General features: G+C 63.9%; 69 protein-coding genes and 3 pseudogenes (1 of these 72 cut by a window edge). 30 read left to right on the forward strand and 42 right to left on the reverse strand.

From position 1 onward, the window contains the following. A protein-coding gene (locus tag NV1_RS31130; protein ID WP_067899671.1) for a class I SAM-dependent methyltransferase crosses the window boundary here: on the reverse strand, positions 1 to 438 show its 5' portion. 426 nt of this gene lie to the left of the window's left edge; only the first 438 of its 864 coding nucleotides appear in the window; the start codon lies at positions 436 to 438; its stop codon lies beyond the left edge, outside the window. Positions 439 to 738: 300 nt separating this feature from the next. Between NV1_RS31130 and NV1_RS46050 the strand changes: the two are divergent. The 3 genes and pseudogenes from NV1_RS46050 to NV1_RS43990 all read left to right on the forward strand — a co-directional run. After that, positions 739 to 847, forward strand: a pseudogene (locus NV1_RS46050) (VOC family protein); the annotation flags it as partial. A 121-nt stretch (positions 848 to 968) separates the two neighbouring features. Further along, positions 969 to 4,247 (forward strand): protein kinase domain-containing protein, encoded by a 3,279-nt coding sequence (locus NV1_RS31140; RefSeq protein WP_067899545.1) that lies wholly within the window; start codon positions 969 to 971, stop codon positions 4,245 to 4,247. Positions 4,248 to 4,344: 97 nt separating this feature from the next. Next, complete coding sequence (locus NV1_RS43990) at positions 4,345 to 4,488, forward strand: SAM-dependent methyltransferase (RefSeq protein WP_281181924.1); 144 nt, start codon at positions 4,345 to 4,347, stop codon at positions 4,486 to 4,488. An 819-nt stretch (positions 4,489 to 5,307) separates the two neighbouring features. On the opposite strand, the gene NV1_RS31145 is transcribed toward NV1_RS43990, so the two are convergent. Then, positions 5,308 to 6,150, reverse strand: coding sequence for an SDR family oxidoreductase (locus tag NV1_RS31145; RefSeq protein WP_067899547.1), 843 nt, complete (start codon positions 6,148 to 6,150; stop codon positions 5,308 to 5,310). Positions 6,151 to 6,386: 236 nt separating this feature from the next. Here NV1_RS31145 and NV1_RS31150 point away from each other — a divergent pair, with 236 nt between their 5' ends. Continuing rightward, positions 6,387 to 7,826 carry a TetR/AcrR family transcriptional regulator gene (locus NV1_RS31150; RefSeq protein WP_169813449.1) on the forward strand — a complete coding sequence of 480 codons (1,440 nt, stop codon included), beginning with the start codon at positions 6,387 to 6,389 and terminating at the stop codon, positions 7,824 to 7,826. Between the two features lie 78 nt (positions 7,827 to 7,904). Here the strand turns inward: NV1_RS31150 and NV1_RS43995 are convergent, their stop codons facing one another. After that, positions 7,905 to 8,057 carry a hypothetical protein gene (locus NV1_RS43995; protein WP_218027249.1) on the reverse strand — a complete coding sequence of 51 codons (153 nt, stop codon included), beginning with the start codon at positions 8,055 to 8,057 and terminating at the stop codon, positions 7,905 to 7,907. Positions 8,058 to 8,368: 311 nt separating this feature from the next. Between NV1_RS43995 and NV1_RS31155 the strand changes: the two genes are divergently transcribed. Beyond that, complete coding sequence (locus tag NV1_RS31155; protein WP_067899553.1) at positions 8,369 to 9,019, forward strand: TetR/AcrR family transcriptional regulator; 651 nt, start codon at positions 8,369 to 8,371, stop codon at positions 9,017 to 9,019. A 117-nt stretch (positions 9,020 to 9,136) separates the two neighbouring features. Here the strand turns inward: NV1_RS31155 and NV1_RS44000 are convergent, their stop codons facing one another. From NV1_RS44000 to NV1_RS46995, 4 genes are all read right to left on the reverse strand, one after another. Then, complete coding sequence (locus NV1_RS44000; protein WP_157117479.1) at positions 9,137 to 9,295, reverse strand: hypothetical protein; 159 nt, start codon at positions 9,293 to 9,295, stop codon at positions 9,137 to 9,139. Between the two features lie 7 nt (positions 9,296 to 9,302). Next, positions 9,303 to 10,064 carry an SDR family NAD(P)-dependent oxidoreductase gene (locus NV1_RS31160; protein WP_067899555.1) on the reverse strand — a complete coding sequence of 254 codons (762 nt, stop codon included), beginning with the start codon at positions 10,062 to 10,064 and terminating at the stop codon, positions 9,303 to 9,305. A gap of 62 nt (positions 10,065 to 10,126) precedes the next feature. After that, positions 10,127 to 11,080, reverse strand: a complete 954-nt coding sequence (locus NV1_RS31165; RefSeq protein WP_067899674.1) for an SDR family NAD(P)-dependent oxidoreductase — start codon at positions 11,078 to 11,080, stop codon at positions 10,127 to 10,129. A 505-nt stretch (positions 11,081 to 11,585) separates the two neighbouring features. Continuing rightward, complete coding sequence (locus NV1_RS46995; protein WP_084526023.1) at positions 11,586 to 11,768, reverse strand: group II intron maturase-specific domain-containing protein; 183 nt, start codon at positions 11,766 to 11,768, stop codon at positions 11,586 to 11,588. A 285-nt stretch (positions 11,769 to 12,053) separates the two neighbouring features. Between NV1_RS46995 and NV1_RS31170 the strand changes: the two genes are divergently transcribed. After that, the gene (locus NV1_RS31170) at positions 12,054 to 13,739 is read left to right on the forward strand and encodes an MFS transporter (RefSeq protein ID WP_067899676.1); all 1,686 of its coding nucleotides are present in this window, start codon (positions 12,054 to 12,056) and stop codon (positions 13,737 to 13,739) included. A 358-nt stretch (positions 13,740 to 14,097) separates the two neighbouring features. Here NV1_RS31170 and NV1_RS44010 read toward each other — a convergent pair. Beyond that, a pseudogene (locus NV1_RS44010) lies at positions 14,098 to 14,244 on the reverse strand (CoA transferase); the annotation flags it as partial. 216 nt (positions 14,245 to 14,460) lie between these two features. Next, entirely contained in the window at positions 14,461 to 14,709 is a 249-nt protein-coding gene (locus NV1_RS47000) for a group II intron maturase-specific domain-containing protein (RefSeq protein WP_084526025.1), read from the reverse strand. 172 nt (positions 14,710 to 14,881) lie between these two features. Here NV1_RS47000 and NV1_RS31180 point away from each other — a divergent pair, with 172 nt between their 5' ends. The 7 genes from NV1_RS31180 (at position 14,882) to NV1_RS31210 (ending at position 22,356) form a co-directional block, all read left to right on the forward strand. Then, on the forward strand, positions 14,882 to 16,060 hold the full coding sequence (locus NV1_RS31180) for a cytochrome P450 (RefSeq protein WP_067899559.1): 1,179 nt from the start codon (positions 14,882 to 14,884) through the stop codon (positions 16,058 to 16,060). Positions 16,061 to 16,085: 25 nt separating this feature from the next. Next, complete coding sequence (locus tag NV1_RS31185; RefSeq protein WP_067899561.1) at positions 16,086 to 17,303, forward strand: amidohydrolase family protein; 1,218 nt, start codon at positions 16,086 to 16,088, stop codon at positions 17,301 to 17,303. Between the two features lie 30 nt (positions 17,304 to 17,333). Further along, positions 17,334 to 18,272 carry an isocitrate lyase/PEP mutase family protein gene (locus NV1_RS31190; RefSeq protein WP_084526026.1) on the forward strand — a complete coding sequence of 313 codons (939 nt, stop codon included), beginning with the start codon at positions 17,334 to 17,336 and terminating at the stop codon, positions 18,270 to 18,272. 61 nt (positions 18,273 to 18,333) lie between these two features. After that, positions 18,334 to 18,525 (forward strand): ferredoxin, encoded by a 192-nt coding sequence (locus NV1_RS31195; RefSeq protein ID WP_067899565.1) that lies wholly within the window; start codon positions 18,334 to 18,336, stop codon positions 18,523 to 18,525. Positions 18,526 to 18,557: 32 nt separating this feature from the next. Beyond that, positions 18,558 to 19,805: an NAD(P)/FAD-dependent oxidoreductase gene (locus NV1_RS31200; RefSeq protein ID WP_307630610.1), complete on the forward strand. Its 1,248-nt coding sequence runs from the start codon at positions 18,558 to 18,560 to the stop codon at positions 19,803 to 19,805. A gap of 64 nt (positions 19,806 to 19,869) precedes the next feature. Next, positions 19,870 to 21,345 (forward strand): aldehyde dehydrogenase family protein, encoded by a 1,476-nt coding sequence (locus tag NV1_RS31205; RefSeq protein ID WP_067899567.1) that lies wholly within the window; start codon positions 19,870 to 19,872, stop codon positions 21,343 to 21,345. 192 nt (positions 21,346 to 21,537) lie between these two features. Next, positions 21,538 to 22,356, forward strand: a complete 819-nt coding sequence (locus NV1_RS31210; protein ID WP_067899568.1) for a mycofactocin-coupled SDR family oxidoreductase — start codon at positions 21,538 to 21,540, stop codon at positions 22,354 to 22,356. 669 nt (positions 22,357 to 23,025) lie between these two features. Here NV1_RS31210 and NV1_RS31220 read toward each other — a convergent pair. The 3 genes from NV1_RS31220 to NV1_RS31230 form a co-directional block, all read right to left on the reverse strand. Next, positions 23,026 to 24,198, reverse strand: coding sequence for an acyl-CoA dehydrogenase family protein (locus NV1_RS31220; RefSeq protein ID WP_067899573.1), 1,173 nt, complete (start codon positions 24,196 to 24,198; stop codon positions 23,026 to 23,028). 10 nt (positions 24,199 to 24,208) lie between these two features. Next, on the reverse strand, positions 24,209 to 24,550 hold the full coding sequence (locus NV1_RS31225; RefSeq protein WP_157117480.1) for a hypothetical protein: 342 nt from the start codon (positions 24,548 to 24,550) through the stop codon (positions 24,209 to 24,211). A 326-nt stretch (positions 24,551 to 24,876) separates the two neighbouring features. Further along, the gene (locus NV1_RS31230) at positions 24,877 to 25,707 is read right to left on the reverse strand and encodes a PaaX family transcriptional regulator C-terminal domain-containing protein (RefSeq protein WP_245714009.1); all 831 of its coding nucleotides are present in this window, start codon (positions 25,705 to 25,707) and stop codon (positions 24,877 to 24,879) included. 551 nt (positions 25,708 to 26,258) lie between these two features. On the opposite strand from NV1_RS31230, the gene NV1_RS31235 reads away from it, so the two are divergent. After that, the gene (locus NV1_RS31235) at positions 26,259 to 27,899 is read left to right on the forward strand and encodes an AMP-binding protein (protein WP_067899575.1); all 1,641 of its coding nucleotides are present in this window, start codon (positions 26,259 to 26,261) and stop codon (positions 27,897 to 27,899) included. 179 nt (positions 27,900 to 28,078) lie between these two features. Here NV1_RS31235 and NV1_RS31240 read toward each other — a convergent pair whose 3' ends face one another. From NV1_RS31240 to NV1_RS31250, 3 genes are read right to left on the reverse strand one after another with little or no spacing between them, the layout of a single operon-like run. Further along, the gene (locus NV1_RS31240) at positions 28,079 to 28,987 is read right to left on the reverse strand and encodes an alpha/beta hydrolase (protein ID WP_218027250.1); all 909 of its coding nucleotides are present in this window, start codon (positions 28,985 to 28,987) and stop codon (positions 28,079 to 28,081) included. 56 nt (positions 28,988 to 29,043) lie between these two features. Then, entirely contained in the window at positions 29,044 to 29,601 is a 558-nt protein-coding gene (locus NV1_RS31245; RefSeq protein ID WP_157117481.1) for a hypothetical protein, read from the reverse strand. Positions 29,602 to 29,638: 37 nt separating this feature from the next. Then, positions 29,639 to 32,485, reverse strand: a complete 2,847-nt coding sequence (locus NV1_RS31250; protein ID WP_157117482.1) for an alpha-L-rhamnosidase — start codon at positions 32,483 to 32,485, stop codon at positions 29,639 to 29,641. A gap of 48 nt (positions 32,486 to 32,533) precedes the next feature. Here NV1_RS31250 and NV1_RS31255 point away from each other — a divergent pair, with 48 nt between their 5' ends. Then, entirely contained in the window at positions 32,534 to 33,196 is a 663-nt protein-coding gene (locus tag NV1_RS31255; protein WP_067899583.1) for a TetR/AcrR family transcriptional regulator, read from the forward strand. Between the two features lie 172 nt (positions 33,197 to 33,368). On the opposite strand, the gene NV1_RS31260 is transcribed toward NV1_RS31255, so the two are convergent. The 9 genes from NV1_RS31260 to NV1_RS31300 form a co-directional block, all read right to left on the reverse strand. Next, positions 33,369 to 34,733: an aminomethyltransferase family protein gene (locus tag NV1_RS31260; protein WP_067899684.1), complete on the reverse strand. Its 1,365-nt coding sequence runs from the start codon at positions 34,731 to 34,733 to the stop codon at positions 33,369 to 33,371. A 107-nt stretch (positions 34,734 to 34,840) separates the two neighbouring features. Beyond that, positions 34,841 to 36,370: an NAD-dependent succinate-semialdehyde dehydrogenase gene (locus NV1_RS31265; protein WP_067899585.1), complete on the reverse strand. Its 1,530-nt coding sequence runs from the start codon at positions 36,368 to 36,370 to the stop codon at positions 34,841 to 34,843. Next, positions 36,324 to 37,535: a multidrug effflux MFS transporter gene (locus NV1_RS31270; RefSeq protein ID WP_067899588.1), complete on the reverse strand. Its 1,212-nt coding sequence runs from the start codon at positions 37,533 to 37,535 to the stop codon at positions 36,324 to 36,326. The genes NV1_RS31265 and NV1_RS31270 overlap by 47 nt, the downstream gene beginning before the upstream one ends. A 59-nt stretch (positions 37,536 to 37,594) precedes the next feature. Beyond that, positions 37,595 to 37,993 (reverse strand): RidA family protein, encoded by a 399-nt coding sequence (locus NV1_RS31275; protein WP_067899591.1) that lies wholly within the window; start codon positions 37,991 to 37,993, stop codon positions 37,595 to 37,597. 4 nt (positions 37,994 to 37,997) lie between these two features. Next, positions 37,998 to 38,852 carry a fumarylacetoacetate hydrolase family protein gene (locus tag NV1_RS31280; RefSeq protein WP_067899593.1) on the reverse strand — a complete coding sequence of 285 codons (855 nt, stop codon included), beginning with the start codon at positions 38,850 to 38,852 and terminating at the stop codon, positions 37,998 to 38,000. After that, entirely contained in the window at positions 38,849 to 39,355 is a 507-nt protein-coding gene (locus tag NV1_RS31285) for a YybH family protein (protein WP_067899595.1), read from the reverse strand. The genes NV1_RS31280 and NV1_RS31285 overlap by 4 nt, the downstream gene beginning before the upstream one ends. Then, entirely contained in the window at positions 39,352 to 40,134 is a 783-nt protein-coding gene (locus NV1_RS31290) for an SDR family oxidoreductase (RefSeq protein ID WP_067899597.1), read from the reverse strand. Before NV1_RS31290 ends, NV1_RS31285 begins: the two co-directional genes overlap by 4 nt. Before the next feature lie 27 nt (positions 40,135 to 40,161). After that, positions 40,162 to 41,436: an FAD-dependent monooxygenase gene (locus tag NV1_RS31295; RefSeq protein WP_067899691.1), complete on the reverse strand. Its 1,275-nt coding sequence runs from the start codon at positions 41,434 to 41,436 to the stop codon at positions 40,162 to 40,164. Positions 41,437 to 41,474: 38 nt separating this feature from the next. Next, on the reverse strand, positions 41,475 to 41,663 hold the full coding sequence (locus tag NV1_RS31300; protein ID WP_067899599.1) for a hypothetical protein: 189 nt from the start codon (positions 41,661 to 41,663) through the stop codon (positions 41,475 to 41,477). A gap of 316 nt (positions 41,664 to 41,979) precedes the next feature. Between NV1_RS31300 and NV1_RS31305 the strand changes: the two genes are divergently transcribed. From NV1_RS31305 to NV1_RS31335, 7 genes and pseudogenes are all read left to right on the forward strand, one after another. Beyond that, positions 41,980 to 43,029, forward strand: a complete 1,050-nt coding sequence (locus tag NV1_RS31305; RefSeq protein ID WP_067899600.1) for an amidohydrolase family protein — start codon at positions 41,980 to 41,982, stop codon at positions 43,027 to 43,029. Between the two features lie 47 nt (positions 43,030 to 43,076). Further along, positions 43,077 to 44,393, forward strand: a complete 1,317-nt coding sequence (locus tag NV1_RS31310) for a DUF3500 domain-containing protein (RefSeq protein ID WP_084526029.1) — start codon at positions 43,077 to 43,079, stop codon at positions 44,391 to 44,393. A gap of 56 nt (positions 44,394 to 44,449) precedes the next feature. Further along, positions 44,450 to 45,445, forward strand: a complete 996-nt coding sequence (gene hpaD, locus NV1_RS31315; RefSeq protein ID WP_067899602.1) for a 3,4-dihydroxyphenylacetate 2,3-dioxygenase — start codon at positions 44,450 to 44,452, stop codon at positions 45,443 to 45,445. A 73-nt stretch (positions 45,446 to 45,518) separates the two neighbouring features. Continuing rightward, a pseudogene (locus NV1_RS31320) lies at positions 45,519 to 46,211 on the forward strand (RraA family protein); the annotation flags it as partial. After that, a complete protein-coding gene (hpaH, locus tag NV1_RS31325) occupies positions 46,211 to 46,996 on the forward strand; it encodes a 2-oxo-hept-4-ene-1,7-dioate hydratase (protein WP_067899696.1) in 786 nt (261 codons plus the stop codon). The pseudogene NV1_RS31320 and the gene hpaH, both read left to right, overlap by 1 nt. Beyond that, positions 46,981 to 47,778: an HpcH/HpaI aldolase family protein gene (locus NV1_RS31330; protein ID WP_067899604.1), complete on the forward strand. Its 798-nt coding sequence runs from the start codon at positions 46,981 to 46,983 to the stop codon at positions 47,776 to 47,778. The genes hpaH and NV1_RS31330 overlap by 16 nt, the downstream gene beginning before the upstream one ends. Before the next feature lie 328 nt (positions 47,779 to 48,106). Next, positions 48,107 to 51,358, forward strand: coding sequence for a protein kinase domain-containing protein (locus NV1_RS31335; protein WP_067899607.1), 3,252 nt, complete (start codon positions 48,107 to 48,109; stop codon positions 51,356 to 51,358). A gap of 366 nt (positions 51,359 to 51,724) precedes the next feature. Here NV1_RS31335 and NV1_RS31340 read toward each other — a convergent pair whose 3' ends face one another. The 4 genes from NV1_RS31340 to NV1_RS31355 all read right to left on the reverse strand — a co-directional run bounded on the left by NV1_RS31340 (position 51,725) and on the right by NV1_RS31355 (position 57,521). Continuing rightward, positions 51,725 to 52,624 carry a LacI family DNA-binding transcriptional regulator gene (locus tag NV1_RS31340; RefSeq protein ID WP_245714015.1) on the reverse strand — a complete coding sequence of 300 codons (900 nt, stop codon included), beginning with the start codon at positions 52,622 to 52,624 and terminating at the stop codon, positions 51,725 to 51,727. 255 nt (positions 52,625 to 52,879) lie between these two features. Next, the gene (locus NV1_RS31345; RefSeq protein ID WP_307630597.1) at positions 52,880 to 54,766 is read right to left on the reverse strand and encodes an MFS transporter; all 1,887 of its coding nucleotides are present in this window, start codon (positions 54,764 to 54,766) and stop codon (positions 52,880 to 52,882) included. Then, positions 54,699 to 56,039: an aminomethyltransferase family protein gene (locus NV1_RS31350; RefSeq protein WP_067899613.1), complete on the reverse strand. Its 1,341-nt coding sequence runs from the start codon at positions 56,037 to 56,039 to the stop codon at positions 54,699 to 54,701. Before NV1_RS31350 ends, NV1_RS31345 begins: the two co-directional genes overlap by 68 nt. A gap of 147 nt (positions 56,040 to 56,186) precedes the next feature. Beyond that, positions 56,187 to 57,521, reverse strand: a complete 1,335-nt coding sequence (locus NV1_RS31355; protein ID WP_067899616.1) for an aminomethyltransferase family protein — start codon at positions 57,519 to 57,521, stop codon at positions 56,187 to 56,189. Positions 57,522 to 57,625: 104 nt separating this feature from the next. On the opposite strand from NV1_RS31355, the gene NV1_RS31360 reads away from it, so the two are divergent. After that, a complete protein-coding gene (locus tag NV1_RS31360) occupies positions 57,626 to 58,102 on the forward strand; it encodes a MarR family winged helix-turn-helix transcriptional regulator (protein WP_067899618.1) in 477 nt (158 codons plus the stop codon). A 1-nt stretch (position 58,103) separates the two neighbouring features. Here the strand turns inward: NV1_RS31360 and NV1_RS31365 are convergent, their stop codons facing one another. Together NV1_RS31365 and NV1_RS31370 are read right to left on the reverse strand one after the other, a co-directional pair. After that, positions 58,104 to 59,414, reverse strand: a complete 1,311-nt coding sequence (locus NV1_RS31365) for an anthranilate synthase component I family protein (protein WP_067899620.1) — start codon at positions 59,412 to 59,414, stop codon at positions 58,104 to 58,106. A 2-nt stretch (positions 59,415 to 59,416) separates the two neighbouring features. Beyond that, the gene (locus tag NV1_RS31370) at positions 59,417 to 59,977 is read right to left on the reverse strand and encodes an anthranilate synthase component II (RefSeq protein ID WP_067899622.1); all 561 of its coding nucleotides are present in this window, start codon (positions 59,975 to 59,977) and stop codon (positions 59,417 to 59,419) included. Between the two features lie 399 nt (positions 59,978 to 60,376). On the opposite strand from NV1_RS31370, the gene NV1_RS31375 reads away from it, so the two are divergent. After that, complete coding sequence (locus NV1_RS31375; RefSeq protein WP_245714011.1) at positions 60,377 to 61,327, forward strand: LysR family transcriptional regulator; 951 nt, start codon at positions 60,377 to 60,379, stop codon at positions 61,325 to 61,327. Positions 61,328 to 61,349: 22 nt separating this feature from the next. Here NV1_RS31375 and folP read toward each other — a convergent pair whose 3' ends face one another. From folP to NV1_RS31400, 5 genes are all read right to left on the reverse strand, one after another. Further along, entirely contained in the window at positions 61,350 to 62,207 is an 858-nt protein-coding gene (gene folP / locus NV1_RS31380; protein ID WP_067899624.1) for a dihydropteroate synthase, read from the reverse strand. A 19-nt stretch (positions 62,208 to 62,226) separates the two neighbouring features. After that, positions 62,227 to 63,120, reverse strand: coding sequence for a bifunctional 5,10-methylenetetrahydrofolate dehydrogenase/5,10-methenyltetrahydrofolate cyclohydrolase (locus NV1_RS31385; protein ID WP_067899626.1), 894 nt, complete (start codon positions 63,118 to 63,120; stop codon positions 62,227 to 62,229). A 140-nt stretch (positions 63,121 to 63,260) separates the two neighbouring features. Continuing rightward, positions 63,261 to 64,172: a formyltetrahydrofolate deformylase gene (gene purU, locus NV1_RS31390; RefSeq protein ID WP_067899629.1), complete on the reverse strand. Its 912-nt coding sequence runs from the start codon at positions 64,170 to 64,172 to the stop codon at positions 63,261 to 63,263. Continuing rightward, positions 64,169 to 65,041 (reverse strand): methylenetetrahydrofolate reductase, encoded by an 873-nt coding sequence (locus NV1_RS31395; RefSeq protein WP_067899630.1) that lies wholly within the window; start codon positions 65,039 to 65,041, stop codon positions 64,169 to 64,171. The genes purU and NV1_RS31395 overlap by 4 nt, the downstream gene beginning before the upstream one ends. A gap of 12 nt (positions 65,042 to 65,053) precedes the next feature. Next, positions 65,054 to 66,400 (reverse strand): aminomethyltransferase family protein, encoded by a 1,347-nt coding sequence (locus NV1_RS31400; protein ID WP_067899632.1) that lies wholly within the window; start codon positions 66,398 to 66,400, stop codon positions 65,054 to 65,056. 76 nt (positions 66,401 to 66,476) lie between these two features. Here NV1_RS31400 and NV1_RS31405 point away from each other — a divergent pair, with 76 nt between their 5' ends. Both NV1_RS31405 and NV1_RS31410 read left to right on the forward strand, forming a co-directional pair. Further along, a complete protein-coding gene (locus NV1_RS31405; RefSeq protein WP_169813452.1) occupies positions 66,477 to 66,935 on the forward strand; it encodes a MarR family winged helix-turn-helix transcriptional regulator in 459 nt (152 codons plus the stop codon). A gap of 41 nt (positions 66,936 to 66,976) precedes the next feature. Then, the gene (locus tag NV1_RS31410; RefSeq protein ID WP_067899635.1) at positions 66,977 to 68,119 is read left to right on the forward strand and encodes an MBL fold metallo-hydrolase; all 1,143 of its coding nucleotides are present in this window, start codon (positions 66,977 to 66,979) and stop codon (positions 68,117 to 68,119) included. A gap of 194 nt (positions 68,120 to 68,313) precedes the next feature. On the opposite strand, the gene NV1_RS31415 is transcribed toward NV1_RS31410, so the two are convergent. The 6 genes from NV1_RS31415 to NV1_RS31440 form a co-directional block, all read right to left on the reverse strand. Then, entirely contained in the window at positions 68,314 to 68,997 is a 684-nt protein-coding gene (locus NV1_RS31415) for a hypothetical protein (protein ID WP_157117483.1), read from the reverse strand. Positions 68,998 to 69,041: 44 nt separating this feature from the next. Further along, entirely contained in the window at positions 69,042 to 69,545 is a 504-nt protein-coding gene (locus tag NV1_RS31420; RefSeq protein WP_067899640.1) for a hypothetical protein, read from the reverse strand. Between the two features lie 342 nt (positions 69,546 to 69,887). After that, a complete protein-coding gene (locus NV1_RS31425; RefSeq protein WP_067899642.1) occupies positions 69,888 to 71,105 on the reverse strand; it encodes an FAD-dependent oxidoreductase in 1,218 nt (405 codons plus the stop codon). Positions 71,106 to 71,248: 143 nt separating this feature from the next. Beyond that, positions 71,249 to 71,998, reverse strand: coding sequence for a dienelactone hydrolase family protein (locus NV1_RS31430; RefSeq protein WP_067899706.1), 750 nt, complete (start codon positions 71,996 to 71,998; stop codon positions 71,249 to 71,251). 68 nt (positions 71,999 to 72,066) lie between these two features. Beyond that, positions 72,067 to 72,570 (reverse strand): hypothetical protein, encoded by a 504-nt coding sequence (locus NV1_RS31435; protein ID WP_157117484.1) that lies wholly within the window; start codon positions 72,568 to 72,570, stop codon positions 72,067 to 72,069. A gap of 69 nt (positions 72,571 to 72,639) precedes the next feature. Then, on the reverse strand, positions 72,640 to 73,680 hold the full coding sequence (locus tag NV1_RS31440) for an amidohydrolase family protein (protein ID WP_218027254.1): 1,041 nt from the start codon (positions 73,678 to 73,680) through the stop codon (positions 72,640 to 72,642). 87 nt (positions 73,681 to 73,767) lie between these two features. On the opposite strand from NV1_RS31440, the gene NV1_RS31445 reads away from it, so the two are divergent. From NV1_RS31445 to ltrA, 4 genes are all read left to right on the forward strand, one after another. Continuing rightward, a complete protein-coding gene (locus NV1_RS31445) occupies positions 73,768 to 74,682 on the forward strand; it encodes a LysR family transcriptional regulator (RefSeq protein ID WP_218027255.1) in 915 nt (304 codons plus the stop codon). A 223-nt stretch (positions 74,683 to 74,905) separates the two neighbouring features. After that, entirely contained in the window at positions 74,906 to 75,112 is a 207-nt protein-coding gene (locus NV1_RS31450) for a hypothetical protein (RefSeq protein WP_157117485.1), read from the forward strand. Positions 75,113 to 75,523: 411 nt separating this feature from the next. Beyond that, positions 75,524 to 78,808: a protein kinase domain-containing protein gene (locus NV1_RS31455; protein WP_067899648.1), complete on the forward strand. Its 3,285-nt coding sequence runs from the start codon at positions 75,524 to 75,526 to the stop codon at positions 78,806 to 78,808. A 651-nt stretch (positions 78,809 to 79,459) separates the two neighbouring features. Further along, entirely contained in the window at positions 79,460 to 80,809 is a 1,350-nt protein-coding gene (gene ltrA, locus NV1_RS31465; RefSeq protein WP_245714012.1) for a group II intron reverse transcriptase/maturase, read from the forward strand. 653 nt (positions 80,810 to 81,462) lie between these two features. Here ltrA and NV1_RS31475 read toward each other — a convergent pair. Further along, a complete protein-coding gene (locus NV1_RS31475; protein ID WP_067899657.1) occupies positions 81,463 to 82,500 on the reverse strand; it encodes an MBL fold metallo-hydrolase in 1,038 nt (345 codons plus the stop codon). Positions 82,501 to 82,534 lie beyond the last annotated feature (34 nt).

Below are 82,534 nucleotides of genomic sequence, written 5' to 3' on the forward strand. Positions count from 1 at the left end.
GAAATCCACGGGCACAAACGTCAGCGACTGAGGTATGTCGATCGCTGCCTCATCAAGGCGGTCGCGTTTCCATTCCTGCGTGGCAGGATGGTCGACTTCGAAAACCCGCAAACCAGGGTGCGGGTTGCGATAGGCGAAAGTATCCAAGCCCGCACCCAAGATGACGACCTGCCGCACACCTGTTGCAGCGGCCGCCGCAATCCGATCCTCAGCGAATCGTGCACGAGCGGCAAAGAACAAACGTCGAGGTCTGTACGTGGAACCGCTGCCGGGCCGGTCTTCGGTCGGCTCAGCACTGTTCGCCAGTTCATCGGCCGTGGCACCGATCAGAGATGCCACCACTGGATCGGTGAGGATGCGCGGATGGTCAGCGATCTGGTGGTACGCGCGTCCGTATGCCGTCGCCAGTGCCGTTCGACTCGGTCCGCCGCGATCCATACCCAGTTCTCCGTTCGTCATACCCGGAAGCCTACATGTTGTTGTTAGTAACTAGTAACCAGTAACTGAACCGTCAACAACCTCCTGACCAGCAACAACTGGCTCGCGCTCGCGCGGGGCCGTTCATGGTTGTAAGCTCAACTTTCGCAGTCTCGGTGAGTGGGCGCCGGAAGCATTAGGCGGTGCCCTCGGCCGATACGCGGGTAGCCGTCGAAATCGACCGGCGAGTGCGCGGATTGGCTGAGCGAGTCAAAACTCTCGCTGTCCTCGCAGAGGGTGATAGATCAGCAGTCGGTGAGCGTCGCACTCGGCGCGACACGCCTGCATCGCCACGAACCCGCTCCCCCGATGGCCGCGGGCCACATCGTCATGGCCGCCCCGGGAGGGCAACGAGTTCTGCCTCGACTGACTTGTCCGGTGCGCCGAGTCCCCGTGCTGATCACGGCACTGCCGGTGCCGCTCGGGGATATGCTGATCCAGCGTCGCAGACATCGACGTTCGGGCAGCATTGATCGACTTTGGGCGATGGAATGGAGAGTAATGATCGGCTGAGGACTCAGCGGGCGATCGCACCACGGGTCGCCGAACAGTTGAGGAGGGCGGGATTCGACGACGCCGAGGAGATCGGACGGGGCGGGTTCGGTGTCGTGTACCGGTGCGCCGAGATCAGCCTCGATCGCGTTGTCGCTGTGAAGGTTCTGGAAACCGAATTCGACGATGACGACCGGACCCGGTTCGTCCGCGAACAGCGGGCAATGGCTCAACTGACCGGACATCCCAATATCGTCAGCGTCCTGCAGGTGGGCATCACCGACGACGGCCTGCCCTATCTGGTCATGCCCTACCACGCCCACGGCTCCCTGGAATCGCAGATCCGGCACGGAGGCGCGCTCCCGGTCGCGGCGGCGCTGCGATTGGGAGTCAAGATCGCCGGCGCACTGGCGACGGCGCATCGGCTGGGGATCGTTCACCGCGATGTGAAACCGGCCAACATCCTGTTCACCGATTACGGCGAACCCGCCCTGGCCGATTTCGGCATCGCCCACATCGCGGGCGGCTTCCACACCGCCACCGGCGCCATCACCGGATCTCCCGCCTACACCGCGCCCGAAGTGCTGTCCGGTGACAAACCGACACCCGCCTCGGACGTATACGGACTCGGCGCGACGCTGTTCACCGCCCTGTCGGGTTACGCGGCATATGAACGCCACAGCGGCGAGCAGGTGGTCGCGCAGTTCGTCCGGATCACCAGCCAGCCCGCCCCCGACCTGCGTGAGCACGGGATGGGCGAGGATGTCTCCGAGGTGGTCGAGGCGGCCATGTCAGCGGACCCGCGTCGGCGCCCGAGCGCCGAGGCGCTCGGCGAGTGGCTTCGAAAAGTCCAGGCGGCGCACAACTTTCCGGTCGACCAGATGGCACTGCACACCAACTCTCCGGCCGAGACCCGCGAACCACAGCCGGAATCCGGATCACGTCCGGAGACATTCCCGGCACATCCTGGCCGGGAGGATAATCTCCCGGTCGAGCTGACCAGTTTCATCAATCGCCGCATCGAGTTGTCCGAGGTGAAGAACCTGCTGTCCGCATCTCGGCTGGTGACGCTGACCGGGACGGGCGGTGTCGGCAAGACCCGGCTCGCGGTGCGGGCGGCGGCGAGTGTGCGGCGGGGTTTCCCCGACGGAGTTTGGCTGGTCGAACTGTGTGAGATCCAGGACGAGTCGCTGCTGATCAACGTGGTGGCAGCCACTATCGGCCTACAGGATCGTGCGCCGGACCGCTTACAGGATCTGTTGCTGGGCTTCTTCGGCCCGCGCAGGAGCCTGCTGGTCCTGGACAACTGCGAGCACGTAGTGACCGCCGCGGCCGCGCTCGCGACGACGCTGTTGCCGGCGTGCCCGGAGCTGCGGATCCTGGCCACCAGTCGTGAGTCGCTGGACGTACGCGGTGAAGCCGTGATGCGAGTGGATCCGCTGACGGCCCCGAGCCCGGATTGGGAGGCATCGCTACGCGGATTACCCAAATACGACGCCGTGTCACTGTTTGCCGAACGGGCCGCCGAAACGGTTCCGGGCTTCGAGATCTCCGAATCCAACAAGGCCGACATCGCCGGGATCTGTTCCCGGCTGGAAGGACTCCCGCTGGCGATCGAGCTCGCGGCCGCTCGACTGCGGACGATGTCGCCGGCACAGATTCTGGAGCGGTTGACCGACCGTTACGCGCTGCTGACCCGGGGCAGCCGGGACGTGCCCACGCGACAACAGACCTTGCGCTGGAGTATCGATTGGAGCTACGAGCTGTGCACCGAGGCCGAGCAACTGCTGTGGTCCCGGCTGTCGGTGTTCGCCGGCGGCTTCGAACTCGAGGCCGTCGAACGGGTGTGCCGCCCCGACTCGGTTGTCGACAACCCTCTCGATATCTTGTCTTCGCTGGTAGACAAGTCGATCGTCATCCGCGAGGAGACGAACGGTGTGGTCCGGTTCCGAATCCTCGAGACGCTGCGTGAATACGGCGCCTACAAGCTGCGTGCGCAGGGGGAATACGTGCGGCTGGGTCGTGCCCACCGCGACTGGTGCGTGCAGTTGGCGAGCGACGCCGAAGCCGCGTGGATCAGCGATCGGCAACTCGACTGGATTGAACGCCTCGACCGCGAGCAGTCGAATCTTCGCAAGGCCATCGAGTTCTGCGTGATGGACGAGAGCAAGGAGGCGGCCGATACCGGGCTGCGCATCGTCAACGCCCTCACGCAGTACTGGCTGGTTCGAGGCCGCTTCAGCGAAGCCCGGCAGTGGCTCGACCGGGTGTTGAACCACCCCGCACCGCAGTCCTCACCGGACCGCGTCGAAGCATTGTTCGCGTCCAGTTTGATGGCCGCGCTTCAGGGCGATTTGCAATTCGCGGCGGCAATGTTCAAGGAAATACGCAGGATCGCCGACCGTACAACCGACCCTCTGATCCATGCCCTCGCCGCCATGAGCGAGGCCTTCCAGGCATTGGTCCGCGGCGAACTCCCCCGCGCGTGCTCCGTTATGGAAACAGCCGTCGAAGTTCTCGAAACACTGGGCAAGACTCGTCTCCAGATCGCCGCTTCAACCATCCTCGCGCTGGCGTACCGCGACAATGGCGACCGCGCGCGATCGACGGAGCGGCTACAGCAGGTCCTTGCCGTCACCGAAGCCGCCGGGGAGACGGTGCAACGAACCCTTGCACTGTTGATCACGGCTCAGTCGCTGTGGCGGGAAGGCAGCTTGGACCGCTCGAGTCAGCTATTACGCCGGACACTGCAACTCAACCGCCGCCTGCGCAGTCCGGTCACCACTGCGGCCTGTCTGGAAACGCTGGCCTGGATCGATGTCGAACAGGGAAACCACCAGCGTGCCGCTGTCCTGCTGGGAGCCACGGAACAACTGAGTCGATCGATCGGCGGCCGCACCGCCACTTTTCCGCAAGAGGTCGATGATCACGACAAATGCGTACGGTCCGCACGGCATGGGCTCGGGGACGAACGATTCGATGCCGCGTTCCGCAGGGGATACAAGATGTCGGCGGACACCGCAGTCGCGTTTGCGCTGGGCGACCGGTCTGCCGGCGATGACTCCGGGGCAGACAGGACGACGGCATTGACCAAGCGTGAATGGCAGGTCGCGGAATTGGTTGCTCGAGGCATGACCAACAAGCAGATCGCCGCGAAGCTGGTCATCTCACAGCGAACCGCGCAAGGCCATGTGGAGCACATCCTGACCAAGCTCGGATACACCTCACGCGCACAGATCGCTGCCTGGATCGTCGAGCTCAACATGGGCAAGGACTGAGGATCAGCAACGGAAACGGCCGCCGCGGAGCGCTTCACGACCCGCGCGGCAGGGTCTTCCAGCAGGTCGCGAGGAAGGCGCGGATCTCCCACAATGCATCTTCCGAACCGCGCGAGACCTCGAGGCGATGTTCGGCGGCTTCGAACTCCTCGAACCAGGGATCGTGCCAGTGCAGGACTGGCTGGCAGATGACCTACTCGCCTCACGGTGGGTCATCCTGAGCGGAATCGGACGCATGTGAAACCGCCCGTCTCCAGCCTTCCCCGGCCACCAAACCCACGCCCGGCGGCGAGAACATTACAGCCGCATCGGCTCTCGGCATCAGAGAATAGACTGCCGTGCCCGCTGCTCTGTACGAGGGGTAGAGCAGAATTGGACAAGCGGGTCCGATTCGACCTCAGTGCGGACGCTCATTTTCGAACGACTGCTGCGGTCCATGTAGCAGCGGCTCAGTTGATCGTCCACGGATCAATGTCGTGCATGAATTCGAGCCAGGGTTGTTCGACGCGTCGCGTAGGAGTGACCGGTCCCCGATAAACGGAAACGACCGGATCTGCCACTTCCCGTCACCTTCAGCACGTTACGGCCCCACTCGTTGGGGCAATGGCCGTGTCCAGCATCGGATATCCTCCCTCATCGGATCATGGGATTGAGGTTCCGGCTTATATCAGTGTCACCGGTTGGCAGGCTCGCGTAAGCGACTCCGTCATCGCGTACCAGGTCGTGCCCGGCGACCGCGACGAACGCCAGCGCGACACCAGACAGATCTGCCGCGGCGCAGGAGCGAGGCATCGGGATGGCCGCGTTCCTCGGGTCGCTCGGCGAGCTGCTGGGGGCAGGACCGCGCCGGCGACGCGGCCGAACTGGATCGTGGCTGGAAAAAGCGCTCGAAGCTCCTCCAACACGCGGAGCCGACGCGCTTCTACCGTGATACACACGGTTCGGCCATCATGAGCGGCGCCGTCATCGCGCCGGTCAACCTCCCGCCGACGCCCCGTCAACCCGGCGGCCGGGCCGATAACGGCTACGATTCCCCGATACTCACGCCGACACTTCGTTGTCAGCGGTTACGGGCGATCTCGATCATGCCCTTCAGGCCGAGCCCGGCCTTGGTACCACCGTCGCAGAGGATGTCGACACCGGTGAGGTAGCCCGGCCGCCCGCTCGCGCAGAACGCCAGCAGCTCGGCGATCTCCTGTGGGGTGCCGAAGCGTTTGAGCGCGGCGTACTCGAGGAGCTTCGCGGAACCGCTCTTCTCCTCGAGCCGACCCATTGCTGTGTCGAAGCTGCCCGGAGATACCGACAGCACCCGGGCTCCCTTCGCGCCGAAGAACTTCGCCATCTCCCGCGAGTACCAGATCACGAAGTTCTTGCTCAGCGAGTACGCGGCCCCGGGGCGGGCGGCCTTCGGGCCCCGGTTGGCGGCCGCCGTGAGACCACGTTCGAACCGCTCGGCATCAGTCAGGGCCAGCTTGTAGGTACGTTTGGGCACAAGGATCCGCGGGGTCATATGGCCCGCGATCGAAGCCACGTTCACGAGAGCGAACCCCTCCGACGCCAGCGCCAGTGCCGCCTCCACGACCAACACCGTGCCGACCGCATTGATCCGCACGATCTTCTCAGCCGAACCCATTTGCGGACTCGCCCCCGCTGTGTGCACCACTGCCCGAACCGTGCCGAGTTCACCGGCCATCACGAACAGATCCTCGACCGAGGCCCTGTTCGTGATGTCGCAGACCACGGCCTCCGCTTCGATCCCCGACCCGTTCAGGTCCGCGACAGCCGCGTCGAGACGCTGCTTGTCCACATCCGCGATGATCACACGGTGGTCACGACCCAAGATCCTCGCGGTCGCCAGACCCATTCCACCGGCACCGCCGGTGACGATCGCAGCGGCCGACATCACAGCACCCCAACAGCGTCGGTTCGCAACCGCTCCCGGCCAAGCAGCCGCGGGGGCCGGTCCGCTCCGGTGAACTCCCATGCCTTCATTTCGGCTCCTTCATCTGCAGGACAGCGGCCACCCCATCCAAAATGACGTTGAGTACGTCTGGAGGCGGGGTCGCTCGCACGACATCGACATCAATACCTTACACATTGTATCGTTATGTGGCACGCGACCGGGAAGGACTCGATGCCATGTCAGGAAACCCCCGACGCGGGCGCCCACGCAGCGAGCAGGCCCGAAAAGCTGTCCTCGAGGCGAGCCGATCCCTGCTCGCTGAGGTCGGGTACGAGAGGATGACGATCGACGGGATCGCCTCGCGTGCTGGCGTTGGCCGCCCGACCGTCTACCGGTGGTGGAAGTCCAAGTCCGCTATCGTCGCGGAGGCCGTGCTTGCCGGCACCGTCGAGATCTCCGCCGGGTTCGGTGGCGGGAGCGGCGATCCCCGCCGCGACGTCGCCGATGCGATCCAGACGATGGCGGCCTGGTTGGCAACTGGCCCGAATGCCGCTCTGGTTCGCGCCCTGAGCGCCGCCGCCGCTGACGGCACGGACGACTCGAGGCGCATCTACGAGCGCTTCAGTGGGCCGTCCCACGCTTGGCTGGTCGAGCGGATCGACGCGTTTTCCGCGGACGTGGATGCGGACGCCGTCGCAGATGCCCTCGTAGGCGGCCTGCTCTACCGCGTGCTGGCTTGCCGACCGGTGAGCGGCGCGAATGCCCGATCCTTGGTGGACGCGGTACTCGGCCCCGCCACGGCCGGGTTCGGCCACTCCAGGACCGGGCGTCGCAGCGGGACGATCGATCACCCGACCGGCGGCACGTATAATTCTGCAGTGCCCAGCAATGACGCCGACTCGACAATCGCCCAGAGTCTCGCCGAGATGTGGCGCGTCCCGTCTGCCTCGGGTCGTGGCCGGCCTCCCAGCATCACGCTCGAGCAGATCCTTGTCGCCGCGATTGCGATCGCAGACAAAGGCGGCGCGACCGCCATCTCCATGCGTCGTCTCGCCGACGACCTGGGCGTCGCGGCCATGGCCCTCTACACCTATGTGCAGACGAAAGAGCAACTGATCTATCTGATGATCGACTACGTCCAATCCGAGATCGGCGATCTACCGCCAGCGAAAGGACCATTGCGCTCACGCCTCACCGCGATCGCCACGGCGAACTGGAACCTTTACATCGCCCACCCGTGGCTGGTCGGACTGGACATGCATCGACCACTCATCGGGCCACACCGGCTCAAGAAGATCGAGTGGGAGCTCAATGCCGCGCACGGAACGAACTACGGCGCAGAAGCTGCGATCGGTCTGATCAACGCCTTCGTGCACGGCGCAGCCCGGATCGGCATCGAGTTGGCGGACGAACCTCTGTACAGCCGTCCGAACAGGACTGAATGGCTCGCCGCTCATGAGCCCTTCATGAACCGGCTGCGCGACGCCGACGAGCATCCGTTAGCTTCAAAACTGTTTTCAACACACCGGTTCGAACAGTGGGACCCCTTCGATGCGTTCGAATTTGGCCTCGCCCGGATCCTTGACGGCCTGGCCCCGGAGGCGTCGACCACCAACGGGGCGACACGCCAGATCGCCGCGCGCAAAAATGAAATAACTACGGTCCATTCCGGATGATTCACCCAATGTAGCGATCCTGGCCGGGAAATACCTGCCGCGCTGCTCGGCCCACACCTCTCGACCGAGGACATCGCGCTAGGTTACAAGCAGTTGTCGCAGGTCGAAGGTGACTTGCGAGACAAGACCACCCTGGAACTGCAGCCCGTCCATCACCGGCTCGAAGAGCGCATCCGCCGACGTCATCCTCTGCTGGCTCGCGCTGCTGCTGGCCCGGGTCGTCGAGACCATCACCTGCGACACCTGGAACCGCAGCCAGGACCCTCCACACGCTGCACGTCGACACCTTCGAAACCGTCCAGCGCGGCCACCTTCGGCAAGCTCGACTTCGCCGCACCCGAGAAGATCATCGAACTCGGGCCGCCACCAGCAACGTCTCGACCAGCAGAAAAACAGCACCTGTCTGGACGCAGCCAGCCCAGGCGGCTTTCGGCGTTCCCCAGGTCAACCCCCGGACTCCGGGGCCAGCCCCAACATCGGCCGCGGAACGCGGGGACCACCTCAACCGGCTTCGCCGGGCCCCTACCCCGTAAGATGGCCCCATGTCTCGCAAACAGCCTGCCCTCGCCGCGGAGCTGGCCGTGGGTGGTGGTGGGCGCAGTGTGCGCGATCGTACCCGTGACCTTTTGCGTCGCGAGCTGGCCGATCAGGCCTTCGATATGTTCGTTGAGCGCGGTTTCGAGTCCACGACGATGGACGACCTCGCAGCTGGTCTCGGGTTGTCTCGAAGCACGCTGTTTCGCCTGTTCCCGACGAAGGAAGATCTCGTGCTGGGGGCGTTGCGTGAGAGAGGTGTCGAGCTTCGCGACCTGCTGGTCGCTCGCCCGTCCAGCGAGGCGCCATGGCTGGCGATCCAGAATGCATTCCTCGCGCTGTCCGATCTCCGAGAAGTCGATGTCGAGCGAGCGCTTCGAATGCTGGCCATGATCGATGAAAGTCCGGGTCTGCGCGCGCGTTACGTGGACATGCGGGAGAACTGGGTCTCCCTGTTGCTTCCGGAGATGGCACGCCGCTGCGGCGTAGCCGATGACGGCGAAGCCGATCCAGCCGCCCGGGCTATCGCCGCCGCGGCGCTTGCTTGCCTCGATGCCGCGGTCCGGTCATGGCGTCGGTCGCATGGAGTCGCCGACTTCACCGACCTGATCAACAGGTCGATGCAGGCGGTCGTCCAGGAGCCCGGCAGAGTCGGTTGAGGCGGTGGCGACATGCCGGGACCTGCGCCCGCACCAGGTCCAACCAGAGCAGTTGGCCAGCTGGATCCACGGGCACCGGCAGATCGAGAACAGCCTGCATCGGGTCCGCGATGTCACCTACGCCGAGGACACCTCGCAGGTCCGCACCGGCCACGCACCCCAGGTCGTGGCCAGTCTGCGCGACTTCGTGATCAGCGCCCACTGCCTCGTCGGCGCCACCAACATCGGCGTCGCGCTACGCCGCTGCGCCCGCAACTCCGCCCGAGCACTCGCCATCCTCGAGTCAGGCGAAGCCTGCGTATCCGCCGCCGTCGACGAGCAGTTCCAGTCCGTCGACCATGCCGGATTCGTCGGATGCCAGGTAGACGGCTGCCCAGGCGATATCGTCGGGGTCGCCGACCTTGCGTAGCGGGATCATACCGCCCATCGATTTGATCTTTTCTTCGATTGTCGTCCCGGGAATGGTCGGCTGGGTCATGATGTTTTCCCTGAACAGGGGAGTGTCGATTGCTGTCGGATGGATAGTGTTGGCCCGGATGCGGTACCCGAGAGATGCGCATTCCATTGCGAAGCATCGACTGAACTGCGCAACGGCCGCCTTGGAGGTCGAGTAACACGACTGGCTGATCACTGCTTGCTTGGCGGCCATTGAGGAGATCGTGATGACCGACGCAGTGCCGGGGCAATTGTCGCCGGAGGCCTTGAGCAAGGGGAGCATCGTCTTACAGCCGAGGAATACGCCCTCGAGATTGACGGACATCAGTTGGCGCCAGGTTGTCAGTTCGAGATCGGCGATCAGTTGGTCGTTCTCGATTCCGGCGTTGTTGACGAGGACGTCGAGTCGTCCGTGATCACTTTCGATCTGAGCGGCCAGCGCTCGCCAGGCCGATTCGTCTGAGACGTCCAGTGTCGCGACGTCCGTGGCGGTCCGGATGTCGGTTCGGATGATCGTGGCGCCTTCTTCGGTCATCCGCTGGGCTATCCGCTCCCCGATCCCTCGGCCAGCGCCGGTGACCAGCCCGATCTTCCCTGTCAGTCGATTCATGATGTCTCTCTCGCTTGATGGCTTGATTTCGCGCTCGACCGCAACGGTCGGTGTCGCTGTGCTCAGGATGGGAAAATCTGCAGGTCGGGGTGGCCGTCGAGGAGGTAGGGGTTCGTGAGTCCTGGAACTAGTTCGGTGGGTGCGACGGCGTCGATGCCGTCCAGATCCCAGCCACCTTCTCGCTCGATGGCTGTTTCGTACTTCCCAGGGCCTGGCTCCTCGATCAACCAGATGTGCCCGCCCGCCACATCGAAGCTCCGCCCGGTGATCCCTCGGGCGGCGTCGGTACACAGCCAGGCGACCATGGGGGCGACCAGTCGAGGCGGATAATACTGTTCCATCAGCTTGTATGTCTCGTCGTTCGGCATCGGGCCGAAAGTCAGGTTGAGAAGCGGGAACCATGGCTGCATGATCCGGTTGAAATCGACCATGGAGTTCCCGGCTGCGACCGGGCGGATGGCGTTAGCCCTGATACCGAAGCGTCCCAGTTCCTTAGCCGCAGTGCGGGTCAGCCCGACGACGCCCTCTTTCGCGGAGGCGTAGGCGACGAATCCGGGGTGGCCGAAACCTGAGCCGGACGCGGTGTTGACGATCGAGCTGGTCTCCTGCGCGGCCAGGTGGGGCACCGCCGCACGGATCATCGCCATGTACCCCTTGAGGTTCACGTCGAAGGTGGCGTCCCAGTCTTCCTCGGTGAAGTCCCACATGTTGCCGACGCGGAAGTCGGTGGCGTTGTTGACCAGGATGTCGAGCCGGCCGAAGTTGTCGATCGCATCTTGGACGATGTCTTCTGCGGTCGCCCACGTCGCCGACATGGTGTTGGCCACGGCGACGCCGCCTTGCTCAATTATCTCGCCCGCAACCTTCTCGGCATCGGCGCCCGCGCGAAGGCCGGTGTCGTTCACCAACACGTGCGCGCCTTGCTCCGCCAGCAGCAGGGCGTGCGCACGCCCGATGCCGCCACCTGAACCCGACACGATCGCGACTTTGCCTTCGAGGCGGCGATGCTCCGTCATGTGATCCACCTTCTGGTGAGAAGTTTTTTGGGGGAAGCGGAAAGAAAGACGAACTGAGTTCCCGCTCTGAGACCTAGTACCATAGACGCGTCTGGCGTCCTTGGCCAGAGGAAACTTCGCCCACCCGCCAGCCGGTGAGCCTTTGTCAACCGTGCTGTACGGGCAGGTCGGCACGGGTGTGGCGTGATGTGACCGTTTCGAAGTGTTGCCCTACCCGTGCGGCATGACCGTATCCAGCCGCGCCCTTGGCGTGCCCTGCACGTCGGGGCCTCCCTGCGTAAGGGTGGGGCTTACGTCGACCTGGCTTGCCGCAGTATCAAGATCGGAACCTCGACCGTCACCGATACGTCCACGAGGCCCTCGATCTGCTGGCAGCCATGGCGCTCTCGCTGGAGCAGGCGGTCGAGATTGCAAGACGCACGGCGGAAGTCACCGGCGAGGTCGGCCTCGGCGGTATCACCTCGTGATCCCCGGCTGCCTATCGCCCGGTCGGCATGGCCTCGCGCTACGACCAGGCGTTCACCAAGCATCGACGGAGGTCGGTCCAGTTCCAGCGGTGCAGCGCCATACACCAGCTGGTGATCCACCGCCACATGAAGTGGTCAAAAGGCTTCAGTGTGGTCTTGCATAACGCGTGCCGGAAGTGGGCGACCCAGCCGCGCATGATCTGATCGAGCCTGATCAGCACGGCCTCGGACCTGCTGTGATGTCCTGTTCGTCAGGTATCGACGGCGCGCTGAGGCGCAGTTCGGACTCCGTGATCGCGAACTCATGACCGGGTTTGTCAAGGGCTTAGTGTTGACAATCACATCGCAGGCCTGTTTCATTACGCCGTACGGAAACGCTCTCGCCGACCATCTGCGCGAGGGACCGTCGGCCGCTGACCGTGACGGCAATTTCGACGGCTTTGGCGATTCCGGCACTTCGGTGGACGTTCCGTCCCCGAGCAATGCTGTTGTTCTATGGAGTTCTCATGTCGACCATTTCCACGACCCCTACTCCGGACAGCGTCGACGACGACGCGAGTACCGGGCGCCTGGTCAATGCCTCACGATTACGCATCTTCACCGTACTGGCGGTGATCGTGCTGTATACGGAGGTGGCCCCGCTGCAGTTCGTCATGGTCGGCGCGGCCCTACAGAAGATGACGAAAACGTTCCCGACCGTGGGCGCCAACCTGAGCTGGACCATCATCATCATGACCATCGTCGGCGCGTCCGCAACGCCGCTGCTGGGCAAGATGGGCGATGTCTGGGGCAAGAAACGAATATTTCTGACCTGCGGGTTGTTCTTCGTTGCGGGCTGCCTGATCGATGCGTTGACGACCAACTGGACTTTGTTCCTGGTCGGCCGCGGCCTCCAGGCTTTCGCCATCGCCACGCAGATGATCTCTTACGGGCTGATCCGAGACCTGTTGCCGCGCAAGTACATTCCGGTAGCGGTAGGCCTCACTGCCACCGGACTGGGCTTCTCTGGGGTACTCGGGCCGATCATCGGCGGGCTCCTTGTCGACCACTTCGAGTGGCACGCGATGTTCTGGTTCCTCGGCATCTACACCTTGGTCATGACCCCGCTGATCATGCTCATCGTTCCGGAGTCCAAGCTGAGGGTCAAAGAACGCATCGACCCCCTCGGCGCGGTGCTGTTGGCTGCCGGGGCGGCACTGACCCTGCTCTACCTCGACAAAGGACAGGACTGGGGCTGGAGCCGACCGTCGGCGTTCGGATGGCTGATCGGCGGACTCGCGCTGCTCGCGCTTTTTTTCATCGTCGAAACCAGGGTGTCACGCCCGATTATCGACATGAGACTCCTGCTGCACCCGGCGGTCGGACTCACTTTGATCATGGCGTTCTTCGGGACCTTCATCCAAGCGATGCAGACCTACGCCATGGGTTACATGACCCAAACCCCCAACGCCGCACAGCTGAGCACAACCGTCGCGCAAGGGGTGGCCGCAGAAGCCCACAAGGCAGCGGGAGTGACCATGCCGGTCTCGTTGATCCGCGTGGTGCTCGACCCGCGCTACACCTATGGCAGCGGCTTCACGCTGCTGCAATATGCCGTGCACATCAGCATCATCGCCGGTGGTGTCGCCATGGTTTTCGGACCGTTGGGCGGTCTGTTGGCGCGACGCATCGGAGCCCGCATCCCCGCGATCATCTCGCTGATCGTCATGGTCGGCGCGGGAATCGGCTATGCGACCGTTCCCTACAGCTGGCAGGCGTACGCCGTTCTCGCCGCGATATTCGGGATCGGGGCCGGGTTCTTCTACGCTTCCGCACCGATCCTCATGGTCGACGCCGTGCCGCAGGAGCAGCAGGGCATCAGTCTCGGCATGTTCGGCGTTCTCACCAGCATCGGCGCCGGCACCGGCATCGCCATTACCAGTGCGCTGCTGAACAACAACCCGATCAACGCGCATATCAGCGTGATGGGTCACTCCATCACGCAGCCCATTCCCCAGGTCTTCGGAGACCGTGGATGGAGCGACTCGTTCTGGGCGATGTCCGCCTGCGCTGCCGTCGCACTCGTGGTCGCGGTCGTCATGCGCCACGGCCGCACTCCTTCGACCGGCGGAGCAGTCAGGTTGGAAGTCACCGCGGTGGGCGCCTCGAGCGCCACCGGCGTCATCGAAACCGTGGACACCGAGCCGAACTGACTGCCCGCGTAGTTGGCGAGCCTTGATCCACCCGTCATAGAGCGGGTGCGGCGGTGGCCTGTCTATCCGGGCAGCCACCGCCGCATCGCGCGCCGAGTCGTCAACGACCGTTGTCGGTTGCTCGTGGCCGGCACGCCGCTGCGACTCCGGCAACGATGCCCGACAGCAGCTCGTCGAGTTGCGTAGCTTTCTTGATTGTGCGATTCCCTGTGGTGAAACCGACCATGACGCCGTTGATGAAGGAAATTGTCGCGAAGGTCTGCTCGTCGACCAGTGCGCGCGATGCAGTCTGAGGTACTTCTCGGAATTCTCGCGAAAAACCGACGACAGTTCGGGATCGCGGGTGCTGTGTTGTCCAAAGCCCGGCCACATCCGCGAAGCGGGGATCCGCGGCCGCCTGCGGTAGCCCCAGGTGTTCGAAGGTGTCGCGGAGATAGTTCGACGGGCTGACGATGCACAGATTGATCACACCACCGTCAGAGGTTCGATAGTTGCCGGTGAAGGGACGGGTGCGGCGTGGTGCCGATCGCTGAACCCGGCGTGCGATTCTCACCGCACCGGGGCCTCCACTATCTCTGCCTTCAGGCGTGGTTGAGGCGCCAGGAGGCAGAGATAGTGTTGCCGCGGTAGCGATATCGGGTGACCGGCACCGACACCGTGGCGAAGAGGTCGATCCCGCCGTCGAGAGTCGTCTCCACCGTCCGTCGTGGTCGGTGAAGCATCAACGGAGGTCGGTCCAGTTACAGTGGTGCGGCACTATACACCAGCTGGTGATCCGCCGCCGCATGAAGTGGTCAAGGGGCTTCAGCGTGGTCTTGCATGCCATGTGCCGGAGGTAGGCGACCCAGCCGCCCATGATCTGATCGAGCCTAATCAGCACGGCCCTTGGACCTGCTGTGATGTCCTGTTCGTCAGGTGTCGACGGCGCGCTGAGGCGCAGTTCGGACCCTCGTGATCGCGAACTCATCATCAGGTTGACGAAGGCTTAGTGTTGACAATCACACTGCGGGCCTGATTTCATTACGCCGTACGGAAACGCTCTCGCCGACCATCTGCGCGAGGGACCGTCGGCCACTGACCGTGACGGCAATTTCGACGGCTTTGGCGATTCCGGCCGATACGAGCAACCTGAGGAGCCAAGTGTGCTGACTGAATACCCTTTGCAGTCACCGGATTTCTACGCTGGCGATCCGTTCCCCGTCTACCGCGAGCTGCGGAAGTCTTCGCCGGTACACTGGACGGAGGCGAACGGCGGATTTTGGTCTGTGCTTCGCTATGACGACATCAAGTATGTAGCCTCCCACCCGGAGCTGTTCACGTCCACGAAGGGTGTGAGCATTCCGGATCCGGCAGTCCCGGACGCTTCCTCCCCAGGGGCGCTGATCATGACTGACCCGCCCCGACACGTCGCGATGCGCAAGATCGTCTCGAAGGGATTCACGCCCAAGCGTGTCGCGGACCTGGAAGGAGACGTCAGGGCGATCGTGGGTGAGATCCTCGATGCTGCCGATGTGACCACCACGGTGGAGTTTGCCCGAGATATCGTCGCGCCCATCCCGACACGCATCATTGCCAGCATTCTCGGCGCACCGCCTGAGGACTGGGAGCAGTTCAAGGCGTGGTCGGATGCGGCGGTGGGCGGCGCGGACCCGGACATCACCTTATCCGTGCCCGAGGCGTCGGCCTTGCTGTTCTCCTACTTCGGGAAGCTGATTTCCGACCGCAAGGAAGAGCCGCGGAAAGATTTGATCTCGATCCTATTGGCGGCTGAGATCGACGGAGAAGGATTGTCGGAGCAGGAGCTGAATATGTTCCTGTGGCTGCTACTGATCGCGGGCAACGAAACGACCCGCAACTTGATCTCAGCGGGGACCTACACGCTGATGAACCATCCCGAGCAGCGTCAGATGCTTGTCGATGATCCTTCGTTGATTCCGAACGCCGTGGAGGAGATGCTGCGATTCGTCACGCCGGTCACGCATATGGTGCGCGTAGCGAACGAGCGGACGATGCTGCGCGGGAAGACGATCGAGAAGGATCAGGTCGTGGTGATGCTGTATGGCTCTGCCAATCGCGACGAAGACGTCTTTGGCGACAACGCCGAGGAGTTCGACATCACGCGCTTCCCGAACCCGCATCTCGCGTTCGGCACGGGTGAGCACTCCTGCCTAGGACTGTCGCTGGCTCGACTCGAGGCCAAGGTGTTCTTCGAGGAATTCTTAGCGCGCTTTCCGCAGGCCGTACAGGCGGGTGAAGTTACTCGACTGCGCTCCACGATGGTGCCCGGCCTGAAAACATTTCCCGTCCGGCTCGCTGGCTGACTGCATATCGAGATAGGAAACAGTTATGACTGCAACGCACGAACGCATCGAACTTCTGCCGGACCCAGCACCGCGAGATGTCGAGTACACCCTGATCTCGGTGGACGATCACCTTGTCGAGCCGGCGGACATGTTCGACGGTCGGATGCCGGCCAAGTTCGCCGACCGGGCCCCGAAAGTCGTCGTCCAAGACGACGAGACCGAGCCATGGTTTTACGAGGGAGTGATGCTGCCTCAGGCCGGTTCCAACGCCGTGGTCGGCCAGGTGGACCGCTCGAAGGTGCACGACCCGATGACCTTCGACGACATGCGACCGGGCTGCTACCGCGTCAAGGACCGCATCCGGGACATGGACATCAACGGCGTGTGGGCCTCGGCGAACTTTCCCTCGATCATCAGCGGGTTCTGCGGCCGGATCTTCTCCACTTCGAAGGATCAGGAACTCGGACTCGCGGTCACCCGGGCGTGGAATGACTGGATGGCCGAGGAGTGGTATGGGCCGTATCCGGACCGGATCATTCCGATCGGCATCACCTGGCTAACCGACCCGGCGATCGGCGCTGCGGAGATCGAGCGCAACGCAGCGCGCGGGTTTCGTTCCGTCACGCTGCCCGAGCAACCGCACCGGCTCGGCTTCCCGTCGTTTCACTCCGGGTACTGGGACCCGATCTTCCGGGCGTGTGAGGAAACGGACACGGTCGTCAGCCTGCACGTCGGATCGTCAGGGTTGAATCCCATTGCGCCCGATGCGCCGCCGACCGTGAGCACCGTATTGTTCCCGGTGACATCCATGGAGGCGTGCGTGGATCTGGTGTGGTCCGGGCTTCCCATCCGCTTTCCCAAGCTGAAGATCGTAATGGCCGAAGGTGGCATCGGCTGGGTGCCGATGGTGCTCGACCGACTCGACTACATCGTGGACCACGCCGGCGGTCCGAGCTACGGATACTGGTACTGGGCAGATGTGACCAAAGGCGTCGACATCTCCGCGTCGGAGGTATTGCGCCGCAATTTCTTCTTCGCCGTCCTCGACGACAAGTCCACGCTTGACATCCGACACCACATCGGCATCGACAACATCATGGCCGAAGTCGACTACCCCCACGGGGACTCGACCTGGCCCGACAGTCAGAGCCACTTCGTCAGCATTCTCGACAAGTATCCGGTCGAAGATATCCGCAAGATCACTCACGAGAACGCGGCTCGCGTCTTCCGTCATCCGCTGCCGACGATCTCCAAGCCTTGACATCTCCCAGACTATGAAGGCGGCGAACCCATGACATCAGGTTCCAGTCCCGAAGTTGCCCCTCGCGCAACGACCCAGCTACGCGCTCACCTGGCCGCGGGCACAGTCAGCGCAGCGGGGTGCTTCGACGCCCTTTCGGCGCGCCTAGCAGAGTACGTCGGATTCGAGGCTCTACACCTGAGCGGGTCAGGTGTTGAGTCCGCACTGCTCGGCGCACCCGACATGGGCATCACCACCTTGACCGAGTTGACCGACGTGGTCGCCAGAATCTCGTCGGCCACTCGCGTCCCGCTGATCTGCGACATAGATACGGGCTTCGGCGGGGTGCACAACGTCCAGCGCACGATCCGCGAGATGATCCGCGCCGGCGCCGCTGGAGTCCATATCGAAGACCAGATCGTGCCCAAGCGCAGCCCGTTCGTTGCCGGCCGAACGCTGCTTCCACGGGAGCAGGCCAGCCAGCGGGTGGCGGCCGCCGTAGCGGCACGCACCGATCCAGATTTCGTGATCGTCGCACGCACGGACGCCGACGAAATATCCATCGCCGAACTGATCGAGCGCAGCAATCTCTACCTCGAGGCCGGCGCCGACTGCGCCTTTCCGATGTTGACCAAGTACAAGGGCGAAATGATTGGCAGTTTTCCGCTGGCCGAACAGCTCGAGGTCTGCGAAACATTGACTCGCGAGATCGCGGGTCCGGTGATGATGATGGCCGGTTTCGCAAGCGACAACATGCCGAACACCCAACAGATGGCTGATACCGGTGCCGCGATCGTCATTCTTCCGATCGCAGCACTGTCGGCGGCCTCGAACGCCATGCTGTCCGTGCTGCGCGAATTGCATGAAAAAGGCACTGTCACCGACTACTTCAGGGCGCATCCAGAGAACGAAGAGCTCGCGATGGGCGGCATCTACAACCTCGTCGGGCTGCCGGCCTACCTCGACGTCGAGAGGCGTTTCGGAGTGTAATTCCGACCGGCAATCCTGACATGTACATCGACAAAGAAAAAGAAATGGAGGCGGCATCGCCATGAAGATTATGCTCGATCGGGAGAAGTGCACAGGGATCGGAATCTGTGAGGCCTTCGTCCCAAAGGTCTTCGAGGTCAACGACGATGGCGACCTCGAGCTGCTCAGCGACACCGTACCCGCTGGCATGGAGCATGCCGTGACGCAAGCGATCGAGGGTTGCCCTACGCAGGCCCTCAGCCTCGAGGCCTGACCTACGTGACCACACATGTCGAACACCTCGTTGTGGTCGGTGCCTCGCTGGCCGGCGTACGCGCCGTCGAAGCAGCCCGAAAGGCGGGCTTCCGCGGGAAGGTTACCCTGGTCGGCGACGAGCGTCACGCGCCGTATGACCGCCCGCCGCTGTCGAAGGCCCTGCTACAGCCAGGAACCACCGTCGAGGCACCGGTGCTGCGCAGCGAAGCGTCACTGCGGGACGACTTGGACGTGTGCGTCCGGCTCGGGATTCGGGCAACCGGATTGGACTCTCGAGCCCGAGTGCTCGGAGTCGGGACGCAAGAGATCGCTTACGACGCCCTCGTGGTCGCCACGGGTGCCGCGGCGCATCAGATCCCAGGCAGTGAGCACCTGGCCGGGGTGCACACATTGCGGACTCTCGACGACGCGCGCGCTGTGCGCGCTGGTCTGGATGACCACGCACGAACCGTCGTGGTGGGTGCGGGATTCATTGGATCGGAGGTCGCCTCCGCAGCGCGCAAACGTGGCCTGAACGTGACCATCGTCGAAACTCAACCAACGCCACTGGTCCGCGCTGTCGGTCGCGAACTCGGTGCCGCATGCTCGCTGCTCCACGTGCGCAACGGGACGGACCTGCGCTGTGGTGTCGCGGTCGCCGCCATCGAAGGCGACGCCCGGGTCGAACGTGTTCGACTCACGGACGGGACCACGATCGAAGCAGATCTCGTCGTCATCGGCATCGGCGCGTCTCCGTGCACTGGTTGGCTCTCTGGTTCGGGCCTCGAACTGGAGGACGGTGTGCTGTGCGATGACACGCTGCGTTCCAGCGTCGCGAGTGTCTATGCCGCCGGTGACGTTGCGCGCTGGCACAACCCGCTGTTCAGCAGCCGAATGCGCATCGAGCACTGGACGAGTGCTGCCGAGCAGGGAGCCCACGCCGCCCGCAACGCCATCGGCCACACTCCTGCTGAACCATATTCAACGGTGCCGTACTTCTGGTCGGATTGGTACGGATCGCGCATCCAGTTCGTCGGAGTCGCGTCCGGCGACGCCTACGAAGTCGTATCCGGCGATCTGAACAGCGATCACTTCGTCGCTCTGTATCGCCGCGGCGACAAACTGGGCGGGACCCTGACCCTCAACGGCCAGCGGCACATCATGAAGTACCGTCGTCTTCTCGCCGAAGGAGCGTCGTTTGCTGAAGCCCTCGACTTCGGCAAGACGATGGCGCGCGAGCACACAGGAACGGCGCGACGGGTGCCGACCGTGGCCGATCCCGTCGAAAACGCGTCGTGAGATCTCCAACACCAACTCTGTCTACCAGCCTGCGGCGGCCAGCCGCGCTGCACGAGGAGAAGTAATGACCAGCACGCTAACCGACAACGCTCGGTTCCTACTCTACATCAATGGGAAATGGGTCGAGTCCGACGCAGACGAGCGCCTTCACGTAATCAACCCTGCTACCGGCGCCGCACTCGGCTGGGTCCCCCAGGCCAGCCGGACGGATGTCATCCGCGCAATCGAAGCCGCACGAGAAGCGTTCGATGTCGGTCCGTGGCCGCGCATGAGCCCTACCGAACGTAGCGCAGTTCTGGTGCGGATGGCCGACATCATGCAGCGTCGGATCGCGGAAATCGTCGAACTCAACATCAGCGAGACAGGGTGCCCGCGGATGTTGTCGGGGCAAGTCCAGGTGCAGACCCCGATCAACATGTTCCGGCACATCGTCGAACACGTGCTGCTGCGATTCGACTTCATGAACGCAGAACTACCGACCGTCGGTCAAACCGTCAGCCAGGGCGTGACGATCTTCGAGCCAATCGGTGTCGCCGCATTGATCTCGGCATACAACTATCCGTTCTGGATCAACCTCGTGAAGGTGGCCCCAGCCTTGGCAGCTGGGTGCACCGCTATCCTGAAGCCGTCACCAGACACGCCGCTTGAAGCTTTCATCATCGCCGAGATCGCGGAAGAAGCCGGCTTGCCGCCCGGTGTGCTCAACGTCGTGACCGGAGATGTCGACGCCAGCATCGAACTGACCTCCCACGCCGGCGTCGACATGATCAGTTTCACCGGCTCCGACGTGGTAGGCCGTAAGGTGATGGCCCAGGCCGCGCCGACCCTGAAAAAGGTAATCCTCGAACTCGGGGGGAAGTCGGCAAGCATCGTATTCGCCGATGCCGACTTGGATGCGGCAACGGTCGACGCCCTTGGCAACTGGGTCGCCCACGCCGGGCAGGGATGCGCGATGACGAAACGAGTCCTTGTGCAGCAGGAGATTTTCGAGGAGATGGTACAACGGTTGTCCATCGCGAGCGAGCACGCCAAGGTCGGCGATCCAACCGACTCCAGCGTGCTCGTCGGCCCAATGATCAACGAGGTACAGCGTGAGTTCGTTGAGCGGATGGTCGGGGTCGGGACCGACGAGGGAGCGACCCTTGTACGGGGCGGGGGTCGGCCCGAGGGAGTCGACTCCGGGTTCTTCATCGAGCCGGCACTGTTCACCGGCACCAACGACATGGCGATCGCGCGGACCGAGATTTTCGGCCCGGTGACCATCTTGATTCCATTCCAGGACGAAGCTGACGCGATCCGAATTGCGAACGACTCAGCATACGGTCTGAGCGGCGGCGTATGGTCCCGAGACGTCGCCAAGGCGTATCGCGTCGCGACGCAGCTCCGAACGGGCGAAGTTCTCATCAACGGTGGTGGCGGCAACATCAGCATGTACGGGCCGTTCGGCGGAATAAAGCAAAGCGGACTCGGCCGCGAACGGGGCGAGCTAGGAATGCGCGAGTTCCTCGAAGTCAAAAAGATCTGCTGGGGCGTCAGATGATGGCTAGCGATTCAATGCCACGGTTCACGTGCGAGCAAGACTCTTCCGTACGGAATGGATCCGCGGCCAACCGCGTCCCTCTTTCGACCACGGAACCGGGCCCAATCTGACGCCTTCGCGACGTCGGCGCTTGTCGTCCGGGCACCGGACGACTCATGAATTATCCAATCTAAATCTAAGGAGACACTCGGAATGACTGGACGTATGGAGGGTAAGGTCGCGCTCATTACCGGCGCGGCGCGGGGGCAAGGCCGCAGCCATGCTGTCAGACTCGCGCAGGAGGGCGCCGACATCATCGCCGTCGATATCTGCAAGAGCATACGCAACGTCCCCTACCGAGGTGCGACCCCGGAAGACCTCGAGCAGACCGTGAAAGAGGTCGAGGCGCTGGGCCGACGCATCGTAGCCAGCGAGGCTGACGTACGTGACGCGTCGGAGATGAAGGAGCTGGTCGCAAGGGGCGTCGACGAATTGGGACGAATCGATGTTGCCGTAGCCAACGCCGGCATCTCGATCATGGCAGCGTGGGACAAAGTGAGCCAAGAAGTATGGCAAGACACCATAGATATTAATCTGACCGGCGCCTGGAACACGATCCAGGCGGTAGCGCCTCAACTTGTAGCGCAAGGCACCGGAGGTTCGATCGTCCTCATTAGCTCTTCTGCCGGACTGAAGGCAATGCCCTTCCTGTCGCACTACACCGCCAGCAAGCACGGGGTGACTGGTCTCGGCAGGGCATTCGCCGGCGAGCTGGCGCGTCACAACATTCGCGTCAACAGCGTGCACCCTTGCGGCGTGGAAACCGAGATGATCTCCGACGAGGCGAACGCCGCGTGCATCGCCGGGCTGCAAGATAATCCAAAGATCGGCGGCATGATGGTCAACATGCTCGACGTGTTCTCGGTGAAGCCAGTCGAAATTAGCAACGCGGTGCTGTTCCTGGCCTCGGACGAAAGCCGCTACATTACCGGTCTGGCCATGTCCGTCGATGCCGGGTGTGTGCAATTCTAGTGCCACTGCCGCGCAGTTAGGGACCCGATCAATAACACGCAATCTGTTCGGCTTCGGTTGTGCCAGTGGTGTATTGGCTGACTGCAGTGGAGCCGGCGAGGGTGGTCCCGGTCGGGTGGACGGTGTGTCCGACCGGGTCGAGCAGGGGCCGGACCTGCTGAATCGTCTTGTGCGGTTTGGTGGGTGACGGCGAACAGTGTGGCGAGGGCGCGTTGGCGTGTGGCGAACCGCAGGTGCAGCAGGGTGATCGCGAGGCGGTCGTCGAGGGTGAGGACGGATTTGCGGCCGGTTCCGGGTGCTGTCTGCCAGGCGCCGCCGCGCCGCTGGTGCAGCTGGGTTTCGCGCTGGGCGTGGCGTCACGGTCAGTTTTTCGATGAGCGTTCCACTGTGGTAGGACGGGAAAGCGGTTCTCACTCGACGCGATCTCGGCGATCTCGCCGCATCGAACTACGGACATACTTTTCAGTATGTGGTCGGCGGCCTTCTTTCCGCGCTCCTCGTTCCGGCCGATGAGAACCAAACCGTGGCCTCCGGCCTGTGCGAAAGCCGTCGCCGTGGCAAGACTGACGCCTGGAGTGCCTCTCGTCACTACGATTTTCGACTCGCTGAAGCCGAAGCCGTCCGCGGGGCCGTCGTCGATCGACGTCCGCGTCGGTGCGGGAAATCAAATCATAGTTTTCTCCGCCTCTCGTAGGGAATGAAATCTGTGCCGTATTTCTCGCGCATGATGATTATTTTCTGTATCTGTGCCGTGCCGTCCGCTATTTCGACCGACATGACGTCGCGCAGGCGTTGCTCGAAGGGTAGTTCCTGCGAGTATCCGTAGTTGCCGTGTAATAACAGGCATTCCTTGACAGCCGCGCTCGCTACGAGGGGTCCGTACCACTTGGCCATCGCGGCCTCCGCCGTGTGCGGAAGCCCCAGGGTCCGCTTTTCCAGGGCGGAATAGCAGATCAGCCGCGCGGCCTCGAGTTTGGTCAGGTGTTCGGCCATCGGAAACGAGACGCCCTCGAACTTGGCCAGTACGGTGCCGAACGCGGTGCGCTGTCGAACGTACTGCGCGGTCTCGTCGAGGGCGGCCTGGGCCGTGCCGATTCCGGTCAGTGCGAGCAGTGGGCGCGTGAAGTCGAACCCGTTGAGTACTCGTGAAAATGCGCGGCCCTCGGCGCCGATCAGGTTGGCAGCGGGAATCTCGACGTCGTCGAGGTGCAGAACGCCACGGCCGAGAATGCCCCAGCCCGTGTCCGGGACGACCGACTTCACGATGCCGGAACTGTCGAGCGGAAGGAGAAAAGCCGAAACTCCCACGTCGACGCCGTCTCGAACGGTCCGCGCGGCGACGATAATCGCCTCAGCGTTGCTGAGCATGGTCACCGACGTCTTCTCGCCGTTGACGACGTATCCGTCCGTTGTGGCGCGCGCGGTCGTCTTGATATTCGCCGCATCGGATCCCGTGCCGGGTTCGGTCAAGCCGAAGGCGACGAAAGTCTCCCCGGAAACCAAACGCGGAAGCCACTGCTCGCCGAGCGCGTCGGACCCGTGCTGCCGAATCAGCGTGCTCATCAGCATCACCGGAATCGCGACATTGGCGACATTGAAGTCCGCATACGCCAGTTCCTCGACCGCGATGCCGGCGGCGACGAAATCCTCCCGCTCGAGCGGGTTGTACGGTTCTCCCGCCAGCAGGCCGTAGATACCCAGAGCCGCGATTTCTTGGTGCAGTGTCCAGGGAAACTCTGTGGACTTGGCGCGGGCAAGATATCCGGGTGCCAGCCGTTTGGTTGCGAAGGTGCGCACGGCATCTCGGATGGCGTCGTGGTCAGAATTGGATTGTGATGTCATGGATGGCCTCTCATGTCAAGGTTGGTGCGGGTTCGAGTTCGGTACCGGCCGGGCCGGCCGCGGACCGATGCTGCGGCGCCAGGGGGTAGGTACTGATCGCACCCAGCACGCAGATCAGTAGGCGCAGGGAAGGAATCGACATCAGTCCCGTGCTCGAGTTCTCCAGCGCGACGGCGGCAATTGGGGTCAACCCGCCGAGCACTCCAGCCATTTGAATGCCGAAAGATCCTGCGGTACAGCGTATCTCGGCGAAAGGTCCTGCGGTCACGAATGTCTGGAAGGCGCCGTTGATCATCGCGTGGCTACAACCTGCGATGGCCAGCATGAGCTCGTTGGCGGGCGTCGTCGTCATACGGTCTCCTCGGCAGGTCCGCGAGCAGAACGAGGTCAATGGACATATGGAATGACCGAAAACTCAGGCCTGGGTGTGGTCAAGTTTTCTTCCTCTCGCTGGGTTCAGGGCGCGGCGCGGCGGCCTGTTCGAATCGGCCATCTGCTCGAACGGCCTTGTCCTGATATGAATTTCATTCGAGCGCCGTTGTGAGCGCTCATGCGGAAGGATGCGTGCCCGGCGCGTTGCAACGGGGATGTGACCAGCCTCGCACCATCCATGATGGCGTGAGATTATACAGAAATCAATATCTAGATACGAAAAATGTACAAGATAGTCGGGAGGAGTCAGTTCGGGGCCGATTCTTCGAGGATCTCCGCCCACCGAGCAAACGCCGGTTCGGCCCACTTCTCGCGCAGGGTGCGAATCCTCGCCGCACCGGCACGTCCTATCCACTCGGGGAGCAAGGCCTCGGGTAGGAAGGGGTCGATGCGCATCAGATGTTGCTGTCGGTTGAGCAGTTCGAGGTAGGCGATCAGTAGTTCGTCGCTATCGCGAGGTTCCGGGCGGTTGTCCAGATCCGTCAGAAGCACCTCGTAGTAGTGCGCGGGTTCGGTGAGATCCCAGGCCTTCTGGACGATTTCGTGGGCGTGCATCCCGGCTCGGTGCAGCGAGCCGATCACCGCAAGTGCGGAATGCTCGAGCTGCAGGCTGTGTACCAGCTCGGTCAGTTCATCGCCGCGTTCGAAGTGCGGTGTGACCCATAGCCCCGGAATCGGATTGCCCATGCCGAGCCAGGACAAGCCGCCGTAGAGGCGTTTTCGGATCGCGCCGCGCTGGTTCGGTACGGTGACGAACAGCATCAGCCATCGGCCGTCCCAGGTCGGGGTGCCGGACAGGTAGGCGTTCGAGCGCCGGATGCCGTCGGCGGCGAGGGTCAAGCCGCGCTGTGCGATTCGCCAGCGCACCGCACGTCCGTCCCGCTCGCGGGCAACCCAGTCCGCGGCCGCGGCACGCGCCAGCACCTGTCGGGCCGCGTGTTCCTCGACGCCGAGGCCGCCCAGCACTCGCAGAATCGCGGTCGTCCATGCCGGTTCCGCCGGCGGAAACATGAACTCTCCGACGATGGTCATCAGCAGGGATCGGGCGCTCGGTGAAGGAAGGTCGATCTCGGCCACGGCTCGAATTGTCGCAGGCTGGATGGTGTCGACGGCCGCGTGGTCCGCTGAACCTTGCTGGTGTATCGGCGGTGGGTGTGGCCGGCGAGTGGGGTACCGAACAAGGTTTGACATTTTCGACAACTGGAGATCGTTTTTGTACAACTTGGATCTGTAACTGAGAAGTCGGCCTGCATCAGTCGACTGATGCCAGTTCGCACACGCCTGTGCAACGGGCTCGACGGGAGCCGTGCGGTGTCGGGCACGATCACTACCGCGCAGGCGATCCGATCTTGAAGGCAGGCGGCTTTATTCGGCCGCTCGAGTCCGCGACGGGGCAACCTGGACGTGCCGGCGTGGCGATACGGGTATGTGGCCGACGCTCCCGGCCGACCCACTGTAAGGCCAGGTGTGGAAAGGGGTCTCGGAGGCAAGTCGTCCGTGTCCGCACCGGCAGAATCAATCATTCGCAATGCCTTGCGGACCAATGGTACGACCGTTACTCTGTGACGCGAGCCACATGCATCGACTGGTTGCGATGCTCGTGAACGACGTCATCAGAGGAGACCTACATGTCGCTCACCACCTCGTACTGGCCTGCGGTGCCGAGCTCCGGAGTTCGCGACATCACCCTGCCCGACCTGCTTCGGGAGGGCGCTGCCGCAGCACCTGATCGCGTCGCGCTTGTCGACGCCGTAATGGACCCTGACAGAAGGCGTCAGTGGACCTACGCGGAGCTGTTGTGCGACACCGAGCGATATGCGCGTGCGCTTCTGTCGGATTTCATGCCTGGCGACAGGATAGTTCTCTTCGCCGCCAACAGTGCCTACTGGATTGTCCTGCAACAGGCGATCGCAATGGCCGGAATGATCGTGGTCGCCGCGAATCCGGCGTACCGGCGCGATGAGCTCGTGTACATGTTGCGGCAGGCGGGCGTAGCGGGCATTTTCTACCAGCGTGAGTACAGAGGTATTGATCTGGGTCGCATCGTTGAGGATGCACGCACCGAGGTTCCGTCTGTACGCAAGGTTATTCCCGATGATCAATGGCACGCATATGCCGATGGCGGCGACCCGTCATTGGCACTGCCTTCCCTGGACTGCACGGAAGCTGTGCAGATTCAATATACTTCCGGCACTACTGGTTTCCCGAAGGGTGCATTACTGCATCACAAGGGCATAGTCAACGAGGCCACGTTCGTGTTCGAGCGGGCCGGCATGGGAGACGGTGGTGTTTGTATCAATGCGATGCCGATGTATCACATCGGCGGGGGTGCAGTGACAGAGTTGGGCACGTTTTCGGCCCATGGAACTTATGTGGTTCTGCCCGGCTTCGACCCAGCCGGGGTATTGGAAGCCTATGAGACATACAAGGGGACGCACGGCCTACTCGTTCCGACGATGCTCATGGCGATGCTGGACCATCCCGATAGTGTGACCCGGGACCTGTCGAGCATGCAGACGGTCCTGTCCGGAGCTGCCGCGGTCCCAGAGGCATTGGTCCGACGAGTGCGGCGCGAGTGGGGCTGTGAGTTCTCAATCCTGTTCGGGCAGACCGAGATGCACGGCGTCATCAGCCAGACGAGGCTGGTAGATGAGCCGTCGGACCAGGCAACAACGGTGGGGCAACCGCTGCCTGAGCTCGAGGTGAGGCTGGTGGACCCGGTCGACGGAAAGACGGTACCGCTCGGTGAGCAGGGTGAGATCTGTTGTCGCGGTTACCAGAACATGATCGGGTACCACAAAATGCAGGATGCTACCGCCGCCACAATTGACGCAGATGGCTGGTTGCACATGGGAGATCTTGCCACGATGGACGATCGAGGCTTTCTGAAGATCACCGGCCGGATGAAAGACATGATCATACGTGGAGGGATCAACATCTATCCGCGAGAGATCGAAGAGTTGCTCTTCGATCACCCCGATATCAGTGAAGTGATCGTCGTGGGTGTCCCCGACGAATACTGGGGCGAACAGATCGGTGCCGTGATTCGCTTCGTCGACCCGAACTTTCCGCCGGACCCATTCGACCTGAAGGAGTGGTGTCGGGAGCGGATTTCCGCGCATAAGATACCTTCGCTCTGGTACTTCTCCGATGCATTTCCGATGACCCCGTCGGGGAAGATTCAGAAATTCAAGATCAGAGAGAAGATCATCAAGGGTGAGATTCTGCCGAACAAGGTCACCGGCGGCCGTACGGTGTCGGGTCGATGATCGCCAACGACATGAGGCTTCAGGCAGCCGACTGGATCGGACTGGTACTCGGTCGATCGCAGCGCCTCGTGTAGGTGGTGCAGTGTGGTTATGTCGAGAGGCATAATGGCGTCGCCCATGAGTAGTCCGCGCATCCAGCTGGGTCTGCGGGTGCGGAGCTGTACGAGCAGTCTTTGCTGTCACGTTGTCCCGAGCTGGCGGGCGAACCATGTCAGTCGAGCGTCGGACGCGGCCTGCGCCACGCGCGACTCCGGCGCGAAGCGTTCAATGCCGTGGAACGCCCCTGCCCATACATGCAGCTCGGCTTGACCACCCGCTTCCCAGACCCGTGAGGCGAACTCGACGACCTCGTCCCGAAAGACCTCGGCCGAACCCGCCTCGAGAAGGAGCGGCGGAAGGCCGGAGACATCAACAGCTCGGCTCGGCGACGCATACGGCGAGACGTCGTGACGATCTGGACCGAGTAGCGACGCCCAGCCGAGCTCGTTCGATTCCCGATCCCAGACGGACGTGCCCGAGTAGTCGCGACTCGACCCGCTGTCATTGTGCTCGTCGAGCATCGGGCACAACAGGGCGAGCGCACTGGGTTGGGTGCCTGCCCCGTCGCGCAGGCGCAACGCGAGACCGCCGGCGAGCCCGCCGCCCGCGCTCACGCCGGTGAGGAGGATCTTCGTGGCGTCGATGCTCAACTCGCCCGCATTGCTCGTCACCCAGCGCCAGGCTCGCAGCACGTCGTCCGCCGCCGCCGGGAAAGGATGTTCGGGAGCCAGCCGATAGTCGACGGTGATGACCGGCACCGCGAACCGCTCAGCCAAAGCGGCCAACTCGGCGATGCTGTCCAGTCGGTGACCCATGACCATGCCACCACCGTGTACATAGAAAATGGCTGCTCCGGCCGAGAGCTGGCTCGCAGGCGCGACGGCGGTCGCGATCGTCGATGGCCCTGTGTCGTCGCCGGGAATCTCGAACTCGCGGATGCTCAGCCCGTGGACACCCGCGAGAGCCTCGAGATCCACTGATTCCGCCGCTGCCGCAATGCGGCCGCGAATGAACGGGATCGCGGCAGCCTGCAGCGAGGGCCCGCTCATCTCTCGGAAAGCCTCGATTGCCGGAAGGAGTTCCGGGTCGTACGGAACCCGCGCCATCAGGCAGTCACCTGCGTACTGTCCGCATCGTGAACGAACTCGGTCGCCTCGACGGTCGCATCCTGGGACACGACCACGACCGCCATCTCTAATCCGGTGGCGAGCGGAGGTTTTGGAGCGACCAGCACTGAAAGCGCGAAGGCAATGACGACGGCGCCGACCAGGCCGCTGAACAACAGCGTCGGGTTGGCGAAGGCGAGGACCGGAATGCCGAAAGCCGCGGCGCCGACGATCAGCCTCTGGATGGTAACGGTCGAGCGGCCATTCGCCGCAGCCAGGAACACGATGCCGATGAGGTACACAATCAGGGTGACAGTGATCACGGTCGCCGACCCAGCCGGTCGCCGAGATGACCACCGATCAGCGAAGGGATTGCCACGGCCAGAGTCAAGATGCCCCTGCAGAGTTCCGATGGTAGTCGCATCCATGTGCAGGGATTGCTCGAACAGCACGAACGCAATGCCCAATGTTATGAGGGCGTCGTTCAGGTAGGAGACCATTCCTGCGACGGCAGTTCTCCAAAGGCTCTTCGGGCGGAGAACGATGGTGTTTGTCATGCGTGTGCTTCTTCTTCGAGGGATTTCTGGTGAGGGGCTAGGCGACCGAACGTTCGATGAAGACGGCTCGAGTCGGTGTGGGTACGAATTCGCGCCGGAAATCGCCGGCGCTCAACTCGGCGACGATGCCGGCGGCGCGGAGTTCTGCGGTCGCACCAACGGGTACCCGACCCGAGATCGTCACCGCCTCGTCCGAGCGAGTCCAGCTGATCGCGACATCGCCGTAGGGTGTGCGTCGTGTCGCCTCGGCAGATTCGAGTCCACAGTCGACGTCAGGCTCGAACAGGATCCGGCGGTAGCCCGCCTCTGCCGGCGCGATGCCGCCGATCCGTCGGAACAGCCAGTCGTCGACACTGCCCCGGGCAAAATGATTGAGCGACACGGTACGGACTGTGTGGTCGTCATTGATGGCATCCCATGATTCCCACACGGTGGTCGCGCCGCGATCCACCTCGTAGAGCCAGGAAGGTTGTTCGTCCTGCCAGAGAACGGCGCGAGCCAAGTCCCGGCTGCCGCCGCCCCACAGCACATCGAGTAGGTATGGCACAGACAGGAATCCGGTATCGAGGCGATCGCCGTTGTCACGCACCAGGCCGGCGAGATGACGCTGTACGGCAGGTCTCGATCGCTCAGGGAACATGTCGAACTCGAGCCCGACGACATATGGCCCTTGGAGTTGGACCAGGAGCGTCCCATCGGCTGCGAGGTACTCGCTGGCGAAGGCACTGCGGACGATCCGTGCTCTCTCTGCGAAGTCGATCGAATCGTCGTCGCGTCCGAGTTCCGTCGCAGTCTTCGCCAGAATCGTGAGTGTGTTGGCCTGGTACATCGGCCCGAGCAACTCGGCGGTCAGCCTCGGGGCGATTCCGATGCCCTCGTGGAGCGGTCGTCCTTGCAACGTGCTGGGGGTCAGCCAGTCACCGAAATGGATTCCGCCGTTCCAGAGTTGGGCCTGCGCGTCCCTCTGCTGATGGGTCAGCTCACGACCCGCGAGCCGACTCGGCAGAGTGTCGCGCGCGTCTTGGCGCTGGAAGTCGGCCCACGCCACCATGGCGTCGTAGTTCTCGATCAGGATGCGTGCGTCGCCGTAGCGCTCGTAGAGCGCCCACGGCACGATCGCGATCGCGTCGCTCCAGCCGGCGCACGCGACGATCGACGCGAAGCCCGTGGAGTTCGTGGCTGCGTCCGCGTCCACCGGAGATCGGGGTGAGGTGACCGTCACTCGTCCGTCTGGCAGTTGGTCGGCTCTCAGGTTGCGAAGCCAGCGTCGGAGAAAGGCGAACACATCCATGTTGTTCGTCGCCGCCCGCGTGAAGACCTGAATGTCGCCGGTCCAGCCGACTCGCTCACGCTGCGGACAGTCTGTCGGCACCGACAAGAAGTTGCCGCGCTGGCTCCACACCACATTCTCATGGAGTCTGTTGAGCCGGTCGTCCGAGCAGTGGAAGGTTCCCGCCGGTGCCAGGTCGCTGCCGATGACCACGGCGACGATCGAGCCGGGTTCGGGCGGGCCCGCCAAGCCCCGGATGCGTGCGTACCGGAACCCGTGGAAAGTGAACTCCGGCTCCCAACTCTCTCCACCCGGGAGGCCCGCGGCGAGGTAGACATCCGTCTGGTCCTTATTGATCCCGTCAATGTTGACGAACCATCCGCCACCGGAGTCCAGGGTCTCGGTGTGCTCGATCGTGATCGGGCAACCGCGATCCTGTTCAGGCAGTTCGATCCGCACCCGCCCGGCGATGACCTGTCCGAAGTCGACGATCCAACCTCCATGAGGGTCACGGCGGACGTCACGCACCGACAGCTCGCGAAGGCGCCGCACTGGCTCTTCCGCGAGGTTCGCCAGGGGTTCGAGGGACTCAGCCGAGAGATCGACGGGTTCCCACCCGACGTCATCGAAGTCAATGGTCGACCACTGGGGATCGTCCAGCCGCCGATCGAAGTGTTCACCGATGAAGATGTCGGCATAACGCTCCGGGCCCGGCGAGCTGACGACATCCGGACCGGATGCGACAATTTCGCGCCGGCCACCCTCGTAATCGAGCACCAGTTGCCAGACCGCCGAGAGCTTGTCACCCCAGTGCGCGCTCGATCCGGAAAGGGCGATACGTCCGACCCACCAGCCGTCGGCGAGCGCCACCCCCAGCACGTTGTCGCCGCGATGCAGCAGTTCGGTGACGTCGTAACCCTGCACGGCGAGGAGGTGCTCGTAGCTGTCATAGCCGGGAGCAAAGAGCCGGTCGCCGATTCGCTGGGCGTTGATCTCCGCGCGATAGATGCCGTGTGCGGTCGCGAAGAGCCGTGCCCGACGAAGTCCCGGGGCCACGGAAAATCGTTGACGAAGTCGCTGGGAGGGCCTCAGCCGATCCTCGACCGACTTCTCCGGCCGATGTCCGGCGACCCACTCACCGATGGTCCAGCGCTCGATCTCAGTGGGCCGCTGAGCGGGGCGCACCCAAGCCCCCAGCCAGTCCTTCGCGAAATCCGGACCGGTCTCGAAATTCGCCACGGTCCAGGCAGTCGACCCTTCATCGGCGTCCGTCCATACACGCACGCGCCAGCTGATACGACTCATGCTCGGGAGGACCGCGCCCGAGTAGTCGAGCCATGGCTCGCTGCTGTGCACGCGACCCGACGACCAGATGAGGGATCCGTCATTCGCCGCTACCTCGACCTCGCTCGCCAGCTGGACAAGGGGCGGGTGCGGAGTCTCGATCGACCAGGAGAACCGGGGACGACCGGCCGGGTCCACGCCCTCAGCCCGGGCGACATGATCTGTGTGCAAACCGACGCAGCTCGTGGTCTTCATGCTCGGGCCTCCTTCGGCGGCGGCGCGGTGCCGCGACGCGTGAGACAGCGTAGCTATTAAAAACCATTGATACAATGGTTTTTGGCTTGGTTCCGAGCCGCGTCCCGGCAGTATCGTGAGGGCATGACGCAGATCCGCCGCCGCAAGAGCGGCTCCTACGCCGTGGGTCGCGCCCGACGCGAGAGCATCCTCGACATCGCCACCGCGCACTTCTTTCAAGCCGGCTACCACCGAACCTCGATGGCGCAGATCGCGGCGGACGTCGGCCTGAGTGAGCCCGGATTGCTCCACCATTTCCCCACGAAGAAGCATCTGCTCGTCGCCGTGGCCGGTCGGCGGTTCGACATCACCGCGGCATGGGCTCGAGAACTGCGCGAGAGCGACGACCCCCTTGCACCGCTGACCCTCCTGGTGAAGATCACCGAGCGATTCCTTACACAGCCGGGGATGATCGAGCTCTTCGTGCTGGTGTCCGCCGAGGCCGCGGACCCCTCGAGTCCAGCACACGACCTGTATGTCGAGCACTACCGATCGGTTGTCGAATCGATCGCCCAGGGCTTCGAGGACGCCGTCGCCCGGGGGGCGCTACGTCCCGGCATCGACTACCGCGCGATCGCGCAGGAAACCGTCGCCATGACCGATGGCCTCCAATTGCAGTGGGTACTCTTCGAAGGGCAATTCGACCTCGTCGGCCGGCTCGAGGACTACGTGAGCCAGCTGTCGCGAACACTCCTCATTTCTCACGATTGCCCCGATGCCAGTGACTCAGGGCCTGCCGTGAATTAAGCCGTACCATCGGCTTTGGTGAGTGATGTTGTGAGATAGTCGATTTCACGGTGGCGGTGAACGATCTCGCGGCCGAGTTCATGGTGCTGCTGCCGTGTGCGGTCAAGGGCTGCGCGGTTGCCCACCCGGCATTACACATCACGGATGGGCGCCGTGCGTCTGGTGACGGCCGCTATCGCTTGACTGCCGTCGTGTCGCTCCGGCGACGGTCGGGTTTGAACGGGAGGTCGCGGACGGTCGCCCGCACCAGCACTTGCCGGGTGCCGGGCCTGCCCCACACCACTACCACCGCGGTTCCGGGTTCGGCGTGTGTTCGGTCGATCACCGCCAACGACAGTGTGCTCCGCAAGTTCGCGCTGTACTCCCGCCCGCTGGACACGCCGACATCCGTGCCCTCGACCATCACACGATCGAAAGAGGGTGTGAGCGACTTCGGCAACTCCATCGGATCGACCCGGTCCCCGGGCTCGAACAGCGTGTGATAGATCGCGACGACATCATCGGTGTTCCATTCGAGGCCGACGAGCGTGCGTGCGGGTCCGCCCGTTGCGTCTGCCGAGGTGAGAGCATCGCGCCCGATGAACTCGTGGTCCAGATGTACGCGTCCGCCCCACCCGAGCTCTCCCGGCCGGCGGAAGTAGTCAGTGAGATCGTTGGGAACGAAGCTTCCTCCGGGCAGTCCGCGCTTGAACTCCCATGGACCTCCGGGAGTGAGGATCGCCGCCGACAGGAAGTCGAGTCCGTTGGTGGCGATACCCGCTTCGACATGCTGGACCGGCTGGGAGCGAAAACCCAGCTGCCGGAGGTCATGATCCACGCCCGCGTCGCGTACGGCTCGCCAAATCTCGTTCCCGGCCTCGGACGGACCGTGCAACTCGTAGCCGAGCTCACCGGAAATGCCGGTGCGCAGCACGTCGACGGCCGTTCCGGCCACCTCGATTCGCGTGCTGCCGTTGAAGGGGATCGAGCTCAGATCCTCGTCGGTGAGCAGTTGCAGCACCGCCAGCGAGCGTGGCCCCTGGACTCCGAAGATGAAGTTCTGCGCGGACACGTCCGTCACCTCGACGTCGCCGCCGATCTGCCCGGCTTGCCAGTGCAGCCAGCTCGTGCTGCCGGCCGTGTACACGTACTCCTGCTCGCCTGTGCGGCGGAGAATTCCTTCGGATGCGATCCAGCCGTTCTCATCGAGTTGCACGTGATGCTTACTCGTTCCGAGCCGGAACTTGCCGAGGTTGTTCGTGCCAAGGCGGCTGAGGAACTCGTGTGCCCCGGGGCCCCGGATCTGCGCCTTGCTCAACGGGGACCAATCCCCGAGGTAGCAGGTGTCGACGTGGGATGCGGACTCGTCGACCCAGGAGGTGTACTCCAGCGGAAGGAGCATGGCCCCGAACCTGCCGACCGCCGCTGTCGGGTTTCCTTCGTCCTGTGCCGCGGCCGCGGAGCTGAACAGCGGGGGCCTCTCGATCACCAGTGGCGCGTTCGGGTCTTTCTTGAACGCATCGTAGATGTCGTTGTGAACTTTTCCTGTCTCGAACAATGTTCCACTTCTTTCTTTGTAAATGAGGATGCTAGGCCACGCCTTCAGTCGGCGGCGCCTGCTTGGCACGGAATTGTCGGCGCGCTGATCGGCCCGTTCGTCGTGAGTCACGTCGTGCACGACGCGAGGGCAGATATATGCCGGCTGAATGGGTTCGGTGTGATCGTGTACTTCTCCTGGAGGTATTCGTGGATACCCTCGAAACCGCCCTCGCGGCCGAGGCCGGATTGCTTCCAACCGCCGAAGGGTGCGGCCGCGTTGGACACGACGCCGACGTTGAGTCCCAGCATTCCGGTTTCCAGGCGTTCGATCATGCGTTGTGCGCGTGCCAAGTTCTCGGTGTACACGTATGACACGAGTCCGTACTCGGTGGCGTTCGCGATTCGTACGGCGTCGTCTTCGTCGTCGAATGGGACGATCGCCAGGACGGGACCGAAAATCTCCTCGCGCAGGATCCTGCTATCGGCGGGGACGTCGCCGAGAACGGTTGCGGGAAAGAATGATCCAGGGCCGTCGACAGCTGTTCCGCCGACGAGCAAGCTCGCGCCCCGGTCCGTCGCATCGCTGACCAGATCGGCTGCCTTCTGCACAGCGCGGTCGTCGATCAGCGGGCCGATGGTGATGTGGTCTTCGGTGCCCCTGCCCATGGCGAACGTCCGCACTAGTTCGGTGACTCGTCGGGTGAATTCGTCGACGACATCGTGGTGGATGATGAATCGGTTGGCCGCCGTGCACGCCTGCCCGATATTGCGGAATTTGGCGGCTATGGCGCCGTCGACCGCTCGGTCGAGGTCGGCGTCGCCGAAAACGATGAAGGGGGCATTGCCGCCGAGTTCCATCGAGGTGCGCAGAACACCACCGGCGGCCTGGGCCAAGAGCAGCTTCCCGACCGGCGTGGATCCGGTGAAGGAAAGTTTGCGCAGCCGCGGATCGGTGATGATCGCCTCCGATACCGGCCCGGCGGACGATGTCGTGATGACATTGAGGACCCCGGCGGGAAGTCCGGCATCCTCGAAGATCTTGGCTGCGAGCAGCGTGGTGAGGGGCGTGAGTTCAGCGGGTTTGATCACGACCGTGCAGCCGGCGGCGAGTGCGGGCGCGATCTTCCGGGTGGCCATGGCGAGGGGAAAGTTCCACGGGGTGATGAGGTAGCACGGTCCGACCGGGTGCTGGGTGATGATCATCCGCCCGCTGTCCTCGGGGGTGGCGTTGTAGCGGCCGGTGACACGGGAGGCTTCTTCGCTGAACCAGCGGAGGAACTCGCCGCCGTAGGAGACTTCCGCGCGGGCTTCGGCGAGTGGTTTACCCATCTCGAGGGTCATCAACAGCGCGAGGTCATCCGCTCGTGCTTGCACGAGGTCGAAGGCACGCCGCAAGATTTCAGCACGTGTGCGGGCTGGAGTCGTCGCCCACGAGGGGAATGCGGCACATGCGGCGTTCAACGCGGCTCGTCCGTCCGCGACGTTCGCATCGGCGATCTGCTTCAGACAGGCGCCGGTCGCGGGATCGTGGACAGCCAGGCGTGCGCCGTTGCCGGACGGTCGCCATGTGCCGTCGATGAACAAGCCGTCGGGGATGCTTGCAAGCAGATCAGTTTCGCTCTTCGAGCTCACGGGGGTTCCTTGAATTCGGGCCATGGTTGCGTGTGGGGGAGTGCCGGATCCGGTGGGCAACGGCCCAAGCCGACAGCGCGGTGCCGGAGCTCACCGCGATGACGGCACCGAGCAGAGCCGCGGTCGGGCCGGCAAGGCCGGTGACGGGTGACCCGAGCACACCGCCGAGGAATTGCCCCGAGCCGGTCAGTGCCGACGCGGCGCCGCTTGCGACAAGGGCCGCCTGGCCCCAACTGTGTGCGCTGGGCAAGACGAAACCTGCGCTTGCCGCGAAGACCGTGGACGACGCCCACAGCACACTGGTGGGCGCATGTGCCAACGCCGCGACCATCAAACACACGCCGCTGACCGCGCCGACAGCCAGACCGGCGCCGAGTGTGAAAGACGGGTGTTTGTATCGCATCACGCGGCGAAACACGAGGTTCGCGACCAGTATCGCGCACGCATTCGTACCGAACACCAACGCGAAAGTAGCTGGTGGATAACCGAATTCGCGCTCAACGATGAACGACGTGGTCGAGATATAGGCATAGAACCCGAAGGACTGCAACGCGAGTGCGACGGCGACTGCGACCAGTTCTCGCTCGTGCAGGGCGGTCTCCAGTGAACCGAGCATGCTATGGCGCGTACCCGACTGATCGCCGGCGGGCAGCGTCTCGGGAATGGTGACGGCGAACGCGGCCGCGATGAGAAGCCCGAGCACCAGCAGAGCGATGAAGTCCGCACGCCAGCCCCACGTCACGGCGATGGCTGTACCGGCCACCGGGGCCAGCACAGGTGCGACGGCGGTAACTACGGCGAGGATACCGATCCGGGAGGCGACCGCCCGGCTGTCGCTGGACAGATCGCGCACCACACTGCGTGCGGCCACAATGCCGGCGGCGCCGCAGATTCCGGCGAGACCTCGTGCAGCGATGAGCATTTCGGATGTGATCGCGACAGCGCTGGCCGCGGATGCCAGGGTCCATCCGGCGATGCCCACCAGGATCACCGGGCGTCGCCCGACGCGGTCGCTCAAGGGTCCCCAGAGAAGTTGGCCGAGGCAGATGCCGAGCAGGCAGGCGGTGATGCTCGCCTGCGCAAGCCAGTCGCCACCGCCGAGGTCGGACTGGATCCGGGGCAGCGACGGGGTGTAGATGTCGACCGACAGCGGGGCGAGCGCGGTAAGCACGGCGAGTATGACGAGCATGCGCGCCGTCACTGGTGGTCGATGCGCTGAGTCCGGGTCGCGGCGGCCGCTCGTTCCGTTCATTGCGAAGAGTGGTCGTCGAGGATGGCCAGCAGGTCGCATTGAATCCGGCAACCGCCGTCGAGGTCGGCGGCGATGGCTTGACGTGCCGGCCGATTCGCGAGATCGGGGAACATGGCCAGCCATTCCCGGTTCAGGGCATCCCGGTCGCGATAGTCCGCGAGCCGGAACGTCATCTTGAGGATGTCGTCGGTTGTGCCGCCGCTGGCGACCAGCAGCGCGCGCACGTGAGCGAAAACATTGGCGCACTGCTCGTCCAGGCTGTCCGGCAGCTCGTGTGTGACCGGGTCGCGTCCGGTGAGAACGCCGGAGGCGAGGAACGGTCCGATGCGGCTGCCTCCTGGGATGGGATTGGCGTGACCGAATCCGGGGATATTGATGCTGACCCGGCGAGTCATGTCCTCATGCCTCCGGTATCACGGTGTTCTCGATGGCGCCCAGGCCGTCGATTTCGGCGCGCACGATATCTCCCACCTCGAGGAAATTGCCTGTGGGAGCGCCGATTCCGGATGGCGTGCCGGTGGCGAGGATGTCGCCGGGCATGAGCGTCATCACCTGTGTGAGGTAGGCGATCTGCTCGTAGATGTCGTAGATCATGTCGTTGGTCGACCAGTCCTGGCGGATCCGACCGTTGACCGTCAGGGTCATATGCAGATCCAGCGGGTCGACGATCTCGTCGTCGGTTGTCAGCCACGGCCCGATCGGTCCGTGCGTATCGAAGGACTTGCCGAGGGTGAAGGTCGGAGAGCGCTTCTGCAGCCAGTCCCGTACCGAGACATCGTTCGCGACGACATACCCGGCGATAACGGACCGCGCATCGTCGACCGACACATGCCGGCACTGTTGGCCGATCACGACGGCCAGTTCGATTTCGTAGTCCAACTCGTCGGAGACACCGGGTTTCACGATGGCGTCATAGGGGCCGACGATGCAGGAAGTCTGCTTGTTGAACCACATCTGGCTCGTGGGAATCGGAATACCGGCCTGCCGTGCCTCCTCGGCATGTTCCTTGTAGTTCATGCCGATGCCGAGGTACTTCTGCGGATTGTCCACCGGCGCCTCGAGTATGACGTCGGTCAGTGCGTGGCTGGGGCCCTCGGCGGCGAGTATCGTCTCTTTCAGTCCGTCGAGCCGGGGCAGAATCGCGCGCAGCGACGTTCCGACGCCGGAAACGTCGGAGATGTCGATGAGGCGGTCGCCGTCGACGCGACCGAGCCGGGAAAGGCCATCGGCGAGGTGAAATCGCGCAATTCTCATGGTGTTTCTTCTCCGCTGTTCGCTCTGGTGTCGATGGTGTCGCCCTCGTCGTCGGTGACGAGTTCCGATGCGAGAGCGGGCCAAATATGTTCACCGTCGGGAGTCATCTGGAAGCTGACGAACTGCCAGGCTCCGTTCTCGCGACGCCGGAGCACCTGGGTGGCCATGCCGGCGATCACGCGCTCACCGCCGTCGGGTGAGCGAAGGCGGTTGATCAGTCGTCCCGTCATGATCGCGACGTCGCCGCCGATCATCCGTATCCGGAGATTCTCGCGACGCATCTCGATGTAGGCCTGGCGCTTTTCGACGTGTTCGAGGAGTTGGGGCTTGCTGTGGGTCAGTCCGGGTGCGTGGATGTGCACCAGTGTTTCGTCGAGCAGTTCGCTCAACGCCGCAGTGTCGGCAGCCATCAATGCCTTGTGCCGGCGTTTCTCGACGGCGAAGATCTCCTGCCGGGTCGCGTCGCCCGCGACGGTCACCTGCTTGGGGTCGACTCTGTTCATATCAGTCCTTCGTACGATCCGCCGTCGAGTTGCAGGTTCTGCCCGCAGATGTATCCGGCCTGCGCCGAGCACAGGTACGCACATGCGTCGCCGAACTCCTCCGGTCGGCCCAGCCGCCGGGCGCCGATCGTCGATGCGATCCGGACGCGCGCCTGCTCTCGGGTGATGCCGTGGGCGCTCATGAGTCGCTGGGCCATGAACTCCTGCCTCGGGGTGTCGAACCGTTCGGGCAACAGGTTGTTGATCGTCACGTTGTCGGCGACGACGTCCTTGCTGATGGATTTGCTGATCGCGGTCAGCGCTGCACGGGCCGAGGTGGACAGACCCATGTCGTGGGCGGGGCTCTTGACCATCGCCGAGGTGATGTTGACGATGCGGCCGAACCGCCGCTCTCGCATCCCGGGGATATAGGCACGCATGAGTTCGACCGCCGGCACCATGTTGGCGCGCACGGCGCCCAGCAGCGAATCCTCATCCCAGTCATCGAGCCCGCCCGGTGCAGGACCTGCGTTGTTGGTGACCAGGATGTCGACCGCGGGTAACCGTTCCACGATCGCGGCGCGGCCGGATCTCGAGGTCAGATCAGCGCTGATCCAGTGCACTGCGGCGCCATCGATGCCGGCGCGAAGCGCGTCGGCGGCCTCGGCCAATTTCGCGGCGTCACGTCCGTTGAGGACGACGGCCACACCTTCGCGTGCCAGTGAGCGCGCACAGGAGTAACCGAGTCCCTGAGACGACGCCGCCACGAAGGCAGTGCGTCCTGCGAGTCCTAGATCCATGGTTGCCGGGTCCTTTCGGCCGCGAGGTCAGTGCGCGATCCGCGCGTACCGGGTGCGGAACCCCGTTGCCGCACCGGCCTCGTGCCCAGGGCGCGGCTGGCCCACCAGAGCGTGGTATTTGCTGAAGATCTCATCGGCCTCGGCCAGCGGCAGGACATCGTCGATGTCGTCGAACCGTTGTCCGTTCGTTCGTTCTTCGACCATGCGCCGGATGACTTCGTAGCCCTCGCCGCGGTGCGACATCACGATGCCGTTGACCATGGCCAGGCGCTGGGCCTCGAATGCCACGATCGCCTCGTGCGGATCGTCGATGGTGGCGAGCTTGTCGGCCAGGACGGCGCCGTCGACGATCGACTGGCACGCACCGTTGCCGCCGCGTGGGTACATCGCGTGCGCGGCATCGCCGATCAGCACGACCCGGCCGTCGACCCAGGTCTCGAGCGGATCGTGGCGGATCAGCGGGAACAGGTAGACTTCGCGGGCGTTGCGCAGCATCTCCTGCACGTCCAGGATCGGGATCTCGGTCTGGTCGTAGTAGTGGATGACCTCGTTGATCGAGCCGAGCTGGTTCCAGTCCTCGATGGACTCGTCGCGGGTGGCTTCGACGACCCAATTCACCAGGGTCTTGCCGGTGCCCTCCCAGTTGTCGGCGATCGGGTAGACGATCATGCTGGAGATTTGGGGGGCGCCGATGTGCAGAATGGTGCCGCCGGTGCCGAATGGTTCCATGAGGGTGGTGCCGCGCCACATGGTGATGCCGGAGTACACCGGGTCCGCGCTCTCGGGATGCATCTGCCGGCGAATCACGGACTTGATGCCGTCCGCGGCGATGACGAGATCGGTGGTGATCTGCTCGGTGGAGCCGTCGGCGTGCTCGATGTCGAGGGTGACCTTGTCGCCGTCCTGCCGGTATCCGAGTGTGCGGGCCCCCAGGACGACCGTGTCCTCGCCGAGACGTTCCAGGACGGTGCGGTACATCAGCATCTGCAGGACACCGCGATGTACGAATCGCTGTTCATTCAGGTAGCCCATGTGGGTGCCGCAGAGCTCGGCGTAGATCTCCTGGCCGTACTTGTTGTAGAAGACCGATTCCTGGGCATCGACCGAGATCGCGCGGAACTCCTCGAGGAGACCGAGATCCTGGAATTCCTTGGTTCCGTAGACCTTGACGTCGATACCGACGCCCAGGGGCTTGAGTTCGGTCACCGTCTCGTAGATGCGCGGGCGGAAACCCTTCTGGTGCAAGCGGAGTGCTGCTGCGAGGCCGGCCGGGCCGGCTCCGATGATGGCGATGTCGATCATCGTGGTCTCATTCTCTTTCGGGGGTGCGACCTGTGTTGTCACAGGGGAGGGGCGGAGCTTTCCGATGCACTGCGCGCGTTGTAGCCGATGGCCTCGGGTGCGGCCGATGAGGCCGAGCGGGATTCGTGAAGCTCCGCGAGCCCGAACGTGTCGTGGATCAGCAGGATGCCGATCATCCCGGTGTTGTCGGGGCTGTATTCGACGTCGCGAGATATCAAGCCCGTCATCCGCTGGTAGTCCTTCCTGCGGCCGTTCGGCGTGCTGGTGCCCAGGCCTCGTTGCCGGTGGGCTCATGGGAGAGCCTGTCGTGCGGCGCTGAAAGTGTCGGTTGGCACCCATTGCCGAGGTATGTATGATTTCGAAATCAGTATCTTTATAGCAGAGATATGGATCACCAGCGCAAGAGGAACCGGCTTTCGGTACGCAGCCCTCACCAACCGGCGCCTCGGCAAGGCCCGACGCCGATCGGCGCCTCGATATGGCGGTGGGCGGTACGCGTATCAGGCCGAACACAAGCAGAACGAAGAAGAAGGAGAAGTCCGAATGACTGTCGTCGACATCAATATTCACCACGTCCCGGAGGATCTGTTCACCAACCAGAAGACCCTCGACGGATTCCTGAACAGTGCGCCACGTGGGTTCGGCGAGATCGCTCGCGTGGAGACGATGGACAGTGGTAAGCATCATCTGATTCTCGAGAAGCCGGCCGGCTACCAGAACCTCAACTACGTCGAGGGCGACTACTCAGCCGAGGCGAAACTCGCCGCGATGGATGACGCCGGCGTCGATTACGGCATCATGCGCGTTCCGGTGTGGCAGGAATGGCTGGGGCTCGACACGTGCAAGGTCGTGAACGACAACGCTTTCGAGGTCGCCAAGCGCTCGGAAGGGCGGCTGTTCACGACCGCGTGTGTTCCTCCGTGGGGTGGTAAGGAAAACATCTATGAGCTCGAGCGCTGCGTCGGTGACCTGGGTGCGGTCGGCGTGCAGCTGTCCTGCCACTACGGCCAGCTCTACCTGGACGACCCGGTATTCGAGCCGTACCTGAAGGCCATCGAGAAGCTCGGCATCCCGGTTATCGTGCATCACACACCGCTGCCGGTCGAGTGGCGCTCGGTGATCGACTACACGAACCTTCGCCGTGAGTTCGGTCGCATCGTCGACCAGGCGACCGCGGTGGGCCGTGAGTTGTTCAGCGGGATGTTCGATCGGATGCCCGGCCTGCGTTTCGTCCACACGATGCTCGGCGGCAACTGGTTCGCCAACCAGGAGTTGCTGATCCCGCACATGTCGAACAAGAAGGAAGCGCTGGTTCGTCTCGATCCGACCGGCGGCAAGGAGATCAAGAATTACCTGGAGCGCAACATCTTCTTCGACCTGACCCACCCGCACTCGTGGGGCAAGGACCAGGTCGAGTGCGCGATCAAGGTCGGCGGAGCGGACCACTACCTGTTCGGCTCGTCGTTCCCGGTGTTCTACGGCTGGATGAGCCAGGGCGTCAACTTCATGCAGAACGAGCTCGACATCACCAGCGAACAGCGCGATCTGATCATGTACGGCAACGCCAAGCGGATATTCAACCTGCCGATCTGAGGCGTCCGGCGATCGGAGACAGATCACCAACACCGAGGTAGTGAGCGATGAGTAAGGACAAACCGCAGCGCGGCGGTGACGACATCGACGGTTTCTTCTCGACCGCGCGGACGGCCGGACGTGAAGAAGCTGTCGAACTCCCGACCGATGGGTACACGGAGTATCTGTTCGACCACGATGACCCGCATATAGCTCAGTTCCGCGGGATGACCTACGAGGAGTTCGCGACCGACCGGTATCTGTCCGCCGATTTCCTCCGTGATCTGCTCGACGACTGGGACGAACTGCTCGACGAGCCGTTCGTCGGCATCACCTCCGACGGTGTCGTCCGGGAGGGGCTCTACCCCCTCCCGGACGTGCCCGCGACCGATGACTCCGAGGTGGTCGCCGCAGCGCAGAAAATACTGGCACTGCTGGCCCCGGAGGAGCGCGAGAAGTTCACGCACTCGTTGACCGACAATGATTTCCGGGCATGGAGCAATCCGGAGTTCGTATTCCATCGGGTCGGTCTGCGGCTCGAGGACCTCGACGAGAACAAGTCCGACGCATTCTTGGCGCTCGTGCAGGCGTCGCTGAGTCCGGAAGGATACGAACGAGTCCGAGAGGCTATGGCGCTCAACGGTTTCCTCGGGAGCTTGGTGGACCTGCCGGCCATCATGAACAACCGCAGCTACTGGGCTTCGCTGTACGGCACACCCTCGATCGGTGGCGCTTGGGGCTGGCAGCTTTTCGGCCACCACGTCGCGGTCAACTTCGTGTCGGTGGCCGGCCGGCATGTGGCCGCGCCGGTGTTCATCGGCGCCGAGCCCGCGATCTCGGACGGCGCGCGCCCACCGATCTTCGAGGCGCGTGAGCGGCTCGCGATCGAGCTCGCGTCGTCGCTGACCCCAGACCAGCGGGCGAAGGCTGTGGTCTACGAATCCGTGCTGGATCCATCGATGCCCGGCGACCGCCTCCACCCGGCAGACGAACGGCATGTCGCGGGCGCGTTTCGCGACAACCGCGTGGTGCCGTACGAAGGCATCGGGGCCGGCGAACTCGACGAGCACCAGCGGGGGCTGCTGCGCTCGATCGCCGAGGACTTCCTGCTGCTGCAGCATCCACAGCGCGCCCTCACGATGGCCGAGTTCAACGCTCACCTCGATGAGACCTGGTTCTGCTGGTATGGCGCAACCGACGGCACTCAGCCGACCTATACGCGCATCCAGAGCCCGGTGTTTCTGGCCGAACTGGACCACCACGCGGGGGTATGGCTGACCAACCGGCTACCGGCCCGGTTCCACGTGCACAGCACTTTCCGGCTGCCCAACGGCAACGACTACGGGCGCAGATACATCGCTGAATGGGAGGCGCGCTCTGGTTGACGGCTGACCCCGCCAGAGTGTGCCACGAAGTCTCGTTCGCCCCGTTTGGAGTCATCATGCTACCTGTCACAAACCCGAATCCGGCCTTCCAGATCACCCGCGCAAGCCACGTGACCATGTCCGTCACCGACTTGGCGAAAAGCCGCGACTTCTATCGCGACGCTATCGGGCTCGTCGTCACCGAGGAGACCAGCGACACCGTGTATCTGCGCGGTCTGGAAGAGGCTGCGCACCACAGTCTGGTCCTCGAACAGTCCGATATTCCTCGGGCACGTCGAGTCGGGTTGCGGGTACGCACCGATGAGGACATCCGCCTCGCCGAGAAGTTCCTCGCGGACAACAACATCGAGCACCAGCGAGTCGAGCGCGAGCACCAGGGCGCAACCCTGCAGTTCCGGGACCCCGTCGGGACGCTGATGGAGCTCACCTCCGAGATGGACGTCGTACCCCGCAAGATGCAGAACTTCGATGAGTTCACATCCGGTGCGCCGCAACGCATCGATCACTTCCAGGTCGTCACCTACAACGTGCAGAAGGCCACCGATTTCTGGACCGGACTGGGTATGCGTATGTCCGAGTACACCGCCAAGGACGGCACCGACGAGTTGTGGGGTTCCTGGATGGAGGTCAAGGGTAACACCCACGATCTGGTGTTCACCAATGGCAGAGGCCCGCGACTGCACCACTTCGCATTCGCCGTACCCGATGCCACCTCGCTCATCCACGCCGCCGACGTCGTGGGGGCGCTCGGGTTCGGCGACGAGATCGACCGCGGCCCGGGCCGGCACGGCATCAGCAACGCCTTGTTCCTCTACCTGCGCGACCCCGACCAGCACCGCGTCGAGCTGTTCAACACGCACTACCAGTTCATCGACCTCGAAACGCCACCAATCCGCTGGGACGTCACCGATCCCCGGCGTGCACAACTATGGGGCATGCCCGCATCGCGTCGCTGGTTCTTCGAGGCCAGTGAATTTCCCGGCGAACAGGTCCACGAACCCCTGCTGCACGCCACGCCGGAAACCCTCGAGGGCTACCTCGGCATCCACTGAACGAACGGAGCACACGATGACGAGCGAGGCGGCGACCGCGGCGAATACATCGACTGAAGGTGCGGAGTTATCGCCCACGTTGCGGACCAAGCTGAAACGCGCGCCCGTCGCGGGTCTGTCGGCGCAACTGCGCAAACGCGGGCTGAACAATGTGACGATCGAGGGGGTGCGCCCCCTGACACCGGGGGTGAAGATGGTGGGCACGGCAAGAACGCTGCGGTTCGTGCCCAACCGGGAAGATCTCTTCGCCCGCCACGGTGGCGGATACAACGCGCAGAAGCGGCTCTTCGACACCGTTGGCGCGGGGGAGATCATCGTGATCGAGGCGCGCGGAGAAACCGGCTCGGGCACCTTGGGGGATGTGCTCGCGCTTCGTGCGCACGCCCGAGGTGCGGCCGGGATCGTCACCGATGGTGGTGTCCGCGATGTCGGTGCCGTTGCGGCTGTAGGCATTCCGGTCCACACAGTCGGCGGGCATCCAGCCGTGCTCGGACGTAAGCACGTCCCTTGGGACATCGACATCACGATCGCCTGCGGCGGGACCACGATCCAGCCCGGCGACATCGTGGTCGGCGATGACGACGGTGTGATCGTCCTGCCGCAAGCCCTGGCCGAGGAGGTCGTGGACTCCGCGCTCGAGCAAGAGGACGAGGACGCGTGGATAGCCACGCAGGTCTCGGCTGGATATCCCATCGAAGGACTGTTCCCCATGAACGCACAGTGGCGCGAGAAGTACGAGGCGTCGCGAGCCGAGGCGGAGCGCTGATGCTGCCCACCGAGACGATCACCGCGATCGCGGACGAACTTGCCGAGGCCGGACGCAGCCGCGGTGTGATCCCGCGTATCACCGCCCGTTACCCGGATGCCGGAATCGATGACTCCTACGCCATTCAGGCACTGTGGCGCGACCGCAATATCGCCGACGGACGCCGTCTGGTCGGTCGGAAGATCGGCCTGACCTCGCGAGCCATGCAGGCCGCCACCGGAATCACCGAACCCGACTACGGAGTCATCTTCGACGATACGTTGTGGGAGAACGGAGCGGTCATCCGCTTCGATGACTTCTCCAACGTGCGCATCGAGGTCGAACTGGCCTTCGTGCTCGCCCAGCCGTTGCGGGGACCGCATTGCACCGTGTTCGATGTCCTGCGGGCCACCGAGTTCGTCACCCCCGCCCTGGAAATCCTCAACTCGCACATCGAACTCGAAGGCCGCACGATCGTCGACACCATCGCCGACAACGCCGCCTACGGCGGTCTCGTGCTGGGCGGCAATCCGGCGGCGCCGGCCGATATCGACCTGCGATGGGTATCTGCCCTGCTGTACCGCAACGAGGCCATCGAGGAAACCGGTGTGGCGGCCGGCGTCCTGAACCACCCCGCCACCGGTGTCGCGTGGCTGGCCAACAAACTGCACCAACACAACACACACATCGGCGCGGGCGAGATCATCCTCGCCGGATCGTTCACCCGCCCGGTGTGGATCGAACGCGGGGACACCGTGCTCTGCGACTATGGACCGATGGGAACCATCTCATGCCGCTTCCGCTGACCCCCACCTTTCGGGACGTTCTCACGTCACGGTCCCGTCCACTGGCAGGGATGTGGGTGTGTTCGGGCAGTGCACTCGCTGCCGAGATCTGTGCGGGCAGCGGACTGGACTGGCTGTTGATCGACATGGAACACGGGCCCAACGGACTCGAATCGGTCCTCGCACAGCTACAGGCGATCGCCGCATACTCGATCGCGCCGGTGGTTCGCGTGCCGTCGGGCGACCCCGTGCTCATCAAACAGATCCTCGACCTCGGCGCCCAGAATCTGCTGGTTCCCATGGTCTCATCCGTGGAACAGGCCCGCGAACTCGTCGAGGCAGCACGCTATCCGCCGCGTGGTCGGCGCGGTGTCGGCTCCGCTCTCGCGCGGTCGGCGCGTTGGAACCGCGTCGAGGGATACCTGCCGGACGCCGACTCCTATGTGTCGCTGTTCGTCCAGGTCGAAACGATCGGTGCGGTCGATATCGCCGGCGACATCGCCGCTGTCGACGGTGTCGACGGTGTTTTCGTCGGCCCCTCGGACCTGGCCGCGTCCATGGGCCTGATCGGACAGCAAACGCATCCGGATGTCCTCGCCGCTGTGCTTCGAGCCTTCGACACAGTCCGCGCGGCTGGAGTTCCGGTGGGGGTCAACGCGTTCGATCCCGTCGTCGCCGACAGGTACCTGACTGCGGGCGCCGGCTTCGTACTGGTGGGCGCCGATGTCGCGCTCCTGGCACGCGGTTCCGAGGCATTGGCGGCCCGCTTCACAAGCGCTGTGGACGTCGCTGCGTCCGAATGACGCCGCGGCCGATAGCGGGTCTGTGCTGTCGCAACCATGACCCGCACGTTGCCGCCGAAACCTTTGTGGAGGAGCGCCTGTCGAGTCCGAGCGGATGGGTCGAGTAGGAGACGGCGATCCTGCGCACGACGACATTCCGTCTCGGCGCAGGCGGAATCGACTTCCAGGTGCCGGCTGCGGTTGAAGAACAGCTGGCAAGTCACCATCGAAAGCAGCGAGTACTCGTTACCGATCTGTCGACGCTTTGGACGATACGCTGGGTATCAGCGAAAGGTGAGTGCATATTGCCCGGTGTCCGGAGAGATACTGGTCGGATCACAGTCTGCCGATGACCGATGTCGATCCGCTGCGAACGCGTCGTGACGCGGTGACGGCTGTCACCGCGGAGTTGGCCACTGCTGGTTTCGAGACCGCAGTGGAGATCGGGCGTGGGGGTTTCGATGTGGTGTATCGCTGCAGGCAGGTAGCGCTGGACCGGACGGTCGCGGTAAAGGTGCTGACCGCGGAATTGGACGAGGATAATCAGGCTCGGTTCGTACGGGAGCAGCGCGCGATGGGCCGGTTGACCGGGCATCCGAACATCGTCACCGTGTTGGAGGCCGGTACCACAGTGAGCGGGCTGCCCTATCTGGTGATGCCATATCACCCGCTGGATTCCCTGGACACGTGGATCCGCGAAAATGGTCCGCTTCCTTTGGAGCGGGTGCTGCAGATCGGGGTGAAGATCGCTGGTGCGCTGGAGAGCGCCCATCGGCTCGGTATCGTGCACCGGGACGTGAAACCGGGGAATATTCTGCTTACCGAGTACGGTGAACCAGCGCTGACGGATTTCGGTATCGCGCACATCGCAGGTGGGTTCGAGACCACAGCGAGCGTTGTCACGGGATCACCGGCATTCACCGCACCGGAGGTACTCGAGGGGGACGATCCGACGTCGGCCGCGGATGTCTACGGACTTGCCGCCACCCTGTTCTGTGCACTGACCGGGCATGCCGCATTCGAGCGTCGCAGCGGCGAGAACATGGTCGCGCAGTTTGTCCGGATCACTACCCAGCCGTTGCCCGACCTGCGGGACAACGGCATCCCCGAGGACGTGTCGGCGGTGGTGGAAAGAGCAATGAACCGCGACCGCCATGAGCGACCGTCGGTGGCGGAGCTGGGGGAGACACTTCGGCAACTGCAGCAGCGCCACGGGTTCTCGGTCGATGAAATGGCGCTGCAGGGCGAACCGGGTCTCGAGCATCCCGGCCAGCAGCCACCGATGCCGGCACGGCGCAAGCCGACCGCTGCTACTCGGGACCACAGTGGCAATCTGCCGCTCGAGCTGACCAGTTTCGTCGACCGGCGCGCCGAGATGTCGGAGCTGAAGAACCTGCTGTCGAGCGGCCGGCTGGTGACGTTGACCGGAACCGGAGGCATCGGCAAGACACGACTGGCGCTGCGCGCGGCATCGAGTGCACAACGCGGTTTTGCCGATGGTGTGTGGTCGATCGAACTGGCTGAGCTGTCCGACCCGGCGCTGCTGGTCGAGGTGGTGGCAGCCACCCTCGGTGTGCGGAACGAATCGGCAAGTCCGCTGCTCGAGGTTCTCATCGACTTCCTGAGCTCGCGAGAAACTCTGCTGGTTATGGACAACTGCGAACAGGTCGTGGAGGCCGTGGCCAAGTTGACCGCGACGCTGCTCCGGAACTGCCCGGAGCTGCGGATCCTCGCGACCAGCCGCGAATCGCTGAACATCGCCGGGGAAACGGTGATGTGGGTGGCACCCTTGACCGTCCCGGAGCTCGACCTGGAGCCGACGCTGGCCGGGCTGCCCCGCTTCGACGCGGTGACGTTGTTCGCCGACCGCGCCGCGGCAGCAGTGCCGGGTTTCGAACTCGACGAGGACAACAAGGCCGCCGTCACCGGAATCTGCGCCCACCTGGATGGGCTGCCGCTGGCGATCGAGCTTGCCGCGGCCCGAATGCGCACGATGTCGCCGCAGCAGATCCTGGCTCGGCTCACCGACCGGTACGCGCTGCTCACCCGTGGCAGTCGCACCGCGCCAGAGCGGCAGCAGACACTGCGGTGGTGTATCGACTGGAGCTATGGGTTGTGCACCCCAACCGAACAGCGGTTGTGGGCCCGGCTGTCGGTATTCGCCGGCAGCTGCGAACTCGATGCCGTCGAGCAGATATGTGATACAGACCTGGCGCCGGAGACGCCGCTCGATGTGCTGTCCTCCCTGGTGGACAAGTCGACCCTGGTCCGGGACGCTTCGGAGACGGTTGTGCGTTTCCGGATGCTCGAGACCGTTCGCGACTACGGCCGGGAAAAGCTACGAGAGTCCGGCGAAGACACCGAGCTGCGGCGACGTCACCGCGACTGGTACCGGCAGTTGGCGCTGGACGCGGAAGCCGAGTGGATCAGTGACCGGCAGCTCGACTGGATCGCCCGCATCGAACGCGAGCTACCCAACCTGCGCGAAGCACTCGAATCCTGCCTCTCCGAGGACACCCGGCAAGCAGCCCGAACAGGACTGCGCATCACCGCCGCGCTCTACGATTTCTGGAGTTTCTCCGGTCTGTTCGACGAAGGTCGATCCTGGATCGACCGCGTTCTCGCTCACCCCGGCGCGCAATCGGTACCAGACCGCATCAAGGCGCTCTGCGTCGGCTGTCGGCTAGCCGCGCCGCAAGGGGACGTCCAGTCCGCGGCCGCCTTCTTGCAGCAGGCGCGAGCGCTCGCCGAACAGACCCCCGGCCCCGTGATCCAAGCGCAGATCGCCTACGCGGCCAGCATTCTCGCACTGGGTAGCGGCGAAGCGGCCAAAGTGTCGTCCCCCCTCGAACCTGCCGTCGCGTTGCTCAGCTCGAACAGGACGCAGGCACTGTATATCGGCGCTCTGACCGCTCTCGGCTGGGCACACGAAATATGCGGCGACATGGGTCGAGCGAGCGAACGTTACCGCCGAGTGCTTTCCATTACTGAAGCGCAAGGTGAATTCCTCTATCGTTCGGCCGCGCTACGCGGCTTGGGCGTGGCCGCATGGCAGCGCGGCGAACTCGACCGTGCCGAACAGTTGCTTGAAGAGTCACTGCGAGTGAACCAGGGACCGAACAGCCCGGTGCTCACTGCGTTCAGCCTCGAGTCTCTGGCTTGGACTGTCGCCGACCAGGGTGATGCCGAGCGCGCGGCCGTCCTGATGGGAGCCGCGCAGGGACTCTGGCGAGCTGGAAGGATGAGTACTGCTCTGCTGAACATCGCGCACGAGGACTGTGAGCAGGCAATACGTCGTCTCCTAGGCGTGCGCAGGTTCGACGCGGCATTACGGCGAGGCCAGGCGATGGGGATGGGCGCTGCTGTCGGTTACGCGCTCGGCGAACAACCTGCCAGCACAACGCGTGCATCCATGTTATTGACCAAGCGCGAGCGGCAGGTCGCCGACCTTGTCGCCCAGGGACTCAGCAATAAGCAGATCGCCGCCAAACTGGTGATCTCGCAACGTACCGCCCAGGGTCACGTCGAACACATCCTGACCAAACTCGGCTTCGGCTCACGCGCTCAGATCGCTGCCTGGATCACGGAGGAAACAAAATAAGAGCGTCCTTGACCTCCGCCCGACGTCCGGCGGCCGAACACAGCGTGCACCCCGCTCCACCTCGAGGCTATCGGTTGCCCGCCCACAACCCGATCACCCCCACCAGCTGCGCCTGCGTGGTGCCCGCGATGCCGGTGCGGCACAGGCCTGCTGTTACCCGTTCACCCACTGAGCGCCTCGACCACCACTCGAATATCCAACCGGGCCGCACAACGGATCCGGCCGAGCGCCAGAGATGAGTTCGATGCCGCCGAACCCCCTGCTCGCGCAATCGGCTCAGGACGACGATCCCGTGGATCAGATACCGCCGGTATTACTTGCAAGCCTCGCCTACCGGGCACTGTGAATCCGGCGAACGACGGGCGATCAAACCGACTCTCGGACCAGGACCCTCGCGGGGGCAGCGACCAGATCGCTCGCATCCAGGCCGAGGACCCCACGGGCGGCACGGCGTCCGTGCGCGTCGGCATCGATATGCACAGTGGTGAGGCCGGGCGAGGAGAGCACAGCGTATTCGGTCGCGTCATAACCGATGATCGCAAGATCGTTCGGAACCCGGAGCCCAAGCACTCCCGCGCACTTGAGCACCCGCAGCGCGATCTCATCGGTGAAGCCCGCGATCGCAGTCACCGCGTGCTCCTCGGTGAATATGCGCAACGCATCGACTCCGCCGGCATCCGGACGAGGGAGGGAAAGCGAGAGCAAGGGCGGGAGTCCGAGCCCTTCGACCGCCTGACGGGCAAACTCCCTGCGGACGTGACCGAACGGCGTAGTGTGCACGGGCAGTGCCATCGCCAGACGTTCGTGCCCATGCTCCGCGAGATAACCCATCTGAAGCGCGGTATTGGCGGCGAGGCCATCTTTCCAGCCGCCATCCGCGAGCTCACGCCCAGTGGTGTAGTGGGATGCGAAGTCCACCACTGCCCGCGGCAGCATCATGTGCTCGAGCTGAGTGGTCGACCGTTCGGTCGGGTGACCGTGCTTCACCACGAGGATATGGTCGTTCTTGGCGAGCTCGTCGTCGAGGCCACTGATATAAGAGCGCGAATAGTTGCCCTCCAGACTCTGGTCGACGTTCAGCACAACGATCCGCGAGGCCCCCTCCCGCATTGCTCTGGCGATACCGTCCGGCACATACCCGAGCTCTCTGGCCGCCCGGAGGACTCGCTCGCGAGTGGGGGCGGAGATCGTCTGCGTGGGCGTGTTGTTGATGACGAACCCCACCGTTGCGGGCGAGACGCCGCTCGCTGAAGCGACGTCGCGCATCGTCACGCGCCGTCCGACCATCGGCCCTCCATCTCTGGACGTCATCCCGGCTGTGCACCACCGATACACGAGGTGAGAAATTTGTGCGACCACCTCGAGGTAGCCTATCGCTTGGACGATCTAGTGGCGAATGTTATTGCAACCGCATTGGCTCCTGATGTGGGTAAGCACATCGATTTGGCGGCTCCCGCTTTTCCTCCGATCCACCCCCATGATGCCCCGCTGATGCAGCCGTCCATCGGCACGGTGGCCGTGCTACATCCGGGTCTTCCGCACACCGATCAGCGCCAGAGCAAGGGCGCCCGCCAACAGCATGCCGATGCCGCCGATCAGGGCGCAGCTGTGTAGGGCGTCGCTGAAGCCCGCGCCGTACGCGGCATGTGCGAGTGCGGTGCCTTGCCCGGTGTCCAGATGCAGAAATGCCCCTGCCTGAATGCCGGCCTTCGACACGACACCGAGGACCTTGCCCTGGTCGCCGGTGTCCAAGCCGGCTCCGGCGAGGTGGCCAGGCAGTGTGGCCAGCAGCCGATGGGTCAGGACGACTCCGAACACGGCGGGCCCCAGCGCACTGCCGACCTGCCGGAGTGTGCTGTTGGCCGAGCCCGCGGTCCCCGCGAGTTGCGGTGGCACGCTGTTGACGGCGATCGTTGTGATCGGTGCGACTGCGAGCGCGATGCCCAGGCCGAGCATCGCGATGACGACCACGAGGGTGGCGGTGCTGGTGTCGGTAGTGAAGGATCGCATGCACAGCGCCCCGATCCCGGCGATCAGCAGCCCGGCGATCAGTACGAGTCCCGGCGTCAGCCGGTCCATCATGCGGCCGAGCGCCGGGCCGAGCACGACGGCGAAGCCGTTGAGCGCGATGAGCCGGATGGCGATGTCCAGCGTCGAGTAGTGGCGCACGAGGCCGAAGTACTCGCTCAACGCAAACACGAGACCGACCTGGGCGAACAGTGTGATCGTCATGACGAGAGCGGCGCCGGAGAACGCGGCGGATCGAAACAAATGGAGGTTGAGCATTGGTGCGGTGGAACGCAGTTCGACCACCACGAAGGCGGGCAGCGCGACTGCGGCCAGCACGAACGCACACATGGTGATGGGCGCGCCCCAACCGGCGGCTCCGCCTTCGATCACGCCGAAGACCAAGCCCGTGAGTGCGACGATGGCGAGTATTTGCCCAGGCAAATCGAGGTGGCGGGCATGTTCGGCGCGGGACTCGGTCAGCACGGTGGCTGCAGTCACGAAGGCAACCGCCCCCAGGATGAGGGGCGGCAGGAAAATCCAGCGCCAGCTCGCATGCTCGGCGATGAGGCCGCTGAACACAGGTCCGAGCGTCAGCCCCAGCCCGAGGGAGCCGGTCCACAGCGCGATAGCGGCGGCCCGCCTGCGATGGTCCGTGCGAACGTGGCCGATCAGAGCCAGGGTCGAGGGCATCAGGGCAGCGGTGCCAATGCCTGCGAGCACAAGTCCCCCGCAAACCTGTGCCACGCTACCTGCGGTGAGGCAGACCATCCAGCCGACGCAGAACACCGCCATTCCGCCGAGATAGACCTTCTTCCTGCCGTACAGCTCTCCGAGCGTTCCGAAAGTCAGCACCAGAACGGCGGTCGGCAGGATGAACACGTCCGTGATCCATTGGAGTTCGCTGGTGGAGGCACTCAACCCTCGTCCCAGGATCGGCAGGGCCGCCGATATACCCACGAGCGGAAGATAGGAAACGAATGCTCCGAGGCACGCCACAACGATGGTCGCTGCACTATGCACCGGCTGGGCGGACACGGACGACGGTACGGCTCGGGACGGCCGCTGGGATTTGTTCTTCATCGGGGCAATCGGTTCCTTTTCCGGGGTACTGCTCGCATGGCCGGGTACAAGCTGTGGACCGGGTAGGGCCCGTCCCGCCTGGAGGCTGAAACACTGCTGGTCGCGGGCCGCGTCCTCGCGCCCGTCCGTATTCCGAGTCACGTTGTTTCTCCTCGGGCTCGTCGAGATGAAGTCAAGGGTGTGCCGGGTTGGCGGCCCGACGCGGCACTTCTCTCGGGGCACAGCCGTCGGAACGATCGCGGATGGAGAGTCAGCCGGCGTTCCGTCGATAGAGCGTCCGGGCCATCTCGTCGAAGGGGCAGGGTTGCACGGTGGCATGCAGTCGCGGGAAGCCGAGATCCGCGTCGGGTGCTGTTCCGGCGCCCGGGTGCTCACCCCAGACGACCTCGACTCGGGTGCCCGGCTCGGCGAACTTCTTGTCGATCACGGCCAGCGCGAGGACCGTGCCCTCCGTGTCGAGCCAGCCGCTCTGGAAGGTCACCCCCACCAGAGCATCCTTGGCCTCGACACGATTGCGCCAGTAGTGGTGCACGAAGCCTGGATCCTCACCGAGCACCCGATGGATGTCGGCCTTGTCGAAGACGAGCGTGACCTTGGTGCGAGAGGTGTTCTTCTCGGCCGCTGCCAACGCGGACCTGCCGATGAAGTCGTGGTTGAACGAGATCGACCGGCCGTAGCCGAGCTCGTACGGCGAGGTGTAGTAATCCTCGATGTTGTCGGAGTAGAAGCTGCCTTGCAGGGGCTTCATGCCCTCGTAGGAGTAGAGCGGGATCGACTTGCGATAGTCGAGGAGTTCGGTGTCGGTGTAGATGGCTGGTGTCGGCGAGGGAATCCAGCCGCTGCCCAGGCAGGAGGTCGGGTAGGACAACGCCCCTTGATGTACCAAGCCGAACGGCTCGCCGGCCTTCATCAACGCGTCCTTGACGAAGGCCGCGTCCGCCCAGTCGCCGAGAAATTCGAAGCCGGGCTGGCCGGCCATTCCGTGCCGCAGGGCGCGGAATGTCCTGTCCTCCAGGCTCACCAGAGTCGAGTGGAGGAACTTCGTCGCCGGCAGTGGACTACCGAAGGCACGCTCGATGAGCTCACCGGCCAGCGGCCCCTGAATCTGGTAGCGGAACAGCATCGGTCCCACGTCCGCCGGGCGAGCTGAGGTTTCCCGGTTGGTGTCGAACACGACGTCGAAGCCGAGCTTGCGGGCGTGATACATGACCCAGTTCTGAGCCGCAGGCACGCCGCTGAGGACGTAGCGTTCCTCGGACTCCTTGAACAGGATGCCGTCGGTGATGATATTCCCACCCTCGCCGATGGGCACGAATTGCTTGGCCTGGCCGATCACGAAGGATTCGTAGTTGTTGGCGCTGGTCGCGGCCAAGGTCTTCGTCGCCTCCGGTCCTTCGACCACCGTGTCGGACATGTGGTGCGAGAGATCGGCGATGGTCACCGTGTCGAACCAGGCGTGCTGTTCCGCCTTCCAACCGGCGTACTCCTTCTCGACCACCTCGGGGGTCCATGCCGGTGTGCCCGGCTTCCACAGCAGATCGACAGCGGATCCGGCCTGCTCGATACCATCGTGAAGAGTGGGACCAGCCATGACATTTGTTCCTCTCGGCCACAGTGACGCCGATCACTAGATCATCCTAGTGAAGGCTAGGTTCGCGATCGCACAGCAACAAGGGCTCGACCCCGGCGTCTGCCGCATGCATAAGTTGCACGTGGCACACGCCGGGTGAGCCGGACGTCAGTCCTGGCGGTAGCCGGCGCGGGCGTACTCGTTGTACGGGCAGGGCTGCACAGTCGCGCGGATACGCGCAAGCCCGAGATCGGCGTCGGGGGCCACATCTCCGCCGGGGTGGTTACCCCACACGACCGTCACCTCGGTGCCGGCCTTGGCCATGTCCTCGGACACCAGAGCCAGGCTCAGCATCGTTCCGTACGGATCGCTGAACGCGGTGTATTCGGTGACACCAGCCAACGTGCCATCGTGCTCGACGCGCTGCTTCGCCAGCGTGTTGACGATCCCGTGGTCAGCCCCCAGCGCCGCCTCTACGTCGTCGGCCCGCATCACCAACGTCACCTTGTGGCGCCGATCAGCGTCCTTCAACGCCCGCAGCGCGTCACGGCCCAGGAAATCGTGATCGAACGAGATCGACCGCCCGTAGTCGAGTTCGTACGGCGTCAGGTAATAGTCGGCGATGTCCGGCGAGTAGAAGCTCCCGTGCAGCGGCTGCATGCCGTCCGGAGTATGTAGTGGCAGCCATGAGCGATAGGCATTCTGAGGCGCGGTGGCGTCGTAGATCGCGGGGATCGGCGCGGGGACCCATCCTCCCTCGGCCTGGGCCGTCGGGTAAGCCAATGCGCCGACGAGTTCGAGCCCGAACTGCTCCCCAGCCCTGATCAGCGCCTCCTTCACCGGGGCGTGGTCCGCGTAGTCGCCGATGAACTCGTAACCGGGCTGACCGGCCATGCCGTGACGCAGCGCACGGAAAGTCTTGCCGGCAAGGGAAACGTTCGTGGCGTGGAAGAATTTGGTCTCCGGCAGCGGGCCGTCGAAGGCCACCTCGATCAAGTTCTGGGCAGACGGGCCCTGGATTTGATACCGGAAGAACGGTGGGATGTGGTTCGGGTCGCGCGAGCAGTCGGGATCACTACTCAGCTCGACGTCGTACCCACCCTGCTGCGCCTGATAGGTAATCCAGTTCTGGGCTGTCGGACGACCGGTGATGACATAGTCCTGCTCGCCGCGCCGAAGCAGGATGCCATCGGCGATCAGAAAGCCGTTCTCGTTGACGGTGACGAGCTGCTTGGCCTGGTTGATGGCGAAATTCTCATAGTTGTTCGCGCTCAGCTCACTGAGCATCCGCGTCGCGTCCGGCCCCGAAATGAAGGTGTCCCACATGTGGTAGGACAAGTCCATGAGCGCGACAGAATCCCGCCAGGCGGCCTGCTCCTTACGCCAGCCCGAGTATTCCGGCGGGACCACGGGCGGGGTCCATACCCGGGGATTGTCGGTCCATCGAAGCTGTACCGCAGAACCGGCCTTGTCGATACCGTCCTGGAGGCTGGGTGACGCCATCGTGCGTTCCTCTCGTTGAGACTCGTGTCGCACGAGCTCTCTCTTTGACAGACATATGTCATCATAGAAGGCATATGATATCAAGCCCTCCAGGAGGCAGACGCATGGTTGATGGCACGAGGGCGTGGGACGACGAGCTCACCCACGTCCTGTGGCGAGCACAGAACGCCGCGCACCGCCGTGTTCACGAAGCCTTGGACGATCTCGATGTGACCGCGACCCAACTTGGGCTGGCAGTGCATCTCGACCAGCTCGGCCCGTTGTCGGCGGCTGACCTGTCGAGAAGGTTCCACATCGCCCCGCAGAGCATCGGTACTGCGCTCAACCGCCTCGAGAAGCTCGACTGGGTGCGCCGACGCACGCACCCGGTACACGGGCGCGTCGTGCTCTACGAACTCACGGAGACAGGTTTGGCCGGCGTCGCGCGGGGCCGGGAAGCGATGGCGACGACAAATGCCGACATCACGTCCGGCCTGACAGATGACGAGGTCGACACGTTGATCGGACTGCTCCGCAGGATCACGACGGGGATCGACGGCCCCGATTTCCCGGTTGTCTCCGCGTGGCCGGTCCGGACGTAGGTCAGTGACCGACTGGATGGCCAACCTCGAGGCGTCGGTCGATTTCGTCTGCACTGCTCTCGGCGCTGTGCAGCACATCCAGCAGCCGGGTCGCCTTGAAGCGTGTTTCGGCTAGTTCCGATTCGACCTGGGAACAGACGGTGATTCCACCGCCTGTGCCGAACGTCCAGCAGCCGGACCCGTCGGTCACGAGTGACCGGATCACCACCCCGAGATCAGCCTCGCCCGACGTCGAGATCCGGCCGAACGCGCCGGAGTACACACCGCGTGGGCTGTCCTCCACCTCGTCGATGATCTGCATCGTGCGCCGTTTCGGGGCGCCGGTCATCGACCCGGGTGGAAACATGGCACGAATCGCGCCGACGGTGGAGATGTCTTCACGCAGCCGACCGCGAACAGTCGAGACCAACTGATGCACCGATGCGTAACTCTCGACTTCCATCAGTCCAGGGGTGGAGACACTCCCCGGTTCGCTGACCATGCCCAGGTCGTTGCGTAGCAGGTCGACGATCATCAGGTTCTCGGACCGGAAGCTGGGATCGTGTGCGAGACGCGACCGCAGATACTCGTCGTCGTTGTCGGTCGCGCCGCGTGGGGTAGTCCCCTTGATCGGGCGGCTCTCGGCCCACCGTTGGTCGTCGACGGTGACGAAGCGCTCCGGGCTCGAACTCAGGAGCCATGCCCGGGCCTCCGGCACGTCATGCTGAAGAAATCCCGCGTACGGTGCCGGATTGCGGCGGCGCAATTCCAGATAGGTGGAAACCGGAGACCTGTCGCACAGCACCCGGACCCGGTAGGTGAGGTTGACCTCGTAGGTATTGCCGGAATGCAGTTCGTCCTGTACCCGCGCGAAGGCCTCACGATAGGAACGTTCACGGTTCGGCTCGGCCGGATGAGCCACGACGGCGCAGGGCCCCGTCGTGGCGACGGATGGGTGCGTGAAAACCCGGACGTGGGATGGGCACATCCACACGGCGTCCGGGAGGTCCTCACTCGGCCGGGCTGTGAGATCCGGCCTGGCCGCGTACCCCAGATAGCCGAACCACTGTGCATCCGAACGCCCGTTTCTCAGCTCTCGGTCGAGCACATCGAAGATGTCGGTGCCGACCTCCTCGCTCTGGTTGCCTTGGTGCCGGTGAACGACGCCCGAGCGGGCTCCGTAGCTGAGTGAGACGTCGTCGGGCTCCAGCCAACCGATATACGACCGCAGTCCCGACCATTCGCTGCCGGCGGCTCCATCGAGCCAGAAGCAGCGATCGTGCAGTTCGGCGATCTCGCGGAAATATTCGGCTGCCGCGTCGGGTCCGGCCATCGTTACCCCAATCCGAGAAAGTTCGCGATCAACTGCGTACCGTGTTCCGACAGCACCGATTCCGGGTGGAACTGCACGCCTTCGAGCGGACGGGACCGATGCCGGACGCCCATTACCGTCCCGTCTTCACTGCGGGCTGTCACTACGAGGCTGGGTGGAATCACGATGGCCGCGAGGGAGTGGTAGCGCACCGCTCGAAACCCTGCGGGCACGCCGCGGAATACCCCTGCCCCGTCATGGTTGATGGTCGCGACCTCACCGTGCGCCGGCCGGACCGGCGCTACCTGCCCGCCACATACGGTCACGAGGCCCTGGAGGCCGAGGCAAACGCCGAGCACAGGTGTGCGTCCACAGCGCAGGATCGCGGGGCCCAGGCCGAAGCTGGCGGGGTCATCCGGTTGGCCGGGGCCGGGGGAGAGCACGATGTGAGAGTGCGAGCGCATGTCGGATGTGTTCACCTCGTCGTGCTGCACCACGTTTGGCAGCCGACCCGTTACCTCGGCGATCAGGTGGACCAGATTCCAGGTGTAGGAGTCGCGGTGGTCGATGACTAGAACGTCCATGAGCGTGCGTCCTCGGCGGCGTTGTCGCCCGCGTGCAGATCTCGAAGCCGCACCGGCGCGGCTCGCATCACTAGATCCATCTAGTGACAGTAACAGCCTGTCGGTGTCCTCGCAGAAGCCCGATACCGGCAGATCGCGCATGCTGAGCGTGCGCGAAACGCATGCCGCACACTTGCTATCGCGACCGGGCGCACACGGGTCGGCGGAGTGCCGCCGTCCATCGGCCGTCCACCGTCCATAGGTGAGGCGGCCGGTGCGTCTCGCCGCCGGGAGCCATCTTCATCCTCACGGGCCAGGCGTGCTCGTGCGACCGAATGGTCGACTCGACTGCAATCGAACGGCGACCCGTACGCGGAACAACTTGTACGATCTAGTGGCAGTGGTCACAGCATTCGGGCCATGAGAAGACAGATCGCGGAAGGGTGCGCGATGATGGATCGATTACTGGTTATGCGAAGCCTGGTCACGGTGGCCGACACCGAGAGCTTCGCCGGTGCCGCTGAGCAGATGAGGACCTCTGCGTCGTCGGTGTCACGGCATGTCGCCAGTCTGGAGAAGCATCTCGGCGCCCGCCTGGTGAACCGGACCGCTCGCTCGGTGACGTTGACCGAATACGGTCTGCGCTACAGTGAGTTCGCCCGCCGGATCCTGGACGAGATCGAAGAAGAGGACCGGAACCTCGCGGGGCTGGGCACGAGTATCGCCGGAGAGCTCTCGGTGATTTGCCCGAAGTGGCTCGGTGCGCTCGAGTTGGGCGACGCGATCGCGGCCTTCTCGGTCCGCCACTCCGAGGTCGACGTCCGCCTCGATCTCGGCGGTGTTCAGGAGCGGCCGTATGCCTTCCTGGACAGCGGCTTCGACATCTCGTTCCACACCCGTCCGCTCCGCGACTCGCGGATAAAGCTGCGGCGGATCAGCACCGTGCCGTTCGTTCTGTGCGCCTCACCGTCGTATTTGGATCGGCGCGGCCGGCCGGGGGACGTCGCGGCATTGGCCGAGCACGACTATCTGACACATGACCACGACTCGTCGTGGCATTTGGACCTCGGCGGGCGTCGTAACGCACACAAGATCACCCACAGTTCCTTCACGGCCAACTCATATCTCGTCCTGAAGAAAGCCGCGATATACGGACGCGGCATCGCCCTGTTGCCACTTCGCTTGGCGTATCGCGACATCATGACGGGTGAGTTGGAGGCGTTGTTCTCGGGTGCTCATGTCCAGGTGCGCTCATTGTGCGCGGTGTACGCGCCTGCCGCGCCGGTGCCGAGGAAGGTCAGCGCCTTCCTCGACTTCGTGACGCAGTGGATGGAGGAACACCCCGTGCCCCCGCTCGAACCTGCCCGGTGAACCGGCGGCAATACGCAGGGATCTATGGGCGGGCGACCGCGAGCGGACGCAGTGGCCATTCGGGCGTGGGTTTCGGTCGTACAGCGCTTCCGGCGGAAGAAGCGCTCAGGTGCTCGCCGACAGAGCGTGCGATCGTAGTGGCCGTCACATCGTGCACGCGCACCGCCCAGACATTGTGTTGTGCGGCAAGGTGAGCCGACAGAGCCGCAGTGGCCACATCGAGGTCATCGGTCTGCGGTGAGTCTCCGGCCAGTGCGGCGAGGAATCGCTTACGTGATGCCCCGACGAGCACCGGCAGCCCGATGCTCGCGATGTTGTCCAGATGCGCCAGAATTGCCCAATTCTCTGCCGCTGACTTCGAGAATCCGAGCCCGGGGTCGATGACGAGTTGCTCAGGACGAACCCCGGCAGTGTGTGCTCGCGCGATTCGCCGGAGAAGTTCCGCGCGGACGTCGGCGACCACGTCCGTATAGTGAACGAGAGTCTGGCTCGGCCCGCACGAGTGAGTGATGATGTAGCGGGCCTGTGACCGGCTCACCACCCGGTGGATATCGGAGTCGTCTTCGCCGCCGGAGATGTCGTTGACGATGGTGGCACCGGCGCGCACACCCGCGGCAGCGACCTCGGCGATTGTTGTGTCCACGCTGACTTCGATTCCGTGTGAAGCGAGTTCGCGGATCACAGGGATCACGCGTTGCCGCTGCGTTCGTGAGTCGATCCGGGCCGCGCCGGGGCGAGTCGACTCACCACCGACGTCGATGATGTCAGCGCCTTGGGCGGCGAGTTCGAGGCCGCGGGCTATTGCTGCATCGTGTTCGATGTACAGTCCGCCATCGCTGAACGAGTCGGGCGTGACATTGATGATGCCGACGATCTTCATGGCAGGGATCGTTTCCGTATCAGGCTGTCCGAGCAGCCATCTGGGGTTCGGGTACCACCGAGGAGGGCGAACTCTGTTCGGCGGCTGTAATGGTGTTCTCCAGCAGCATGGCGATGGTCATCGGCCCGACTCCGCCGGGAACAGGGGTGATGGCGCCGGCCACGTGCCGGACACGCTCGAAATCCACATCGCCGGTCACACCGTGCGGCGTCCGAGTGATACCGACGTCGATAACGGTCGCGCCCGGCCGGATATGGTCGGCGGTGATCAGTCCCCTCGCGCCGGTGGCGGTGATGACGATGTCCGCCGAGCTCGTGAGTCCCGGAAGGTCGCGTGTGTATTCATGGGCCATCAGTACAGTCGCGTCGCGTTCGAGCAGCATGTGCGCCATCGGTCGTCCGACGAGCGCCGAGGTCCCCACGACGGCGGCAACGGTGCCGCGCAACGAGATTCCCGTTTCATCGAACAGCCGCATGATTCCGGCCGGAGTACATGGGCGCCGCCCTGGCAGATGCCGGGCCAAGCGACCGGCGTTCACGGTGCCGAGACCGTCGACATCTTTGTGCGGAGGAATGCGATCAATGAGCGCTGCCGCGTCCAGATGGGGCGGCAACGGCAGTTGCAGCAGTATTCCGTGCACGTCCGTGGCGTCGGCAAGCCCGTCGATGACTCGTTCGACATCTTGTTGAGTGGAGGTTTCGGGCAACCATCGATGATGGTCGGCGAAACCACATTGCGCCGCGAGGCGTCGCTTGCTGTCGACGTAGACGTGGCTTGCGGGATCGGAACCGACGAGAATCGTTGCAAGACCTGGTGAGTAACCAGAACCCAGCCGAAGGCGGCGAGTACGGCTCGCAACTCGATCTCTGATATCTCTGGCGATGGCCGACCCATCGATGATGTTCGTCACCATGCTCAACCTTTCGTTAGGCTCGCTGGGTATGCCGGTAGCGGTCGCGCCCCCGGGCACCGGTATATCGAAAAACAGGGGACCGCAACGACTTTCGAGGGTCTACTTTTCCTCGAAAGTCGTTGTGCCCCTTGGGAGAATCGTCAGGAGAAGACCACGGTGTGATTTCCGGTACGGATGATTCGGTCTTCGCTGTGCCATTGCACGGCTCGGGCCAGAACGGAGCGCTCGACGTCGGCGCCGCGGCGTTGGAGGTCCGCGGTGGTATCGGCGTGGGTTACCCGCACAACATCCTGTTCGATGATCGGGCCCTGATCGAGTTCTTCGGTGACGTAGTGCGCAGTTGCACCGATCAATTTCACGCCTCGATCCTTGGCCTTGGCATACGGTCCGGCACCGACGAACGCAGGCAGGAACGAGTGGTGGATATTGATGATCGGGACACCGACCTCCTCGATGAATTCGGCCGAGATGATCTGCATATAGCGGGCCAGCACGACGAAATCGACGTTGCCCTTCAACAAGCGCAGATGTTCGGCCTCGGCAGCGGATTTGTCCGATCCGCTCGAGGGCACGTGGAAGAACGGTATGCCGAAGCTCCGGACTTCCTCCGCCGTGTCGGCGTGGTTGGAGATCACCATTGCGATCGTGACCGGAAGCTCTCCCCGTCGTTGCCGCCACAGCAGCTCCACGAGGCAGTGGTCGGATTTCGATGCGAAGATGGCGACACGTTTGGGAACGCTCATATCCCGGAGAGTGAACTCGAGATCGAAATCCCCTTCTGCCAGCCGTACGGTCAGTGCATCATCGATATCGGGTAGAACCGCGCTGAGGTTGGCGACGCTGAACTCGGTTCGCTGGAAGAATTCGCCGCCTCGCGGGTCATCGGAGTACTGGTCGAGCGAGATGATGTTCGCGCCGAACTCGCGCAGGGCCGCACCCACCACGGCGACAATTCCCTGGCGATCTTTGCCGTGGACGACAAGCGAGGCGATACCGTCGGCGGATTTGGTGGCCGTGCCCGGGATGTTGAGCATGTGCTGCGCAATTGTCATTGACCGGTGTCCTTCCTGAAGTCATCGACCCACTCGGCCGTGGCACGCATTCCACCGAAGGTGTAGAAGTGCACTCCCATACGTCCGTGCAGCGTCTGGTCGTACTCGGTGATGAGCTCGCTGATGAAACGGTCGGGACCGGCGGTACCCAGCAGGTTGGTGATGGAGAACCCGTACTTCTTGGCGATGCCGGCGCTCGTCCCGACACCGAAGCGCCTGCTGTAGCTGATCAGGCGTTTGACACCGGCTGGTCCCGCTACTCCCACCCGGATCGGCAGATCGATACCTCGTTGCCGCACCTGCACGATCCAGTCCAGGACAGCGTCGACATCGAACCCGAACTGGGTGATGATCTCGCCCTGCACATCGAGCGACGAGATCGCCGCAGCCTTCTGCTCGAGAGCTGACCAGAGAGTTTCCTCGTCGATCTGCGGATGTCCTTCGGGATATCCCCCGATGCCGATGCGTTTGACGCCGTAATGCTCCGCCATCCCCGACGTGATCAGATCGATCGCGCTGTCGAACGGCCCCTGGGCCTCGGACGGATCGCCGGCGATCAAGAACACCGACTCATGGGTGCTGTCCTCGCGAAGCGCCGCCATGAAGTCGTCGAGTTCGCGCTCGGACGCGATGCGCCGAGCGGAGATATGGGCGACGGGATCGAAACCCGCGGCTTTCACCGCGGCCGCGGCCTTGCGCCGCATCGCGAAGTCCTCGTTGCCGAGAAACGTCACGTTGACGTGTGTGCCCTGCGGAATCACCGGTGCCGCGTGACGCAGTGCATCGATATCCTTGGCCGTCATCTCCAGGGAGAAGTCGGCCAGGAGCCCTTCGCCCCGTACCGCGTTGTCAACCGACGCAATAGTCATGATGCTCGAGCCTCACGCCTTGACCGTCGCGTTGGAGCGGTATTGATTACGGGCGAACTCGTCGAAGGGCGACGGCTGGACGGTGGCACGGATGCGGGGGAAACCAAGATCCGCGTCGGGGGCGGTACCCGCCCCGGGATGCTCGCCCCACACGACTTCGACTTCGGTTCCCGGTGTGGCGTACTCGTTTTCCACCAGGGCGAGCGACAGAATGGTTTCGGCAGGGTCGATCATCGCTGTCCAGAAGGTGATTCCTGCCAGACCGGCAGCGGCTTCGATGCGGTAGCGGCCGTAGCTGAGATGGAACCCGCTGTCTGCGCCGAACACAGTGTTGACGTCATCGCGGTTGAACACCAGCGTCACGCGGGAGCGGTGCACTTTTTCCTTGGCTTCGAGCAGAGCGTCGCGACCGATGAAGTCGTGGCTGAACGAGATCGATCGACCGTAGCCGAGTTCCCAAGGCGAGCAGTAATAGCTCTCGATGTTCTCCGAGAAGTAGCTTCCGTGGAGCGGCTTCTGCCCTTCGTAGGAGAACAGGCTGATCGACCTGCGGTAGTCCTCGAGCGTGGGATCGGTGTAGATCGCAGGAGTAGGCGTAGGGATCCAACCGCTTTCGATGCCGTTGGTGAAGTACGCCAGGCCGCCTACTCGAACGATGTCCGAGGCGGCGCCTGCCTCCAGCAGTGCATCTTTGACGGCTTCGTGGTCCTCGTAGCGACCGATGAACTCGTAGCCGGCCTGTCCTGCCATTCCGTGTCGGAGTGCGCGGATCTGCCGGCCCGCCAGTGTCACACGCTGCGAATGGAAGAACCTGACGTCGGGCAAGGGGCCACCGAATGCCCGCTCGATGACTTCCATCGCGCGGGGCCCCTGGACCTGGTAGCGGAACAGCTTCGGGTCACGGTCGGTACGGACGGACGAGTCGGGATCCGTGTCGAATTCGACGTCGTATCCACCCTTTTCGCCCCAGTACTTCACCCAGCCCTGAGCGACGGGAACTCCGCTCAGGGTGTACGTGTTCTCAGCTTCACGCAACAGGATTCCGTCGACGATGATGTTGCCGTCCTCGGCGACGGGGATGAACTGCTTGGCCTGATTGATCGCGAATTTGTCGTAGTTGTTGGCGCTGAAGTCCCGCAGCAGGCGAGTAGCGTCCGGCCCGTCGATCCGGGTGTCGAACATGTGGTACGACAGATCGAACAGCGCCACGCCCGAGCGCCATGCTTCTTGCTCAACGCTCCACCCTGAGTATTCCGGCTCGACGACCGGCACAGCCCACGGCTTGACGCCAGGCTTCCATAAGAGATTGACGGCAGACCCGGCCCGTTCGATCCCATCCTGGACGCTTGGGTTGACCATTTGTGTGCTCCCTGTCACGCATTAAAGTATGTATGTGTACGAAATCATACGCAACAGAGTGGATAGCATGTCAAGCGTGACCGAAAAAGCAGATACCGTGGCAGACCGCATCATCGACGATCAGCTGGCCGACGTCGCCGATGCGATAATCAGCGTTGCACGCAAGCTGGCGTTGCGCAGCCAGGACGTTCGCGAAATCGTCCCACTCACAGGCACCGAGGCCGAGGTGGTTCGCGAGATCACCCGGAACCCGGGTACCAATCCCACACAGATCGCCGCGGCCACAGGCCTGCGGCGCAGCAACGTCAGTGCCGCGGTGCGGGTTCTCGAGTCGCGGGACCTCATCACCAGACAGCAACGCGCCGAGGACGCGCGCTACGTCCAGCTGGTCACGACCGAGTTCGGACTGGAAAACCTCCGGAAGATCCGTGCACTGTGGGCGCGGCGTCTGCGCACGGCGCCGACAGAACTCGTCGAACAGGCTGCGGCCCTTCACGACGTACTGATATCTCTGGACCGCTCCCTGGCCCGTTGACGGCCCCGTTGTGAGACCCGAGCCTTGGGAGGTCTGTCACCATGTGTGACTGTGGAATTCGTCCCCCCGGCAGTGATCTGCCGTTCGAGGCGAGTAGCTCGCGACTGTCCCGGCGAACTGCGCTGGGAGGAATCAGCGCGCTGATCGGCGGCTTGACCCTCGCGTGCTCGCAGTCGTCGAGTGGGCGTGGGGCGCGGTCCACTTCGCCGCCGAGCCGTGGCCTGGAACTGGTGCTGCTGGGGACCGCAGGCGGTCCCCAGCCCGACCGCTTCCGTCACGGAATCTCCAGCGCACTGGTGGTCGACGGCAAGGTCTACCTGATCGACGCTGGGCGATCGGCGCTCACTCAGTACATCACCGCCAACCTCGAGCTCGCCGATCTCGCGGCGGTGTTCATCACACATCTGCACGCCGACCATGTCGCGGACTACTACAGCTTCTTCTTGCTGGGCGGCAACACATCCCCCAAGATGGCGGACTCGGTTCCGGACCGCACTCCCGTGTACGGGCCCGGACCCGCAGGGGGCCTGACGGCGCCCTATGGGGGCGGGATGGCACCGACTCAGGCCCCGGCGAACCCGACTCCTGGATTGGCCGATCTCACTGAACGCTGCAACGACGCCTATGCCTACAGCACGAATGTCTTCATGCGTGACTCCCTCATCCGAGAAACCAGCAGCCTGATCGACGTGCATGAGCTCATGCCGCCGGCAACGGTCGGCGCCAGCTACACGAACGTGGCTCCTGCTATGCAACCGTTTGCGGTGATGGAGGACAGCAGGGTCAAGGTCACTGCGGTACTGGTTCCGCACGGGCCGGTCTTCCCCTCGTACGCTTACAGGTTCGACACCGACCACGGATCGATCACCTTCTCCGGCGACACCACCTACACCGACAACATTCCCACCCTCGCCCACGGATCGGATCTGCTCGTGCACGAGGCGATCAACATTCAGGGATTCAAGGGCGACGCCGGATTGACCAGTCATCTGCTCAATTCCCACGTAGAGGTCCAGAAAGTGGGGTCGATCGCAGCGAAATCCCAGGTGCCGCGGCTGGTGCTCAGCCATATCGGCGACCTCGTTTCGCGCACCATCGACGCGCGGCGGTGGACACAGTGGGCTCAGCAGGGCTACGACGGGAAGGTGCTCGTCGGCGCCGACCTGCAGCGCATCACGATCTGACGCGGTGCCCTCATGTTTGCGAGGCAGCCCCCGGTTGACAGCCGACGCACACAGGGAGTCTCCTGCCGGTACAGGCTCGGATCAGCAGGAAGTGACGACATGCACGAGATCGCCGATACCCGAAGCTCCGGGTAGCCGGCGGAACGGTTACCCGGAGCGTTCGGATCTACAGACGTCGGATGCTGCTGGACGGGTCAGCTGTGCGGTGCGGGGGTCGCCGAAGGCGCTGATCGCTGAGCCTGCAACTGGTTGTACTTTTGCGCGGTAACGGCCAGCCCCACCGGAATGCCGACGATTCCGGCGCCCAGCATTGCGCCGACCCCTGCTCCTATCGCCGCGCCGCCCACGCAGCCTCCGATCACGCCGGGTACGGTCAACACAGCAGCCGACATGACGGTGACCATACTGCCCATGGTCACCGCGCCCACGGGGCAACCGACAGCCGCGCCGACGAATCCGCCTGTCATGCCACCGATTCCGGCCGCGAGACCGGTGTACGCGCCGGCTTGCTGCCAAGCTGTGTGCACGTCACCGAGAACGTCGCCACTCGCGGCGGGGGCGGCGGGCGATGCGACCTGGGCCGAGGCGGGCGCGGCCGGATCACTGGCCACGGTCTGCAACGGCGTACCGAAAACCTGTTGCCGCGTGGCGTTCTGGATCGAGAGCTGTCCGTCGCGCATCGTCACCGCCGCGATCGGAGTGGTCAGCATCGAAGAATTGTCCGAGGCGGCACCGGCAAATTGAACGCCGGGCGCCACCTGGACGCCTATCTTGTCGGGATCGGCCGGCGGGGCGCCCGCATGCGCGGAGCCTGCACCCAGCGCGACGGCGACGGCGGTCAGTGCGGTGACAGTTGTCCCCGCGGTGGTGTATTTCATGGCGATACTCACTTCTGGTGACGAAATCCGGCGATCGCCGGGAGCTACTGGGCGGCGGGCAGCGGGGCGGAGACGAATCCCTTGGCGTGCAACTGGTTGTACTGGTCGGTGGCAGTGCCGACCAGCGGTGGTATACCGGTGACCGCGCCGCCCACCAATGTCCCCAGCCCGCCGAAGGCGGCACCACCGATCAGGCAGCCGCCGATGATGCCTACCGGTGTGAGGGTTCCGGCGGTCGCCAGGACGGTCAGCGTACCGCCGGTGATAGCGCCGATCGGGCAGCCCAGTGCCGCCCCGATCGCGCCACCGAACAACTTGCCATCGTTGGCGCCGTTGTTGAATGCCGCGCCGACCGCGCCGACCGCGTTGTCGATCGCGGCGCTACGATCGAGATCGCCTGGGGCAGGGGCGGAATCAACAGCCTCGGCCACAGCGGACGTTGTCGCCACCGGGGCCTGGACGGGTGCAGCGGTGGCTACGCCTACGGTAGCGGCCGTAGCGACCATCGCGAGCGCGGCCAGTGCCCCGGCTCGGGAGATATTGTTCATGACTTCTCATTTCGGATTATTTCTGATTTTCCCGGCCCGGTCCGGCCGGAAATCTGCGCGACTCATCGATCGGGTCGATGTCAGGTTCGTCGAGCGGTTTCGCCGTCGGGCTCTTCGCCGACGGCAGGCGCTCGGTGTGCCGTTGCTACGCCGAGCCATGGTTATGCACGGGTCGCACCACCGTGCCGTTGGCCCGGAGCTCCCCTCCGCGCCCCGGTGGTAAATGACGGCGGCGTGGCTGTTGGCGGTGGTGGGCATCATCGGCCAGTCGCCCGGCGTGCCCAGCACGGAGCCGGTGCGAAGCCCACCGGAGATGGTGGGCTTCGCGTCCACTGTGGCCGGTTATTCGGGCAGGGGGTGGTGTCCGATCACCTGTGTGCCCACGGCGGCGGACTTGCGGACGGCGGTGAAACCGTAGTCGCGCATGGCTTCCTCGTAATCGCCGATACCATCCAGGAGGGCTTTCTTTCCCTGGCTGACGGCCAGGAGTTCCTCGCCCAGGACGTGCGCGTCGCGCAGCGCGGTGTTGGCGCCGATCCCCAGGGCCGAGCTCATGGCGTGGATCGCGTCGCCGATGACGGTCACGTTGGTGGGTTCCCAGGCATCGGTGGGCACACAGCTGCGCAGGGTCAGTGCTTGCACGGTTGCGGTGTCCCACAGTCGCACCGTCTCGACCAGGGCTGGATGCCAGGATGCGAGCCGCTGCAGCACGTAGGCCTTGAGTTGCTCCGGGCCGGCGGTGAAGAGTTCGGCGTCGGGGAGCATCCGGTCGGTGAGCGAGTTGAAGATGCTCAGCGCGTAGTTCTTGCCGGCCTCGTCCTGGAAATCCTGTTCCTGCTCCTTGACCAGCGGCGACTCGGGGTCGGTGCGTTCGAGTGGGCCGAAAGTGAGCCCGTCGTGGTGGCTGTCGAAGGCGAGGGAGAACGTGTTGAACAGCTGCTGCGGCAGCCTGGCCCTGGTGTCCTGGGTGAGCGGGATCTTCGCGGTGATGTGCCGTGAACCCAGGTCCACGACCCGGACCTGCGGGAGCCGCTGGGTCCGCACTGCGGAGTTGACGCCGTCCGCGGCGATCAGCACGTCGGCCTCGATGGTGTCACCGTTGTCGAGGCACACGGTCACCGTGGAGTCCGGGTTGGTGCGATACCCGGTGACCGCCACACCGAACCGAACGGTCTTCTCCAAGCCGATGTGGAGGATACGGCGCAGGGTCGAGCGGCACATCACCATATGTTCCGGGATGTCCTCGGTGGGGGTGCCGGTACCGGTCATCCCTGTTGTGTCGCGGGCCTGGCGGAGGTTGAATTGGTCGTCGAACAACAGCATGTCGTCGGTGGGCCGGCCCGAAGTCGCCAGAAACAGCTCCCACAGTCGCGGTTCCAGCGCGGCGTGCAGTGCGGAGGTACCGGTGGAGTTGATGTGCAGCCGGTATCCCGGGTCACGTGACGCCAGAGCGGGGTCACGCTCGTACACGGTGACATCCAGGCCATTTCGGTGCAGGTGGTGGGCCAACGTCATCCCGGCGAGTCCGCCGCCGGCGATGACGATACGCAAATTGGACACAAGTACTCCCTGTCAGAGGTTCTACTGGGGAGCACACTGGGTCCTCTCTGCGGAGAGAATGTTGAACATGACCCGGAGAAATTCCATGGGCCACATTTCCGGACTACCAACCGGGACGCAGTTTCGTGTGCTTTTGAATGATATCAGTCGGATTTCAGTGAGCGTTGGAAGAGAGCCAGCAGCGCCTCCCAGTGGCGTTCGGCGGCGTCGGGGTGGTATGCGGCGGTGTCGGCTTGGGTGAAACCGTGGTGGGCACCGGCGTAGACCTCGCAGCGGTGGCGCACACCGGCGTCTGCGAGTGCCTTCTCGAGGCGGTCGACCTGCTCGGGCGGCAGCGCGCTGTCCTGGTCGGCGTGACCGAAGTACAACTCCGCGGCGACGCGGTCGGCGAGCAGGTGTGGGCTGTCGGGCTCGGTGCTGGCAAGGTTCCCGCCGTGGAATCCGGCTGCGGCGGCGACGCGGCCGGGGTGGGTGGCGGCGGTGCGCAACGCCAGCCCGGCGCCCATGCAGTAGCCGGTGACCCCGACCGGCCCGTTCGTGGTCAGCGGCGAGTCCGCGAGCCAGCGCAGGTACGCGTCGGCGTCGCGCATCACCAGTTCGGGTGTGAGCGACCGCATGATCGGCCCGAGCCGCTGGAAGATCTCAGGCCGCCGCGAAGGGTCGATGAACTCGGGCAGGTCCACCACCGGTGCCCGGCCGTGCCGGTAGAACACGTTGGGCACCAGGACGGTATAGCCGGCCGAGGCGAGCCTGCCAGCCATCACCTTCAGATGTGGCCGCAGCCCGAACGCGTCCATGTAGAGCAGGACACCAGGATGTTGGGCGGTGTCGTCCGGGTAGGCTAGATACGCGTCGGCGAATCCGTCCGGGGTGGGCACTTCGACAGTGGTCATGTTCACCTTTCTCTTCTTTCGGGGTCGTGACGGCTGCGGGTCGGTGCCTCGCGGCCGGTGCAATGTTGTCAGCGGAGGATCTCGACCAGCGCCACCCACGCGTTGAACAAACCGACCGCGAACGCGAGCAGGGTCCCGGGGAACAGCCAATACAGCCCGCCGCCGATTCCGACCGCGTAGCACACACCGGCCGTGGTGATCAGCAGCGGCGAGATGACCGTCAGCACCGCCATGCCCAGCGCGTGGCGGCGGTATTCCGGCCGATCCCGGTGCACCCCGTGGTGGCGCAGCACTACACCCGCCACCACCAACCCGGCCACAGCCAGTTCGCCGCCGGCCAGGCGGTGGTCCTGAGCAGGTACCAACAGGATGGTTCCGGCCATGAGCACCCCGATGAACAGGCTCAGCGATCCGGCCAGCCGGGACACCACAGGGGGCATCTGGAGGATCTCGCGAATGTTGATCGAACAGGCAACCACGAGCAGACCGGCCAGCGCAGCAGCCGCACCCACCTCCGCCACCGCGAAGCTTTCCCAGGTGGTCTGGTCGTACCCGGCTGTCATCGTATTCATCACCACCTTCGGACCATCGGCAACAGGGAACCCTCGGGAAATCGACACAGCTGGACTCACGCACCTGTGTCAGGACAGGTTGAACAATTTTCGCGCGTTCTCGCCGAGAATCAGCGCCTTGTCCTCGTCGCCGATGTCCAGGTTCTTCACGTAGTCGACGCCTTGGATCATCCATTCGTGCCGGACCGGGAACGAACCCCCGAACAGGACATTGTCCGCACCGTAGACGCCGATCGCGCACTCCAGTTGTTTCGTGCCCCATGCCTGGGGGCAGGAAATATCGAAGAACAGGTTGTTCTTCAGGTAGCTCCGGTAGATGTCGGTGTCCGTGTCGAAGCGGTCCAGGGTCTCCTCGGTGGCCGACGGTCGCGGAAGCATGCCGTCTTGGTAGGCGTAGAAGGCACCACCCAGGCAGGTGTGAATGAATTTCAGATTCGGGAAGTCCGCGAAGATGCCGCTGAACAGCTCCCGGCCCACGGCGGTGGCCTGGTCGACGCACCGGCCGTAGAACCGGCGCATGTTGTTGAACGAGTACATCGATCCGTAATCCACCGGCAGCTCGTTGTGGTGGACCACGACCGGCAGGTTGAGGTCGTTGAGCACCTTCAGATACGGCCGGAACGCCTCGTCGTCCAGGTACAGGTCCCCGTAGTGGCTGGACAGCTCGACGCCCACCATCCCCAACTCGCCAACGCACCGTTCCAGCTCGTACACACAGTCCTTGGTGGCCCATGGTGGCACGCAGGCGACAGCGCGTAGTCGGCCGCCGCTTCGTTTCACCGTGTCGGCCATGCTGTCATTGACGATCCGGCAAACCTCGATCGGCAGCCACATGTTCCAGACCGGCAGGCGCAGAATCGCCAGGTCCACCCCGCCCTCGTCCATGGCCGCCAGTTCACTCTCCAGTGTGTAGGCGCCGTCGACCGGGTGCAGATTCGGATAACCCTTCGGTTTCTCCGCGACGATCTGGCGCCGGTCACTCCCCGGAACGGTGCTGAGGTACGCAATTTCGCCGTACTGCCGGGGCACACACGAGATAAAGGCTTCCAGCAGCTTCTCGTTCGTGAACAAGTTCTCGGGAAAGTGATGCATGTTGATATCGACAATCACGCCATCAACGATCCGCTGCGCATTATTTGATGTCAATTGCAATCTAGTTAGCACAATACTTGCGTCTCGTGCAATATCCTGTCCGATGTGGGCGACTTCGATCTCAACCTGCTGGTGACCCTCGATGCTCTGCTGTCCGAAGGCACCGTCACCGCCGCCGCCGAGCGGCTGCGGCTGTCCGTACCCGCCACCTCCCGTGCGCTCGGCCGACTCCGCCGCGCTCTCGGTGACCCGTTGCTCGTCCGGGCCGGACGGGGAATGGTCCCCACCCCGCTCGCGTCGGCGCTGGCACCGCAGGTTCGGGCGCTGCTCGCGGAGGTCCGCGGCCTGGTCGACGCCAGCCGAGCAGCCGACCTGGCCCGGGTCCAGCGCACGATGACGATTCGCTGTGGCGACACGTGGACCGCCGTCCTCGGCCCCGACCTGCTGGACGCCGCCCGCCGCACCGCGCCCGGCATTACCCTCCGCTTCACCGACGAAGGCGAGGAGACTGTCCAGGCACTCCGCAACGGCTCGGTCGACCTCGACGTTGGTGTCCTGCGGATTACCGCTCCCGAGATAGTGGTTGAAGAGCTCTACCAAGAGCCGTTCGTGGCCGTGGTGGCGCCCGACCATCCACTCGCCGCCGAATCCGGACCCGTCCCACTTACTAGACTGTGCGACTTCCCACACGTCACGGGTACCCGACGCGGCCGAACCCACGGACCACTGGACGCCGCCCTCGCGGAAGCCGGGACACCGCGCCAGATTGCGGCCGAAGTGTCCAGTTTCACTGCCATAGCGTTCCTGATCTTTTCCACCGACACCGTCGGATTCCTCGGCCTGGGATTCGCTCGCCGCGCCGCCACCACGATGGGCCTGGACATCCTCAACGTCGCAGCCGATCTGCCGCCACTGGTCATCTCAGCCGCCTGGCATCCGAGGCAAGCCGTCGACCCCGCACACCGCTGGCTGCGCACCAGCGTCCGAACGGCCATCCAGAATCATTATGCCGATATCTGAACGGTCCCCGGGTAACAGCGAACGTCCTCGATGGCGCCTGGCCCGCGCGCCGCAGTCGATGGACCGTGCGGTCATACGGCATACCCCGACTCGCGCTGGGCCACGCACAGGAACGGGTGTACGCTTGTCGCCGCCTACCATTCGGATCCGCTCGGGCTCGGCCCGCCACGACAGCCTGTTCCCTCGGGCACCGTTACCCGCATGCATGGCCGCGTATCTGACCATGACTACTGCCCACGTCAACAACGTCTTCATCCGATTGCTCGGACGGCGGAGAACGCGGGAGGCCCGTGTCGGGTGGTGCGTCGACCGGCACCGGCCCATCGTCTGGTGTGAACTGCTGTTCGGGTATGCCGTATTTCTCCTGTCGGCAGAAGCCGCGGAGAACATCGGCGGCGGCGCGAGGGGCGGCCACGTCTCCGCGCAGTAGCAGCGTTGCGACGACAGCTTCCCTCACATACGGCGAACTCGCTGATCAACTGGGCATCCGTCACGGATTCGAGTGTCTCCGAGATGCCTCTCCCGTCGAACCTTCAGGCTCGCGCCGGCTCCCGCCGGGGACCCGTCAGTGCGACGATGTCGAACCGCCGGGTGGCTGCCAGCCTGCCCTTAATTCGGCCAGGCCATCGGTCGTGGTGCCGCCACCACTATCGAATCGGTGCGTGAGGCGATCGCGCCGTACAGATGCACTGTGTAGAGGAACATCGCTCAATAGGATTGCCAGGCGCGCAGAGCACGTAAAACCAGACTCTGTGAGGGTACATCAGCGATACGCTGGCAGTTGACGAAGGAGTGAACCCAAGTTCCTTAACAAAGAGTCTGGTTGAACGGTCCGCGATAGATGACAGATGCCGATCCGCTGCGCACTTGCCGTGAGGTGACAACGTCTGTCACGGACGAGTTGGGCTCGGCCGGTTTCGAAGACGCGCTAGAGATCGGCCGCGGGGGGTTCGGTGTGGTCTACCGATGCGCGCAGGTCGCGCTCGACCGGACTGTGGCGGTGAAGGTCCTCACCGCACAACTGGACAGCGAGAACCGGGCCCGGTTCTTACGAGAGCAGCGGGCGATGGGTCGGCTGACCGGGCACCCGAACATAGTCACTGTCCTGGAAGCCGGCACCACTGCCAGCGGACAGCCCTATTTGGTGATGCCGTATTACCCGCTGAATTCTCTGGATGCGTGGATTCGCCGCCATGGCCCGCCGGCGGTCGAGAAGGCGTTGACCATCGGGGTAAAAATGGCCGGCGCACTCGAAAGCGCGCACCGCCTCGGCATTGTGCACCGTGACGTCAAACCGGGCAATATCCTGCTCACCGACTACGGTGAGCCAGCTTTGACCGATTTCGGCATCGCGCATATCGTCGGCGGGTTCCAGACAAGCGAAGGCACTCTAGTCGGGTCGCCGGCGTTCACTGCACCGGAGGTCCTCGAAGGAGAGGCTCGCACGTCGGCTGCAGACGTCTATGGGCTCGGTGCGACCTTGTTCTGTGCCTTTACCGGGCATGCGGCTTTCGAGCGGCGCAGCGGCGAGAAGGTGGTAACCCAATTCCTACGGATCACCACTCAGCCGGTACCGGACCTAAAGGAGAACGGCATACCGCGTGATGTGTCAGCTGTGGTGGAATCTGCTATGAGCCGAAACCGCCACCAGCGGCCGTCAGCCGCGGCATTCGGCGAGGCCATTCGCGAAGTTCAGCGACACCACGGTCTCCGAGTAGACGAGATGGCCCTGCACGGCGAGCCGGCACCTGTGTACCCGCATCCCAAACAACGCTTGCGTACTCAGCGAGCCGAGTCGGCGGCAATGGGCCCAGGCGGCGAAGGCGACTTGCCGCTCGAGCTGACAAGTTTCGTCGGTCGCCGCACCGAAGTGGCCGAGGTGCGGAATCTGCTGTCCACGTCGCGGCTGGTGACTCTGACCGGCACTGGAGGTGTTGGCAAGACGCGGCTGGCACTGCGGATCGCCTCGAGTGCACAACCATTCCCACATGGGGTGTGGATGGTCGAACTGGCCGCCGTATCCGATGCTTCCCTGCTGGTCGACGTGGTTGCGGTGAGGACGGGCGCGCGAGAGGAACTGGGAAAGGCGTGGCTCGATGTTCTGGTCGAGTATCTAGGCTCACGGAAGGCGCTGCTCGTGTTGGACAATTGCGAGCACATTATCGACGCCGTCGCGGAGCTGACCGGGACATTGCTACGCAGCTGCCCGAATTTGCGGATCCTGGTTACCAGCCGCGAACCGCTGAACATCGCTGGCGAAGCCGTGTTTCGACTGTCGCCGCTGGCAGTCCCCACACCGGCCCAGAAGCCGACTCTGTTGGGACTCGCCCGCTTCGACGCGGTCACTCTGTTCACAGACCGCGCGGCGGCTGTAGTTCCAGGCTTCGAGCTCGACGAGGACAACAAGTCCGCCATAGCTCGGATCTGCGCCCGCCTGGACGGACTGCCGCTGGCGATCGAGTTGGCAGCAGCCCGGATGCGCACCATATCGCCGCAGCAGATGCTGAAACGATTCGATGATCGGTACGCGCTGCTCACCCGCGGCGCCCGCAATGCCCCCGCCCGGCAACAAACCCTGCGATGGTGTATCGACTGGAGTTACGAACTATACACAGCTGTCGAACAGCGGCTGTGGTCCCGCTTATCAATTTTCGCCGGAAGCTTCGAACTCGACGACGCCGAGCAGATTTGCGGCACCGACCTGACCCCGGACAGTCCGCTCGACGTATTGTCTTCTTTGTTGGACAAATCTATCTTGATCCGTGAGGAGACACCGTCCGTCGTACGTTTCCGGCTACTCGATACGCTCCGACACTACGGCCGCGAGAAATTGCAGGAATTCGGCGAATACGACGACCTCCGGAGGCGACACCGTGACTGGTACCGGCAGTTGGCGTTGAATGCTGAAGCCGAGTGGATCAGCGCCCGACAACCGGACTGGATTGCCAGACTCGAGCGGGAGCAGCCCAATCTGCGAGAAGCGCTCGAGACGTGTTTGTCCGAGGAGACCGAGGAAGCTGCCAGGGTAGGGTTGAACACCGCTGCGGCGTTGTATGAGTTCTGGACATTTCGTGGCCTGTTCGGCGAAGGCCGGTACTGGATCGATCGTGTCCTGGCCCACTCCCGCACACAATTGACACCCGACCGCGTCAAAGCGCTTTGTGTAGGTAGCCAACTGGCCGCAGAACAGGGCGATTTCGAAGGAGCCACCATACTCCTGAACGAAGGTCGAGCACTTTCCGAACAAACGCCGGCCGGGGCGGTCGACGCGCGCCTGGACTACTCCGCTGGGGTTCTCGCGCTCGTCCGGGGAGAATCCGCTACCGCAGCCTCATCGTTCGAACATGCCTTCGACGCCCTAACGCCAGACGAGGCCACCGAACTGTGCGTCAGCACCCTGACATTGCTCGGTCTCGCCTACGAAATGCGCGGTGATATGACGCGCGCAACCGAGCGCTACCGTGAAGTGGTTTCGATCACCGAAGCGCGCGGAGAACTGCTTTTCCGATCTGTTGCGCTGCGCGGCATTGCCCTTGCCGCATGGCAACAAGATGAGCGAAGCCGCGCGCAACAGCAACTCCTGGAAGCTCTCCGACTCAACCGGCTGCTGCGCAGCCCGGTTGCTACGGCATTCAGCCTCGAGGCGCTGGCCTGGACTGCTAGTGCCGACGGCGCTGTCGAGCGTGCCGCTGTTCTGATGGGAGCCGCAATGGGACGCCTTTGGCCAAGAGGACACAACGTGAAGGCTGTTTTCCCCAACATGTCACGCTTCCACGAAGAATGCGAGCAGAGAACGCGTGACGCCCTTGGCGCACATCGATACGAGGCCGCTTTTCGGCGGGGGCATGCAATGAGCATCGACGCTGCTATCGCCTACGCACTCGGAGAACATTCCGCAAAGCCAATGAGCGAATCTGCCCACTCCCTTAAGCTAACCAAACGCGAGCGACAGGTTGCCGGTCTTGTCGCCAAAGGACTCAGCAACAAGCAGATCGCCGCCAAACTGGTCATCTCTCAGCGCACCGCTGAAGGCCACGTCGAACACATCCTGACCAAACTCGCATTCACCTCACGTGCCCAGATCGCAGCCTGGATAGCAGAAGATGCGAAAGGGGAGGCGCTTTAGCCTCGATCTTTCTCGCGCCCAGCAGACAGGAGGTGACCTGGTGTAGGTGACCTGTTGTTGTCAGCTCGTCGTCGCTTGCCGGTGGAAGTCCGGTCCGGGTAGCTGCCAGGAGGCCCGGTAGCAGGCTGGCGGCTCGGTTTGGAAACGCGCCGGGTCGAAGCCCAGCGTCAAAAGTCCTGTCAGGGAGAGCAACCGAGCGGTCCGTAGCATGAAGCGAAGCCTGCGGCGTCGTTAGAGGTCCTGCCCGTGAGGGTGGGGTGCAGGGAGTGCCGAGCCGCCGAAATCACGGTGAAGGCCATGGAAGGCGTCGAACACCTGGAAGCGCAGACGCTGAAGAACTCCCCGGCGTACGGGGTGCGGAACGTTCGGATAGTGACGGCGGGAACTGGGGAGGCCCTCCCCGGCCCGGTGACCTGCGGAAAGGTGTTGCCGGAGCGAGGCGCTCTATAACCGATGACCTCGGGAGATGAGTGGTCTGCCGGGTGGGCGTCGGAGGCGGCCATAGTACTGATCGAGCCGAGCGGACAACAGAACCGCTGGTGAGGGAAGGGCCGCTGCTTCGTCGATGTGTCATGACTGTTGAGAGGGGCCTGGTGAGTGCCTTCCACGGCTAGTTCCGCCACGTTGGGATCGTTGGATCCGGTTCGGGCTTTGCAGCATGCGCTTTACCGGGCGGCCAAGGCCGATCCTGGGCGACGGTTTCACTTGTTGCGGGACAAGGTCTTCCGCAGAGATGTCCTGTGGCGGGCGTGGGTTGCGGTGCGCGCCAATGGCGGTGCACCGGGTATCGACAAGACCACCTTGTTCGAGGTCGAGCAGTACGGGGTCGAATGGCTGCTCGGCGAGCTGGCCGACGGATTGCGGGCGGGGACGTATCGGCCGTTGCCGACGCGCCGGGTGTGGATTCCCAAGCCGGGCGTGAAAGAGCAACGGCCGCTGTCGATTCCTGCTGTTCGTGACCGGATCGTGCAGTCGGCGTGCAAGATCGTGCTCGAGCCGATCTTCGAAGCCGACATGCGGGACTGCTCGTTCGGGTTCCGCCCGAAGCGCAGTCCGCGCGATGCCCTGCAAGTCCTCGTTGACGAGGCGTGGCGGGGTCGGCGATGGGTGGTGGAAACGGATATCGCCGAGTGCTTTTCGGCGATTCCGCACGAGAAGTTGATGCAGGCGGTCGAGGAACGCGTCAGCGACCAAGCTGTGCTCAAACTCTTGCGCGCGATGTTGCGTGCCAAGGTGATGAGCGACGGGATGGTACGGCGTGAGGTGACCGGAGCCGCGCAAGGCGGTCCGATCAGCCCGTTGATGTGCAACGTGTACCTGCACCGGATCGACCGGGCATGGGACACACGCGAGCACGGGGTGCTGGTCAGATTCGCCGATGACGCCGTGGTGATGTGCCGTTCGCGGCAGCAGGCCGAGGCCGCGCTCGCGCGGCTGACAGCATTGCTGGCCGAGCTGGGGTTGGAGCCGAAGGCTGCCAAGACCCGGATCGTGCACCTGACCGAAGGTGGTGAGGGCCTGGACTTCTTGGGCTTTCATCATCGTTGGGTGCGCGCGGAAGGACGTACTGGTGGTAAAGGCGTTGCCTTCCTTGCCCGCTGGCCTGCGGACAAGGCGATGCAGCACGCCCGCAACCGGATTCGGGAGATGACCGCCCGGCGGCGGACGGGACTGCGAGTCGAAACGATCGTGCAGGAGGTGAACCGCTTCCTGCGCGGGTGGGCAGGGTATTTCCGTTACGGGAACTCCTCCCAACGTTTCGAGAAGATCAGGAGCTATGCGTTGATGCGGATCGCGGGGTTCCTCGCCAAGAAATACAAACGCCCCCGGGCGTTCGGGCGGTGGGTGATCGCGTTCGCGTCCGACGACCAGCTTGGTCTGATCCGCCTTGACGGGACCGTGGTCGCGCCCAGGCCATTTCGGGCCTGGCGGGTGGTGCCGAATGCCGGCGGTGAACGGCGTCGGCAAGCCGTGTGCGGGAGAACCGCATGCACGGATTGACGGGCGGGAATTGGAGACGGAACCAGATCGGTCATGGTGTCGGAGAAGAACGACCGGGAGGGAAACCTTCAGGTCACAGCGGCTCCGTCGCCTACCATCGGTTAGCGGTCACCGCGCCAGTTCTCGACCCTCCGCCGGGCCTTCGGCCCGGCGTTACCGGTTTCGGATTGGTTTCCGGTGGCTCGTGAGCGGCCGGTGGGCAACTCAGGATAGCCCGGTCAGCGGGTGGCTGCCGGGTTCCACGGGCCCGGAGGAAAGTTCCTTCGATCGTTGTCCGAAGCTGGACGCGGCCCGTCGCGAGCACGGTCTGGTCGTGACCGGGACGTATAGGGCGGTGGACGAGCCGCACACGGTCGTCGTGGTGATGGATATGGCCAGTGCGGATTCGGCCCGTGTTTACGAGGCCTCGGCAACGCTTGCCGAGGCGCGGGAGCGGTGCGGCGCGGTCGGGTTTCCCGATGGTGTATGGATTGCGCCGACCGTGATCGGGAATCCGCACCAGAATTCGGGCGACGGCGGTTCGCAAGGCATGCCCAGACCGGCGTCGGGGTCTAGATAATGGTCCGGGCGCCGTTCGGGTGTCAGCCGGCGGCCGGGCCGTTTGCGGGCTGGTATCTGGGTCCCGTCCATGAGCATTTGGTGGCTGGTGTTGATCAGGCGAGTGCGTATCGACGCACCGTATCGGCATCGTCGTACGCCAGCCGACCCAGCAGTGACAACATGTCCAAGTGTGCGTCGATCTCCGCGATGGCGGACATCTGGTGCTCGAGTGGCAGCTCGTCGAGCCGCCGGGCCCGGCGAGTCCACCGTAGTGCCTGTGCGACCTGATAAGCGGTGGTACGGCCTTTGGTCACTTCCTGGCAGACCTCGTCGAGTCGCTGCTCATGGTGTTCGAGCAACTCTTGGACCCGGGCGTGTGCACTGGTGGTCACCGGGCCGTGCGACGGTAGCAGTGCTCCGTCGGGGCGGCCGAGGATCAGCTGGAGTGATCTCAAGAACGACCGCAATGGCTGTGGCTCCGGGGTCCTTTCGAAGCCGATGGATGGGGTGATTGCCGGCAGGATGTGATCGCCTGAGAACAGCACTCCGGCATCCGTGTGATGAAAAACCACGTGGCCACGCGTGTGTCCCGGTGTGGCGACCACCTCCAATGCGCCATGTCGAAGCGCAACCCTGTCGCCCGTCGACAGCCATCCGTCGGGAGTTCCGAATGCGATGCCTTTTTCCTCCGGCGGATCGGGGCATTCGGCGAGATTCTGAGCCAGATTGTGTGCGCCGCACCGCAACATCAACCGCGCATGATTGGGGAAGCGTCCGCCATCGGCACCGCCGATGGCCTCCTCGATGCTGTGCCGTTCTTCGGTGCCGGTCAATAGCTTGCTGCCAAGTGTTGTTCTCCAGGCGAAGGCTTGCGAGTAGTGGTCCCAATGGTGATGGGTAGCCAAGCACAGAGTGATGTCATCAGGGCGATGGCCGAGTTCGCGAAGTGCGGCTGTCACAGCACGTTCGTTGTCGGATCCGGCCCAGCCGGGGTCGATGAAGATCAGGCCCTGCTCACCTTCGAGTAGGTAGGCGTTGACGGCGGAAAGCCCGTTCAGCGGCAGAGGTAGCGGTATCCGATGGATGCTCGGCGCTACCTCGTATGCGCCCGACTCGGTCCAGTCATCGGGCTGTCCGACGAGTTGTGTCATCAACCGGCTCCTCTGTCATCGTTAGCCAACCTTA

Source organism: Nocardia vaccinii NBRC 15922, from assembly GCF_001613305.1.
GTDB classification, from domain to species: domain Bacteria; phylum Actinomycetota; class Actinomycetes; order Mycobacteriales; family Mycobacteriaceae; genus Nocardia; species Nocardia vaccinii.

Excerpts from the sequence above, each read along its gene's own strand:
- NV1_RS31185 (WP_067899561.1), top strand. The coding sequence starts at position 16,086 with ATGACTGCAACGCACGAACGCATCGAACTTCTGCCGGACCCAGCACCG.
- NV1_RS31220 (WP_067899573.1), bottom strand. The coding sequence starts at position 24,198 with ATGACATCACAATCCAATTCTGACCACGACGCCATCCGAGATGCCGTG.
- NV1_RS31365 (WP_067899620.1), bottom strand. The coding sequence starts at position 59,414 with ATGGCCGGACCCGACGCGGCAGCCGAATATTTCCGCGAGATCGCCGAA.
- NV1_RS31300 (WP_067899599.1), bottom strand. The coding sequence starts at position 41,663 with ATGACGGGCTTGATATCTCGCGACGTCGAATACAGCCCCGACAACACC.
- NV1_RS31205 (WP_067899567.1), top strand. The coding sequence starts at position 19,870 with ATGACCAGCACGCTAACCGACAACGCTCGGTTCCTACTCTACATCAAT.
- NV1_RS31270 (WP_067899588.1), bottom strand. The coding sequence starts at position 37,535 with ATGCTCGTCATACTCGCCGTGCTTACCGCGCTCGCCCCGCTGTCGGTC.
- NV1_RS31345 (WP_307630597.1), bottom strand. The coding sequence starts at position 54,766 with ATGCCACCGTGCAACCCTGCCCCTTCGACGAGATGGCCCGGACGCTCT.
- NV1_RS31290 (WP_067899597.1), bottom strand. The coding sequence starts at position 40,134 with ATGGATCTAGGACTCGCAGGACGCACTGCCTTCGTGGCGGCGTCGTCT.
- NV1_RS31195 (WP_067899565.1), top strand. The coding sequence starts at position 18,334 with ATGAAGATTATGCTCGATCGGGAGAAGTGCACAGGGATCGGAATCTGT.
- NV1_RS31140 (WP_067899545.1), top strand. The coding sequence starts at position 969 with ATGGAGAGTAATGATCGGCTGAGGACTCAGCGGGCGATCGCACCACGG.
- NV1_RS31355 (WP_067899616.1), bottom strand. The coding sequence starts at position 57,521 with ATGGCGTCACCCAGCCTCCAGGACGGTATCGACAAGGCCGGTTCTGCG.
- NV1_RS31430 (WP_067899706.1), bottom strand. The coding sequence starts at position 71,998 with ATGACCACTGTCGAAGTGCCCACCCCGGACGGATTCGCCGACGCGTAT.
- NV1_RS31275 (WP_067899591.1), bottom strand. The coding sequence starts at position 37,993 with ATGACTCGCCGGGTCAGCATCAATATCCCCGGATTCGGTCACGCCAAT.
- NV1_RS31395 (WP_067899630.1), bottom strand. The coding sequence starts at position 65,041 with ATGACTATTGCGTCGGTTGACAACGCGGTACGGGGCGAAGGGCTCCTG.
- NV1_RS31155 (WP_067899553.1), top strand. The coding sequence starts at position 8,369 with ATGTCTCGCAAACAGCCTGCCCTCGCCGCGGAGCTGGCCGTGGGTGGT.
- NV1_RS31235 (WP_067899575.1), top strand. The coding sequence starts at position 26,259 with ATGTCGCTCACCACCTCGTACTGGCCTGCGGTGCCGAGCTCCGGAGTT.
- NV1_RS31415 (WP_157117483.1), bottom strand. The coding sequence starts at position 68,997 with ATGAAATACACCACCGCGGGGACAACTGTCACCGCACTGACCGCCGTC.
- NV1_RS31245 (WP_157117481.1), bottom strand. The coding sequence starts at position 29,601 with ATGACAAACACCATCGTTCTCCGCCCGAAGAGCCTTTGGAGAACTGCC.
- NV1_RS31340 (WP_245714015.1), bottom strand. The coding sequence starts at position 52,624 with ATGCGCGACGTCGCTTCAGCGAGCGGCGTCTCGCCCGCAACGGTGGGG.
- NV1_RS31375 (WP_245714011.1), top strand. The coding sequence starts at position 60,377 with ATGAGAAGACAGATCGCGGAAGGGTGCGCGATGATGGATCGATTACTG.
- NV1_RS31455 (WP_067899648.1), top strand. The coding sequence starts at position 75,524 with ATGACAGATGCCGATCCGCTGCGCACTTGCCGTGAGGTGACAACGTCT.
- hpaD (WP_067899602.1), top strand. The coding sequence starts at position 44,450 with ATGCTACCTGTCACAAACCCGAATCCGGCCTTCCAGATCACCCGCGCA.
- NV1_RS31150 (WP_169813449.1), top strand. The coding sequence starts at position 6,387 with ATGTCAGGAAACCCCCGACGCGGGCGCCCACGCAGCGAGCAGGCCCGA.
- NV1_RS31190 (WP_084526026.1), top strand. The coding sequence starts at position 17,334 with ATGACATCAGGTTCCAGTCCCGAAGTTGCCCCTCGCGCAACGACCCAG.
- NV1_RS31310 (WP_084526029.1), top strand. The coding sequence starts at position 43,077 with ATGAGTAAGGACAAACCGCAGCGCGGCGGTGACGACATCGACGGTTTC.
- NV1_RS31410 (WP_067899635.1), top strand. The coding sequence starts at position 66,977 with ATGTGTGACTGTGGAATTCGTCCCCCCGGCAGTGATCTGCCGTTCGAG.
- NV1_RS31350 (WP_067899613.1), bottom strand. The coding sequence starts at position 56,039 with ATGGCTGGTCCCACTCTTCACGATGGTATCGAGCAGGCCGGATCCGCT.
- NV1_RS31305 (WP_067899600.1), top strand. The coding sequence starts at position 41,980 with ATGACTGTCGTCGACATCAATATTCACCACGTCCCGGAGGATCTGTTC.
- NV1_RS31285 (WP_067899595.1), bottom strand. The coding sequence starts at position 39,355 with ATGAACAGAGTCGACCCCAAGCAGGTGACCGTCGCGGGCGACGCGACC.
- NV1_RS31360 (WP_067899618.1), top strand. The coding sequence starts at position 57,626 with ATGGTTGATGGCACGAGGGCGTGGGACGACGAGCTCACCCACGTCCTG.
- hpaH (WP_067899696.1), top strand. The coding sequence starts at position 46,211 with ATGCTGCCCACCGAGACGATCACCGCGATCGCGGACGAACTTGCCGAG.
- NV1_RS31400 (WP_067899632.1), bottom strand. The coding sequence starts at position 66,400 with ATGGTCAACCCAAGCGTCCAGGATGGGATCGAACGGGCCGGGTCTGCC.
- NV1_RS31160 (WP_067899555.1), bottom strand. The coding sequence starts at position 10,064 with ATGAATCGACTGACAGGGAAGATCGGGCTGGTCACCGGCGCTGGCCGA.
- NV1_RS31475 (WP_067899657.1), bottom strand. The coding sequence starts at position 82,500 with ATGACACAACTCGTCGGACAGCCCGATGACTGGACCGAGTCGGGCGCA.
- NV1_RS31370 (WP_067899622.1), bottom strand. The coding sequence starts at position 59,977 with ATGGACGTTCTAGTCATCGACCACCGCGACTCCTACACCTGGAATCTG.
- NV1_RS31165 (WP_067899674.1), bottom strand. The coding sequence starts at position 11,080 with ATGACGGAGCATCGCCGCCTCGAAGGCAAAGTCGCGATCGTGTCGGGT.
- NV1_RS31420 (WP_067899640.1), bottom strand. The coding sequence starts at position 69,545 with ATGAACAATATCTCCCGAGCCGGGGCACTGGCCGCGCTCGCGATGGTC.
- NV1_RS31280 (WP_067899593.1), bottom strand. The coding sequence starts at position 38,852 with ATGAGAATTGCGCGATTTCACCTCGCCGATGGCCTTTCCCGGCTCGGT.
- NV1_RS31255 (WP_067899583.1), top strand. The coding sequence starts at position 32,534 with ATGACGCAGATCCGCCGCCGCAAGAGCGGCTCCTACGCCGTGGGTCGC.
- NV1_RS31435 (WP_157117484.1), bottom strand. The coding sequence starts at position 72,570 with ATGAATACGATGACAGCCGGGTACGACCAGACCACCTGGGAAAGCTTC.
- NV1_RS31240 (WP_218027250.1), bottom strand. The coding sequence starts at position 28,987 with ATGAGCGGGCCCTCGCTGCAGGCTGCCGCGATCCCGTTCATTCGCGGC.
- NV1_RS31450 (WP_157117485.1), top strand. The coding sequence starts at position 74,906 with ATGACTACTGCCCACGTCAACAACGTCTTCATCCGATTGCTCGGACGG.
- NV1_RS47000 (WP_084526025.1), bottom strand. The coding sequence starts at position 14,709 with ATGATGAGTTCGCGATCACGAGGGTCCGAACTGCGCCTCAGCGCGCCG.
- NV1_RS31330 (WP_067899604.1), top strand. The coding sequence starts at position 46,981 with ATGCCGCTTCCGCTGACCCCCACCTTTCGGGACGTTCTCACGTCACGG.
- NV1_RS31295 (WP_067899691.1), bottom strand. The coding sequence starts at position 41,436 with ATGATCGACATCGCCATCATCGGAGCCGGCCCGGCCGGCCTCGCAGCA.
- folP (WP_067899624.1), bottom strand. The coding sequence starts at position 62,207 with ATGAAGATCGTCGGCATCATCAATGTCACGCCCGACTCGTTCAGCGAT.
- NV1_RS31265 (WP_067899585.1), bottom strand. The coding sequence starts at position 36,370 with ATGGCCCGAATTCAAGGAACCCCCGTGAGCTCGAAGAGCGAAACTGAT.
- NV1_RS31335 (WP_067899607.1), top strand. The coding sequence starts at position 48,107 with ATGACCGATGTCGATCCGCTGCGAACGCGTCGTGACGCGGTGACGGCT.
- NV1_RS31225 (WP_157117480.1), bottom strand. The coding sequence starts at position 24,550 with ATGACGACGACGCCCGCCAACGAGCTCATGCTGGCCATCGCAGGTTGT.
- NV1_RS44000 (WP_157117479.1), bottom strand. The coding sequence starts at position 9,295 with ATGGCGAGTGCTCGGGCGGAGTTGCGGGCGCAGCGGCGTAGCGCGACG.
- NV1_RS31145 (WP_067899547.1), bottom strand. The coding sequence starts at position 6,150 with ATGTCGGCCGCTGCGATCGTCACCGGCGGTGCCGGTGGAATGGGTCTG.
- purU (WP_067899629.1), bottom strand. The coding sequence starts at position 64,172 with ATGACAATTGCGCAGCACATGCTCAACATCCCGGGCACGGCCACCAAA.
- NV1_RS31170 (WP_067899676.1), top strand. The coding sequence starts at position 12,054 with ATGTCGACCATTTCCACGACCCCTACTCCGGACAGCGTCGACGACGAC.
- NV1_RS31385 (WP_067899626.1), bottom strand. The coding sequence starts at position 63,120 with ATGGTGACGAACATCATCGATGGGTCGGCCATCGCCAGAGATATCAGA.
- NV1_RS31210 (WP_067899568.1), top strand. The coding sequence starts at position 21,538 with ATGACTGGACGTATGGAGGGTAAGGTCGCGCTCATTACCGGCGCGGCG.
- NV1_RS43995 (WP_218027249.1), bottom strand. The coding sequence starts at position 8,057 with ATGGTCTCGACGACCCGGGCCAGCAGCAGCGCGAGCCAGCAGAGGATG.